The organism is Paenibacillus arenilitoris (genome assembly GCF_014705655.1).
Taxonomy (GTDB): Bacteria; Bacillota; Bacilli; order Paenibacillales; family Paenibacillaceae; genus Pristimantibacillus; species Pristimantibacillus arenilitoris.
Map to the genome: position 1 here is coordinate 115343 of NZ_JACXIY010000012.1, position 88562 is coordinate 203904.

At 55.4% G+C, this 88562-nt stretch carries 77 protein-coding genes, 2 pseudogenes and 1 riboswitch (1 of these 80 cut by a window edge); of the genes and pseudogenes, 50 read left to right on the forward strand and 29 right to left on the reverse strand.

The window, feature by feature from the left end; genetic code table 11:
* The 3 genes from IDH41_RS09685 to IDH41_RS09695 form a co-directional block, all read left to right on the forward strand.
* A protein-coding gene (locus IDH41_RS09685; RefSeq protein WP_190860475.1) for a response regulator transcription factor crosses the window boundary here: on the forward strand, positions 1 to 1135 show its 3' portion. The gene continues 416 nt to the left of window position 1, outside the view; the window shows 1135 of its 1551 coding nt (coding positions 417-1551); its start codon lies beyond the left edge, outside the window; the stop codon is at positions 1133 to 1135.
* Positions 1136 to 2920 carry a cache domain-containing sensor histidine kinase gene (locus IDH41_RS09690; RefSeq protein ID WP_190860477.1) on the forward strand — a complete coding sequence of 595 codons (1785 nt, stop codon included), beginning with the start codon at positions 1136 to 1138 and terminating at the stop codon, positions 2918 to 2920.
* A gap of 111 nt (positions 2921 to 3031) precedes the next feature.
* Positions 3032 to 4450, forward strand: coding sequence for an ABC transporter substrate-binding protein (locus tag IDH41_RS09695; RefSeq protein ID WP_317890716.1), 1419 nt, complete (start codon positions 3032 to 3034; stop codon positions 4448 to 4450).
* 67 nt (positions 4451 to 4517) lie between these two features.
* On the opposite strand, the gene IDH41_RS09700 is transcribed toward IDH41_RS09695, so the two are convergent.
* Positions 4518 to 5933 (reverse strand): RNA-guided endonuclease InsQ/TnpB family protein, encoded by a 1416-nt coding sequence (locus IDH41_RS09700; protein WP_190860479.1) that lies wholly within the window; start codon positions 5931 to 5933, stop codon positions 4518 to 4520.
* A 254-nt stretch (positions 5934 to 6187) separates the two neighbouring features.
* Between IDH41_RS09700 and IDH41_RS09705 the strand changes: the two genes are divergently transcribed.
* Both IDH41_RS09705 and IDH41_RS09710 read left to right on the forward strand, forming a co-directional pair.
* Positions 6188 to 8014 carry a glycoside hydrolase family 127 protein gene (locus tag IDH41_RS09705; protein ID WP_190860481.1) on the forward strand — a complete coding sequence of 609 codons (1827 nt, stop codon included), beginning with the start codon at positions 6188 to 6190 and terminating at the stop codon, positions 8012 to 8014.
* A gap of 193 nt (positions 8015 to 8207) precedes the next feature.
* Complete coding sequence (locus tag IDH41_RS09710) at positions 8208 to 9167, forward strand: alpha/beta fold hydrolase (RefSeq protein WP_190860483.1); 960 nt, start codon at positions 8208 to 8210, stop codon at positions 9165 to 9167.
* A 79-nt stretch (positions 9168 to 9246) separates the two neighbouring features.
* Here IDH41_RS09710 and IDH41_RS09715 read toward each other — a convergent pair whose 3' ends face one another.
* Positions 9247 to 10152, reverse strand: a complete 906-nt coding sequence (locus IDH41_RS09715; RefSeq protein ID WP_190860485.1) for a LysR family transcriptional regulator — start codon at positions 10150 to 10152, stop codon at positions 9247 to 9249.
* Between the two features lie 139 nt (positions 10153 to 10291).
* Between IDH41_RS09715 and IDH41_RS09720 the strand changes: the two genes are divergently transcribed.
* Entirely contained in the window at positions 10292 to 11311 is a 1020-nt protein-coding gene (locus IDH41_RS09720; protein ID WP_190860487.1) for an alpha/beta fold hydrolase, read from the forward strand.
* 704 nt (positions 11312 to 12015) lie between these two features.
* On the opposite strand, the gene IDH41_RS09725 is transcribed toward IDH41_RS09720, so the two are convergent.
* The 5 genes from IDH41_RS09725 to IDH41_RS09745 all read right to left on the reverse strand — a co-directional run bounded on the left by IDH41_RS09725 (position 12016) and on the right by IDH41_RS09745 (position 16795).
* A complete protein-coding gene (locus IDH41_RS09725; RefSeq protein WP_190860489.1) occupies positions 12016 to 12528 on the reverse strand; it encodes an AAA family ATPase in 513 nt (170 codons plus the stop codon).
* Between the two features lie 127 nt (positions 12529 to 12655).
* Positions 12656 to 13420, reverse strand: a complete 765-nt coding sequence (locus IDH41_RS09730) for a hypothetical protein (RefSeq protein ID WP_190860491.1) — start codon at positions 13418 to 13420, stop codon at positions 12656 to 12658.
* A 42-nt stretch (positions 13421 to 13462) separates the two neighbouring features.
* On the reverse strand, positions 13463 to 13630 hold the full coding sequence (locus tag IDH41_RS09735; RefSeq protein WP_190860633.1) for a hypothetical protein: 168 nt from the start codon (positions 13628 to 13630) through the stop codon (positions 13463 to 13465).
* Positions 13631 to 13831: 201 nt separating this feature from the next.
* Complete coding sequence (locus IDH41_RS09740) at positions 13832 to 16108, reverse strand: ATP-binding cassette domain-containing protein (RefSeq protein ID WP_190860493.1); 2277 nt, start codon at positions 16106 to 16108, stop codon at positions 13832 to 13834.
* A 132-nt stretch (positions 16109 to 16240) separates the two neighbouring features.
* Positions 16241 to 16795: a dihydrofolate reductase family protein gene (locus IDH41_RS09745; RefSeq protein WP_190860494.1), complete on the reverse strand. Its 555-nt coding sequence runs from the start codon at positions 16793 to 16795 to the stop codon at positions 16241 to 16243.
* Positions 16796 to 17287: 492 nt separating this feature from the next.
* Between IDH41_RS09745 and IDH41_RS09750 the strand changes: the two are divergent.
* A pseudogene (locus IDH41_RS09750) lies at positions 17288 to 18213 on the forward strand (IS4 family transposase); the annotation flags it as partial.
* Between the two features lie 41 nt (positions 18214 to 18254).
* On the opposite strand, the gene IDH41_RS09755 reads toward IDH41_RS09750, so the two are convergent.
* The 4 genes from IDH41_RS09755 to IDH41_RS09770 form a co-directional block, all read right to left on the reverse strand.
* Positions 18255 to 19196, reverse strand: coding sequence for an NAD(P)-dependent oxidoreductase (locus IDH41_RS09755; protein ID WP_190860495.1), 942 nt, complete (start codon positions 19194 to 19196; stop codon positions 18255 to 18257).
* Between the two features lie 52 nt (positions 19197 to 19248).
* Entirely contained in the window at positions 19249 to 20181 is a 933-nt protein-coding gene (locus IDH41_RS09760; RefSeq protein WP_223829600.1) for an NAD(P)-dependent oxidoreductase, read from the reverse strand.
* A gap of 170 nt (positions 20182 to 20351) precedes the next feature.
* Positions 20352 to 20708: a MerR family DNA-binding transcriptional regulator gene (locus tag IDH41_RS09765; protein ID WP_190860497.1), complete on the reverse strand. Its 357-nt coding sequence runs from the start codon at positions 20706 to 20708 to the stop codon at positions 20352 to 20354.
* A gap of 96 nt (positions 20709 to 20804) precedes the next feature.
* Positions 20805 to 21146 (reverse strand): winged helix-turn-helix transcriptional regulator, encoded by a 342-nt coding sequence (locus IDH41_RS09770; protein WP_190860620.1) that lies wholly within the window; start codon positions 21144 to 21146, stop codon positions 20805 to 20807.
* A gap of 184 nt (positions 21147 to 21330) precedes the next feature.
* On the opposite strand from IDH41_RS09770, the gene IDH41_RS09775 reads away from it, so the two are divergent.
* Complete coding sequence (locus IDH41_RS09775; RefSeq protein ID WP_190860499.1) at positions 21331 to 21924, forward strand: NAD(P)H oxidoreductase; 594 nt, start codon at positions 21331 to 21333, stop codon at positions 21922 to 21924.
* Positions 21925 to 22451: 527 nt separating this feature from the next.
* Here the strand turns inward: IDH41_RS09775 and IDH41_RS09780 are convergent.
* Positions 22452 to 24038 carry an MFS transporter gene (locus IDH41_RS09780; protein ID WP_190860500.1) on the reverse strand — a complete coding sequence of 529 codons (1587 nt, stop codon included), beginning with the start codon at positions 24036 to 24038 and terminating at the stop codon, positions 22452 to 22454.
* Between the two features lie 247 nt (positions 24039 to 24285).
* Here IDH41_RS09780 and IDH41_RS09785 point away from each other — a divergent pair, with 247 nt between their 5' ends.
* Positions 24286 to 25572 carry a galactokinase gene (locus IDH41_RS09785; RefSeq protein ID WP_190860502.1) on the forward strand — a complete coding sequence of 429 codons (1287 nt, stop codon included), beginning with the start codon at positions 24286 to 24288 and terminating at the stop codon, positions 25570 to 25572.
* Between the two features lie 108 nt (positions 25573 to 25680).
* On the opposite strand, the gene IDH41_RS09790 is transcribed toward IDH41_RS09785, so the two are convergent.
* The 3 genes from IDH41_RS09790 to IDH41_RS09800 are packed head-to-tail and all read right to left on the reverse strand — an operon-like array spanning position 25681 to position 27292.
* Complete coding sequence (locus IDH41_RS09790) at positions 25681 to 26559, reverse strand: PhzF family phenazine biosynthesis isomerase (RefSeq protein ID WP_190860504.1); 879 nt, start codon at positions 26557 to 26559, stop codon at positions 25681 to 25683.
* A 30-nt stretch (positions 26560 to 26589) separates the two neighbouring features.
* A complete protein-coding gene (locus IDH41_RS09795) occupies positions 26590 to 26973 on the reverse strand; it encodes a VOC family protein (protein WP_190860506.1) in 384 nt (127 codons plus the stop codon).
* A gap of 40 nt (positions 26974 to 27013) precedes the next feature.
* Positions 27014 to 27292, reverse strand: a complete 279-nt coding sequence (locus IDH41_RS09800; RefSeq protein WP_190860622.1) for an ArsR/SmtB family transcription factor — start codon at positions 27290 to 27292, stop codon at positions 27014 to 27016.
* A gap of 403 nt (positions 27293 to 27695) precedes the next feature.
* On the opposite strand from IDH41_RS09800, the gene IDH41_RS09805 reads away from it, so the two are divergent.
* From IDH41_RS09805 to IDH41_RS09845, 9 genes are all read left to right on the forward strand, one after another.
* Positions 27696 to 28511 carry an HAD-IIA family hydrolase gene (locus IDH41_RS09805; RefSeq protein WP_190860508.1) on the forward strand — a complete coding sequence of 272 codons (816 nt, stop codon included), beginning with the start codon at positions 27696 to 27698 and terminating at the stop codon, positions 28509 to 28511.
* The gene (locus IDH41_RS09810) at positions 28508 to 29698 is read left to right on the forward strand and encodes a sn-glycerol-1-phosphate dehydrogenase (protein WP_190860510.1); all 1191 of its coding nucleotides are present in this window, start codon (positions 28508 to 28510) and stop codon (positions 29696 to 29698) included. Before IDH41_RS09805 ends, IDH41_RS09810 begins: the two co-directional genes overlap by 4 nt.
* Positions 29699 to 29767: 69 nt before the next feature.
* On the forward strand, positions 29768 to 30529 hold the full coding sequence (locus IDH41_RS09815) for a DeoR/GlpR family DNA-binding transcription regulator (RefSeq protein ID WP_190860512.1): 762 nt from the start codon (positions 29768 to 29770) through the stop codon (positions 30527 to 30529).
* A gap of 26 nt (positions 30530 to 30555) precedes the next feature.
* On the forward strand, positions 30556 to 31608 hold the full coding sequence (locus IDH41_RS09820; protein WP_190860514.1) for an ABC transporter ATP-binding protein: 1053 nt from the start codon (positions 30556 to 30558) through the stop codon (positions 31606 to 31608).
* The gene (locus tag IDH41_RS09825; RefSeq protein ID WP_190860516.1) at positions 31601 to 32479 is read left to right on the forward strand and encodes a carbohydrate ABC transporter permease; all 879 of its coding nucleotides are present in this window, start codon (positions 31601 to 31603) and stop codon (positions 32477 to 32479) included. The genes IDH41_RS09820 and IDH41_RS09825 overlap by 8 nt, the downstream gene beginning before the upstream one ends.
* Before the next feature lie 10 nt (positions 32480 to 32489).
* Entirely contained in the window at positions 32490 to 33320 is an 831-nt protein-coding gene (locus IDH41_RS09830) for a carbohydrate ABC transporter permease (protein ID WP_190860518.1), read from the forward strand.
* A gap of 75 nt (positions 33321 to 33395) precedes the next feature.
* Positions 33396 to 34724, forward strand: a complete 1329-nt coding sequence (locus IDH41_RS09835) for an ABC transporter substrate-binding protein (protein ID WP_397327717.1) — start codon at positions 33396 to 33398, stop codon at positions 34722 to 34724.
* 21 nt (positions 34725 to 34745) lie between these two features.
* Positions 34746 to 35513 (forward strand): glycerophosphodiester phosphodiesterase family protein, encoded by a 768-nt coding sequence (locus IDH41_RS09840; protein ID WP_190860522.1) that lies wholly within the window; start codon positions 34746 to 34748, stop codon positions 35511 to 35513.
* A gap of 387 nt (positions 35514 to 35900) precedes the next feature.
* Positions 35901 to 36461: an SMI1/KNR4 family protein gene (locus tag IDH41_RS09845; protein ID WP_190860523.1), complete on the forward strand. Its 561-nt coding sequence runs from the start codon at positions 35901 to 35903 to the stop codon at positions 36459 to 36461.
* 525 nt (positions 36462 to 36986) lie between these two features.
* Here IDH41_RS09845 and IDH41_RS09850 read toward each other — a convergent pair.
* From IDH41_RS09850 to IDH41_RS31925, 3 genes are all read right to left on the reverse strand, one after another.
* Positions 36987 to 37979, reverse strand: a complete 993-nt coding sequence (locus tag IDH41_RS09850) for a lipoate--protein ligase (protein ID WP_190860525.1) — start codon at positions 37977 to 37979, stop codon at positions 36987 to 36989.
* Positions 37980 to 38067: 88 nt separating this feature from the next.
* A complete protein-coding gene (locus tag IDH41_RS09855) occupies positions 38068 to 38445 on the reverse strand; it encodes a bactofilin family protein (RefSeq protein WP_190860527.1) in 378 nt (125 codons plus the stop codon).
* 1 nt (position 38446) lies between these two features.
* Positions 38447 to 39424: a M23 family metallopeptidase gene (locus tag IDH41_RS31925; protein WP_190860529.1), complete on the reverse strand. Its 978-nt coding sequence runs from the start codon at positions 39422 to 39424 to the stop codon at positions 38447 to 38449.
* Positions 39425 to 39656: 232 nt separating this feature from the next.
* On the opposite strand from IDH41_RS31925, the gene IDH41_RS09865 reads away from it, so the two are divergent.
* The 3 genes from IDH41_RS09865 to IDH41_RS09875 all read left to right on the forward strand — a co-directional run bounded on the left by IDH41_RS09865 (position 39657) and on the right by IDH41_RS09875 (position 43926).
* Entirely contained in the window at positions 39657 to 40214 is a 558-nt protein-coding gene (locus tag IDH41_RS09865; RefSeq protein ID WP_190860531.1) for an NUDIX hydrolase, read from the forward strand.
* 547 nt (positions 40215 to 40761) lie between these two features.
* Positions 40762 to 40849, forward strand: a riboswitch (cyclic di-GMP riboswitch).
* A gap of 81 nt (positions 40850 to 40930) precedes the next feature.
* A complete protein-coding gene (locus tag IDH41_RS09870) occupies positions 40931 to 41386 on the forward strand; it encodes a chemotaxis protein CheX (RefSeq protein WP_190860533.1) in 456 nt (151 codons plus the stop codon).
* Between the two features lie 167 nt (positions 41387 to 41553).
* Positions 41554 to 43926, forward strand: coding sequence for a putative bifunctional diguanylate cyclase/phosphodiesterase (locus IDH41_RS09875; protein ID WP_190860534.1), 2373 nt, complete (start codon positions 41554 to 41556; stop codon positions 43924 to 43926).
* Here the strand turns inward: IDH41_RS09875 and IDH41_RS09880 are convergent.
* Positions 43923 to 44837, reverse strand: a complete 915-nt coding sequence (locus IDH41_RS09880) for a helix-turn-helix domain-containing protein (RefSeq protein WP_190860536.1) — start codon at positions 44835 to 44837, stop codon at positions 43923 to 43925. The two genes, IDH41_RS09875 and IDH41_RS09880, sit on opposite strands and share 4 nt — an antisense overlap.
* A 128-nt stretch (positions 44838 to 44965) precedes the next feature.
* On the opposite strand from IDH41_RS09880, the gene IDH41_RS09885 reads away from it, so the two are divergent.
* The 7 genes from IDH41_RS09885 to IDH41_RS09915 all read left to right on the forward strand — a co-directional run bounded on the left by IDH41_RS09885 (position 44966) and on the right by IDH41_RS09915 (position 49649).
* Positions 44966 to 46006 (forward strand): Gfo/Idh/MocA family protein, encoded by a 1041-nt coding sequence (locus IDH41_RS09885; RefSeq protein WP_223829601.1) that lies wholly within the window; start codon positions 44966 to 44968, stop codon positions 46004 to 46006.
* Between the two features lie 14 nt (positions 46007 to 46020).
* Positions 46021 to 46752, forward strand: coding sequence for a ThuA domain-containing protein (locus IDH41_RS09890; RefSeq protein WP_190860540.1), 732 nt, complete (start codon positions 46021 to 46023; stop codon positions 46750 to 46752).
* A 396-nt stretch (positions 46753 to 47148) separates the two neighbouring features.
* A complete protein-coding gene (locus IDH41_RS09895; RefSeq protein ID WP_190860542.1) occupies positions 47149 to 48144 on the forward strand; it encodes an aminoglycoside phosphotransferase family protein in 996 nt (331 codons plus the stop codon).
* A gap of 166 nt (positions 48145 to 48310) precedes the next feature.
* On the forward strand, positions 48311 to 48583 hold the full coding sequence (locus IDH41_RS09900) for a hypothetical protein (RefSeq protein ID WP_190860543.1): 273 nt from the start codon (positions 48311 to 48313) through the stop codon (positions 48581 to 48583).
* A 113-nt stretch (positions 48584 to 48696) separates the two neighbouring features.
* Positions 48697 to 48921 (forward strand): type II toxin-antitoxin system RelE/ParE family toxin, encoded by a 225-nt coding sequence (locus IDH41_RS32120; RefSeq protein WP_190860544.1) that lies wholly within the window; start codon positions 48697 to 48699, stop codon positions 48919 to 48921.
* A gap of 180 nt (positions 48922 to 49101) precedes the next feature.
* On the forward strand, positions 49102 to 49371 hold the full coding sequence (locus IDH41_RS09910) for a hypothetical protein (protein ID WP_190860545.1): 270 nt from the start codon (positions 49102 to 49104) through the stop codon (positions 49369 to 49371).
* Entirely contained in the window at positions 49368 to 49649 is a 282-nt protein-coding gene (locus tag IDH41_RS09915) for a type II toxin-antitoxin system RelE/ParE family toxin (RefSeq protein ID WP_190860546.1), read from the forward strand. The genes IDH41_RS09910 and IDH41_RS09915 overlap by 4 nt, the downstream gene beginning before the upstream one ends.
* 478 nt (positions 49650 to 50127) lie before the next feature.
* On the opposite strand, the gene IDH41_RS09920 is transcribed toward IDH41_RS09915, so the two are convergent.
* The 3 genes from IDH41_RS09920 to IDH41_RS09930 form a co-directional block, all read right to left on the reverse strand.
* Positions 50128 to 50457 (reverse strand): hypothetical protein, encoded by a 330-nt coding sequence (locus IDH41_RS09920; protein WP_190860547.1) that lies wholly within the window; start codon positions 50455 to 50457, stop codon positions 50128 to 50130.
* 1 nt (position 50458) lies between these two features.
* A complete protein-coding gene (locus IDH41_RS09925; RefSeq protein ID WP_190860549.1) occupies positions 50459 to 52615 on the reverse strand; it encodes a PrsW family glutamic-type intramembrane protease in 2157 nt (718 codons plus the stop codon).
* Between the two features lie 288 nt (positions 52616 to 52903).
* Entirely contained in the window at positions 52904 to 54100 is a 1197-nt protein-coding gene (locus IDH41_RS09930) for a cytochrome P450 (protein ID WP_190860551.1), read from the reverse strand.
* A 213-nt stretch (positions 54101 to 54313) separates the two neighbouring features.
* Here IDH41_RS09930 and IDH41_RS09935 point away from each other — a divergent pair, with 213 nt between their 5' ends.
* The 6 genes and pseudogenes from IDH41_RS09935 (at position 54314) to IDH41_RS09960 (ending at position 57293) form a co-directional block, all read left to right on the forward strand.
* Positions 54314 to 54661: a hypothetical protein gene (locus IDH41_RS09935; protein WP_190860552.1), complete on the forward strand. Its 348-nt coding sequence runs from the start codon at positions 54314 to 54316 to the stop codon at positions 54659 to 54661.
* A pseudogene (locus IDH41_RS31260) lies at positions 54622 to 54894 on the forward strand (hypothetical protein); the annotation flags it as partial. The gene IDH41_RS09935 and the pseudogene IDH41_RS31260, both read left to right, overlap by 40 nt.
* A gap of 108 nt (positions 54895 to 55002) precedes the next feature.
* Positions 55003 to 55539, forward strand: a complete 537-nt coding sequence (locus IDH41_RS09945; protein ID WP_190860554.1) for a nucleotidyl transferase AbiEii/AbiGii toxin family protein — start codon at positions 55003 to 55005, stop codon at positions 55537 to 55539.
* 148 nt (positions 55540 to 55687) lie between these two features.
* Positions 55688 to 56134, forward strand: coding sequence for a hypothetical protein (locus IDH41_RS09950; RefSeq protein ID WP_190860556.1), 447 nt, complete (start codon positions 55688 to 55690; stop codon positions 56132 to 56134).
* Between the two features lie 27 nt (positions 56135 to 56161).
* On the forward strand, positions 56162 to 56689 hold the full coding sequence (locus IDH41_RS09955; RefSeq protein WP_190860558.1) for a hypothetical protein: 528 nt from the start codon (positions 56162 to 56164) through the stop codon (positions 56687 to 56689).
* Between the two features lie 160 nt (positions 56690 to 56849).
* Positions 56850 to 57293 (forward strand): cell wall hydrolase, encoded by a 444-nt coding sequence (locus IDH41_RS09960; protein WP_190860560.1) that lies wholly within the window; start codon positions 56850 to 56852, stop codon positions 57291 to 57293.
* 77 nt (positions 57294 to 57370) lie between these two features.
* Here IDH41_RS09960 and IDH41_RS09965 read toward each other — a convergent pair whose 3' ends face one another.
* Together IDH41_RS09965 and IDH41_RS09970 are read right to left on the reverse strand one after the other, a co-directional pair.
* Positions 57371 to 58555, reverse strand: a complete 1185-nt coding sequence (locus IDH41_RS09965; protein WP_190860624.1) for a YhgE/Pip domain-containing protein — start codon at positions 58553 to 58555, stop codon at positions 57371 to 57373.
* A gap of 32 nt (positions 58556 to 58587) precedes the next feature.
* Complete coding sequence (locus tag IDH41_RS09970) at positions 58588 to 59220, reverse strand: TetR/AcrR family transcriptional regulator (RefSeq protein WP_223829602.1); 633 nt, start codon at positions 59218 to 59220, stop codon at positions 58588 to 58590.
* Positions 59221 to 59529: 309 nt separating this feature from the next.
* Between IDH41_RS09970 and IDH41_RS09975 the strand changes: the two genes are divergently transcribed.
* The 7 genes from IDH41_RS09975 (at position 59530) to IDH41_RS10005 (ending at position 69372) form a co-directional block, all read left to right on the forward strand.
* The gene (locus tag IDH41_RS09975; protein WP_190860562.1) at positions 59530 to 60852 is read left to right on the forward strand and encodes an extracellular solute-binding protein; all 1323 of its coding nucleotides are present in this window, start codon (positions 59530 to 59532) and stop codon (positions 60850 to 60852) included.
* Between the two features lie 97 nt (positions 60853 to 60949).
* Positions 60950 to 61909 carry a carbohydrate ABC transporter permease gene (locus tag IDH41_RS09980; protein ID WP_223829603.1) on the forward strand — a complete coding sequence of 320 codons (960 nt, stop codon included), beginning with the start codon at positions 60950 to 60952 and terminating at the stop codon, positions 61907 to 61909.
* Between the two features lie 12 nt (positions 61910 to 61921).
* Positions 61922 to 62755: a carbohydrate ABC transporter permease gene (locus IDH41_RS09985; RefSeq protein ID WP_190860564.1), complete on the forward strand. Its 834-nt coding sequence runs from the start codon at positions 61922 to 61924 to the stop codon at positions 62753 to 62755.
* Between the two features lie 22 nt (positions 62756 to 62777).
* Positions 62778 to 64568 carry a glycoside hydrolase family 66 protein gene (locus IDH41_RS09990; RefSeq protein ID WP_190860566.1) on the forward strand — a complete coding sequence of 597 codons (1791 nt, stop codon included), beginning with the start codon at positions 62778 to 62780 and terminating at the stop codon, positions 64566 to 64568.
* A 139-nt stretch (positions 64569 to 64707) separates the two neighbouring features.
* Entirely contained in the window at positions 64708 to 66477 is a 1770-nt protein-coding gene (locus IDH41_RS09995) for a sensor histidine kinase (protein WP_190860568.1), read from the forward strand.
* 54 nt (positions 66478 to 66531) lie between these two features.
* Positions 66532 to 68094, forward strand: a complete 1563-nt coding sequence (locus tag IDH41_RS10000; protein ID WP_190860570.1) for a response regulator transcription factor — start codon at positions 66532 to 66534, stop codon at positions 68092 to 68094.
* An 18-nt stretch (positions 68095 to 68112) separates the two neighbouring features.
* Positions 68113 to 69372: an extracellular solute-binding protein gene (locus IDH41_RS10005; RefSeq protein WP_190860572.1), complete on the forward strand. Its 1260-nt coding sequence runs from the start codon at positions 68113 to 68115 to the stop codon at positions 69370 to 69372.
* Between the two features lie 1193 nt (positions 69373 to 70565).
* Here IDH41_RS10005 and IDH41_RS10010 read toward each other — a convergent pair.
* On the reverse strand, positions 70566 to 73877 hold the full coding sequence (locus IDH41_RS10010; protein WP_190860574.1) for a DEAD/DEAH box helicase: 3312 nt from the start codon (positions 73875 to 73877) through the stop codon (positions 70566 to 70568).
* A gap of 139 nt (positions 73878 to 74016) precedes the next feature.
* Positions 74017 to 75069: a LacI family DNA-binding transcriptional regulator gene (locus IDH41_RS10015; protein ID WP_190860576.1), complete on the reverse strand. Its 1053-nt coding sequence runs from the start codon at positions 75067 to 75069 to the stop codon at positions 74017 to 74019.
* A 101-nt stretch (positions 75070 to 75170) separates the two neighbouring features.
* On the opposite strand from IDH41_RS10015, the gene IDH41_RS10020 reads away from it, so the two are divergent.
* Positions 75171 to 76532 carry an FAD-dependent oxidoreductase gene (locus IDH41_RS10020; protein WP_190860578.1) on the forward strand — a complete coding sequence of 454 codons (1362 nt, stop codon included), beginning with the start codon at positions 75171 to 75173 and terminating at the stop codon, positions 76530 to 76532.
* A 1122-nt stretch (positions 76533 to 77654) separates the two neighbouring features.
* Positions 77655 to 78629 carry an aldo/keto reductase gene (locus IDH41_RS10025; RefSeq protein WP_190860580.1) on the forward strand — a complete coding sequence of 325 codons (975 nt, stop codon included), beginning with the start codon at positions 77655 to 77657 and terminating at the stop codon, positions 78627 to 78629.
* 82 nt (positions 78630 to 78711) lie between these two features.
* On the opposite strand, the gene IDH41_RS10030 is transcribed toward IDH41_RS10025, so the two are convergent.
* Complete coding sequence (locus IDH41_RS10030) at positions 78712 to 79110, reverse strand: DUF2500 domain-containing protein (RefSeq protein ID WP_190860582.1); 399 nt, start codon at positions 79108 to 79110, stop codon at positions 78712 to 78714.
* A gap of 115 nt (positions 79111 to 79225) precedes the next feature.
* Between IDH41_RS10030 and map the strand changes: the two genes are divergently transcribed.
* From map to IDH41_RS10055, 5 genes are all read left to right on the forward strand, one after another.
* Positions 79226 to 79969, forward strand: coding sequence for a type I methionyl aminopeptidase (gene map / locus IDH41_RS10035; RefSeq protein ID WP_190860584.1), 744 nt, complete (start codon positions 79226 to 79228; stop codon positions 79967 to 79969).
* Between the two features lie 89 nt (positions 79970 to 80058).
* On the forward strand, positions 80059 to 81633 hold the full coding sequence (locus tag IDH41_RS10040) for a spore germination protein (RefSeq protein ID WP_317890717.1): 1575 nt from the start codon (positions 80059 to 80061) through the stop codon (positions 81631 to 81633).
* A 32-nt stretch (positions 81634 to 81665) separates the two neighbouring features.
* The gene (locus tag IDH41_RS10045; protein WP_190860586.1) at positions 81666 to 82811 is read left to right on the forward strand and encodes a Ger(x)C family spore germination protein; all 1146 of its coding nucleotides are present in this window, start codon (positions 81666 to 81668) and stop codon (positions 82809 to 82811) included.
* Between the two features lie 24 nt (positions 82812 to 82835).
* The gene (locus IDH41_RS10050) at positions 82836 to 83081 is read left to right on the forward strand and encodes a hypothetical protein (protein ID WP_190860588.1); all 246 of its coding nucleotides are present in this window, start codon (positions 82836 to 82838) and stop codon (positions 83079 to 83081) included.
* Positions 83082 to 83094: 13 nt separating this feature from the next.
* Positions 83095 to 84213, forward strand: coding sequence for a GerAB/ArcD/ProY family transporter (locus tag IDH41_RS10055; protein ID WP_190860589.1), 1119 nt, complete (start codon positions 83095 to 83097; stop codon positions 84211 to 84213).
* 68 nt (positions 84214 to 84281) lie between these two features.
* Here IDH41_RS10055 and thpR read toward each other — a convergent pair whose 3' ends face one another.
* Both thpR and IDH41_RS10065 read right to left on the reverse strand, forming a co-directional pair.
* Positions 84282 to 84863 (reverse strand): RNA 2',3'-cyclic phosphodiesterase, encoded by a 582-nt coding sequence (gene thpR, locus IDH41_RS10060; RefSeq protein WP_190860591.1) that lies wholly within the window; start codon positions 84861 to 84863, stop codon positions 84282 to 84284.
* Positions 84864 to 84902: 39 nt separating this feature from the next.
* Complete coding sequence (locus tag IDH41_RS10065; protein ID WP_190860593.1) at positions 84903 to 86702, reverse strand: ABC transporter substrate-binding protein; 1800 nt, start codon at positions 86700 to 86702, stop codon at positions 84903 to 84905.
* Between the two features lie 166 nt (positions 86703 to 86868).
* Here IDH41_RS10065 and IDH41_RS10070 point away from each other — a divergent pair, with 166 nt between their 5' ends.
* Positions 86869 to 88338, forward strand: a complete 1470-nt coding sequence (locus tag IDH41_RS10070) for a DUF4153 domain-containing protein (protein ID WP_190860595.1) — start codon at positions 86869 to 86871, stop codon at positions 88336 to 88338.
* The coding region (locus IDH41_RS10075) for a hypothetical protein (protein ID WP_190860597.1) at positions 88308 to 88562 on the forward strand (255 nt) is incomplete at its 3' end. The genes IDH41_RS10070 and IDH41_RS10075, both read left to right, overlap by 31 nt.

The window sequence follows — 88562 nt, forward strand, 5'->3', positions numbered from 1 at the left end:
GCGAGACATGGCCGAGGATAAGGGCGCCATCGCCGCGATCAAGCTGCTGCACGGCGGCGGGTACGCGGCCGTGACGGAAATTTCAGCCCCGGACGGCCAGGCGGCCGTGCGGCGGATGGAAAGCTACCGGGAGCTGCTCGAGCGGACGCTGTCCCCGTTCGGCCCCCTGATCACGATACCGGCCGAGTCAAGGGACGGCCGCCGCTCGCGGCTCATTACGCTGATCGAAGCGGGCGAGCTTCCGCAGGAGGAGGTGCGGCGCGCGCTCCGCTTCGCGGATGCCGACTTCTGGCGCGGCGGCGAGACGGTCGCGCACGGGTTCGGCGAATGGACGGAGCGGCTGCTGACGGGCGCCCCGGATTCGTACCGGACCGCGCGGCAGGCGCTCGTCTACGCCTTCTACGAAAGCTGGCACGGCATCGTCTGGCATGATGCTTCGTTCGGCAAGGAAGGAAGCTTCGGGCTGGATACGGAGCTCGTCTATGAGGCGATCGCGCAGCAAGGTAACGAACGGGCCGCCTTCGGCCTGTGCAAGGAGGCGTTCGAGGGGCTGGCGCAAGGCGGAAGGGCGGACCCGGCCCATGTGCGCAAATGCGCGTCGCTGACCGTCATGAAGCTGAAGAGCCGAACCCGGCATCTGCTCGATCAGGCGGCGTCGGACCGTCTGAACGAAGCGGCGTTGACCGTCATTCCGGCCAGCCCTTCCTTCGCCGCCGTTCTGCGGACGGTCGAAGAATGCCTTCAGGCGCTTGGCGACGTTCATAGCCGGTCTAAGCGAGGGCGAGGCGAATTCGTGGCGGAATCCTGCATCAAGCTTATCCAGACGAGGTATATGGACGACCTGACGCTGGAATCCGTGTCCGAGATGTACCACTTCAACGCCTCCTACTTCAGCACGTTGTTCCGAAGCGCCACCGGCAAGACGTTCTCGGAGCTGCTGATCGAGACGAGGCTGAACCGGGCGAAGGAGCTTCTGTCCGACGCCTCCTGCAATTTGAAAATATACGCGATCGCCGAGCAATGCGGCTACCGCGATTCCAAATATTTTTGCCGGTTATTCCGCAAGCATACGGGCGTCTCGCCTGAGGTGTTCCGGGGCGCCGCCTTGTCGGGCGCCGTCAAGGGCGTGACGTAAATGAGGTTCCGCAGCCGCTTGCTGATCAGTTATTTGTTTCTTATTCTGCTGCCGCTGCTCGCGCTAGGGACGCTGTTCTACCGGACAAGCCTGAACGTCGTCCGCGAGCAGGCGCAGACAAACATTCTTGAGATCGTAAGGAAGAACAACGAGGTGCTGGACACGAAGCTGCAGCAGATCGAGAAGGGCAGCCGCGCCCTGTTCGTCGACGCGGAGATGTTCGCCATCTTCGAGAGCCTGAATCCCGCGCGCCAGGACCAGCTGCTGGTGGCGGAGCGACGGGTGAAGGCGATTCTCAGCAAATATTTTTCGATGAACGACGATATTTACATGCCGCAATTGTGGACGACCTACTTTACGTTCGGCGGCGATTCGACCAATCGCAAGCTGCCGATGAGCGATCCGACAAAGTCGGCTATTTACAAGCAAACGATGGAAAGCGACGGGAAGATGGTATGGACGCCGACCTTCGAATTTTCGCGAATGTTCGATCAGCCCTATCTGTCGGAGGCGGAAATCGATTATCGCTACATGTTCTCCGCGTCGCGGCTGCTCAACCTCTCGTATCTCGATTCTTCGACCTTCCGGACGCTCGACAAAAATGTCGAGCGTCCGGCGCTCGTTATATTATTCAAGGCGGACATGTTCCGCTCGCTGTTCGAGCGCAGCATTCCGGAAGGCTCCGATTATTTCGTCGTGGATGAGGCGGCGGGCACCGTCGTCGCGCATTCGGACGGCGGGATGGTCGCCGGGAAGCTCGGAGAGGAGTGGGTGGGGCTGCTGTCTGGAAGCGGCACGAAGCGGATGGAGCTTGACGGAGAGAAGAAGCTCGTCGTCTATGACCGCTCCTCGGTGACGGGCTGGCTGTCGGTCGCCGTCGTGCCGGAGTCGGTGCTGATCGGCGGCCTGGTGCCGACGCTGCTGACTTCGACGTTCTTGTTCGCCGCCCTGCTCGGCATCATCGCGATTGCGTTCGCCTACGTCATCTCGGCGCGGATTATCGGGCCGATCAAGAAGCTGCTGGTCGCGATGCGATTCGTCGGGGAAGGCGACTTCCATACGCGGGTGGAGGCGACGAGCAACGACGAGTTCGGCACGCTGCTGCAGAAGTTCAACAAGATGAACGACCGGATCCAGACGCTCGTGAAGGAAAACTACGAAATCAAGCTGAGGGAGAAGGAAGCGGAAATCGTCGCGCTCAATATGCAGATGAATCCGCATTTTCTGTATAACACGTTAAACGTCATCAACTGGATGGCGATCGAGGAAGGACAGCGGGAGGTTAGCAAATCGCTTGTCAGCCTCTCCAGCATGCTGCATTATACGTCGCGGAAGGATTGGGGCGAGGTGTCGCTGGCGGAAGAGCTGGAATGGATGAAAAATTATTTCTACATTACGGCGCTGAGGTTCGAAGATATGTTCAACGTCAGCTATGAGCTGGAGCCGGAATTGTTCGACTACAAGGTGCCGCGGCTGCTCTTTCAGCCTTTCGTGGAGAATGCGATATTGCACGGCTTCAAAGAAGTGGAGGAGGGCGGCCTGATCGCCATCCGCGGACGGATCGCGGACGGAATCCGGCGCTTCGAGATCGAGGACAACGGCAAGGGCATGAGCGGAGACGTCGCCCGGCGCCTGCTTGAAGGCGAGGCCGCCTCCGTCGGCATAAGCAATACGCTGCACCGGATACGGCTGCAGTACGGCGAGCGGGCGCGGATCGACATCGCGTCGAGTCCGGGCCAAGGGACATTGATCCGGCTCGACCTTCCCGTCAACAGCCAAGAATAGTCCACCAAACCTAATCATGTTCAGGTTTTGCAAGCGCTTTTTTCATCTTACAATACAAGTATCATAGACTGCAGCTATGACTTAAATCGCGCAATCGAGAGGGGTACGAACGTGAAGCTGTTGTGGAAAATAAAGCCGGGTCTATCCGCAATTCTCTTCCTCATGCTGCTGCTCTCCGCCTGTTCCGGCGGCGGCAGCGGCGGCAATGCGAACAATGCGAACAATGAAGCAGACGACGCGGCGGGCGGCGCGGGGGGCAAAGAGCCCATTACGCTTCGGCTGACGATGTGGGGCAATCAGAACGAAGTGAAAGCGTTCGAGAACGCGATCAAGCGCTTCGAGGCGAGCCATTCGAACGTGACCGTCAAGCTGGAGTCGATCCCGACGGACTACGATACGAAGCTGACGACGATGATTGCCGGCAACGAGGAGCCGGACGTGGCGATGATGGAATCGGCAACGCTGGCGTTCCCTCTGGCCGAAGAAGGCAAGTTTATCAATCTGGAGGACTATTTGAACTCGGATCCTTCGTTTAGCGCCGACAAGCTGGTGCCGCATATTTCCTATTATGCCGAGCCCGGCAATTTGATCGGTCTCTCGCCCGGTCCGGAGACGTTCGCCCTTTATTATAACGTCGATATGTTCACGGATGCGGGCATCGAGCCGCCGCCCGCAAGCGCCGAAGAGGCTTGGACCTGGGATGAATTCGTAGAGGTCGCCAAGAGGCTGACGATCGACGAAAACGGCAAAAACGCGTCCGAGCCGGGCTTCGATCCGAAGCGGATCAGACAGTTCGGTATTAGCGGCGCGAACGGCTGGTGGGGCAGCTGGTCGAATTTCGTGTACGGCAACGGAGGCGATTTCGTCTCGGAGGACGGCACAACCTTCGCGCTTAACCAGCCGGAGGCGGTCGAGGCGTTACAGAAGCTGGCCGATCTCGTGAACGTCCATCACGTCGCGCCGTCGCCGGTGCAGGCGAAGAACGTGCCGGGCACGAATATAGCGCTGCAGACGAAGAAGGTGGCCATGGTAATCGACGGACAATGGGCGAACATGGATTTGGGAGTGACGGATGTCAATTACGACATCGCCGTGCTCCCGGTTATAAAGGAGCCGGTCACGACGGTCGTCGGAGGGATGTTCTCGATTTTCAAATCGACGAAGCATCCGCAGGAATCGTGGGAGCTCGTGAAGGCGCTGCTCGATCCCGAAGGCACGTTGGAGCTGAACCATAAGGGCGTATGGATGCCGGCGATTCGGAGCTGGTACGAGGATCCGGCCCTGATCGACAAATGGACGAAGGATTCGCCGGGGCGGACGGCAGGCTATAAGACCGCCGTCATCGACATGCTGCTGGAGCACAGCCGTCAGACGCCGACCGGCTACGTGAAAAACTTCAACAAAATTATGGACATCGTCACGCCGGCTCTCGACAAAGTGTGGCTGGGCGAGCAGAGCGCCCAGGAAGCGATGGACGCAATCGCGGACAAAGCACAGGCGCAGGTGCAGGGACGGCGGGATATCGAATGAATACTCCCGCCACTTACCGATGCTGTCGCTTCGGCTAAAGTGTGGGTTTCTGATGTATCATCCTGATTTATTTAAGGATGCTTAACACCAGTGGAGTTGACACGTTGATGGTCTGGTAACCATCCAACCCCTCTATCCCATCCGTTCCTTGGGTGGATACGTATGGGAATACTTTACGCAAAATGTTCGCTGCGCCGTTCACATCGGCATGAATCAGGCCCCTTGTGCTCGCATACAGTCCGCGATGAATCCGCTTGCCAGTGAAGATCCATTCTCCTTCTTCATCGTAACGCGGCAATGGGTCTTGATCGAGAAAGCTGGCTTTCGAGGTATAAGCTTCTTCGGTCAAGGTTACGGTTATTCCCTGTTCAGCTCCCTTATACTGGATCATCCCAATAAGCATCTGGTGCGGGATATGACAGAAAGACTGATTGTTTCGCCTTCCGATCGCGGACGCTTGCTTCCATCCATCGTTATGACCGATGACGATCGTGCCGATTTGTTGCTCCACAGCCAGTTGAACGATATGACGGCTTACTTTGTGGAATAAGTCTTTGATCCGGCGATGGCGCTTCAAATGCAAACGTTCCAATCGACGGGACGTATGGACACCTTCGCTCGGTTTCTTGCCCTGACGAAGAATGCCGGTATAATGAGCCTTCATCTTGTTGTAATATTGATTAATCGCCTTGATTATCTTGCCCTTCACGAGCATCGGTTTCGAACCGGTAGTCGTGACGATGGTTGCAAGATTTTCAACGCCAAGATCAATGGCTAATGCGTATTCTTTCGCTGCTTCCTTCTTTACTTCTGGATAAGCGAAGACCAGTTCGACGATATATTGCCCATATCGCGGTATCACGCGCACCTGCTTCAACTGTCCGCCGGTACAGCCTAGCTTGCCGATATTAAGCTGCAGCTTGGTCTTCGGAAGCTTTAGAAACTTTTTTTCTTTGATCACGCAATCCTGGTTGGAGAACACGACTTCTTTCACCTTACTGCGGACGTATCCCGGTATTCGGGGCTTTCCGCTGTATTTCCTGGGATGCTTTCGGTAGTCCTTCATACTGGCGAAGAAAGAGACCCAGTTTTGAAACGCAATCTTCATGATGCCTTGACTGCTTTGCGTAGGGAGTGCCCGATAGTCGCTCTGATCTATCACTTTGAATAAAGCATCCAAGAAGTTGTAAGAAACAAATGGCTTCTCCTCGGTAGGGAGCTTGAAGGGACGAGAACGATTCTTCTCGCGCAGCCGTTCGTTCATCGCATCGATATGCTCTGCAAGTAGGATCATTACTTGTTGTTGCAATGGCTGTAAGGACTCTTTCTGTCCAAATGAAGTGAGCACCTGTCGGATGTAAAAGTTAGTCGTGTTGTACAGGTTCTTTGCGTTTTGACACGCTAGGTCTAGGTACGTAAAGAGACGGTGACCGGGTTTGATCCATACTTGATGAGTCCTGTACATGGACTTTGAATCCGTCATAACTTCACCTCCTTCAAATTTGGAATGGGAACGTGCGTTCTGTGGTTATTGTATCGCTAAAACAAGAGGAAGGAAAGAAATTATTGTGGTCTTACACAGCAGGGCGCCGATTCACTTCGCCATTTACAGAAGTAGGTGTCCTTTCGACGAAAATTGATACAAAAGATGCGGCAGTCTAATCGGACTGCCGTCTTTGCGAATGAGACGAATATGCCGAACGATCCGTTGCGGCAGGAACGGGAGAGTGCGATAGGATGCAAACATTGGAGCGCTGGCAAGGCGTGCCCTTCACGAAGGTGGAGCTGAACGACGCCTTCTGGAAGCCGCGGCTTGCGAACGTAAGGAAGGTGACGCAGCAATCTTGCCTGCAGCAGTGCGAATCGACGGGCCGCATCGCGAACTTCGCGAAGGCGGCGGGCATGGCCGAGGGCGGTCACAAGGGGATGTATTACGACGATTCGGACGTTTACAAGGTGCTGGAGGGCGCGGCGTATTCGCTGATGACCGGCCGTGACCCGGAGCTGGAGGCGGAGATCGACCGGATCATCGGGCTGATCGCGGGCGCGCAGGAAGCGGACGGCTATTTGTCCACCTACTACACGCTGGAGAAGCCGGAAGAGAAATGGTCGGACATGGAGAAGCACGAAATGTACAACGGCGGCCACTTGATCGAGGCGGCCGTCGCCTATTACGAAGCGACGGGCAAGCGGACGCTGCTTGACGTCGCGTGCCGGCTGGCCGACCATTACGACCGGACGTTCGGCCCCGGCAAACGCCACTGGGTCGAAGGGCATGAGGAGATCGAGCTGGCGCTCGTGAAGCTGTACCGGGCGACCGGGGAGGAGCGCTACTGGCGGCTCGCGCTGTGGCTGCTTGAGGAGCGGGGCCACGGCCGCGGATCCGGGGCGATTTGGGACAAGGCCGAATGGGGGCCGGCCTACTGCCAGGACGACGTGCCGGTCCGCGACATCAAGGAGGTCAAGGGGCACGCCGTCCGGGCAATGTACTTGTATACGGCGATGGCCGATACGGTTAACGTCTCCGGCGATCCCGCGTATATCGACGCGCTGCACCGCGTCTGGGCCCATACCGTGGAGCGCAACATGTACGTAACCGGCGGCATCGGGCCGTCCAAGGAGAACGAAGGCTTCACGCACGATTACGATTTGCCGAACGAATCGGCCTATTGCGAAACCTGCGCCGCGATCGCGATGGCGTTCTGGAACCAGCGGATGAACCTGTTGTTCGGCCATGCCAAGTATGCCGACGTCGTCGAGCTCTGCATGTATAACGGCGCTCTGGCCGGCATTTCCTTGTCCGGCGACCGCTTCTTCTACGTCAATCCGCTCGCCTCGAGAGGAGAGCATCACCGGGTGGAGTGGTTCCATACGTCCTGCTGCCCGACCAATCTGGTCCGGTTCCTGCCATCCGTCGGCGGCTACCAATACGCCTTGACGGAGAAGGGCGTCGCCGTCAATCAATATATGGGCGGCGAGGCGGCGATTGCGCTCCGCGGCGGCAACCGCGTCGGCATCCGGATGGAAACCGGCTATCCACGGGACGGCGCGATCCGGCTGGACGTTCGACCGGAGCGCGAGGAAGCGTTCCCGGTGCTGCTGCGCATTCCGGGCTGGTGCCGGAGTTATAAGGTAACGGTGAACGGAGAGGAGCTTGCCGTATCGCAAGCGGCGACGAAGGACGGTTACCTCGTGCTTGACCGTCATTGGCGCGCGGGCGACCGGATCGAGCTTGTGCTGGACATGCCGGTGCAGGTCGTGCGCTCCCATCCGAACGTAGCCGAGAACGTCGGACACGTCGCGCTGCAGCGCGGACCGCTCGTGTACTGCGCGGAGCAGGCCGACAATCCGGGGCTGGCCTTCGACGAGCTGCGGCTCGATCCGGATCAACCGTTCGCAGCCGTTCGCCGCGACGATCTGCTGGGCGGGGTTACCGTTATAACGGGCCGCGCCGTCGGGGGAGAGGCTTGCGCCTTCGTGCCGTATTACGCATGGGATAACCGCGAGCCCGGCTTCATGCAGGTGTGGGTGAAGGAGAAGCGGGACGAGCGGTTATACCGGTGAGCATGAGACAGCCCGGGGACGATTCGAAGCCCGGTCCGAGCGGAGCCGCGGCGGTCCGAGCCGCAAGGAGCAAGACGTTCTTTTTTTGGCTATTCCCATTCCTTCCAAATGTCATTAAAATAGAGGGTAGCGCTTTCAATGAAAAAGAGCGACAAACTTCAAGCGACTTAGGATCGCTGCGGGAGGTAAGCCAATGCCGTTAGTGGATATGCCACTCGAGCAATTAAAGCAGTACGAAGGATTGAATCCCCGTCCTGCGGATTTCGATGAATATTGGGACCGCGCCATTGCGGAGATGAAGGCGGTCGACCCTCAGATCGAGCTCGTTCCGAGCCCGTTCCAAGTGCCGTATGCGGAATGCTTCGATTTGTATTTCACGGGCGTGCGCGGCGCGCGCATCCATGCGAAATACATAAGGCCGAGGAACGTCGCGGAGCCGCATCCGGCCATCCTCCAGTTCCACGGCTATACGGGCCATTCGGGCAGCTGGCACGACAAGCTGGGCTATGCGGCGCTCGGTTATTCGGTCTTCTCGCTCGACTGCCGCGGGCAAGGCGGAAAGTCCGAGGATGCGGGCGGGGTGAAGGGAAATACGCATCACGGCCATATTATCCGGGGGCTTGACGATCATCCGGACCAGCTGCTGTTCCGCCATATTTTCCTGGATACGGCCCAGCTCGCGGGCATCGCGATGCAGATGCCGGAGGTCGATCCGGAACGCGTCATGGCGATGGGCGGCTCCCAGGGCGGCGCGCTGACGATCGCCTGCGCCGCGCTCGAGCCGCGCGTGAAGAAGCTGGCGCCGGTCTTCCCGTTCCTCAGCGATTACAAGCGGGTGTGGCAAATGGATTTGGCCAAGGACGCGTACGCGGAGCTGCGCACGTTCTTCCGCCATTTCGATCCGCAGCATAAGCGGGAGGAAGAGATATTCACGAAGCTGGGCTACATCGACATCCAGTTTCTCGCGCCGCGCATCCGGGGCGAGGCGCTGATCGGCATCGGCCTGATGGATACGATCTGTCCGCCATCCTCGCAGTTTGCCGCGATCAATAAAATAACGGCGCCGAAGCGGCTCGAAATATATCCGGACTTCGGCCATGAGGATTTGCCGGGCTTCAACGATATGACGATGCAATTTTTCCTGGAGGCCTAATACGCGCGGCCGGGCGGGATACGGGAGAGCGCTCCCGATTCTCGCCCGTTTTTTTGTGCCGCCGCTATCGCCGAATAGGCTAATCGGTTTTATTCTCCTCTGTAGCGATAACCTCCCTTGCCGCTTCTATGAAAGATAATAGGATTGGCGAAAGCCACTTGTCTTTATGCCATAACATCTGCGTATACACGTGCAAGTCCGGAATTTTCCAGGGAAGAGCAACAAGTTCGCCCCGTTCAACTTCGGCTTCCGCTGTTATTTCAGGAAGAAAGGCAATCCCGATTCCCGTCATTGCGCATTGTTTAATGGCTTCGGCATTTTGAAACTCTAAATACGTAATACTGTCAATGCCCTCTTTCTCAAATCCCCGGTCAAACATGGTTCGATAGGTACAGCCCTTTTCATTAGTCAGAAACACTTCTCCGTGAAAATCCTCCAGCTGAAGTGCAGTCCGTTTCGCGAGCGGATGGTCAGGGGCCGCGAATAAGCGGAAAGTCTCTTCCAGCAACGGTTCGACTGCAAGTCCGGTTGAGCGAATGGGTTCGTCCAGCGTAAAGACGACATCCGCGGTTCCCTCAAAGAGCGTTTGCTTGAGTTGTTGATTTGGTACGGAGCGGAAGATGAGACGAACGCCCGGATGGCGCGAACGAAACAGGCGAAAGACAGCCGGAAGCCGATAGGCGCAAAGAACCTCGTTGGCGCTTATCGTTACGGTGCCGCTTAAATGTTCATTGTCATGCACGACGCTGCGAGCTTCGTCCAGTTTATCTAGAACGCCTTGGGCGTAAGTTAAAAAGCGTTTGCCCGCGGCCGTGAGAACGAGCTGCTTGCCCAAGCGGTCAAAGAGACGAACGCCAAGCTCATCCTCCAATGCTTTTATTTGCATCGTGACGTTGGAGGGGACGTAGCTCAGCACTTCCGCGGCCCGACTGAAATTTAAAGTGGAGGCAACCGTGCGGAACGTAATCAGTTGGCGCAATTCCATCATACTCCCCCTTTCTTTCAATAATATTGAATGTTATTTTGAATTTCATTCACTTTTATTGATGGTACCACAGGCCTATACTAGGTTCAAGACATACATTTTAGATGTGTGGTTTCATTTTGAAGGGAGCGACAATACGATGGATTATGAGATTTTTGATTTGGGTGACGTAGCCTTGCAATCGGGCGTGACGTTACCGGGCGCTTTTCTTGCTTATAAGACTTATGGGAGATTGAATGAAAAGAAAGATAATGTCATCGTCTATCCAACTGCTTTTGGCGACCAGCATGTTCAGAATGAATGGTTGATTGGAAACGGCATGGCACTGGATCCGCGGAAATATTTCATTATCGTTCCGAATCTGCTTGGCAACGGATTATCTTCGTCTCCCAGCAACACGCCTCCCCCATTCGACCGGGTGAATTTTCCGCAGGTAACCATCTATGACAACGTTAAATTTCAGCATCGGCTGGTAACCGAAAAGTTCGGCATTCAAAAGATCGCTCTCGTAGTGGGTTGGTCAATGGGAGGCATTCAATCGTTCCAATGGGGGGCAAGTTATCCGGACATGGTGGAACGAATCGCGCCTTTCGCCGGAGCTGCCAAGACTTGGCCCCATACGTATGTGGTCCTGGACGGAATGAAGGCTGCTCTCATGGCTGCGGCCCGCCTCGATTCAAATCAACGAGACCAGTTGACTTCTGCGGACATGCGCGCCGTGGGCCGTGTCTACGCGGGATGGGGCTTATCGCAGGCGTTTTACAGAGAGGAACTTTACCGTGAGCTGGGATTTGATTCATTGGCGGATTTTGTGGCTGGCGTCTGGGAAGACAGCTTTATGAAGATGGATCCGCACAATGTCCTGGCCATGTTATGGACAGGCCAATTTGCGGATATTAGTGCAAACCCGGCCTATAACGGAGATTTCGATGCGGCGCTCAGAAGCATTAAAGCGCTCGCCTGCGTCATGCCGGGGAGCACGGATCTCTTCTGCACGGCGGACGATAACGAATACGAGGCCAAGCTTATGCCTAATGCTGTTTTTAATCCGATCGAGTCGATCTGGGGCCATTTTGCCGGTCGCGGAATCAACCGTGCCGATAATCAATTTATTGATGACAGCCTAAAACGCTTGTTGGCTCGCAGTACAAACGGATAGATCATCATTGGAATTTCACGTCAAATATAGGTAAGCAGCATCAAGCTAAGAAGGCAACCGATCATCTGCTCGGCTGCCTTCTTTTTTTATCTCAAAACAATGATACCTCATAGGTGCCGCTCAATGCACTCACAGTACGTCCATTTCTTTTTCAAATGTTTCGTTCGGTTCCATTTTTCTTAAACTCGTGCAATGAGGTGCATATAAGCGTCTTCCTTTTTCACTGAAATATAGAAAGGAATGCCGCAACGCCCATTATAAATAACGGTCTCTCCACTGTTATTTGTAACCGAAGCAAGCATCTACTTTAGTGTTTTTACCCACCTGTATGTTAGCCTTTATTGCAAGCCCATTCTGATTAAAATCGTGCGTAAGAGTCTCCAGTTCCAAAACATACGGCTGCCTTTGCGTCATCATTCTGCTAACGTGCCCGTTAGCTTAATAACACGTTGATTATTTATTTTTAAGATAAGAAAATGCAGAAATCCAAAAAATGCATCCGAGTAAAATATGAATTCCACTTTCTTCAATATGTCTATAGTTTGATCCTTCTAATTTACATGTGAATCCTTACTACTAAAACAGGTAAGTTTACCCATATACTGCCAAATATTAATGAGGCTGCATGTTTGACCCGCGGCAGCCTCATGGTGTTATTTCTCGTACCCGTTAACTCAGCGTCCTTGAGCGCCCGTAAGTTACTGTCATTGGCGTTCATTTGCTTCGATTTGATGGAGGATTTCGTCAACGACGTGCGCGATCGGTGCGGAGGCGTCGATCATAATCCCGTTTTTGGGAACGCCTTCTTTCGTTTGATGCAAGCGCCGAATGATTTCCCGTTCCTCTGGTCTGCCACCCCAGTCAGTTGGGTCCAGTGCCACTCGCTCATCAATCCGCCGGAGACAGGTTTCCAGGTCGACCTCAAGGACAAACACGCTGTCGAAGAGATCAATGAATTTGGGGAAATTCCGCGAACCACCGCAGAAAAATGTTACCGCCTCATCTTGATTGGCGACCAAAGCTTCTACTTTATCTACATGCCAAATGTGGTGTTCGGGTTTAAAGCCATCCGTCGGGGTACCAGTTTCCGGGTCGCCTTGATAAGCCAATTCACGGTCACCATGAATGGCATGGTAGCCGCGCCGCTGCAATTCGTTGCAGACCGTAGTTTTGCCGGCGCCGGAAACGCCTTCAATCAGATAATTCCTAATGCCCATAGCAGACCCTCCAACTGGATAAGCACAATAAATTAGTTGTTTCTATATTGTCGCTAAACTGCCCGTTAGCGTGGAGACGGCAGCTGTACTACTCAGCCGGCTGCCGTCATGAAACTAACGTCTCCCGTTAGAGTAATAACAATTGTGATTTTATAAATATCCAGTGACGTTTAGCTGCGTTAATGAAAGAGAGACCCTCTTCAATCACCTTTAAGGCCTTTTCAGCAGATTGCTCTAATGGATAGTAAGATTGAACTGACTGATAGAAGGATGTTATTTCATTTCTAACCGCGGGTATTGTTGTCAACAATGAGACAGCTTCTTGTTTTTTCAGGTTCCATATTCTGATACCATCATCTTTATGAATAACGGTCAGTAACTGAAATGCAATTGGCCATACAATCGTACACAACAGCCTTGTACATCTTTCTATTCGATCTTCACCATGATCAAGTAATCCATGGGTGTTAAAGGAATCAGCTGGGATTAATTTGTCTAACGATTTAATAGCATCTTGATATATTTCATCATTGGTTGATTCAGGAACAAGCAATCGCCCTGTTAAAAGTTGATAAGATCCTGGAATCGGACCAAGATATGTGTTAGTTTTTGATGACAACACACTAAATTGAATATATCGAAAAGGCCATACATCAACTGACGACAGATCTTTATGAATGGATATACAAAGCTCCGCTGGTAATCTCATTGCTTCGTTTAAAGCTGCATCGTCTACATATAAAATGTAATCAATGTCACTACTACCCTGTATGAAACCTCCCTTGATAGCAGATCCATGTACTATCAAACCTACGCATGAGGAGTCAAGATGCTTCTTTATGATTTCGCATACCCTTTTGTTTATTTTATCTACTGCCTTCGCATGTTCCAACAAGATCACCTCAATGGGAAGAAATTAAATTATCATCCCAGATTAGCAACCTACTGTCAATACAATTTTCAAATCAATTGCATTATTCTGCCAGTTATTTGAGCAAAGGCTGCCATGCGTTAGTTGTGCCATGTCGATTCCGACGACGAGATGCTGAGGGGTAAATTTTTCAATAAGTTGATTTTGCTTGTCTTGGGCTTTAAACTTCATAGTAAAGCGTCCTCCTGGATGATGGGATTTTAAGGGCTATGACCCGTTGCGTACTCCCATCGTACCGGGGCGCTCTTCTTTTTGCAAAGCTGATAATTAACGCTCTACAGGAATGCTAACGTTTCCAGTTAATTCAATGGACAACGGCGGTTGGCCGCTGCCGTCGTTATTTAACTATCGAGCGAGCTCAATCGGCTCCTGTCAGGAAGACGCTCCCTGGCCGGTTTCTGCCTTGCGCAAATACGCCCCTGTTATCGAATGCTCAGCAGCAGTAAGCTGGACAGAAGTGCCTTCGAATACAATTCGGCCACCCCGATGTCCGCCCTCGGGACCCATGTCAATAATCCAATCCGCGCTCTTGATCACATCCAGGTTGTGTTCGATGACCACCACTGTGTTGCCCCCATCGACCAGACGGTTCATAATGTCCATCAGACGAGAGATATCGGATATATGCAATCCGGTTGTCGGCTCGTCCATGACATAGAGACTGCCTTCCTTATGAAGTTCTCCGGCCAGTTTGATACGTTGGCATTCCCCGCCAGACAAGGTGCTTAGAGGCTGGCCCAGCGTCATATATCCGAGTCCCACATCCTCCAGCGTCTGCAATTGACGGAGTAGTTCCTTCCTGCTGAAGAACTCCGAAGCTTCCCGCACCGTCATGGCTAGAACGTCGCTGATGGATTTTCCGTTTAGTTTATAATCTAGTACTTCATCGCTGAACCGCCTACCAGCGCAAATTTCACAAGTCGTCCTTATTGGCTCGAGAAAAGCCAAATCCGTGTATATCATCCCGAGACCCTGGCAGTTGGAACAGGCTCCCTTGGAATTGAAGCTGAACAGGGAAGCGCTCACCTTGTTGGCGGCTGCGAACAGCCGGCGGATCTCATCCATCATCCCCGTGTAGGTAGCCGGATTGGAGCGGATGGACGTGCCCACGGCCGTCTGATCAATGACAATCGCATCCGGATGCGATGGCAGGAATGCTCCGTTAATCAACGTACTTTTGCCTGAGCCGGCTACTCCCGTCACCACGGTCAGCACACCGAAGGGTATATCGACTTTTACATTCTTCAGATTGTGCAGGCTGGCGCCGGTTACCGTCAACCAACCCTTAGGCACCCGGACAGAAGTTTTCAAGGGCAGACTTTGCTTCAAGTACCGTCCTGTCAAGGTATCCGATCGGAGCAAGCCCGCAAAGTCGCCTTCGTAGACGATCTCTCCGCCGCGGGTTCCCGCATGAGGTCCGACATCAATGATGTAATCGGCGATTTCCATTACTTCGCGGTCATGTTCGACGACAAGTACGGTATTCCCTTTGTCCCGGAGCTGGCACAGCATGCCGTTCAGACGATGGACATCCCGCGGATGCAGCCCGACGCTCGGCTCGTCGAAAATGTAGATCATGTCGGTAAGACTGCTGCTCAGATGACGGACCATCTTGATGCGCTGCGACTCCCCGCCCGACAAAGTTGCGGTCTGTCGATCCAGACTCAGGTACTCCAGACCGATGGAGATCAGATGGTTGAGCCGGGTCAGAATCCCATCAATCATCGGGCCGGCAACGGGATCCTGAATGCCTTCAATCATACGAATTAGCTCTCCAATCTCCATCGCTGCGCATTCCGCAATGTTGTATCCGTTAATCCGGCAGCCCAAGGCCGCTTGATTAAGCCGGCTTCCCCCGCAAAGGTTACAATCGCTATAGGATAGAAATCGGTCAAGGGTTTCGCGTTTGGCATCTGACATCTCGCTGCTGTCCCGTTTTAAATACAAGCGGGTGAGCTTGGGCAGCAGACCTTCATAATCCGATTCGATATCGCCGCCTTTGGTGCGGTATACGATCTTGCTTTCTTTGCCGTGGAGGAGGGTATCCCATTCTGCCGGCGTATAGTCGGCAAGCTGCTTGTCGTTGTCGAACAAGCCGGTATGGGTATACGTATTCAAGTACCAGCTCCCCACTTTAAATGCGGGGAACAAGATCGCGCCTTCATTTAGCGACTTGGACCTGTCAAGCAACTTGTCTACATCAAATTGCACCACCTGTCCGACTCCGGAGCATTCTGGGCACATGCCGGCCGGGTCGTTAAACGAGAAAACATGCGAATTGCCAGCAAAAGGTTTACCTATTCTGGAGAACAGCAGCCGGAGCATCGCATAAATATCCGTGATCGTGCCGACCGTCGAACGGGAGTTGCCGCCGAGTCGTTTCTGGTCGATAACAACCGCCGTAGACAGGTTCTCGATGAGATCGGCATCTGGTTGATTAAACTGGGGCAGCCGATTCCGGATGAATGCGGTGAAAGTCTCATTAAGCTGCCTCTGCGCTTCTGCGCTTACGGTGTCGAATACTAAGGAAGATTTCCCCGAGCCCGAGACGCCGGTGAATATTGTGATTTTTCGCTTCGGTATACGGACATTCACGTTTTTCAGATTATTCTCGCGTGCTCCTTTGATTATGATATTTTCGACGCTCATAGACTCTACCTCCGATTTTAGACTGAACCCAATAAATGAAAAAGCGGCAATCGAAGACCAGAAAATAAAGTCGTAGACTTGCCGCTGTTAATATGAAACTAACGATTTTTAGCATTGGAAGGTTCAATATGATTAGTTCCCGTCAAAATGATAAATTAGTTGTACAACGCCTGAGGAGAACGTTCTTGTATGAACCATTTTTAAATTCAACCTCTGTTTTATATCCACAAACAGCGGTTTCCCTTCTCCCAAAACAACAGGGTGAACAGATAATCTAAATTCATCAACAAGTCCTAAATTGATAAAAGTTGTAATAAGACTTGCTCCGCCATATAGCCAGATGTCTTTACCAGGCTTATTCTTTAATTTATTTACTTCTTCAAGAATACTGTCATTTACGAATATTGCTTTATTATCAGTCCCCTTTTGCGTTCTGGAAAACACGTATTTCTCTTTACTATGAACCAATTCCCAAAACTCTTTTTCAGAATCAGTATGTTCAATTTCCGGAGTAAATTGTCCCCATAAATCATAGCTTTTTCTTCCATATAAAATGGTATCAATTTGATTTAAAAAATTTACAAACCCCATCTCAGAGTCCATAATGCACCAGTCAACTTCACCATTTTTCCCTTCAATAAAACCATCTAAAGTAACCGCTAAATCTAAAATTATTCTTCGTTTCATGATTTGCAACTCCTTTCGTTGATCTAACACCCATTTTAGACCTCAAATACGTCACCTTATGTCATATTTATAAAAGAGAGGATATCTATTTTAACAATGATTCGATAGTTCGTCGTAATTTGATAATTCTTATCTTTTTTCTCCGACCATAAACTGGGGTGATCCAATAAGTGTACTCTCAATTTCTTCATCATCTTTACAGAACCTTCATTTCCTTCAAGAACACAGTCATTGAATTTGTTAAGTCTTCGTTCAAAGAAAGTATACTTTAAGAGAATCAGCATTTTCCTCTACGAATTTTTTTGCCCCTGAGATTGTAGGCGGTAATTCAATAGCACATTCTAAAAGACGACGCGCAGGAGTATCAAATCCACGAAAATCGGCTTAAATGCACGATGTAACTGAATTGAAGGCCAGTTCAATATGGAAGTTGCGAAAATAGAAAAACACCACTTCATTTGGTAAAGTGAGATTGTCGAGATCATCACTACCATACAGAAGAGGTGTCCTCTATATGATAGAGCAAACGTACAGGCTAATCAACTTCCAAATGAAATCAAAGCGTCTTTCAAAGAACTGAAAGTACTGCAGCACTTGAAAACAGCAGGCTTCAAGAAGAGATTCGGATATACCTGTTCATTCTTATTCCAGCTTGTCTTCGTCCTGCTGTTTCATCACAAGAATTGGTTTCGTTTGCTGGAAAGCGATAAGGGAGAAGCATTCCCTGGCAAAGACACCGTCTATCGTTTCCTTCATCATAGTGGCTACGCTTGGCGTAGGTTCTTGTCCTTGCTCAGTACCTCCGCTATTAGTAAGGTTCAGCCACTGACAGAAGAGAATCGCGTGTCCGTATTTGTGGTCGACGATTCCATGTTTGATCGGAACCGCAGCAAAATGGTCGAATTGCTTTCAAGGTTTAAGGACCACGCAACGGGTTGCTATTACAAGGGATTTCGGATGCTCACACTCGGTTCGGTCAGACGGTCATACGTTCATCCCTGTCGACTTCTCCTTGCTCGCTTCTCTGAAGTCGCAAGTGAACGGCATCATGGAAGGCATTGAAAAACGGACGTCTGGGTACAAGCGGCGGATGGAAGCTCTATTGGCTGCACCTGAGGTCATTCCCGCCATGGTCGATCGTGCGCTGGCTGCCGGTGTGCAGGCTTCTTACGTGCTTATGGACAGTTGGTTTTACACATGCTCCGCTGATTAGGGCGATGCTTGATCGCGGACTGGATGTCATCGGTATGGTTAAGGCAGATAAGAAACGCTATCTCGTGGGTGATCGTCGATTAACACTCCGGGAGCTTTACTACGAAGCTACACCCGTTCAAGGAAAGAGCAAGGGCATCCTGCGTTCCATCCGTACCAAGCTGTCCCCGGGAATTCCCGTTACCATCGTCTTTGTGCGTCATCGCTTTCAAGGCTTATTTGCCGATTTCAAGCTGCGAAAGTTGAGTTATGAACGAGCACCGGACATCTTGAGAATTTCAATGAGTATGGTAAAACTATCATCCGCATGACCACTCGCAATGCCACGCTTGAAGACATCTAGAACTGCGGCTGGCAGAGAAGCATCAACTCCAGCTTCTTTGGAGGTATGAACAACATGCTTGATGCTTGCTAATCCCATAGCAAGTTTTTCAACGTCACCATGATACATTCCTGAGTCGACACGGGGAGTGTAGAACTCAAGTAATTTAGGCATAGTGAATAGGATTTCCGAGACGTATGGCAGGAACTGTTTAGCAGTGATGCCATTCGCTCTCGCCACGGCAAGGGCGTGAAGGTAGCTAAGCATTACGGTCCAGAAGACATCTATCTGAATCTGGTAATACAACATGGCAAGTCCTGGGTCTTCGCCCTTATAATCAGTGCCTGTTAGCACCTCAAGTGTTTTCCTATGAGCTTCGAAGATGGCACTTGGACCACTATAAAGCGTAATAGACTCCTTATTGCCGATTTCTGAAGGTGAGGCCAGCACGCCACCGGTGAGATGCCAGGCTCTGCGTTCGTTTAACCACTTCGCTGCTTCGCGGACTTTCTCCGGGGAATCCGAACTCAGGTTGACAATAACTTTGCCGGATAGTTTCTCCGAGACCGATTCGAGGATAGCGTACATTGAATCATAGTCCGTTAGACTGAGGATGACCAATTCGTTGGAGGCAAGCGCCTCGTTGACAGTAGATGCCCTAATGGCCCCCTTTGACACAAACTCGTCTGCTTTGCTTGAAGTTCGGTTCCATACGGTAACCTCGTAACCGCGCTTCAAGAAAGCGCTAACCATCGCCCTACCCATGGGACCTAACCCGATGACCGTGACCGATGAGCGGCTCCCGCCTGCTATAGCATCATCAATCGACTCGTTGTCTATTTTCTCACTTTGGTTACTACTATTCATGGAGAAACTCCCTTCAGCTTGAAAATTCGGCATGGTGACAAATAGCAAATATTTATTCCAACCGTTCCGATTTCCTGAGTAGCTCGACCAGTGACGAAATGCTATGGTCCCGGTGACCTGTCGCTACCGCTCGTCTAAGGAGATCATGCATGGGAGCATGCCAAGTGACGTCAATGTTTGTCTCCTCGCCGATTTCAAGGTCGTATGCGATAGTCTCATGGAAGATGCCGACAGATGAGGCCGGCTTGGTGTAGTCGCCTGCATCGATCTCCTCCGCAAAAATAGGCAGGACCGATCCGATCATCTCTAGCCATTTAATGGAATAAGGTACCAGCGAGCTTGCCTGCAGACCGCGCGCCGTGACAAGAGCGGCACCCTGGAAGAAACCAATAAGGGCCGGCAGCAGCGTTCCTCCCACGGCGAATTCGTAAAGTTTAGCGAGGTCCGGTTCTCCGCCAAGGTAGTCGGTGTCGCCGCCTAGTACCGTCAGCGTCGCCACGTGCTCGTCGAAAGTAGCCTTGTCACCACTGTAGTACAGAAGGGTATCCGGTTTCCCTACGGCTGAAGGTACATTTTTGACAGCTCCGTCGAGGAACCTCGCACCGTGTCCAATTGCCCAAGCGGCCATTTTACGAGCACCTGAAGGTGTACCGGAATTCAAAGAGACTAGAGTTCGGCCAGCTAGTCCAACTCCAGCCGGTTCCATAGTTTGGATCGTGGCATCATAAGTAGTAAGGCAAGTAATAACTAATGGGCTTGCCGAGACTGCGTCCTCGATCGTATCCGCGTGTACCGCACCCATGGCAACGAGGGGAGTAGCTTTCACGGCACTGCGGTTCCAAACGGTTGTCTTATGTCCCGCTTTGACGAATGCTTCGGCCAGCGCCGAGCCCATATTGCCCAAGCCGATGATTGATACTGGTAAGCGATCCATGCCCATCATCTTATCACCGGTAACAGTAGAGTTTTGATCTTTCCTCTCCAAATGAAAAACCCCCTCAATAATTTAGTTAATTTAAACCGCAAAACGCTCTTCACTTCGTGTTCGAACCTCATTCTAGAGTATTACACTAGTGTTAGGGTCAAGAGCTGCCGCAGGAATAAAAAAACCATAGAGCAAATGACGATGCTCCATGGCCTGGGTGCGAATAAATATTATTTTTTTGACAACGTCAGAGAGATTTGACGTTTCAATATTTTCTTCAATTGTTGAAGCGCTGCGATCTGACGATCAACTTGGGTCAGCTTCTCTTCGTACATGGACAGCATCGCTTCGCAATACTCGTAATCGTCAGGATTTGCGATATTACCCGTGAACAGCACCCCAATTTCATCTGCCGTCAACCCTAGCTTTAAATATAACTGAATCGCCACGACTCGATCGACCGCAGACTCGGCGAAACTCCGATAATCGTTCTCCAGTCTATCTGCTTGCAACAGCCCTTTTTTTTCATAATGCCGGATGGAACGAATGCTGACATTAGTCAATTGGGATAACTCGCCTATTTTCACTTTTAAGTACCTCCTTACTAATGCACCAGTCGGCAAATTCAATCCACATATTTCTGTATGCTATTATGCCAATATGTCCTACAAGTCTTCTTATCTTCATTCGGAGCAGGAGGACTTCCATTTACGTTGATTGATATATTGTTCTCCCCACTCACCTAATTGGTCTAATATTGATTTCAGCGTCATTCCAAATTCACTCATTTCATAGACAACTTTTGGCGGAACTTGATTATAAACCGTTCTAACGATGATGCCGGCTTCCTCTAGCTCCCGAAGCTGCTGAGTTAACATTTTGTGTGTAATATCGGGAATTTTCTTTTTTAATTCACTCGTTCTCTTGGGTCCGGGTCCACAATTTAAGTGACATAAAATCAATAATTTCCATTTCCCCCCTATAACCTCCAGTGTCGCTTCGGCGGGGATGTTAAAAGTTCGCATACTCTGCAATTCCAAGGAATAACCCCCCTTTAATAGATTGTTTTGTATAGGTCCTTTTCGGTGCCTATATCACTTTTTGGTTCCTATTGTACAAAAAAGTACGTTCTTCCCTTTTTTCACAGCCTATCAGATAATCATATCGTACCTCGATGAGGTAATAAGTAGAAAATGGAAGGTGACGACTATGAAAATCTTGACCGTTGTTTCGCACCCAAGGGTGCAATCCTTAACCTTTTCTGTTGCAGACAGATTTACACAGGGACTCGTTGATGCGGGCCACGAAATGGAAGTGCTTGATCTGCATCGCAGTGGGTTTAATCCTGTACTGTGGGAGGCAGATGAACCCGATTCGTCGACTGATCGCAAGATCTATTCGCCTGAGGTTGAGACAGAAATCGAACGAATGAAGCAACACGATGCTCTCGCCTATATTTTTCCAATATGGTGGCACAGTTTTCCAGCGATATTAAAGGGATATATCGACCGTGTTTGGAACAATGGTTTTGCGTACGGCTCCAACAAACTGCATCATAAAAAAGTACTGTGGATCGGGCTAGCATCAGCTCCGAAAGAACACTATGAGAAATACCAGTACGATAAGATGATGACCCATCACCTGAACATCGGAATTGCCGATTACTGCGGAATTTCTAATAGCAAGGTTGAGATATTGTATGACACTTTGGATTCAAGACCGGAAACTTTCGAAAAACTCCTGACGCAAGCGTATCATCTCGGACTATACTATGACAACGATTTAAAGTCCGTTGCTCAATAATTCATTTTTCGTTAGGTCATTCTCCCCACGAGAATGACTTCGTTTTATTACTGTCGCAATATTATTGAAGTCCCGAGAAGTGAGGCGCCCGGCACAAAAACATCTCCCCTCGCCGTCTCAATAACCGGAAATCCGTTTGAGTTAACAAATAAAGACGATACCGCGCCGCACATGTATCTAGCTCTCCATCTCGATACACAGGATCGCTTCGACTAACTCGATTGCCCCATTCGGATGCTCTGTATGGATCTGTGTCTGCAAACCGTCCGATGGTGGATTTTCAGCGAATGCCAAACGTCCTTCGGGCTCTTGTTCGTCATCGATTTCTAACAAGCGTACAGAAACCATCCGAGTACCGGTCGACATTGCCGAACTTGCCAGTTATACTCGAATAATTTCAACATCTGTTTTGCCTCCCTAATCGATTCTGAATTTGAAATCATAAAAAAAGACCACGGGCAATCAGCCCATGGTCAGATGAGAGCAGTCAATTCCATAATCCTACATAATGACTTCCGGTGCGTCAACTAACTTGATTCTCCGGCGACACCGGGTGCAACTTCCGGAATATGGTCGATCTGGTCAGACTGCGTCTCTCCGATTGGCCGTACGTGCCGAAGCCGCGTAACGATAAGGACGATGATTGCGAGCATGATAGCGCCGCTAGCAGCCGCAACGGCATGCATTCCGCTGGTAAAGGATTGTTGCGCATCGGTGAGCAGCGCCGATCCGACTTGTTCGGAGAGGCCTTCCGCTATAGCCGTGGCACCTGCCAAGCCGTCCAGGGAAGCTCGTACCGCGGACGACGGCAAGTCGGCGGGAATCGCGTTCGCCATCTGGCTGCGGTAAACGGCCGTGCCGATGCTGCCCAAGACCGCGATGCCGAGCGCGAAGGCGAATTCGCCGCTTGTTTGCAGCATGGAGGCAGCCGAACCCGCCTTCTCCGGCGGGGCCGAGCCGATGACAAGGTCGCTGGACAGGCTTGGGAGCGGGGCTGAGCCTATACTGAAGCAGATATACCCGAGCACCAGAAACGCAAGACCCGATTCAACTCCTGCCTGGGTCAGCAGAAAACAGCCCGCGGTCGATACCAACAGCCCCGTTCCGATAAGACGGGCCGGCCGGATCCGGCGCGCGATAAGCGGCGAGAGAAGCATGCCGGCCATCGAAGCAATGACCCCGGGGAGCATGTACAACCCTGCCTGGAGCGGCGACATTCCTTGCACGAATTGGAGGTGCTGCGCGATGAAGAGCATGGTCGCTCCTGTCAGCGTAATACCGAACATGCCCCCCAGTGCGGCGCCGAATCCGGGACTCGCGAACAGGCGCAGGTCGAGCAGGGGAGTCGTCAGCCTGCGCTGTCGCGACACGAACGCCGCGCCGAGGACGACGCCCGCCAGTATAAGCAGCGCAGGAACCGTCTGCAGTCCGTGCTTGGTGATTTCTTTGAGGCCGTATATGACCGGTAGAATGGCGCCCAGCGATAACGAAACGCTGGCCAAATCCAGCCGGCCGGATTCGGGGTGCCGGTATTCAGGCAGCAGCATGGGACCGGTTATTAGCAGAAGCAGCATGACCGGCACGCCCAGAAGGAACACCGAGCCCCACCAGAAGTAATCCAATAGGATACCGCCAACTACGGGCCCGAGGGCCATGCCGCCCATCGAACATGTTAACCATATACCGATGGCGAGAGAGCGCTGCTTATGGTCATGGAACATGTTGCTTATCAAGGCTAGAGTAGATGGCGATACAGTCGCCCCGGCTATGCCGAGCAGCGCGCGGGCGGCAATGAGCATCTCGGCGCTTCTGGAGAATGCAGCCAAAATCGAGGCTATGACGAATGCAGCACCGCCGAGCAACAGAAGCTTGCGGCGGCCGATCCGATCGCCCAGCGTTCCCATGGTGATCAAAAACCCGGCGAGCATGAAGCCGTAAATGTCGATGATCCACAGCTGCTGGGCGCTATCGGCACCGAGGTCGGCGCCGATATGCGGCAGTGCGAGAATCATGACGGAGATATCGATCGAGACGAGAAGGGCGGGCAGGGCAAGTACCGCAAGCCCTAGCCATTCCCTTATGCCGGCCTTCGTCTTACTTGATCGTTCGTACATGGTTTATTTTATCCTCCCTTGGGAAAATGGTTAACCGTTAATCCTGCTAAGCTCCCGTTTCACGATCATCCCCTTCTTTCGCGCGAAGCATTACCGGTATCCCTATCGTAGAACATTACGTTACGTAAGTTTCAAGTGCAAAATAAAATCTGCTTTCATAAATAGCCTATCCGTGAACGCCGCCTTTCGGTACAATGGACAATGAAAACCACAACTCAAACCATTAGAACCGGGAGGAACATTCCAGATGAACGATCAATTCGAGCAGCTTTTTGATTCGGCTCAGGCACAACGGCTGCTGGAGCAGATGTACGGCAGCGAAGAACGGGAGCGGCAAATCGACAGGTACCGGAAGTGTATGGAAGGATACGGCGCGCAATACGGGAAGACGGAGTCGTTGAACTACTTCAGTGCGCCGGGTCGCACGGAGATAGGCGGCAATCATACGGACCATAACAATGGAAAGGTGCTGGCGGCCAGTATTCAGTTGGATACGATTGCGGCTGCGTCAGCTGTGGACAGCGGAGTCATTTCCGTCATTTCCGAAGGGTATCCGGGCGTGTCGGTCATTAATCTGGATGATCTGGAACCGCAGGCGGGCGAGGGCGGGACGGCTGCTTTGATCCGCGGTATCGCGCACGGTTTCCGGCAGCACGGGTACCGAATCGGCGGATTCAATGCTTACGTCAGCAGCAGCGTGCTTCCGGCGTCGGGACTCAGCTCCTCTGCATCCTTCGAAATTCTGATCTGCCAAATTTTAAGTACTTTTTATAACGACGGAGAACTGGATGCGGTCATGATGTCGCGAATCGGCAAGCATGCCGAAAATCTTTATTGGAACAAGCCGTCGGGGATGCTTGACCAGATGGCCTGCTCGCATGGCGGTATGATCACTATCGACTTTAAGGAGCCGGCAGAGCCGCGGATCGAGCGTATTCCAGGCACCTTTGAAGCAGCGGGTTACAGCCTTGTCATCGTCGGCACCGGCGGTAATCATGCCGACCTGACGGCGGATTATGCTTCGATCCCGAACGAGATGCGGGCGGTGGCGCAAGCTTTCGGTGCAGAGGTATGTCGCGATTTGACGGCGGAGATGATCTACGGCCGGCTCGCGGAACTCCGCGAAACCGCCGGAGATCGGGCGGTGCTGCGAGCGCTGCATTATCTGGATGAAAATGACCGCGTCGGGCGGCAGGTAGAGGCAATTAAGGCGGGCGAGTGGCACAACGTCCTGAAGGATATTACCGCTTCAGGCAATTCCTCGTGGAAATGGCTGCAGAACATCTATCAGGAATCGGTGTCCCGTGAACAGGGAATTGCGCTTACGCTCGCCATTACCGAACGGTTCATCGACCGGTTGGGCGACGGTGCCTGCAGAGTGCACGGCGGCGGCTTCGCCGGCGTCATCCTCGCCGTTCTGCCGCATGCGGCGGTACCGGAATACCGGGAACTGATCGGGCGTACGACCGGCACGGAACTGTTCACGATCCGCGTACGCGAAATCGGAGCGGTCTGCTTGAATACGCTCCTGTAGGTTCGGATGGCATAATCGGCCAATGCAGGCTTCCCTTACCCTAACAGGTTATTCGTCATTCACCTGTCTATCGTAAGGGAGCATGCAATGGCCGCGTTCGTATCATGATTATAGGAATACCTCGAATTGATTGACATAAACAGCGTTTCCGGTAACCTCTATCCGATTGCCGTTTTCGGTAACCGACACTCTGATCCTTCCATCCCGTCCGATTTCATTTCCTTGTTCGATTAGAAGATGTAATAAAGCGGACTGATTGTCGATGTATCTCGCGTAATAAGCCCCCATTACCCCCGAAGCCGTTCCGGTGACCGGATCCTCAATAGTGCCCGAGAACGGAGACGAAAAATGACGTGCGTGCATATGCGCGTTCGGATCGTAGGTTTCCAAACAAAACGGATGGACCGACGCCCTTGGCATTTCCTTCAACACATGCGGAAATCGTTTGTTATCGGGTAACATCCGCTTGAATGCGGCGAGGCTTTTGATTGGAATCAATAAAGTCCATGTACCTGTGCTGCCATACAATGTCGGCAGTCCCGTTTCGATATCGCTCTCTTCGATACCCAATGAGCGAGCAAGTTCTTGAAGTGATCCATTAAATTGTTGAAACCGGGGGACAGTCTGTCTCATAGTGATGTAAAGTCCGTCGTTTGAAGTGAATTCAATCGGCAAAACGCCTGCTTTTGTTTCAATTGTCAGTTTGGTTTTATCCCCGAGTAACCCCTTTGTTTTTAAAGCGTATAAAGTGGCCATGGTTGCGTGTCCGCAAAGATCGATTTCATGCCCTGGCGTAAAAAAACGGATTCTGAGATCGGCTTTATCGGATTTCAAAGGGAAAGCCGTTTCATTAAACCCGACTTTCTCCGCCACTTCCCGCATTTGCTCTTCGGAGAGGGTTTCGCCGTCAAAGACGATTCCTGCCGGATTTCCCATATTCGGAATAGGGCTGAATGCATCATAATGATAAACCTCTACTATTTTCACATGACCACCTCGCGATATCTCGTCATAACGTTATTTCTGCACAATCTGAATAAAGTTGCCGCATGTATCGTCGAAGACAGCTATGGTGAGTTCGCCCATTTTTGTCGGCTCTATCGTAAACTTCACGCCGTTTTCCGATAATCGTTCGTACTCTTGATGAATATCCGCAACGCCGAACATGGTGGCCGGGATGCCGTCGGCAAATATTTTCTTTTGATACTCTCTGGCGGCAGGATGATCGTTCGGTTCGAGCAACAGCTCGGTACCGTCCTGCTCATCGGGAGATACAAGCGCGATCCACCTGAATTTTCCGACGGGTACGTCATGCTTTTTTACAAAGCCCAGCGTTTCCGTATAGAACGGCAATGCCTTGTCTTGATCTTGAACGAATAGGCTGGTAACCATGATTTTCATTATGTTTTTGCCTCCTTTAATAGTTGCAATTGTAATAAAATTACTCTGTCCATCCTTTCAACAAATTTTTAAGCGGTTCGTTGTTGAAAATAATGACTCGATATTTTCCCCTTTTTTCCGATTTTACGAGCCCTGCGGCCTCCAATGCGGAGAGATGTTTGGCTATCGCCTGTCTCGAAATGGAAAGGTCGTACTTTATGATGAGACGTGCCGTAAGCTCATACAACGTCAGCTCGCTGCGTTCGGATAATTCGTCTAACATCAGCCGCCGAGTCGAGTCGCCAAGCGCATGGAATATAGCGTCTTTGTCCCCATTCATATACGGAGTATAAGCAACTCTTAAGTTGCTTGTCAAGTCGAGCAACTCTAAGGTTACTTGTATGATGGAAGCAGCTAGATAGGGTTTCTTGCGACGAAATCGCGCTTGTTACGGCGAATATGCGCAAAAACGCGCTTAAACGCGCGTCTCCTCCAATCTCCCTGCCGTTAACCGGCGAATCACCGATAAAGCCCGGCGGCCCAATGCTCGCCGGGTTATTTGCGCTGCCTCCATCCCCCTTCACATAAACTCAATATGACGATGACATTCGGATGACACTGCCTCTTTATAGTGAAAACGAACAAATACGAGCAACCAAGCAACAGAAACGAGCGTGAATGAACAAAGGCGAGCCGCACGGGGACGCCGGTTTTTTGCTCAAGTCGGAAAGGCTGTGACAGGCATGACAGTAAAGGGCATAGAAGGATTCATTATTGATTTGGACGGAACGGTATACAAGGGGAAGCAGCCGATTCCGGGTGCGGTCGAAGCGATCGCCGAGCTGAAGCGGCGCGGGATGAAGACCGTTTTTTTGAGCAACCGGGGAAATATTTCGCGCAAAATGTGCAAGGCCAAGCTGAGCGCCATGGGACTGGACGTGCCGGAGGAGGAGATTTTGCTCAGCTCGACCGTTACCGCGAATTTTTTGAGCGCTTATTATAGTAGCTCGCCGGTCTGGACGCTCGGCGATGCAGGGCTGAGGGAGGAGCTGGCTGCGGCGGGCCTCGCAATGGCGGACAAGCCGGAGTCCGCGGAGTGGCTCGTCATTACGCTGCACGAGACGCTCACCTACAAGGAGCTGAACGACGCGTTCCGCGCCGTGAGAAGCGGCGCCCGGATCATCGCCACGAACGCGGACAAGACGTTCCCCGGCGACGAGGGCGACTCGATCGACGTGGCGGGCATGATCGGCGCGATCGTGTCTTCGACGGGCAAGGAGGTCGAGCTGGTCATCGGCAAGCCGTCTTCCATCATGGCCGAGGCCGCGCTGCGCGCTATAGGGCTGCCGCCCGCAAGCTGTCTCGTCGTCGGCGACAGTCTGGCGTCGGATATCCAGCTCGGCAAGAAGGCGGGCATGCGGACGGCGCTCGTGTTGACGGGCTCCGCGAAGCGGGAGGATGCGGAGGCGAGCGAGTGGCAGCCGGACTGGATTTGGGACTCGCTGGCCGATGCCGCGCGGGCGGCCGCGTTCTCGGCGGAAACGGAGGCGGCGAAATGACGACGGTGATTGAGCGCATCAAGCAAGCCGCCGGAGAGCTGGACGAGCAGGCGCTTGCGCGCATGGCGGTGAATCGCATCGAAATTCGGGCCGGCGCGCTGGGAGAAATCCCGGGCTACCTCGAGACGAAGGGATTTCGCGGCGTCGTGCTTGCGGCGGATGCCCATACGTACGAAGCGGCCGGCAAGACGCTGCAAGCCTCTCTCGAGCGGAGCGGCATCGCCGCCGCGCTATCGAAGATCAAGCCGAATGCCGCGGGCGACGTGATCGCCGACGAAGCGTCGATCATCCAGCTTATTCTGGAAATTCAGCGAAGCTCCGCGCAAGCCGTGCTCGCGGTCGGCGGAGGAACGATCCATGACCTTGCGCGGTATGCCGCGTATACGAAGGGCATTCCGTTCCTCTCGGTTCCGACTTCGGCCTCGGTCGACGGCTTTAATTCGAAGGGCGCGCCGATTATCGTCCGCGGGGAGAAGAAGACGATTCTCGCGATCGGGCCGGACGCGATCTTCGCGGACCTCGACGTGCTGGTCAAAGCGCCCCCCGCGCTGGCGGCCGCCGGATTCGGCGACATGCTCGGCAAATATACGTCGCTGTTCGACTGGCGATTCGGCGCCTTGACGGCCGGCGAGCCTTACTTGAAGGCCGCCGAGGACGTGACGAGAGCGGCGCTGCTGCAGTGCGTGAAGCAGGCCGGACTTATTGCGCGAAAGCAGGAGGAAGGCATTCATACGCTGATCCGCTCGCTCATCGAATCGGGCCTCGCGATGCTGCTGTTCGGCCAGTCCCATCCGGCGTCCGGCGCGGAGCATCATTTGTCGCATTACTGGGAAATGGAATATATCCGCCTCGGCCGCAGGCAGCTGCTCCACGGCGCGAAGGTCGGCGCGGCGTGCGCCGAGATCAGCAAGCTGTACCACCGGCTCGCGGAGGAAGACTTCGGCCGGCAGAGCGGCGCGAAGCCGACAGTCGCAGCCCATTGGGACGTGATCAAGCAGGCCATTAGGCAAATTCCTCGGGACGGCGAGCTGCGGGAGCTGCTTCGGACGGTCAGCGGCCCCGTATCGACCGAGGAGCTCAGCGTCCATCCGGAGCTGCTCGCGCGCAGCTTGCGGGAGGCGCATCTCATCAGGCCGGAGAGGTACACGCTGTTACATGCGCGGAACGTGGCGGTCGCGGACGCGTGAGGCGGTTACATTTTCTAAAAAAACGACAAGCAGAATCTGTTCGATTTTGCGTGAATGGAGAAGATGCCTTTGCTACCAGCCGAACGAAAACGCCGGATTCTGGATTACGTCAGGCGGCATAATACGGCGTCGATCAGCACGCTGGCCAAGGAATTTCGCGTGCATGAAGCGACGATCCGCCGGGATCTGTCCGAGATCGAGCAGGAAGGCAGCCTGAAGCGGACGCACGGAGGCGTCGTCATCGAAGCATGGACCAACGACGAGCCTTCCTTTAACGAGCGGTCGAACCAGAACCTGGACCAGAAGATGCGAATCGGCAGGAAGGCCGCCAGCCTGGTGGAGGACGGGGACCATATCATTATCGACTCCGGGACGACGACGCTTCATATCGCGAGAAATCTCGTCCACCGCTCCAACATTACGGTCGTGACGAACGATATCAACGTGGCGGCGGAGCTGCGCGACGCGCCGAAGGTGAAGGTCATCCTGACGGGCGGGGAGCTGTATCCGTCGAGCTACATGCTGAACGGCATGCTGACGGATCACGCGCTGAAGTCGCTCCACGTCATCAAGGCGTTCATCGGTACGCCGGCGCTGCATCCCCAGCACGGGCTGATGCATCCGGAAGCGCAGCTCGTGCCGGCCAAGCAGGGAATGATCCGGGCGGCGCGGGAAATCATCGTCGTCACGGACGACCGGAAGATCGGCAAGCTGTCGCTGCATACGGTGGCGCCGAACAGCGAGATCCATACGCTCATTACGGGCGAGGAAGCGGCCGAGGAGGATTTGAAGCCTTTCCGGGACGGCGGCATAACGGTATATACGGTATAACGAATTGCGAAGAAGGGGAGGAGCCAATGGCATCCATTGCATTCAAGCGCGTGTCGAAGGCTTTCGATAAGCACGAGGTCATTAAGGATTTGGACTTAACAATCGAGGACGGCAAGTTTACCGTTCTGGTCGGCCCGTCCGGCTGCGGCAAAACGACACTGCTCCGCATGATCGCGGGGCTGGATCCCCAGACGTCGGGCTCGGTGCTCATCGGCGGCAAGGACGTGTCGCGGATCGCGCCGGGCAAGCGGGGCGTGGCCATGGTATTTCAAAACTACGCCATCTATCCGACGATGTCGGTCAGGGAGAACATCGAGTTCGGCCTCGTCAACAACAAGGTGCGCAAAGCCGAGCGGGAAGAGCTCGTGGAGGGCATCAGCAAGGCGGTCGGCCTCTACGAATATTTGGAGCGCAAGCCGTCGACGCTGTCCGGCGGGCAGCGGCAGCGCGTCGCGCTGGCCCGGGCGATGGTGAAGAAGCCGTCCGTCTTCCTGATGGACGAGCCGCTATCCAATCTGGACGCCAAGCTGCGGGTGCAAATGCGCATCGAGCTGATCGAGCTGCACAAGAAGCTCGGCGCCACGTTCGTCTACGTCACGCACGACCAGGTGGAGGCGATGTCGATGGCCGATACGATCGTGCTCATGAACAAGGGCGTCATCCAGCAGGAGGCTCCTCCGGATGAGATGTACCGCCGGCCGAGCAACCGGTTCACGGCGCAATTCATCGGCACGCCGCCGATGAACGTCGGCGAGCTCGGCGAGAGCGGGAGCCTGTTCGGCTTCCGCCCGGAGAGCGCCGTATTGTCCGAAGCGCAAGGAGACGAGCCCTTCTCCGTCCGCGGCGTGATCGCCACGCGCGAGATGCTCGGCTCCGAGACGATCTACCAGGTAAGGAGCGGCAGCGGCAATTACATGGTCAAGTGCAGCGAGGACCTGTTCGCCGCGGGCCAAGAGGTGTACGTCGGCGTGCCTGCGGCGAAGCTGCACTTCTTCGGGGAGGACGAGAGGAGAATCGACGAGAAGGAGAGCTCCTACGGGAAGTGCATGGAGGCGCTGCGGGGAAGAAGCCATGGATAAGCAAAGACTGGGCGAGACGCTGCGGCCCTATCTGATGATCGCGCCAGCAATGGCCGGCATCTTTCTGTTCGTCCTTTATCCGGTCGTATTTCTGGGCTATTTGAGCTTATACGATTACAACCTGATGAACAAGGCGAAGAGCAAATTCATCGGCTTCGACAATTTCGCGGAAATTTTCTCGCGCGAAGATTTCTACAAGTCGCTGTCGAACACGGTCTTCTATACGGCCGGCGTCGTCATCCTGACGCTGCTGCTCTCGCTGCTTCTCGCCGTATGGCTGGGCAAAAAAAGCAAGTTCAACGTGTTCGTGCAAGCCGGCATTTTCACGCCTCATGTCGTGTCGATCGTCTCGATCGCGCTCGTATGGCTGTGGATGATGGAGCCAAACCTGGGCTTCCTCAACTACGTGCTGAAGGCGTTCGGCCTGCCGACGTCCGAATGGCTGCAAAGCTCGAAGTCGGCACTCATGTCGGTCATTCTCGTATCGGTCTGGCAAGGGATCGGCTATTACGTGCTCATCCTCGTGGCGGCGCTGCAGAGCATATCGCCGAGCATCTACGAGGCGGCGGCGCTGGACAACGCGAGCAAGCTGCGGACGTTCTGGAAAATTACGCTGCCGATGATCTCGCCCCAGCTTTTCTTCATCCTCGTCATCATGACGATCGGCTCGTTCAAGGTGTTCGATACGGTGAAGGTCATGACGGGAGGCGGTCCGAACAACGCGACCAACACGCTGGTTTACTACATTTACGAGAACAGGACGACGAATATCGGCTATGCGTCGGCGACGGGTGTCGTGCTGATGGCGATCATCGCGCTGCTCACCTTCGTCTACTTCCGGCTGCTGTCGAGAAAGGTTCACTATCAATAAGGAGGCCAATATGACCAAAGCATGGCGTTATACGGGGTTGACATTGGGCTATCTATTGAAGACGGCCATTCTCATCGTATTCGTATTTCCTTTCCTGTGGATGCTCTCGACCTCGCTTCAGACGTACCGCGAGACGCTGTCCTATCCGCCGACGCTCGTGCCGGCGATGCCGCAGTGGATCAACTTCGCCGAAGCGATGAGCGCGGGACCGTTCCTGACTTACTTTAAAAACTCGGCGATCGTGACGCTCTCGATCATCGCGATCCAGCTGCTTGTCATGATTCCCGCGGCGTACGCCTTCGCCAAATACAAGTTTCCGGGGAAAAACATCCTGTTCTCCCTCGTGCTGCTGGCGTTCATGATTCCGGGCCAGGTGACGTTCATTCCCGTCTACCTGATGATGGCCGATTGGGGCATCGCGAAGACGCTGCTGCCGCAAATTATTCCGTTCATGTCGAACGCCTTCGGCATCTTCCTCCTTCGCCAATATTTTATGCAAATACCGGAGGAGATCGTGGAGGCGGCCCGGCTCGACAACGCCGGCGAGTTCAAAATCATGCGGAAGATCATGGTGCCGATGTCGATGCCGGCGCTCGCGACGATTGCGCTGTTCAGCTTCGTAAGCCACTGGAACGACTACTTCTGGCCGCTCATCATGACGGATGCCGAGGCGATCCGGCCGCTGACGCTCGGCATCGCGATGCTGCGGGAGACGGAGGGGATCAGCAATTGGCACATTATTATGGCGGGCAACGTGGTGCTGGTCATTCCGATATTGCTCGTGTACCTGTTCTGCTCCAAGCAGATCGTGAAGGCGTTCGTCTATTCGGGCATTAAATGAATGAGTTAACGGCCTGCGCCGTCCACGGGCGGCATAAGCCGGTTTCAAATAAACCAAACGATTAAACGGAGGGTTATGGAGATGAAGAAGAAGCTTTCGATGTTGGTGACGATGACGGTAATGACCGGGCTGCTCGCGGCCTGCGGCAGCTCGAACGGAGGTAATGCCGGCGCGGAGAACGCGGGGAATGCGAATGCGCCGTCGAACGCGCCGGCGGCGCCGGCCGAGAAGGTCACGCTGCAATTTTGGCACTCGATGGGAGGAGACAACGGCAAGCGGATCGACGCGATGATTCAGCGCTTCAACGAGTCGCATGACAATATCGAGGTCGTCGGCACGTTCCAGGGCGGCTACGACGAGACGGTCACGAAGCTGCAGCAGGCCGTCGCCTCCGGCTCCGCGCCGGACGTCAGCATGCTCGAGCGCGCCTACGTCGAGATGTTCGCGGATTCCGAGGTGCTGGAGGATTTGACCCCGTATTTGGAGAAATCGGGCATTAGCGCGGACGAATTCACGCCGGGCCTGATGGGCCATTCGTATTTCAACGACCAGCTGGTTTCGCTGCCGCTGAACCGTTCCACGCCAATCCTGCACGTGAACAAAACGCTGCTCGACGAGAAAGGGCTTGCCGTTCCGACGACTTGGGAAGAGCTTGAGGCAGCCGCGAATGCGCTCGTCGTCAAGGAGAACGGCGAATATACGCGCTACGGCTTCTCGATGCCGTACGACACCTGGTATCCGATCGCGATGATCAGCCAGGCGGAAGGCACGTTCTTCAACGAAGACAAGACGTCGATCGGCTTCTACGACAACGGGGTCGGCATGAAAGTGTTCAGCCAGTTGAAAAAGCTGCAAGGTACAGGCGCGCTCTACTACCCGCCGTCCACGGACTCCGGCAATATCGTCAACGGCATGTTCAAGGAAGGCAAGGTCGCGATGGTGTACCAATCGACCGGCTCGATCGGCGGCTTGGCGTCGGCGGTGGACTTCGACTATGTAACGGCGTTCCTGCCGAAGGATAAAGTATTCGCGAATCCGACGGGCGGCGCGAACGTGTCCATGCTCGCGGCGTCCGAGAACAAGGAAGGGGCATGGGAATTCATCCGCTGGATGGAGACGGACCCGCAGGGCGCGCTGCCGTTCATCTTGGAGTCCGGCTACCTGCCGTTCACGAAATCGATGGTCGAGTCGCAGGAGATGAAGGACCTGTGGGCGAAGGAGCCGAACCGCAAAGTCGCGTACGACCAGCTGCAATATGCCGTCGATACGAATAACGACGTGGCGTGGCCGGAAGTCATGCACGAATTTTTCTCCGCGATCGAAGCGATCATGTACGACAGCAAGGATATTCAGGCGACGCTGGACACGTTCAAGAAGGAAGCGGATCGTATTTTGGCAGACTAAGGCAAGGAGGAGATTGGGGACATGATTGAACGGCTGCAGGACAATCCGTCCATTATCGTGGCGGGACATCGGGGCTATAAGTCCGATTATCCGGAGAATACGCTGCTTTCCTTCCGGCAAGCGCTCGAGGCCGGGGCGGACATGATCGAATTCGATCTGCGCCTGTCGAAGGACGGGGTGTTGATGGTCATCCACGACGAGACGGTGGACCGCACGACGAACGGCTTCGGCAAGGTCGGCGACCTGACGCTGGAAGAGCTGAAGCGGCTGGACGCGGGAGGCTGGTTCGGCCCCGTATTCGAAGGGCTGAAAATTCCGACCTTCGCCGAGCTGTGCGCGCTGCTGGAGGCTTACCCGGATGTGCTGCTGAACGTGGAATTGAAGAGAAGCGCCGATGCGAAGGACGCCGTCGACAAAGCCGTTTCTATGCTTGCGGAGCGCGGCTTCCTGTCCCGCAGCGTGTTCACCTGCTTCGACGCGGCCATCATCGCTCATCTGCACGATGCGCACGGCGTCAAGACGCAAGGCTTCAAGGAAGAGGTCATGTCGAACTTCGCGAGCGGCGAAGGGGGCACCTATTCGAAAATGTGGGCGATCGGCATCGAGATGTCGCTGCTGACGCCGCAAGTCGTGAAGCGGTACCGGGACATGGGGCTGCAGGTATGGTCCTACTGCCCCGACGACCGGCAGCAGGTTCTGTATTCGCTCGGCTGCGGGGCGACGCTGATGACCTGCAACGATATTGCGCCCGCGCTGGAAGTCCGGCGGCAATTGCAATCATCCGAATAAGTCGGGCGGGCATCGCAAGCGAGGCTTCGGCATAAGGAGGCTTGCTCTTGCGGCGACGGGCGGCAATACAAAGGCCTTAGTGCGTTCCTCAGGGAACGCCTAAGGCCTTCTTGGCGTTCTTCGCGCAGTCGAGTTGCGAACGGTTGGTGACGCTTGCTTGAGTCGCACTCATCATATCAGACCCCTAGCTTACGGTGGAAATAATACAATGAGCAATTTAATACATCTCCCGAAGACATTTCACACAAGTGTGACGGCTTGGTGGGCAGGATAGTAAGAGTTGATCAACATTTATACTTTTAGATATAATTGAACTGAAATGGGCATGGATGATTTTTAAATAATCTCATGCCCTTTGATTTTTAAGTGCCAGAGGAGAAATGGCTAATGAACAAAAAATTAAGTTCTGATGATTTTGATGCCTCGAATATTCTGGATATTGAAGAAATACTACGGCTATTACATCAATCAAACGACTCAGATGTGAAAATGTATTTTCACGGGGCCATGGTCGATTATGGATTCGGTTTTAAAGTTGCTGCACAGCAGGAAGACATAACCTTCTTAGAGAAGGCAATAGGTTATGCAATTCCGGAAGATTACAAGAAGTTTTTAACATTTACAAATGGATTAAGCTTTAATCACTATGATGCGAATATTTATAGTATTGAAGAGGTACTTTCATTTAAAAACACATTTGACTACCCAAACTATATGTTGGTAGTTGCGACAAGTATGAGTTCCCAAATACAAATAGCATTAAATCTTCAACGAGACTTTGATTCTGTATATGTTATTGATCCGATAGCAGATGATCATTTTTACAGTATCGGGAGCAACTTCACTGAATTTTTCAATAGATTCATTGTGAGTTATGGCTCGGATTATTGGAATTGGGGATATAAAAACACCTTGAAAATTCCAAAGTCTGTTGACTCGTCTGGATAAACTAATTCGGTGTTACATCATGCAGTTTCAGCCCGTTTGCGGTTGTTCGCCTTGGGGTCAGCCCTCCTCAGCCTCGATTATGGCGAATCGTCCAACCTCATTTGCCCTTACTTGCCGCTTGATGCTTATCCGATCCCGGCGCTCTCAGCTACGTTGTACTTTGTACAATAGGACAACACTATAACGTGTGGGCAGCCGTCTACGTTGCACTTCGTGCAGCAAAATGAGCTTATAAGGCTCAATCAGACACCTATTCCCGCATTACTGTTGCACAAATACACCGAAGCCGCTCAACCGCGCCTCCATGTCAGGTTTCTGCTGTATAAAGTGCAACACAGCTATCCGTGCAACGTAGCTTTATGTGCAACATAGCCCTTCTGCGCTACGCAGCATGCGGTGCCGCGGGGCAACGCAGGCTCGCTACCGACGCAAACGCGATCCGGAGGAGCCGCCCCCGCCCCTACGCCCCCGCCCGGTAGCGCCAAAAAAAGGGAATGCCGCTCTACGCGCGCATTCCCTTTCGCTTTATAGCAGCAGCCCCAGCCACTCTTCCTTCGTAATCGGACCGAAGTAATAGGGCAAATCGATGCTATCCGCGACCTTCCCGAGCGCGTCCGCCTCGTAACGGACGCCGATCAGGCGCTCCGCCGCCTCAGCGCTGTCGCCGCGGCCGAAGAAGTCGCCGAAGATCGCGGCGGAGACGATGACGCCTTCCTCGACCTGCAGCCTGACGTCGAACGTGCCGGCTGCCTCGGTCCTTTTCTTCTGCTGCATGTTAAAGGCCGGGGATCTCCCGTAGTTCCATTCCCAGCTGCGGTAGCGCTCGTCGGCCAGCTTGCGGACGGCTGCCCAGTCCCGCTCGTCAAGCTCGTAGAACGGGATATCGTCCGCTTCTTCGAATATCGATTGCAGCAGGCTTTGCCGGAACTGCTCGATCGTCATCGGCTCGGCGAGAAATTCGGCAATATTGGCGACGCGGCTGCGGATCGACTTCGTCGATTTGGACGCGTACTTCTCGGCGCTCGGCTTCAGCGCGGAGACGACGTTGTCGATCTCGGAGTCGAACAGGAGCGTGCCGTGGCTGAACATTTTGCCTTTCGCGGAAAACTGCGCGTTGCCCGATATTTTCCTCTCGCCGACCTGCAGGTCGTTGCGGCCGGTCATCTCCGCGTCTACGCCGAGCTTGCGCAGCGCCCGGACGACGGGCTCTGTGAATTTCTTGAAGTTGTGGAACGACCGGCCGTCGTCCTTCATAATGAAGCTGAAGTTCAGATTGCCGAGGTCATGGTAGACGGCGCCGCCGCCGGACAGCCTGCGGACGACGTGAATGCCGTTCTTCTCCACGTACTCCGCATTGATCTCTTCGACGGTGTTCTGGTTTTTGCCGATGATGATGGACGGCTCGTTAACGTAGAAGAGCAAGTAATCGTCCGAGTCCGGCAGCGAGCGCAAAATGTATTCCTCTAGCGCCAGGTTCAGCGCGGGATCGGTATTGTCGTTATTGCTGATGAAACGCATGCTCATTCCTCCTCCCGTATGAAGCGCGATGCTTATGGGCATTATACCCTTCCGGGGAGGCGGTTTTCAAACCGGCCGATCCTGCGGGTTAGGCGGATGCGGCGCCGGGCGACGGCTTGACCGCCATCGTGCTCGTCCCGTTAAAAATACCGCCCGCCTCGATCAGCAGGCTGCCGGCGGACAGGTTGCCGTTCAGCTCGCCGGTCGGATGGATAGTCAGCGTCCCTTCGACCGACACGTCCCCGGTCAGCTTGCCGGCCAGAATCAGATCGCGGGCCGACACGTTGGAGCGGGCGGAGCCGCGCTCGCCGATCGTGACGCTGCCCGCGCATTCGATGTCGCCGATGACGTGGCCTTCGATGCGGACGCTCGCCTCGGATTTGATTTTGCCTTCGAAGGTCGTGCCTTCGCCGACAAGCGTATCGGTCGCGTCGGGGTTTCGCTTCGCGCTGTTGTTTTTGAACATGTCAAGGTTCCTTTCTGTCTGCTGTAATGTAAGGCTCGGGATTGACGGTTTCCCCGTTTATGTACACCTCGTAGTGCAGGTGCGGTCCGGTGCTGCGGCCCGTGCTGCCCAGCTCGCCGATCGATTGGCCTTTGGCCACCTTATCGCCTACGCCGGCGACGCGCTTGCTTAAATGAAGATAGCGGGTGCTGATGCCCCGTCCGTGATCGATCATAATGTTGTGTCCGTGAACGCGGTCGTTCTCGGACAGAGTTACGACGCCGTCCGCCGCGGCATAGATCGGATCGCCCGTGCTTCCGCCGATGTCGATGCCGGAATGATACGTCGTCCGTCCGGTGAACGGATCCTTGCGCATGCCGAACAGGGACGTGACCTTGCGGGAGTCGGTCGGCCAGATCGTCGGCGTGATCCTTAACATTTCTTTATAGGCGATAACCGCTTCCTTCGTGTCTTCGAGCTGCGGGAGCATCGTTTCGAGCCTCTTCCCGATGTCGGCGAACCGTTCGGCGGTTTCTCCGGCGAGCGCGGCGGCCGAACCGCCTGGAAGCTCGAGCTCTTCGCCGCCTTGTCCGCCTTCCTCGGCCACGAGGCTCGACACGGAGACGGGCGCTTTGGCGTCGATGCCGGCCAGCTGCTTCAGCTGGGCTTCGAGCGCCTTCACCTCGGCCATCTTGCCCTCCATCGATCGGGCTTGCTCGGACAGACGGAGCAGATCGCTCCGCAGGCTGTCGATGCTGGCGTCCTTCTCGCTGAGCCGGAGCTCGTATCGGTCCGCCGAGGATGACAGCTCCCCTTTCAGGTCGCTTGCGGTTATCGATGCCCTCGAGAATAACGCGAATATAACGAGCGCGAACAGTCCGAGCAGCAGCGCGAGAGCGGGCGCAAGCACGAGCGCGAGTCCCGAAACGCGGTACTGCCGAACGGATTGGTTCGCTTCGGGGATGATGACGAACGTGAATCTTTTAGACAGCCAATTCATGACGTTCCTCCTATATTTTTAACGAAATGCAACAGGGTACTATTCGACATATCCTACAAAAGTCCTTTATTTATTCGAAAATTTTGGAAAGATTTCGTAATTTCTCGCTCCGTTTGTTAAAAGATGTCGAAGGAGCTGGGCGCTTACAAGCGCTAACGACGGCTATGCAACCGTCCGATTTCGCCTTATAATCGGATCATGCGCGAGCATATAAGCAGAGGTGGTCGAAACGATGGAGGCACGGTTTTGCATGTCCTGCGGACATGAATTGGAAACCCGCGACATAGACGGAACGATGAGAAGGGCGTGCGGGAGCTGCAGCTTCGTTCATTGGGGCAGCTACAGCATCGGCGTGGGAGCGCTGGTGAAGAAAGAGGATAAGCTGCTGCTTGTCCGAAGAGCCCAGGAGCCCGGCAAAGGGTATTGGACGAATCCGGGCGGCTATATCGAGCAGCTGGAGCCGATTCGGGAGACGATCGAGCGCGAGGTGCTCGAGGAGTGCGGCGTGCAGGCGACCGTCAAGAGCGTCGCGGCGCTGCGCGATCAGCCGAGAGGCATACATAACGTCTACATCGCTTTCGAAATGGAGTATGCGGGCGGCGAGCCGACCCCCGATCGGGTGGAAGTGGATGCAGCCGGGTTTTTCAGCCTGGAGGAGATGGAAGGCATGAACGTCGCGCCGTTCACGCGCTGGCTCGTCGACGTCGCTTTCCACGGGGAAGGGCGGGGCTTGAAGACGGACGAGGCTCCGGTCGTCCCGCTGCCCGGATACGGCTTGTTTCGGGTGTGAGCAAAGGTTTGGAGCGAAGTGTGGGAGGCGGCAGCAGGATAAGCGGCAAAAGGAGTTCCTGAGACAGGCTTCGATGGCTATTCGTTTCGGATATTGAAATTACTTACTTAAAAGCGTGGAAGCTTAGGGGATTAGTTGCATATATTGAAATCATTTCGTGAATAACCGGAGCACAATAGGCAAGTTTGGGGGATTTCGTGCAGAAATTGAAATTAAACGGTTGGAGAAGCCGTCCAAACGCCGTATAGTATCAATAATTGATCCTACACGGCTCTGATCGTAGACATGCGCATGGCTGCAGCGAATCCTCCGGGCTTGCAGCCCCGTTCGCCCGACTATTGAGCCTTCCTATGACGGAAGGCTCTTTTTGCTGCGCGCTTGACGCCGCCCGAGATTAATAGATTTCGACTGGATACGCGGACGGACCGGGATTATCGAACGACGGTAAATATTGTTGAAATAAGTCGTTTGTCATATTGAAATTTTATGGTAGAATGGTAATGGCTCCTAAGATCAGGACTTTATACCTGATACCAAAGCCGACTATATACGATAATGGCAAACCTGCCGAAAGGCAGGGACGCAAAGCTTCAGGCCTACGGAATCTATGATTCTATGGCGGCTGGGTCGCCGAAATGTAGCCTTTTCTTTTTTACCGGGAAACTGCTCTCATTTCGAGCAGTTTTTTTTATTGCATTTGACAAGGGGGATCCGTGATGAAAGCAAGCTACATTAACCCGTTTATTTCTTCGTCGGTCAACATTATCGAGACGTTCGTTCAGGCGAAGCCGACCGTCGGCGATTTGAAGCTGATCAACGTAGAGCTGCTCGACAACCACATTTGGCTTGAAATCGGCATAATGGGCGAGTTCAAAGGAAACGTGCTGTTCGGCATACCGGAGGAGGTCGCGCTGAAGATCGTGTCCGCCATGATGGGAGGCTACGCCGTCACGCAGCTCGACGAGATGTGCCAAAGCGCGATATCGGAGCTCGGCAACATGATCAGCGGCAACGCGACGACTCTACTGTACAACGACGGGATCCAGGTCGACATTACCCCCCCGAGCATCCTGAAGGACTACGCTTCCTCGGAGCAGCTTAAAGCGGTTACAGTCCCGCTGCACATTCCGGATATCGGGGAATTCCGCATTAACATGATCCTCCCGGGCTAACGGACCGGAAGCGTCTATACATAGCGATAAGCCTGTACGGCAAGGGGATTTATTCAAAAGATAAGAATTTATAAGTTTTGCCCTTATAAATTAGCTTATATTTCATCGCGAAACGAGCTTATACCGCCAAAGGACGGCGTCAGCCGTTTAGACTTGGGGGGCAAATGATGATGCAACTTCGCCGCAAAATCATGATTTACGTAGGGCTGATCACGTTCGCTTTGCTGGCGCTGCTGTACCTCATATCCGAGAAGGCGCTCCTTCATCATTACGAAGCGTTGGAGCTGCGCGATTCGGAGGAGGAGACGGAGCGGGCCCTCCTTTCGTTTTATGATGAGTTTCACTCTCTCGACGCGGTATCCATCGGTTACGCAAGCTGGGACGAAACGTATCGTTTCGTGAAGAGGCAAGGCGCCCCGGCGGCGGACGACCCGTATTTGAAAAGCAACTTCACGGATTCGTTATACGAAGCCGCCCGCCTCAACTATACCGTCTTGTTGAACGGCGACAACGAGGTTTATTACGCCAGAGGCTACGACTACGAGGGCAAGCGGGAGTTGGCTTATCCCCAGACGTTGATCGACGCGATGCGCGGCGAGTATGCCGATGATGGGGGACGGCCCGGCGATTCGGCCGGCCGAACCGGCCTGGCGGTGATCGGCGGCCTGCCGATGATGGTCGCCTCGTACCCGATATTGACGAGCGGCGACCGGGGGCCCGCGGAGGGCAGGCTGGTGTTCGCCCGCCTTCTTGACGAAGGTTATATTCATTACATAGCGGGCAAAGCGGACATTCCGATCGATATCGACGTGCTGGACGATTCGTTCGCTCTTCCCGGAGAGGCCGGCACGATCGCGGTGCAGAACCGCGAACCGATGCCTTATTGGACGGCGAACGACAAGCGGAGCATCGCAAGCTATGCGGTTCTGCCGGATATTCGCGGCGAATACGCGGCCCTGCTGACGCTCGAGAAGCCGATGGCGCTGTATAAGCAAGCGAAGAAGAGCGTTGAATTTTACATGCTGTTTTTCGGCCTGACCGGCATCGGCTTCTTCGTGATCGCCAGACTGGTTCTTCAATGGACAATATTCGGCCGCTTGAATCGGGTCATCCGGGGAATGAGAGAGATCGAGACCGAGAAGGACTTCTCGATCCGCATTCCGGAATCGGGCAAGGACGAGATCGCCCAGCTGGAACGGTCGTTTAATCTTATGACGGCTTCGCTGCAGCATGCCCAGAAGAGGATCCGCTATCAGACGTACCATGATACGCTGACCGGCTTGTCCAACCGGCTGGCGTTCTACGAGCGGCTGGAAGAGACGATCGCCCTGAGCGGCAAGACGCGCGCCCGCTTCGCCGTCATCCTGATCGACATCGACAGCTTCAAATGGGTGAACGACACGCTCGGCCACCAGTCGGGGGATTTGCTCCTGCTGAAGACGTCCAAACGGTTGAAACGGTGCCTGAAGGGAGGCGGCAGCCTCTTCCGGCTAGGCGGGGACGAGTTCTGCATCATTTCGCCGAAGGTGCAGGACAAGAAGCAGATCGACAGCTTGGCCCAGCGGATTAAGGACGAGCTTAGCGAACCGTTCGAGATCGAAGGAAATCCCGTCATCGTTACGGCGAGCATCGGGATCAGCCTGTATCCCGAGCACGGCACGGAATCCGAAGCGCTGCTTCATTATTCGGACGTGGCGATGCTGGACGTGAAGGAGCGCGGGCGCAACCAATACCGCTGGTATTCGCAGGCGATCGAGGCGAACCGGACAAGGCGGGCGCTGATCGAGCATCTGCTCCGGAACGCGATCGACAAGGAGGAGCTGCAGCTCTATTTTCAGCCGAAATGGGATTTGTCCGCGGAACGGATATCCGGCATGGAGACGCTCCTCAGGTGGAAGAACGACAGGCTGGGGCAAGTGTCCCCGGCGGAATTCATTCCGATCGCGGAGTCGTCCGGCTTGATTAACGAGATCGGCGAATGGATCATGCATGCGGCCTGCCGGCAGTTCAAGGCGTGGCGGGAGCAATTGGACGAGCTGTCCGTCGTTATCGCTATCAATATATCCGGGGCGCAGTTGCTGCAGCCGAATTTCGCGGAGAGGATCGGCTGCATCTTCGCCGAAGAGCGGGTGGACCCGAGCCGCTTCGAGCTGGAAGTGACCGAAAGCTTCGCCATCGAAAATTTCGACGAGGTGAACGCGATTTTCGTCGAGCTGCGGAACATGGGCTTCACGATCTCGATCGATGATTTCGGGGCGGGCTACTCGTCCTTGAAATACGTCAGCCGGCTTCCGATCCAATGCATGAAAATCGACAAAACGCTGATCGACCACATATCCGATGACGAGCGCAGCCGAGTAATCGTCTCATCGCTGATCGATATGGCGCACCGCCTGAAGCTGGTCGTCGTCGCCGAGGGCGTCGAGCTGCCGGAGCAGCTTGAGCTGCTGAAGTCTTACCATTGCGACCAGATCCAGGGCTTCCTGTTCTGCAAGCCGATGCCGGCCGATCAGATCAGCGGCTTCATGCAAGCGAACTAATCGATTTCATTTCGATTTTTATAGTACTGGGTAGGCGAGACGCCGACGTATTTCTTGAACACCTTGCTGAAATGGTAAGGATCGCTCAGGCCGGTCAAGTAGCCGATCTCGCCGATGCCAAGCGGAGTCGTCTCGATCAGCTCCTTCGCCTGGCGGATGCGCACCGTGTTGATGTAGCGCCCGATCGGCTGGCCGGTCGCCTTCTTGAAGGCGCGGTTCAAGTAGTCGAAATTCGTTTCGAACAGGCGCTCGATGTCGTCTCCCGTTATTTTGCTCTGATAGTTTTGATGAATATAATCGATCACCGCGTTGACCTTCACGATCGCTTTCGAATGGAAGCGGTCGCTTTTTTGCAGCTCGTCGGTGAAATGGTCCCGCGACAGATCGATGAGCAGGCCGGTGAGCCGCAGGGCGGCCAGGCTCCGGTTGTAGTGCTTGCGCTTGTAGAGCTGCAGCATTTCGTTCATGGCGTGAACGGTTTGCTGGAATCTCGTTTTGTCGGCGATCGTATGGTATTTCGGAAAATAACAGTCGTACGGTCCGATCCCGTTCGCGTCTCGCTCCGGCTGGTCGACGGGCGGCTGCTCGTGCCGGGCGATCAAATAGCGGGCCGTCGCCAGCATATCGTCGATCTGCACGGTCCTCGTAGCCGGATGCTCGTAGTGGATGTAATAGTAATCGCAAGTATGCTTCTCGGTGCCTTCATGCTCCATGTTCGGCTCCAGAATGAACAGATCCCCCTTCCGGAGCGCGTATCTCCTGTCCTCCTCCCGGATATGCAGCTCGCCGCTGCGGATGAAGTAGAGCACGTATTCGTTCACCTTGCGCTTGAAGTGAAGCCAGGGGCTCTTGTAGGCGATAAACCCCATGATTTTGACCCGAGGCACGATTTCCACGTTAATGGCCAGCATGCCATGTTCCCCCTATCTGAAGAAGTCGTTTTTGTACAAAAAGAGTCTTGATCCGCCATTTTCGTTCATTCTAACACAATCTATACTGAGGTTGTTAATCAACTGAGGGCTAGGATGGGATGATGCAGATGAAAAAGCTGAAAATCGGCGTTATTGGGCTTGGCGGCATCGCGAATTTTCATATTGAAGGCATATTGGCAAGCGCGGACGCCGAGGTATGGTCGCTTTGTGATTGCAACGAGGAAGCGCTTTTGGCCAAAGGCGAGCAGCTGGGCGTTCCGGCGTCGAGGCGTTATGCGAATCACGCGGATATGCTGAACGACCCGGAGCTGGACGCGGTTACGATCGGCACGCCGAACAGCAACCACTTCGCCATCGCTTGCGATGCGATCCGGCTGAGCAAGCCGTTCGCGCTGGAGAAGCCGATCGCGATGAACGAAGAGGAAGCGGCCGTGCTGAAGCGGGAGCTCGAGGCGAATCCCGTGCCGCACATGGTATGCTTCTCCTACCGCTACAAGCCGGCCGTCCGATACGCGAAGAAGCTCATCGAGGACGGCGGCCTCGGGACGATCAACCACGTGTACAGCCAATATTTGCAAAGCTGGGGCATCGACGCGGACATCCCGCTCGTATGGCGGTTCCGCAAAGCGTTGTCCGGCTCGGGCGCGCTTGGCGATCTGGGCTCGCATATTCTGGACCTGACGCGATTGCTCGTCGGCGACACCGTCCGCGTCTTCGCCGACGCGGGCACGATCGTGAAGGAGCGCGGCCTGATCGGGGCGGAAGGGAAGGGCGAGGTCGACGTCGACGACTTCTGTCACGTGCTCTCGCGGCTTGCGAGCGGCGCTTCCTCGTCGATGAGCATTTCGCGCTTCGCCTACGGGCGGGGCAATTACCAGCAGCTGGAGATTTACGGCACGAAGGGCGCGCTCGTCTATAACCTGGAGGAGGAGGACGCGATCCACGTCAAGCTCGGCGAAGACCGGACGTTCCGCCGGGTCGACATTCCGGAGGCGTACCGCGCGGGGCAGATGCAGTCCTTCTTCAACCTGTTGAACGGAAGGGGCGACGGGCTAGACGCGACGATCGAGGACGGTTACGTCAACCAGTTGACGATCGACCGCATTATTCAATCTTTTACCGAGGAACGATGGGTAACCGTCGAATAGGAGGCAGAACGCGAATGGCAGCGATTAACGTAACGGTATGGAACGAATACCGGCATGAGCGGCATAACGAGCAGGTGCGCGGCATTTACCCGGAGGGCATCCACAATGCGATCGGCGGCTATTTGAAGTCGGCCGGGGGCTTCGAGGTGCGGACGGCCGTGCTGGACGATCCGGATCACGGGCTTGGCGACGAGGTGCTGAATAGCACGGACGTGCTTATTTGGTGGGGGCATCTGGCGCATGGCGAAGTCCGCGACGACATCGTGGAGAAGGTCCGCACCCGCGTGCTGGACGGCATGGGGCTGATCGTGCTTCACTCCGGGCACGCCTCGAAAATATTCGAATCGCTGCTCGGCACGAAGACGGGCGCGCTCAAGTGGCGCGACGACGGCGAGAAGGAGCGGATCTGGGTGATCGAGCACGGGCATCCGATCGCCGACGGGCTGGGCGAATATATCGAAATCCCGAAGGAAGAGATGTACGGGGAGCGCTTCGAAATTCCGGCGCCGGACGAGCTCGTCTTCATCTCCTGGTTCGAGGGCGGCGAAGTGTTCCGCAGCGGCTGCTGCTACCGCAGGGGCAAGGGCAAGCTGTTCTACTTCCGGCCGGGGCACGAGACGTTCCCGATCTACCATCAGCCGGAAATTTTGATGGTGATCGCGAACGCGGTCCGCTGGGCCGCTCCGGCCGTGGGCGCCGGCGCCGCCTACGGGCGAGTAGCTCCGCTGGAGCCGATCGGGAAGTAAGAGGAGAGCGGGAGAAGAGCGTTGGCGGCAACGCTCTTTTTTTGCGCAGTGCGGTGTGGCAGGGGCGGCGAACGGTCGCGATAAGAGCGAAAGCGCGCTTATCGCGCCGAAGTAACTCTACAACGAGCTTAGGGTAGGCGAAAAAGTTAATGTAACTCCAAAAACGAATGACAAAGGTGAATATAGTGTAATGGATTCCGATCCCCCTCAAATTGTAGCTGGTGAGATAGAAAGACTAAAAGATTGATTAGTTTATTGTAAACGAGAACCATAACAATGACCGTATCATGTTAAGCTAATGGCGAACGTTAGTTCCATAAGGCAATCAGATGAGGCTGCCTGTGAATGTCCGGCGGCCCTTCGCTCAAGGGCAGTTTAATCAGAAGAATGCTGGAGTTGAACGAAACAGGTTTTTACATCACATCATGTCGAAGAAAAGAAGAAGAAGCAGACTACTACGCTGAAAGGAGCCATTGCGGCATGATTGAGATCCCTGATACGTTTATTGAAAGAATGCACGAACTCTACGGCAAGGAAGGCGTAGCATGGTCGAAGGCGCTGCCTGGGTTGATTACCGACTGTGCAGGCCGCTTCAACTTTAGCCCGGAGGCTCCATTCTCTAATTTATCCTATAACTTCGTTCTCCGCGCAAAGCTCAGCGACGGGAAGCCGGCAGTCCTCAAATCATCTTTCATGAAAGACGAGCTTTCTAGGGAAGTTAGTGTGCTTCGTGCATATGAGGGCCGGGGAATGATTCATGTGCTAGATGCAGACGAGGAGCAGGGCGTTGCCCTGCTTGAGGGTGCCGATCCTGGCACACCGTTGTCGACAATTGAGGATGATGCCCTTGCGACGAATATCTTCTGCGAAGTATTTCGCCGACTTCACCTTCCTGCAGCAACAGGTAGTCTGTACCCGACCATGAGGCAGCACTTCGCGGCAATCGAGCGATACCGCGAGCGATTCAACGATGTGAATATTGCCGCGCCACTGCCTGAGAGCTGGGTGGAAAATGCCGAAGAATGTCTGGCGTATCTCATTACGACCACGAGTGAGAATCTCCTACTGCATGGCGATCTGCATCATGAAAACATCCTTCGTCAAGGCGAAGAGAAATGGGCTGTCATTGATCCCAAAGGCATCATCGGCGACATCCATTTTGATACGATCCAGTATCTGCTTAATTACGAGGATCGAGGCGGTGATTGCGAGCAGGTGCTGCGACGCCGGATTGCGATTATGACCGATCGCCTCGGCCTGGACCCTCGCCGAATCGCAATGTGGGGTATAGCACGAGGCGTGCTTGAGGCGTGCTGGACGATTGAAAACGGAGGGAAGGATTGGCACAAAGGTATCCAATTGACAGAGCGCTTCGCCAAATGCCTAGATTGAGGAACTAACGGGAATGATAGTGAATTGATTATGTCTGAGCAGGTGCCGCGGCGACCTGCTCCTGATTGTTGAAGTAACGGGCAGGATAGTTGAATGGCAATATTGTCACATGGAACTTTAAGCGAATATATATGGGTTCTGTTATAATGATTTTGAGGTGATCCAAATGAATCCGTTAAGTGATCAAACCAAGGAAGAGCTTCTTCTTGCATTCGAAGGCAAAAAGTCTAGTCTTTTTGTCTTTGATGGAAAACTGGTTTCTGTTGAGGTCGAAAACTTCGAGTCGTTTAATGAAGATGACTCAGAAACGGATCTAGCCCAAGAAATTGAGGAGTATCCTGAACTAAAAGCTTCCCTGCAGCGCTACTTGGATAATCCAGATATGAAGGGAGATACCGCCAACGAATTAAAGGAGAAGCGCCGTGGCAGAAGAACATAATCGTCCCTTTCGTGTTATTTTCAAGGAAGAGTTTGATATATGACTGAATCGTATAGAGTCCTTCTTTGAGGAACAAGGGCCGGAACCATTGGAATGGTGGTATACCAAAGAAATTGAGATCAATCGATCACATTGAAGATATGCTCTCATGGAATCCGTTTATTGGGCGAATCGTTGAGCGTGGCAGCTTTAAAGGACTTCGGCGAATTATCTACGGGAAAAGCAGACATATGCTATTGAACTACTTGATCTATTATGCCGTTCATGATAGAGATCGAACTGTCGATGTAATTAACATACTTCCGTCTAGAACTGAACGAAAACGAGTGAAAAAGTAGTAATCGTTTATTATGTACCCGGCAGGTCCACTTATGTGTTAACGTTTTGGCATTGCATTTTTTTGTAAACATACTAGTTATCATAACAATCCTAAAAGAAGTAACGGGCAGGATAGTGTAATGAATTGCAGTCGATTATTATGGTATAATTAATAAAATCTGTTAGGGTGGTGAGGAAGAATGCAACATCTCCGTTCCTCTGAAGAACTAATGAAATACATCTCAAGTATGAATCGGGATAATTCAGTGTGCCAGTTTTTTATTCCTGGAAAAGGGAGATTTACACTTGTCCTTCAGGAAGAAGACCAACAATCAATCCATGCAGACGTAATGGCGAATCCTGAACTAAAGCAGATGATTAGTGAGAGCCGAGAACAGTACAAACAAGGGCTTGGAATGAATACTTCCGAACTTTTGAAATCTTTTTCTCCTCAGGATTTTGTTAAATGAACCCTCGAAACATAATTTGGCTCCCCAGTGTAAGGAATAAGCTTATCCAATTTCGAAGTGATCGATTTACCCCTGAGGAGACATTGGACTTTATTTCTCATCTTGTTTTAGAAGCTGAGGATTTGTTGGGTAATCCTGTTATTGGAAAGTCATATACAGAAGAGACAGGCGAATATAAAGGTGTTTCTCGTATTGTCATAAGTAAATTCAGAATCTATTACGAATTAGTTCGTGACGAAATCATAATACTTGCTATTTTGTTTCCCGGTGAAAAATAAACCCTGGCTAAAGTAGGCTGTCGATTATAAATTTATATAGAGATCGACAATTTAAAGAGAGAACAAAAAGCATTAAAGTGTCGAATTAGTGTTGTAGCAAACTTAATTATTCCAGGAATGGGATTTGTGTTATATGGAAGTGGTATTGTAAAAGGATTAATATCTTTCATTCTTTTTTTGTCCTATAATTTGTTCTTTTTTAAGGTAATTCTAAACAATACGGATGCGGGAATAGCGGTAATATATTATGTCCCAGCAGTAGTAATTTGGATTGTAAGTGCAATTATGGTTTCTACCTTGGATGATTGATATTGTCCTAACGGGGTACGATAGCTAAATGAAACAGCGACAGTATTGGACTATATTTTCTCGTCCTTGGCTGTCGCTGTTTCAATTTCTAGGGTCAGTCTAATACTTATTTTCTGATGACACCTAACTCGTTGTACTGGTTTTTTATTTGCCCGGCCGCCGCGCAGCGTCACCCGATATAAACGACCGCGTCCCCGCGCCGGTAGGCGGTCGGCAATTCCCGCTCGAGCAGCTCCAGCCTGCGCAGCATATGCTCCCGCTCGTCGCCGCTCATTCGGGCGAGCACCCATTCTTTCAGCCGCGACAGCTCGTCGAGGACCGAGGGCACATCGTCCCGCTCCACGTCCGTGCCGCCTTGAAACAGAGCCGTCCACTGGAGGCCGAGCTCCTCGGCCGCAGGCTCCCAATATTTTTTGTAGAAGGCCTCCGTCGCGATCGGAAGCATGAACGACCTCTCGAAGTCGTCTTCGGGATCGAGGATAAAGGCGCTAATCGACATGTTACTTCACTCCAAATCTAATCGTAAATGTGTAATCCGGGAACTCCTGACGGAGCCGGTTCAAGCTGTTCTCCGCCGCGGCTCGCAGCTCCGGCGTGTCGCCGTCAAGCTGAAACTGGAAATGGCGGATTCCTTTGATTTGCTCCAAGGTCGGAATTTCCGAAGTGCCGTCCGGCGTCGTTCGCGTGCCGACCGCCTTCTCCAGCAGGTTGTTGATCCGCGTCTTCGTCTTCTGGTAAAGCTGCTTATCCGTAAATTGCTGCGGCGTCTGCTGCGGCTTGCCGGTTTTCGGATGAATGCGGTTCAAGCCTTCGGCCGACTTGGCTTCGTAGAAAATGCCGTTCTCGATGTCGACGCCGTCGAATTCCCCCAGCGCCCCGTTTCGGCTGTCGTACAGCTCGACGCCTTTGTACTTCGCCTTGCTCCAGTGGACGTAATCGTCCGAGTCTCTCGGCGGGGCCTGCTCCTCGTCCGGATCCGGCTTATCTCCACGCTCATCCGGATCGGGCCTGTCACCGGGCCCATCCGCATCTGGCTTGCGCGGGACGTCCGGATCGGGCTTCCCGCCGGGCTTTAACAGCTTCTCCAGCTTATCCTTCAGCCAGTCTCCGGCTTTCCCCGCAAGACGCCCGAACGGCACGCGGCTGAGCGCAAGGCCTATCAAAGCCGCGATAGCGTTCTCCGGCGTAAGCAGCCGCTTCGGATCCCGGATGTTCTTCGCGATCTCGTGGCCGCTTGCGGGGATGCTCGCCGCGGTCAAGGCGATGCCGAGCGCCGGCCAGAAGCCGACGAACAGCAGGGAGAGGGCGAACGCGCCGAGCACGATCGCTCCCTTCTCCCAGCCGCTGAGGCGGTCCCACCAATCCTGGAGCGAGTCGAACATGCAGGAGAAGCAGGCGCCGCCGTCAGAAAGTGCGGGCGCCTGCCCGTACGCCGCGAGCCCCGCAAGCAGCCCGGCCCCGATCAGCAGCGCGGCAAGGCCCGCCGCCAGCTTGTAGTGAAGCCGCATCCGGCCGAGCAGCTCTTCCCGGACGGAGACGGCTTCGGCATTGCCATACAGCATCGAGAAGCCCGCTTCCCGGCGCTCCCTCGTCCAGGCTATGACGCTGACGAACCGCTCCCTTCTCAGGAAGAAGGACGTCGCCATATGCAGCAGCTCCGAGAGCGGCTCGATAAGCCGCTCGCCCGCCATCGCCGGCAGCTTGCTCCTGACCCGATTAAGCGCCGCGTAATCCAGAATCAGCCCCAGCGCGAGCATGAGCAGGAACGCGTTTTTCGTCAAGTACCCGCTCCCGGTTAATTCATGGATTCTCATGAACCAGTCCGGCAAATCGTTCTGTCCGTTATAGGCGGCATGGTCCAGGATCGACCAGGCAAGCAGCAGTGCGGGCAAGGCGTAGACCGCGTTCGACATTCGCTTGCGGGCGCGCACGGCCATGCCGAGACCGAGGGCGACCATCGCCGTATGCACGGGATGGCTGACCGTCATGAGCGTCGGGAAGAAGCTCTCCTCGAACCGGCCGGGGAACAGCGTCCAGAAATCCCAATGGATCGTCTCGCCCCCGAGCATCGTCGTGCTGTAGCCGTACGTCCTTCCGATAATGCCGGAGTTGAGCCATCTGCGGGTCAGCTCCTCCATCAGCTGGAAGCCGACGCCTGCTGCCGCCCCCGCCAACGTATAGTCGCCAAGGCTCATCGATGACGCCCGGCGCGAGAACAACAAATAAAGCGCAAGGGGAAGGAGCTTCCAAACCTCCTCCACGATGGGGGTGACGACCGCGACCGACCATGTATCCGACGTCCTCCCGCCGAACAAGCCGTGCGCCGCCATAAGCGTCCAGGCCGTTACGGGGATGACGAGGAAGACGCCGAGCAGCATGAACGCGGCCGTCCGTTTCCATGTTAACGTCTTGCTCCGGCACAGCAGCCAGAACTGGAGCATGACGTAGAACGACCAGAGATACTGCACCAGCATCGTTCGCGAATCGCGAAAGAAGATCAAGCCCGCGATGAACAGCAGCAGCGACAACCAGCACCAGATCGCGTAGACGGTTTTGAGCCACGGATGATGCTTCGGGATTTCCCTCACGAATCGGTAAATCGCTTCCGCGTAGTCTCTGATCCCGCATCGGATCCGCCATATCGTATCCGTATCCATCCCTCCTTCGGCCGAAGCTTTCCGCGCGAAAGCCGGCAAATCCTCTTTCCAAATCATACTCGATAAACCGGCCGGTGAATCATGAAACAGGGGATTTGGTAAAAAATTGGTCTATTTTCCCATACCGCTCGTACCACTAGCGGAGAAAATACGGCCCCCTTTAGACCAGCCGGCCATGCCCCGTCCATGACTGTCCGTACCGGCTAAAACGGCGTTAAGCGAATGGGCGGACTGCATGAACGAAATAAATAAAACCGGCACAAGCGATGCGCCGGTTTTTCAATCCAACTAGGAAATGGTCACGGGAAACGACTTCACGCCGAACACGAACGGACTTTGAATCGGCTGAAGCTCTTCCTCCCCGCTGCGGGCGATATGCCCGAACCTTTCGAGGAGCAGGTTAAGCGCAATTTTCGCTTCCAAACGGGCAAGCGGCGCGCCGAGGCAAAAGTGGATCCCGAAGCCGAAGCTTAGGTGGGGGTTCGGTTTCCGATCCGGGACAAACGTATTCGGGTCCTCGAATTTCGCTCCGTCGCGGTTGGCCGAAGCGACCCAGTTCACCACCTGCGAGCCTGCTTTGATCAACTGACCGCCAAGCTCCACGTCGCTCGTTGTAACCCGGCCGATGGCCTGAATGGGCGGGTAATAGCGTAATACTTCTTCGACGGCCGCGGGCATGAGATCGGGCTGCCGCCTCAGCATTTCCTGCATTTCCGGATGCTCGGTCATATAACGGACGGCGTTGGTTATGAGATTGGTCGTCGTTTCATTGCCTGCCACAAGCAGCAGGATGCAGAAGCTGAGCACCTCCTGATCGGTCAGCTTCTGACCATCGATCTCCGCATCGAGCAGCAGCGAGATAAGATCCTCTTCCCGCTTGCCGCGACGTTTCCCGAGAATGCCCGTGAAGTAACCGCCGAGCTTGCGCATCGCTTCATGGCGCTCGGCCATAACGGCTCGTAACGCTTCTTCCGTATTCATCTGCGGCCCGGTAACAAGTACGTCCGACCATTCCTTGAACAGTTTTCTATCCCGTGCAGGTACGCCAAGCAGCTCGGCGATGACGATGACGGGCAGCGGACCGGAGAAATCGTGCACGGTATCCATGCCGCCTCGGGCTGCCGCCTCGTCCAGGAGTTCATTCGCAATATCCGCGATGCGCGGTTCAAGCGCGGCAATCGCTTTGGGCGTAAAGGCTTGGTTGACCAGGCCGCGCATCTGCGAATGTCTGGGCGGATCCATGATCAGCAAGTTCTCCATATCGGAGATCGGTCTTTTTGATGAGAAAAGCGCGGGGTTTTTAAGGATATAGTGCACATCTTCGTAACGGAAAACGTCCCAGCAGTTCCTTCTTTCATCGTATCGGACGGGCGTGCTTTCCCGGAGCCTGTCGAAGACCTCGAACGGATTGACGGCCGTCCCCGGCGAATCGATCTCTTGCATAGGAATAATGGTGGAATAAGGCTTGTTCTCGCTCTGCTTCATGATTTCTCTCCTCTCCCGAAAGAACGAAACGATAGAATCGCGACCAAGGAAAAACGCTGGTCATATGTTCATCATAAAGGGCCCCATAAGGAAGGCGCAAACGCTGCATGGAAAAATGAATCCATGCTCCCACGCTGGGCATTCCGAATCATGGGGCTTGCCGCAACCTTCCCACCTTTAACCATGTCTAAGATAAAAAGGAGGGAAAAGAGGATGTACAAGACTTTATTTATTTCCATTGTTATAGTCTTTATTTTATGTGCTTGCGGAAGCAAAGCAGAGACGAAGGAACCGTTTGCGGAAGTGACGTTAAACGACGTGTTGACCGTCCTTAATGAAGCGGGTATTCCATATGTCGAAAGGGCTGAAACCCGAAATGCATACGATTTTCAAAGAGATAACGCGGAGCGGCATTTTTATCAACTCGAACCAGGAAACTTGACAATATACGTTTTCCCGAACGCCGCGCAGAGGAGAGAAGTACAACGCGACCCATTTCCTACCGCCGGTGCTGTCCCCATGTGGACGGGAACTATTGGGACAGTAAAATCGATTATTTAAGCAAGACCAGATGGCTGTATTATAATGATGATTATTTAGATTTTCTTGTTAAAAGAGTCTGGGGAATAATATCCCCCGTTCGAATCATCGATTTTGGTTGCGGCTACGGATATTTAGGCACCAAGCTCATGCCGTTGCTCCCTGAAGGATCCACGTACACAGGTGTAGATGCAGGCGCCAAATTAATTGGTCATGCAAAGGAGATATTTCAAAACGCTCCCTTTAAAACAGAGGCAGGATTATTTGCTTTGAACCTCACTGGATCTCAGGCATGGCAGGAATAAAGCAAATCGAGTGCAGAGTCAGCGATAAGGTGAAAATCGGGAGCGAGGAGATAGCATATGACACTGCAAAATTCCGACAATCAAACTGAGTCCCAATTGAAGGTGCTAGGTGAGATCAGTACAATATGTTCCCTACTTAGACAAAATTTTTGGTTGCGTGGAGGATGGGCAATAGACTTCCTGCTTGGAAAAGTTACTCGTCCGCATGAGGATATCGACTTCGTTACATGGATACAACACCGAGAACAGTTAGAGCAGGCATTTGAGGAAGCTGGTTATGAGCGGACACCCATAAAAGACCAGTTTCGTGATAGGCAGTCCGATTTCTGTAAGGATAACGTTGAAGTCACGATTGGCTATATAACCAGAGCTAATGATGGAAGTCTCATTATGAATGGTTTACCCGTATGGGTATGGAGGGCCGATTCCTTGCTGCCACAAAGTTATATGTTGAACGGAATATCAGCTCGTGTATTAAACCCAAGACAACTGCTCGAAGAAAAAGAGGTCTATGAGCAAATTGGTCGGACACCTCGGCCAAAGGACATAGAGAGCAAAAAGATATTGCATGGCATTATAGAGCGATTTATTTAACGTTGAGATGATAGCAGATTCGTATGCAACAACGAAAGACTTGCTCAACCTTAGACCATTCAAGCATTCAGTAACAAGTCTAAGTGTAAGGATGTCAACTGTACGGGAATACTTCCAATATTCCCCTTTCGAAATGAGGAGCGTCTTAATGAAGATATTTATGCTGAGAGTGTTATGGACTGTATCTATAGCTTATGTATTATTTTTGCTGTTTTTTGTCCTTGTCAAGGTGCCAATAAGTAAGTACCTGGTCGAAAAAGAACTGACCACCTATTTGAATCAGGTTATTGAGCGAGATCCGAAGGTCGCTTCAGCATTTTATCTGAGTCATACCGAACTGGAAACGATCAAGCAAAATGTTACGCAAGACGGTTTCAAGCTATTGTCCTTTAAGGATGTAGAGGGGGACTACGACGATGGATGCGTATGCACAGGACATGTCGATTTGATTTTTGATAATGCCGGAGAATCGCTAGCCGTTGAAGCTGTTTTTACTACTGGATCTCCAAGACAAGTTTGTGCTATTAGACCAGGTAAGGAACCAGTTCCAGTGTTGTCGAAGTGGAATGAGTTCGCATGCGGGGGAGATTTCTAACAAGAGTTTTAAAGATAAGGGGTTAACATGAAGAAATCATTTCTGATTATGTTGATTTTCACCTTAAGTTCTATGTTAACAGGATGTAATTTCATAGAAGAACAGAAAGCAGAAGACATTATCAAAGATTATTATCAAGCTATTAGAAGTGAAGATTATGAAAAAGCGTTTAAACAGTTGCAACTATACGATTATGATGCAAGGACTGGAGATGGTCATTATACAGAAGGAACTACATTATCTAATGAAGAAGCTAAGGCGTTCTACTTAAAGAAAATATATGTCTTGAAGGAACAAAATTATAAATTAAAGGGTTTTGAAATTATAGAAGTTGAGTATGAAGACGGGCACTCATTTTGGCATCATATCAAACTTGAAGTAGAGCAGAATGGTCATAAATTCGAATGGATTGAAGTCGCCGATATTTATGAGGGGAAATTGATAATCGGCGAAAAAGATGACCCCTTTGCGATGTATAGAGATGGGAAAATGAATTTTGAAATTGAATCTTTAAAGGAAAACGAAAATACAGGGAGCCGTTTATCGCCATGGTAGCTGCTCCTAATGGCATTAAGCTATCTGGCAGGTTTGATAATTTTTAAGCACACTCTACATTCGAGCATTTCCCCATCATCGCCGGTTTGATGCTTGGCATCGTAACACATCCGTTTCGCCTACAATATGATGGGTTTAGATCAACTAAAGAGGTGAGCCGATGGCCGTCGTAAAAGCCAGAAGCAGGGATATTGACATGTTGGCGAGGCTGCTCCGAGCCGAAGCCGTAGGCGAAGGCGAAATGGGGATGCTCCTTGTCGGAAACGTCGGGATTAATCGAGTAAGAGCGAATTGCTCCGATTTTAAAGGACTTTGGACCATTCCGCAAATGATCAACCAGCCGCATGCGTTTGAAGCGCTGCTGCATGGCATGTACTACGAAAAGGCGAGAGATAGAGAGCGGCGTCTGGCGCAGCGGGTCGTGAACGGGGAGCGGTATTGGCCGGCGAAATACGCCCTCTGGTATTTCCGTCCCGGGACGGCCGAAGCTCCCGAGCCATGTCCGCCGACCTGGTACGATCAGCCGCATGTTGGACGATACAAGCTTCACTGTTTTTATGAGCCGACCGCGGAAGAATGCGAAAATGTATACAATATTTTTTAACTTTAGGACGAAATCAGCCGAGAATCCCATTGGCAGCAACCGCTCTGAACGAGCGGTTGCTTTTTTTCGCAATCGTATTATCCATTGAGTTTTTGCCGCTCTTGTACTGCGCGAGGTTTCAAAACAGAAGCGAGGATCATGATGCTGCTTACAGAGCCGATCCATGTGAGCGAGGATAAGGCATGATTCCAACTCAATCCTTTACCGAAGAAGAACAGCTCTCGAAGACCTTCTACCATGAAACGCATTGGCAGCCAAGGGTATACCCCGTTTTGGTAGAACGGGGACATCATTTCGGGAGCAAGAGCCAGTAATGGTGCGCCAAAGAAAAGGAGTAAGGCAAATATGGCGATTCCTTTGATGCCCAACCAGGACATAACTGCCGATATCATCAGGAAAAAGCTGAAAAACGCAATCGTTAAGAATAACGCGGTATCCGCAAAACGGGGGATTTCCAGTCCGGCCATACTCTCGGCGAGCCAGGTTAATCCAAATCCAACGACTATTGCAACAATAGCCCCCATGACGATCTGCATGAACTTTGCGGGGAGGTTTTCAGTTCGTGCTTTAACCATAGTCTTATTGACCGCTATAAAAAGGACCGCAGAGCTTGCCATACATGCCATCCAAAGCGGCTGGAATAAGGAAACGGGGGAATTGCCGTTTGCGCTTTTCGATCCGATCTCATTTACGGTGGTAACCTTCCTGGCAACGGGGGCTGCCAAACGGGAGGCTTGCTCAACGGTGAGCGTCGCATCTTTGCTTTTAAAGGCTTCAAGGAGCTGGTCACGAACCTTGTTGTTCATGGTATCGACGACTCCGTTTATGATTTGACCTGCCAATGTGGATGCCGCCGTATTCATGCCTTGATTAATGAAGATTTCGACTTGATGCGAGACGGGCGTTGCCGTGCCCAAAGAAGCTTGCTTTACGCTAAATTCCTTCGGAATGACAAGAGCCGCGTAATACTCTTGATTATTTAATGCCTCTTGCAGTTCTTCAACGCTCTTTACTTCCACCCATTTTACAGCGGGATCCTCGCCAGATGTTGTTGCCGATGTTTTTTGCATCATGTCAACCACGGTTTGCCCCATATTCATCATTGGATGATTTGGAATTTCTACTCCTTCGTCTTCGTTAACGATTGCAATGGGCAAATTTCTAGGCTGGACCTGAACGGATGGGATAAGCGTAAGCGTGAAAATGAATAGAATGACGAAAGCGATAATAGGCGACAACATAACCAGTCTGTTTTTGAAAATTTCCAACGGTCAGCACCTCATTTCAATGGATTTTATTTTCGAATGCCATCCATAACAAAACGGATGGCATCTTCGATTTCACGATCGTCAATGGAACGCAAGTTTAACAATACAAAGCGGGAAACAAAGAATCCCCCTACGAATGTGAAAAGCATTTTCAAGATGGTATCCGCCGGGATATCGATGAATTCGCCCCGTTCTCTAAAAAATGCTATGACTTTGGACAAACGTGAGGTAACGATTTCCGAAAGATAAGGAAGGAGCTCGTTTTTTAATTCCTCTTTATATACGATTTCTTTGATGACGACTTGAAAAATTTCTCTATTTTCCGAGATGAACTCCACGCGGTTTTTTAGAAATCCCCTTAAAAAGTCTTCGAAAGTGACCGCTTTGCTCATGACGGTATGAAGCACTTCATCGGCCATAGCAGGAAACAGTTCCTTTAAGCAAGGGATAATAAGCGACAGAAGCAACTTGTCTTTCGTCCCGTATTGCTTGAAGATACTTGCTTCTGAAACCTCGGCAGCTTTGGCGATTTCGGCGGTCGAAGTATTGGAATAGCCTTTTTCGGCAAACAGCCGAATAGCCGACTCGATAATCCGTTCCTGCTTTGCGGTCAGCTTTTCGGGCAAGTGCATTTCATTAAATAGATTGTTTTTGGTCAATGGGGTAACCTCTCTTCCGATTCACAAAAGTAAGTAATCACTCACCTACTAACGTTATACCACCCGGATCGATAGTCCGTCAATGAAAAAGTGAGTAATTACTTACTTTTTTCGAGAAGTTCCCCGAACGAAGGTGCAATATGTTGCTGCGATCGCCGCAACATATTGCACCTTGCCGTTCGTCCGCTGCGATAAGCCATCGTCATCCCAGTAAAAAGAGACACCGAAAGCGTAATGGAAACGGTTTCGTGTAAACCGCTTTCAAAGCATAATGGGGAAGCATCGCACACGAGAAGGAGGGTCTCATTCATGAAAAGGTACAAAGCAATCGCATATGGAGTTCTGGCGGCGACGATGGCATTCACGATTGCGGCTTGCAGCGGCGGCAATAACGATCCGGCCAATAGCGGCGGGAACGCGCCGGCGAACGAAAGCGGGAATGCGGGGGCGGAGCCCGGCAAAAAAGTAACGATCGAGTACTGGCACACGTACAGCGACCAGGAGGAGAAGGTGCTGACCGAGGAGATCAAGCCGCTCTTCGAGGAGGAGCATCCGGGCATCGAGCTGAAGCTGACGAGAATGCCGTACGAAGGGCTGAAGGAGCAGGTCATCGCGGGCGTGGCGGGCGACGCGGCGCCGGACCTGATGCGGATGGATATTATTTGGGTGCCGGAGTTCGCGAAGATGGGCGCTCTTCAAGACGTGAGCAAGCTCGAAGGCTTCGACGAGATTAAAGCGAACGTGTTCGAGGCGCCGATGGAGACGAACGCGTACGACGGCGGCTATTACGGCGTTCCGGTCAATACAAATACGAAAATCGCGATTTACAATAAAGCGGTATTGGATGAAATCGGCGTAACGAAGGCGCCGGAGACGATGGAGGAGCTGGAGGCGGCGGCCAAGCAGGCGGTAGCGAAAGGCAAGCCGGGCGCGATCGGCATCGGCGGCGCGAACGTATGGGCGGCATCGCCTTACTTCTGGAGCCTCGGCGGCAAGCTGACTAGCGAGGATTACACGAAAGCGGACGGATTCCTGAACAGCCCGGAAAGCGTGAAGGCGCTGGAGACGATCGTGCGCTGGCATAACGAGGGACTCGTGACGCCGACGATTCTCGGCGGCGAGCCGGGCGCGTGGGACGGCATGAAAAACAAAGAGTATATGATGATCGACGACGGCCCTTGGTTCTACAGCATTCTGATGAACGAGGCGGAGTCCGCGTTCAAGCCGCTCGAGCAGACGGTGCGCGGCCTCATACCGGCCGGCCCGGCCGGCAGCCATTCGGTCGTCGGCGGCGAGGATCTGGTCATCTTCGCGAACTCCAAGCACCCGCAGGAGGCGTGGACGTTCGCGAAGTGGATGCTCGGCGAGGAGCCGCAGAAGATCATGAGCAAGCTGGGCCTCATTCCGACGAACAAAACGGCGGCCAACGATCCGGCATTCCTGGAGACTCCGTTCGTAACCGAGTTCGTGAAGCAGCTGGAGACGGCGCTGCCGCGCACGCCGATTCCGCAATACGGCGAGATGGAAGGCATCGTTAACCTAGCATTCGAGAAAGCGGTCCGCGGAGAGCTCGACCCGAAGGCGGCGCTCGACGAAGCGGCCAAGAGCATCGACGCCATCCTGGCCCAGTAACGCGCAAAGCGCGAGAACACCGACAAGAAGCGGCCTTCCTTCGCCGGTACCGATGGGGGAGGGCCGCAACCGAAAGCGATAGGGAAGGAGCCGCAGCATGTCAATTCCAATGACGGGGCAGCCGGTACCCGGGCGCGATCCCCGGGCGGGCTCGAAGCTCAAGAAAGGCTTGAAGCAATGGATGGCGGTTCTGCCGTTTATTTTTCTCGGCGTCGCGGGTACGGCCGTATTCGTCATCTACCCGATGATCCGGAACATCGTCATCAGCTTTCAAGACTACAGCATCATGCCGGGCGCGAACAATCCGTTCGTCGGCTTCGACAATTACGTTTCGGCGTTCACCGATCCGAACAATAAAGTGCTGATGGCCATCCGGAACACGTTTCTGAACGTGGCGGTAACCGTTCCGGTCAACTGGCTGCTCGCGATCGTGTTCGCCGTGTTGATCAACCTGCATTTCGTGAAGCACAAAATCGTGTTCCGCACGGTCTACTATTTGCCGATCATCACGTCCTGGATCGTGGTCGCGTTCCTGTTCCGCTTTCTGTTCGCGGGCGGCGAATACGGCCTGATCAACTATATTCTCTACAAGCAGCTCGGCTTGTTCAGCGAACCGATCAATTTCCTGTCCAATTACTGGTCGGCCATGGTCGTCATCTGGCTGTTCCATATTTGGAAAACGGTCGGCTGGGGCGTTGTCATCTACTTGGCGGCGCTGCAGGGCATTTCGAAGGAATATTACGAAGCGGCGGCGATCGACGGCGCGAACGGCACGAAGCAATTTTGGAGCATTACGGTTCCGATGCTTGGACCGGTTACGGCATTCGTTCTGATCAACCTGGTCAACGGCGCCTTTAACTTTTTCCCGCAGGTGTACTTCATTACGCGCGGCGGTCCGATGGACCAGACGCAGACGCTGCCGAGCCTGATGTACCTGCAGGCGTTCAAAAACTTCAACTTCGGTTACGCATCCGCAGTCGCCGTCATGATGGGCATCGCCGTGTTCGCGCTGACGTACACCCAGATGAAAAAATTCGGCAACCAGCGGTTTTTGTAGGAGGGGACGGCAATGAAAACAAAATGGCCCATACAGCTTCTCGTCTACGCGATTATTGCGCTTGGAGCGCTCTCGTTCCTGTTCCCCTTCGTCTACATGATCTTGACCAGCTTCATCAAGGGCGCCTACTCGCTGCCGCGTCCGAAGGAAGTGTTCTCCGTCGTGCCGGACCTGTACAACTACAAGCTGGTGTGGAGCAAAAACAATTTCGCGAGATACTTTCTGAACAGCAGCGTCGTGACCTTGGTCGCGATGACGGGCAGCTTGTTCCTTGGCTGCCTGACCGCCTACGGCTTCGCGCGGTTCACGTTCCCGGGGAAGGAATTTCTGTTCCGCACGTTTCTGCTGACGATGATGATTCCCGGCGTGATCAACATTATTCCGCAATTTCTGATCGTCAAATCGCTCGGCCTCGTCGATACGTACGGGGGACTGTGGCTCATTTACATCGGAGGCGGCGTCGTCGGCAGCGCGTTCTTCCTGCGGGGCTTCTTCCAGAGCATTCCGAAGGAGTACGAGGAGTCGGTGCTGATCGACGGCGGCGGCAACTGGCGCATCTTCTGGAACATTTACCTCCCTCAGTCGATGCCGGCAATCGCGACGCTTGCCATATTTTCGTTCCAGGGGACATGGGAGGAGTATTTCACCGCGCTCGTCATCATCAAGGACGAAGCGATGCGGACGCTGCCGATCGCGCTCCTCATGTTCAACGACAAGTACGCGACGAACTACTCCTGGATTTTTGCGGCCTCGATTATCGCGCTGCTGCCGACCGTGCTGCTGTATATCCTTTTTCAGAAGCGGTTCGTGCAGAGCGGGTTTAACGAAGGCGGCGTGAAAGGCTAAATACGCGGATGGGAGTCAACCGATGCAATCGAATCGCGGCAAAATAAGAACGGCGTCCGTCCTGCTCGCCGGCTGCCTCCTTGCGGCTGCGGCCGCGGGGTGCAGCGGCGATCGGGCGATCAAGGCCGAAACGGTGCAAAGAAGCGGAGCGATGGAGAAGCTGTCGACGGATAAGGCGGCTTACAAGCCGGGCGAGGCCGTCAAGTTTACGCTCGAGCTGGCCAAGGCAGAGCCGGAAGCGACGATCGTCGTGCAGTACCGCCATCTCGGCGAGACGGTCGGCAGGCAGGAGATCGAGTCGGAAGGCGAGCAAGTCACGTGGGATTGGACGGCGCCGAAGGAGGACGGACTCGGCTATATGGCCGAAGTGTTCGTTACATCGGGCGGCGAGGCGAAGGATCGCCTGAATATCGCCGTCGACGTTTCCTCCGACTGGAGCAAGTTTCCGCGCTATGGCTACCTCGCGGACTTCCACGCGATGAAGGAAGAGGAGCGGGCGGCCGTCATCGAACGGCTGAACCGGTTCCACCTTAACGGCATCCAGTTCTACGACTGGCAGTACAAGCACCATCAGCCGCTGAAGCTCGAGGGCGGCAAGCCCGCGGCGGAATGGCCGGACATCGCGAACCGTCCCGTCGCCTTCGATACGGTCCAAGGCTACATCGATCTCGCGCATGACCGAAACATGAAAGCGATGAACTACAATTTGCTGTTCGGCGCTTACGAGGGCGCGGAAGCGGACGGCGTGAAGCGGGAATGGGGACTGTTCCGCGATCCGACGCTGACGAATCAGGATAAGCATCCGCTGCCGGACAGCTGGGCAAGCGACATTATGCTGTACGATCCGATGAATCCCGAATGGCAAGCGTACCTGATCGGCAAGGAGATCGAAACGTTCGGGCATCTCGCCTTCGACGGCTGGCATGTCGACCAGCTGGGAGACCGCGGCTCGCTCTGGAACGGTGAAGGCCGGTCCGCCAAGCTGTCCGAAGGCTATGTCTCGTTCCTGAAGGCGGCGAAGGAGAAGCTGGACGTCGACTACGTCATGAACGCGGTCGGCCAGTACGGGCAGCCGTTCCTGGCGACGCAGGCGCCTCTCGAATTTTTGTACACGGAGGTATGGGAATCGCATCCGAAGTACGCGGACCTGAAGGCGATCATCGACCAGAACGGCAAATATAGCAAAAACAAGCTGAACACCGTGCTCGCCGCCTACATGAACTACGATTTGGCGGACGCGGCTGGCGAGTTCAATACGCCGGGCGTGCTGCTGACCGACGCGGTCATCTTCGCCTCCGGCGGCTCCCACTTGGAGCTCGGGGAGAACATGCTCGCGAAGGAGTATTTTCCGAACAAAAACCTCCGGATTCCTGCCGAGCTGGAAGAGCAGCTCATCCGGTATTACGACTTCCTGGTCGTGTACCAGAACATTCTGCGCGACGGGCTGGAACCGTCCGATCTCGCCGCGGAAGGGGCGGGAGAGCTTGCCGTTTCGGCCGAGCCGGAAATCGGGAAGGTCTGGTCGTTCGCCAAGCGGAAGGGCGGCAGCGACATCGTCCATTTCCTCAACTTCGCCGACGCGACGACGCTGGAATGGCGGGATGACGAGGGCAAGCAGGCAGCTCCCGCGGAGCGCAGCGACGTCGCCGTCTCGTTCAAGGCCGGGGACGAAGTCGCCGGGATTATGTTCGCTTCGCCCGATTATTACGACGGCTCGCCCGTGCAGCTAGACTTCGAGCAGAAGGACGGCGTCGTGACGCTTAGGCTCCCCGGGCTGAAGTATTGGGATTTGCTCCAAGTGACGTACAAGTAACACCGCCTGCGAGGACGCGCGGAAGAAGCCAGAGCGAACGACGTTAAACCATCGGTCGCTTTGGTTGTTTTTGTCTTTTAACCTTCGGCTCCGCATGAGGTAAACTGGTAGTATCCCTCAAAAGTAAGGTGGCTATCCTATGCTGCGTTTCGAAAGGCTGACCAACCGCTACGCTTCCAAAGTGATCGTCGCTTTTCTGTTTCTCATTCTCATCCCGACAACGCTATCGGGCTTCTCCTTTTATTTGGAATCCTCCGCGCTGGTGAAGAAGAACGTAAGGGCTTCCGCCGTTCAGCTGACGAAACAAACCGCGGACGCGCTGTCCTCCATGTTCAATGCGGGAAGCGATACGTCCGATCTGCTGTACGGCGATTTGGAAGTGCAGCAGGCGGCCATGCGCTATACGACAAGTCCGCTGAACGCCCAGATTCAGATGTCCCAATCGTTGAATACGCGGCTCAATAACGTCGTCTATTCCAGCTCGTTCGTCAAAATCGTCTATCTGTTGCAAGAAGGCGGGATCGGCTGGGGCAGCGGCACGTTCTCCACGCCCAAGCTGAGAAAGGCGGATCTTGCCGGGCTTGACTGGGTGGAGCAATCGAGGAAGAAGGACGGGGAGCTCGTATGGCAGCCGCTCCGCAAGGATCCCTTCAGCGGAGCCGGAGAGAACACCGATCTCGTACTGCCCGTCAGCCGGGCCATGAAAGACTTTCAGACGCTGGAGCAGATCGGCCTGCTGGTCGTCAATTTGAACGGGAGGGCGATCATGAATACGATTCATCAGGTCAAGCTGGGGGAGACCGGGAGGTACACCGTCGTCGATTCGGAAGGGCGCGTGATGATCGATGCCGATTTGTCGCGGATCGGCAAGCCGGTAGCGGAGAGAAGCCTTCATGAGAGGATCGTCGGCAGCGATGCGGCCGAATTCGAATTCGCAAGCGGCGGCACTCCTTATTACGGCGTGAAGCAGCTGCTGAGCAACGGCTGGCTGCTGGTCGGCACGGTGCCTACGGAAGAAATTACGGGGGCGCTCGATAAGCTTCATAACCGAATTTTGACGCTGTCGGCTTGCTTTGCGCTCGTGGCGGTTCTTATCGGCCTCTTGATCGCGAAGCGGGTGACGAAGCCGATCAAGCAGCTGACGCTGGAGATGAGGCGGGTGCAGCAGGGCGATCTGAGCGTAAGGACGAAGATCGAGTCTTCGGACGAGATCGGCCTCATGAGCAAGCATTTCAACAAAATGCTCGATGAAATCGGGCAGCTGATGGCGCGTATCGAGGAAGAGCAGCGCGAGAAGCTGGAAGCCGAGGTGCGCGCCGTCACGTATCGCATCCATCCCCACTTCCTGTACAATACGCTCAGCACGCTGAGATGGCTGATCCGTTCGGGCGAGACGGAGCGGGCCGATCAGGGTCTTGCGGCGCTGACGAGGCTGCTGCAGGCGAACATGGGCAAGAGCGGTCAAATGATCGCGCTGGGGGAAGAGCTGGAGATCATTCGGAAATATATCGTCATTCTTGAAATGCGGTACGAGCATAAATATACGTTAACGCTCGATATCGGGCAGGGGCTTGAGGACATGGAAATTCCGCGCATGCTGCTGCAGCCGCTCGTCGAGAACGCGGTGTTCCACGGCTTCGTTCCATTGAACCGCGGAGGCGGCATTTCGATTCATGCGCGGGCGCGGCACGGCGAGCTGCACCTCGAAGTGAAGGACGACGGAGCCGGCGTCGCGCCCGGGAAGCTGGAGAGGCTGAATGCGGCGGTAACGGACGAAAAAGCGGGAATCGGCCTGCAGCATGTGCGCGATTCGCTGCGGCTCTATTACGGAGCCGGCTCCGATCTCTCGATCGTCAGCGAGCTTGGCGCCGGAACTAGCGTTCACATCGTTCTGCGGCTTCAAAGGTAATCCTTGCCGGGCGGCATGATCTTGCGGTGCGCAACTTGGAAGGAGGATACAAGCATGAAGGATCATGTCTTAATCGTGGACGACGAGCCGATCATCCGCAACGGCCTCAAAAGCTTTATCGACTGGGAGAAGCTCGGGCTCGCCGTGGAGGGGGACTCGGCGAACGGCCTCGCCGCGCTGGAGCTGCTGCGCGACAGGCCGGTCGATATTCTGATCACCGATATCAAAATGCCGGTCATGGACGGCCTCGAGCTTACGCGCGAAGCGCTGAAGATCAATCCCGACTTGCAAATCGTGCTGATCAGCAGCTATAACGAATTCGACTACGTCCGCGAAGGGATGAAGCACGGGGCCGTCGATTATTTGCTGAAGCCGACGCTGGAGGCCGACGAGCTGATCGCCGTGCTGCTCAGATGCAAGGAAAGGCTGGCGGGCTGCCGCAAGCAGGCCGACGAGAAGACGCGGCTTGCCCGGCAGACCTCCCTGCTCGAGAGGAAGCGGATCGAGCAGGACATCGTCCGCTTGCTTGCGGGCGCCCGGGAGGAGACGCGCTTCGCCGATCTGTTCGGCCGGCGGGGCGCCGCTTACGTCTGCGCTTACGTCATGGCCGACTGCTTAAGCGAATGGGGGGAGCGGTACGGCAATTTGCACGCGAGCATCGTATACGAGGATTTGCAGGCGCTGTTCTACGAGCAGTTCCAAACGGGCAGCGCGCCGATTCTGGCGGGAGAGGGGCTGCTGCTCCTTTATCCCCGCGACGAAGGGGCGGGCGGGCATTCGATCGAACGGTTCAAGGCGCGCGCGGAAGCGGAGCTCGGCCTTTCGGTATCGGCGGGCTATTGCGAGGTCGAGGCGTCGGAGCGGCTGGAGACGGCGTATCGCCGAAGCCGCGCCGCCGCGGAGCGCCGCTTCTTCGAAGGGACCGGCCGCGTGTTCGTTCATGACGGGACGAATGACGGGACGAACGGCGCCGACGAGGCGGGCGGACGCTTCGAGGAGATGAACCGGCACGCCATGTTGGAGCTGGTGCGCGCGGAGAAGGACGGTGGCGCCGTCCTCGACGGCTTCGTCGCGCGCTGGAGGCGGGAGGGGCCGTCCCCTGAGCAGACGAAGCGGGAAGCTTGCGAGCTGCTGTCGGCTTTCGCTTACGCGAGCGGCGACACGAGGACGGTCACGGGCTTCCGGGACGGCGTCTGGCGCTGCGACACGGTTAGCCGGCTCGGGGAGCTGATGCGCGCCCTGGTCCGGGAGATGGAGCAGCCGAACCGGCTGCGGCTTAACGATAACGGGCACGGCGGGCAGCTCGTCGCGAAGGCGGTCGCCTACATCGAGCGGCATTACCGCGACGATTTGACGCTGCAGGACGTGGCGGATTCGGTCCATGTGAGCAAGAGCTATTTTTCGAACCTGTTCAAGAAGCAGACCGGGCAAAACTTTATCGATTATTTGATCGATTTGCGGATCGGCGAAGCGAAGCGGCTGCTCGTCCGGAACGAGTGCAGAATATACGAGGTCGCGGAGAAAGCCGGCTTTAACGACGTGAAATATTTCAGCAAGCTGTTCAAAAAGACGACCCAAATGACGCCGGTCGAATATCGGGAGAAGCATCAGCGGTAGCGGATAAGGAGGATTCGAATGCCCAGGGGAAGGCTGATCGCGTTAATCTGCATGCTGTTTCTTGCCGCGGGCTGCGGAGGACAGTCGATCATATCGGATGAAAGCAGCGTGGCCAGGCTGAATCAGAACGAAAAGGTCGAAATCGAGTTTTGGCATACTTACAGCGACGAGGAAACCCGGATATTAGAGGACCAGATCCTCCCGGCGTTCGAGAAGGCGCATCCGGATATACGCGTTCGTCCCGTCCGGCAGTATAATAACGCGGAGCTCAAATATACGCTCATTTCCAAAGCTTCCGCGAACCGGTCGCCGGACGTCGTGCGCATGGACATCGCGTGGGTATCCGAGTTCGCGCAGAGCGGCCTTCTGCTCCCGCTTAGCGACAATGACGATTTCGATGACGTTACGAAGTCGCTTCAGAGCAATACGGGCTCGGCCGGCTACTTTGCCGGGGCGCATTATTCGCTGCCGGTCAATATGAACACGAAGGTCGCGATCTTCAGCCGCGAGCTTCTGGAGAAGTCGGGCCTGTCCAAGCCGCCAGCAGCCTTTCAAGAGGTCATCGAGCTGGCGAGGAAGGAAGGCTACAAGATCGGGATGAGCGGGCTCGAAGCGTGGAAGAGCTTGCCCTATGTGTATGCGCTCGGAGGCCGAATGACCGACGAGGCGTATACGAGAGCGACCGGCTATTTGAACGGGGAAGGAACGGTGAAGGCGGTCGAGCTGCTGTTGTCGCTCTATAAGGAGCGGCTCATCGACGGTGCCGTTATTAACGGCGGCGCCGATCTTTGGGAAGACGTGAAGACGGGGAAGCTGCTCGTGATGGACGACGGGCCGTGGTTCTACAGCGTGTTCCAGGGCGAGGAGCTCGAGCGGGCCGTCCGCTCCACCGTTGCGGTCCCTTTCTTCCCCGCCTTCGGCCCTGCCTCCATTCTGGGCGGAGAAGATCTGGTCATCCCGAGAGGCTCGAAATATCCGAAACAGGCGTGGGCGTTCATGAAGTGGATGATCGGCAAGGACGCGCAGGTCGCCATGTCCCGTACCGGCCTTATTCCGACCAACGTGGAGGCCAAGGAGATGAAAGCGAGGGGAGAATCGTTCATCCCTCCCTTTACGGAAGCGCTGGAGCATACGTTTCTGCGCCCGCCGGTCAAGGAATGGAGCGCGATGGATAAGATCTATACCGGTTACATGACCCAAATCTTCCAGGGCAAGCTGTCTGCGAAGGACGGACTGACGAAAGCCGCCGCCGAAATCGACCTGCTGCTGGCAGGGTGAGGCTGGGCGCCGCGCAAAAGGCCGGGCAGTCACGACGGCGCATGCACCGCAGTATGGCCTGCCCCGCCGCTTATTCATCCAACCGCGCGGCATGGGCTCCCCCCGCCGCATGGTCGCCATAATGGATAGTTGCAGTAACTTTCCCCTTATTCGCCCCTTGATGAGGCGTATGTTGGATTTCATCCAGTCAAATTGGTGCTTAGAGGCGAAAAAGAGGCCAGGAGGCCGTCTCGCGCTGGATGAAATCCAGTATAGACGGCCTCCCGGCCCTATTGAAGTCTCCGTACTGGATAAAATCCATGATAGCGGGCCAACCGTCCATCAGGGAGGCGGCCGAGCAATTCCGCCGCGCGGCATGGCCTGCCCTCGCCGCAGGATCATCCAACCTTGGTCGCCATAATGGCTATTTGCAGTAACTTTCCCTTTATTCGCCCCTTGATGAGGCGTATGTTGGATTTCATCCAGTCAATTTGGTGCTTAGAGGCGAAAAAGAGGCCAGGAGGCCGTCGGATGAAATCCAGTATAGACGGCCTCCCGGCCTTTTTTACCGTGCCTATATTGGATGAAATCCATGATAGCAGGCCAACCGTCCATCAGAGAGGCGGCCGAGCAATTCTGCCGCGCGGCACGGCCTGCCCTCGCCGCAGGATCATCCAACCTTGGTCGCCATAATGGCTATTTGCAGTAACTTTCCCCTTGTTCGCCCCTTGATGAGGCGTATGTTGGATTTCATCCAGTCAAATAGGTGCTTAGAGGCGAAAAAGAGGCCAGGAGGCCGTCTCGCGCTGGATGAAATCCAGTATAGACGGCCTCCCGGCCTTTTTTACCGTGCCTATATTGGATGAAATCCATGGTAGCGGGCCAACCGTCCATCAGGGAGTCGGCCGAGCTATTCCGCCGCGCGGCATGGCCTGCCCTCGCCGCAGGATCATCCAACCTTGGTCGCCATAATGGATATTTGCAGTAACTTTCCCCTTATTCGCCCCTTGATGAGGCGTATGTTGGATTTCATCCAGTCAATTTGGTGCTTAGAGGCGAAAAAGAGGCCAGGAGGCCGTCTCGCGCTGGATGAAATCCAGTATAGACGGCCTCCCGGCCCTTTTTGAAGTATCCATGCTGGATGAAATCCATGATAGCGGGCCAACCGTCCATCAGGGAGTCGGCCGAGCTATTCCGCCGCCGACCCCGCCTGCTTACACCATCAGAATTTCCCGGATATCCTGCTCGGTGAGCGAGGACAACGCTTCTTGGCCGGGCTTGATCATTTCGTCGATCAGGCTCTTTTTGCGCTGCTGGAGGTTGTACATTTTATCCTCTACCGTTCCCTGCGCGACGAGGCGGATAACCTGCACGACGTTCTTCTGCCCGATGCGGTGCGCGCGGTCCATCGCCTGCTCCTCGACGGCGGGGTTCCACCACAGGTCGTAGAGGACGACAGTGTCGGCGCCCGTCAGGTTCAGCCCGGTGCCGCCCGCCTTCAAGGAGAGAAGGAACAGGTCCCTCTCCCCGTCGTTAAACCGGCTGCACAGCTCGACCCGCTCGGCGGCGGGCGTCTGGCCGTCCAGGTAAAAATACGGAACGCCCCGGTAGCCGAGCTCGCGCCCGATCAGGCCGAGCATCTCGGTAAACTGCGAGAAGACGAGCAGCCTCCTGCCGGCGCCGCGGCCTTCCTCGACGATCTCGAGCAGCTGCTCGAACTTGGCGGAGCTCCCCGCGTAGTCCTCGACGAACAGGGAGGGGTGGCAGCACAGCTGGCGAAGCCGGGTGATGCCCGCCAAAATTTTGATCCGGTGCTTCTGAAAGTCGTCCGCGTCCAGATGCTTGACCGTCTCCTGCTGCAGCTTGGCCAGCATGCCGACGTACAGCTTCTTCTGCTCCGGCAGCAGCTCGGCCGCGTGGATCGATTCGATCTTCTCCGGCAGCTCCTGCAGCACGTCGCTCTTCAGCCGCCGCAGCAGGAACGGGCGGATGCGCCTGGCCACCGTCTCCCGGGCAAGCTCGCCGAACGAGCGCCGGTCCTGGAACAGCTCGGGGAACACGGCGTCGAAGATCGACCACAGCTCCTCGAGCCGGTTCTCCACCGGCGTTCCGGTAAGCGCGAACCGGTGCTTCGCCTGCAGCGCCTTCACCGCCTGCGCCGTCTGGGTCGCATGGTTTTTGAAAAATTGCGCCTCATCGAGTATGAGCGTATGGTACGACTGCTTCGTGTAAATCCCGACGTCGGCGCGCAGCATCGGGTAGGAAGTTAGAATGACGTCCGCCCCGGCCGGATCCTTCAGCAGCCGGCTGCGCTCATGCTTGCTGCCGTCCGCGATGACGGCGCGAACCTCGGGCGCGAACCTCAGCAGCTCGTTCCGCCAGTTATAGACAAGCGAAGCGGGCGAGACGATGAGCGCCGGCTGCCCGTGCCGCCGGATTTCCGGCAGCATCGAGACGACGTACGCGATGCTTTGCACCGTTTTGCCGAGCCCCATGTCGTCCGCGAGAATGCCGCCGAACCGATAGTGCGCGAGCGTTCGCATCCATTGGTACCCGTACGTCTGGTAGTCGCGCAGCACCGGGGCTAACCGGTCCGGAACGGGAAAATCCAAATGATCCGGGTTGCGCATATTTTCGAGCAGGCGGCGGAAGGACTTGCCGAGCTGCACCGCCTTGCCGGGTTCTCTCGCATCCATAAGATGCAGTCCCCGCGCGGCGGGAATGCGGAACGTCGATCCGCGCACGTCGCCCTTCGGCAAGCCGACCTCGTTCAAGAAGCGGATGATTTCAAGAAACGCTTCGCCCTCCAGCGGCAGCAGCGCGCCGTCCGGCAGGCGGTGATAGTTGCGCTTGATCTCGAGCGACTTCAGCAGGCTGCGAACTTCCGATTCGGGGATCCCGTCCATCGAAAACTTGAATTCGAGCCAGTCCGTTCGCTCGTCGACGTCGACCACGATCTTCGGCGGGGCATGCTTGGTCACGACCCGCACCTTGACGGCGCTCGTGGCGTATACCGTCAGCAGCTTCTCGAGCTCGGGAACGACATGATGGAGAAAATCGAACTCGGCCTCTTCCTCTTCCATGAAGTAGCCGCTCTCGGTCTTGGCGAAGGGGCATCGCTCCATCAGATCGAGGATGCGGCGCTCCTTCTCCCCGTCGCGGACCAGGATCCGATCGCTCCCGCGCTTCCGGTCGCCGCTCTCCAGCGGATTAATGACGATATCGCCGTATTGGAACTCCAGTCCGGCCAGCAGCCGGTCTCTTACCCGGTCCAAATACAGCCTGGCCGCAAGCTCGGTCTGCAGCACCCGATCGGCGATCGACTCCGCGATCCGCACGCTGCCGAGCTTCATCAAGCCGGGAATGACGCGGTCCATAATCGGCTCCATTTGGTCCGGCGCGATCGGAATCCGGCTTTGACCGGTCGCGTCCAGCATATGCTTCAGCTCCGCCACGCGCCTGCATTCCTCCGCCGGCAGCTTCATCAGCTTGCCTCCGTCCAGCGCCAGTCTGTAGTCTTCCAGAATGGTCAGTCCGTCCAGCCCCTGCACGTCCATGAGATAGCCCCCGCCCTGCGCCTGATCGAACGCGAAACGAAGCGGAACCGGATCGTTCGACTCCTCGATGCCGATATACTCGCGGCCGCCGTGGACGAGCAGCACGGAGGGAGCTTTCAGAAGCAGCGGCTGCAGCGTATCCCATGAATAGGGCGGGACGAGCAGCATGCGGTCGCCGCTGGCCGGGCTTCCCGGACTGACGAGCCGGGCCGCCGAATCCCGGTACATCGTCTCGTTGCGGTACACTTGAACGAGCTGACGGATGATCGCGTCGTCCTCCGCCGAGAAGCGGTGCTGCGCGGGATCGTAGACGAAATGCTTCGAGAAGGGGTAGGGCACCCGGCGCTCGACGCAGCCGACGAACTCACGGATCCGCTGCACGATGTACAGCCGCTTCGGACCGACCTTCAGCTCGATGCCGATCATTTGCTTCCGGTAGCCGTATTCGAAGAGCTTGCAGGTTACTTCGATTTCAAGCAGGCTTCTTGCGTCATAGAGCAGCCCGCTCCCGCTCGCGGGCGAGGCTTGGCGGCCGAACAGGCCGAGCAGCTTGCCGGCGAGCTTGTCGTCCTGCCTTTCATGACGGTCACGTCGGGGCGTAAGGACGCCCTCCTCCGCCTCTTCTTCGGCGGGCCGGTTCTCCGGATGCAGCAGGGAAGGGAACTTGCGGACGGGCTGGTCGCTGCCGCCTTCCGTCGCCGCGATTCGGAGCAGCGCGGCGGCGACATGCTTGCAGTACGTATCATAGCTGCCGGCAGCCATGCAGCTGCAGCCCGCCTGCACGTCGCCGTCTCCGTCGAGCTCGACGCTTACGAGGCACGGCGTCATATCCATGACGCGCGCCTCGTAGCTGCCCGCCCCCGTCTTCGTCAGCGTAACGCCTTCCGCTCGATAAAGCGCCTCGCCCCTTGCGTAGAAGAGGTCGCCGCATAACTGTTTGATCAGTCGGTTGGTCAATTGAGGGTGCATGTTCTCGGTCCTTCCTAGTGTAAACGTCCGACGCAGGTCCATTGGGCATAAGCTCGTTACACGTTGAAATTCAAGCCGATCCTATATGGTCAAGCTTCGATGTTCCCGCCGCCAAAATCAATCTTCGCCGATCCCCGCTCTATCGGATGCTTCTTACGGTCGTCCCGTGAATAAGGTCGCCCTGCAGCACGATATGCTCGTACGGCGCCGACGGGTTGGCGATCCGCCACAGCATTCGCTCGGCGGCTCGGAAGCCGGTTTCCTGCACCGGCAGCGCCGGCCTGGTCATATCGGGCAGCAAGCCCCGCAGAGCGGGCTCGGCTTCGAGCGCGACGAGCGAGTAATGCTCCGGTATGCCGCTCCCCGTCATGCTGCAGGCCAAGTAGGTCCGGGTGAGCGCTTCCTGCGAGGTACAGACGAACGCGGTCGGCTTATGCGCTTCGACGAGCCGCTGCCAGCGCGCCGCCCATTCCTCTCTCGTGCCGTTCGTCTCGAACAAATGGCCCTCAAGCGAGGCGGCGATTCCCGCCTCCTCGAGCGTGGAGCGGAACGAGCTCCATCTGATCCGGTAGCCTCGCGTCCGTTCGATATCCCCGATATACATCAACCGGCGATGCCCGCATTCGAGCAAGTAATTCACGCATTGCCGCATCGCGTCTCCCACGTTCCAAATAACGCTGTCCACCCTGGCCATGGCGGGCGGAAAGTTGAGCAGAATGCGCGGGACGGGCAGAGCCATCAGCTTGTCCTCGACCGGATACGGAATATTGGGACTAATGAAAACGCCGTCCGAAAACGCGATGCCCGTTTTGTCGACCCAAGCCTCGAACGCCTCGTCCTCCCGCAGCCGATCCGTAATGAAGGATAGCTCGACCTTATGGCCGGCATCGGCGAGCCGGCGCTGCACGCTCTCGAGCAGGGCGTTGTGCAGCGCCGAGTACATCCCGATCTCCGAAGCGATCAGGAAGACGAACCGTCGCGAATGGCTGAAGTAGAGCGGCACGCGCTCGAACAGCGCGCTCCGCTCCTGCTCCTTCGTATGGTAACCCAGCTTCCGGGCGAGCTCCCGCACGCTGGCCCGCGTGCTCTCCGACATGCCGGGCAGGCCGCGAAGCGCCTTCGACACGGTATGGACCGTTAACCCGAGCTCGGCCGCGATATGCTGCAGCGTAATCTTTTTCTTTATGGGCATGAGTGGGGCCTCCGTAAAATGAAACGAAAATGAAACTAAATATAAGCTACATCAAATTATATAATAAAATCGAACAAAAACGAAACGCGGGGGGAACGCGAATGAGAACGGTAACGCTTCCGGCGCAAGAGGTGCCGGTCAGTCGTGAGGTGGATGTGCTCGTTGTCGGGGGAGGGCCGGCCGGGATCGCCGCCGCGATCGCGGCTGCCCGGAACGGGGCGAAGACGCTGCTTGTGGAGCAGCGCGGATTTTTGGGCGGAATGGGAACGGTAGCGCTGGTCCCGGCCTTCTGCCCGTACACGGACGGGGAGAAGCCGGTTATCCGGGGGATCGGCCTTGAGCTGCTGGAGCGGATGAAGCAAAGCTGCGACGCCGATTACCGCCGAAGCTATGCGGACAGGCTCGATTGGGTGCCGATCGACGCCGAGGTGCTGAAGCGGGTATACGACGACGCCGTGCTGGAAAGCGGCGCGGAAGCGCTGTACCATACGTTCGTCGGCCAGATCGTCATGGACGAGCGGGGCGGGAAGGTGGAGGGAGCCGTCGTCGTGAACAAGACGGGCCGATCCTTCATCGCCTGCGGCAACGTCATCGACGCGACGGGCGACGCGGATATCGCCGCCCTGGCCGGGGCGCCGTTCCAGAAGGGCGGAGAGAAGGGCGAGCTGCAGCCCGGCACGATGTGCTACGTGCTGGCCGACGTCGACCGCCGGCAGTTCGATCGCTATTTGAAGGAAAGCGGGGACTCCGGCCAAATTCCGAAGGCCGTGCAGGCGGCGCAGGCGGCGGGCGACCTGCCGGAAGGGAGGAAGGAGGTATCGGGCTTTGCCTGGATCTCGGAATCCCTCGTCGGCGTTAACTTCGGCCACGTATTCGGCGTCGACGGGACGAAGGCGGAGGATTTGACGCGGGGCGCGATCGAGGGGCGCAAGGGCGTCCAGACGCAAATCGCGTTTTTGCGCAAGTATGTGCCGGGGTTTGAGAAGGCGCACCTGGTGTCGACGGGCGAGCAGCTCGGCATTCGGGAGACGCGCAGAATCGTCGGCGATTACGTCTTGGTCCAGGAGGATTTCCTCGACATGCGGGGCTTCGAGGACGATATCGCCAGAAACGCGTATTTTATCGATATCCATATGGCGACCTCGAAGGATCAGGTGACGATCCGCCGCCTGCCGCAGGGCAAGTCGCACGGCGTGCCTTACCGCTCCCTGCTGCCCGTCGGCATCGACAACCTGTGGGTTGCCGGCCGCGCGGCTTCCTCCGACCGCGTCGTGCAGGGCTCGCTGCGCGTCATGCCGAACTGCTTCGCGATGGGGCAGGCGGCGGGAACCGCGGCCTATATGGCCGGCGCCGCCGGGCAGACATCGCGGCAGGTGCCGGTCGACCGGCTGCAGACGCTGCTCGTCCGGCAGGGCGCCTGGCTCGGCGAGGACGTCCATCGGCGCTTGGGCGTGGAGGCGTGAACGAATAGCGGCGGCAAATCCGGCACGGGCCTGGCGACGGTCAGGTGCCGACCGGAACGGCAGCGCACGGAAGGCTGTGCAAAGAAGGTGGACGGGATTCCGTGCGCCTTCTTTGCGTTTGATCGGACATTTCGCGCCGACTCGTTCTATGGAATCGCCCCGAACGGTCGGTATTCGGCTGACAGGTTTTGCCCACTCCAAACGAACTTGTCTCTCAAATGAACTCAGGAATGTTACTCGAATCAAACTTGCCCCCTCGTATGAACAAATCTAGTTATTCGAATCGAACCTGCCTCTCAAAAGAGCCAAACAAATTTTGCCTGTACTTCATCCAACCAAACCTCGATCAACAACACCCCGGGAGGCGTTTGACTGGATTCCATCCAGTCAAACCTCGCACGACAACGCCCCGAGAGGCGTTTGACTGGATTCCATCCAGTCAAATCGCCGAAAATCGGCTATTCGGTCACGCTGAAAGCTCATTAGCCTGCATAAAATCCAATCAAACGTAAGTTACTCGCGCCCGAACCGGGTTTTGCTTGGATAAAGTACAGTCAAAGCCCGCCTGCCATTTTCTAATGAACAAAAGAAGAATAGCGAATGCGGGAGAAGTCAAAAATGGCAGAATAGAAGAAGAAATCTATTTACTCGAATCAAACTTGCCCCTCAAACGAGCCTAACAAATTTTTCCTGTATTTCATGCCAATTAATCCTCGCACGACAACGTTCTGGAGGCGTTTGACTGGATTCCATCCAGTCAAACCTCGCACGACAATGCCCCGAGAGGCGTTTGACTGGATTCCATCCAGTCAAATCGCCGAAAATCGGCTATTCGGGCACGCTGAAAGCTCATTAGCCTGCATAAAATCCAATCAAACGTAAGTTACTCGCGCCCGAACCGGGTTTTGCTTGGATAAAGTACAGTCAAAGCCCGCCTGCCATTTCTGCTTGTAATCCATCCGACTAACTGCCGCACTCTGGTAAAGTGCGCGGGTAGGCGGGGGGCCTCCGGCAGTGCAGTCATATGGAAGCGCCGTACCGATTCCCGGGTTAGACCGTTCGGAGGGACAGCGTTATAATAGGGAGTATTGAACAAACGGCAGACCAAGGGGGCTGATCATTATGCAATACCGGCGTCTGGGCGGCAGCGGGCTGAAAGTATCCGCGCTCGGTCTCGGCACGAATTCGTTCGGCAAGCGGGCCGACTTCGAAGCGTCGCGGCGCATCCTTCATTGCGCCATCGATAACGGCATCAACTTCATCGATACCGCCAATATTTACGCAGGCACGGAATCGGAGAAAATAATCGGCCAAGCGCTCGAGGGAAAGCGGCACGACGTCGTGCTGGCTACCAAAGCGGGGCTTGTCAAAGGCGGAGGGCCGAACGAGCGCGGCTCCTCGCGTTACCATCTGCAGGCGGAGCTCGAGAACAGCCTGAAGCGGCTTCGCACCGACTATGTCGATCTGTATCAAATCCATACCTTCGATCCGGAGACGCCGCTGGAGGAGACGCTTCGCGCGCTCGACGACATGGTCCGCTCCGGCAAGGTCCGTTACATCGGCGCCTCGAACTATTGCGCGTGGGAGCTCATGAAGGCCGTCGGCATCAGCGACAGGCTCGGGTTGAACCGCTTCGTGTCGACGCAGACGAGCTACTCGCTCGCAGACCGGACGCCGGAGAACGAACTTGTCCCGATGTGCCTCGACCAGGGCGTCGGCATTATCCCGTACTTTCCGCTCGCGGGCGGGATTTTGTCGGGGAAATACGGCGGCGGGGACAAAGCTCCGCCAGGCTCGCGAGCGCAGACCGACCCGAACTTCGCGAGGTTCGTGAACGACCGGTCGATCGCCCTCGGCGAAAGCGTCCGGAAGCTGGCGGAAGGCGTTGGCTGCAGCCCGGGCGTCCTGTCGCTCTCCTGGCTCATGCATCAGCCGGCCGTGTCGACGGTCATCGTCGGCGCGACCCGGGCGGAGCAGCTTGAAGAGAATTTGAACAGCGCGTCGCTAACGCTTAAGGACGGGACCTTGGAGGCGCTGGACGCCGTTAGCCGACCGTTCCGCAGCGGGGAGCCGTTTGCGGTCTACCGGCTGCCCTAAGCCGGCCTCGGCCTGACGCTTATTCGACGCAGCTTCGGCGAGGAAGTGGCTCATGTCGATGGGACGTACTCGCTGCGGCGCCTCACATCCGCTCGAAGGCGACGATCCAGTCGCCCTGCGTGGCGGCGTAGCCGGCGTCGCCTTCGACGACGAGGCCGTACAGGTTCTTCACGTCCAGGTACTCCTTGCGCTGGCCGTTGTCGAATTCAAGCGTAATATAGTAATACGTGCGTGAAGAATTGGACATATGGCCGATGCCGTTATGCTGGTGATGATGATTAGTATGGCTTCTTACCTCCATGCGCTTGGAGACGATGCGGGCGTAGCTGCTTTCCCTGGGCGCGCTCGCATTTTTAAAATGGGTGAATACGCTGTAGAGAATGCCTCCTATAATGAGGACGAATACGATAACGATAAAAATGGGGCCGATCGTGAACATCAGGTCGAACCCTCCGCCAAAAGACGGACCGAATCCATTCATGCGCGTTGCTCCCTCCATCGGTTTCTGTTTTTGCAGGCTAAAAAAAGTATACGCGAAAGCGGCGGAGGAGTTGCACCGGCCGCCAATCGACCGCAAAGAAGAGAGGAGAATCATAATGACAGTAGGCTCGGAAAAGGATGTTGAAGGATTGAAAGAGATAGGCAGAATCGTCGCGCAGACGATGCAGGAAATGAAGAAGGCGGCGCGCCCCGGCATGACGACGAAGGAATTGGATGAATTCGGCGGACAGCTGCTGCAAAGCCGCGGAGCCGTATCGGCGCCGAAGCGCGACTACCAGTTCCCCGGCTATACATGCATCAGCGTAAACGACGAGGTGGCGCACGGCTTGCCGGGCGAGAGAAAGCTGGCGCCAGGCGACCTCGTCAACATCGACGTCTGCGCGGAGAAGGACGGGTACGTCGCGGACACGGGCCATTCGTTCCAGCTGCCGCCTTACGACGAAGCGATCGTGCGGCTGTGCGATTATACGCACGAGACGATGATGAAGGTGATCGGGGCGCTGAAGCACGGCGTCAAAATCAACGAGGTCGGCCGCATCGTGCAGCGCGAGGCGAAGCGGGGCGGCTACAAGGTCATCGAGGATTTGTGCAGCCACGGCGTGGGCCGCAAGGTGCACGAATGGCCGCAAATCCCGTCCGTCTACAACAAAAACGACAAGCGGGTGCTGCGGGAGGGGCTGGTCATTACGATCGAGCCGTTCCTGACGACCGGCGCGGAGCATGTCGTGGGGACGGGCGACGGCTGGACGCTCGTTACGCCGGACCGCACATTCGCGGCTCAGCACGAGCATACGATTATCATTACGAGGGATAAGCCGATCATCTTGACGGTGGCTTGAACCGGCGTTGCCGCCGTCTAAGGGAAGCTTGTATAGGGGTGCTCCGCGAGGGCCATACTGGATAAAAATTACTTCCAAGATGAAGCCAGGTGATACAAGTGACGGACAACCCAAGCGGATTCCCGCATTCGGATTCTTCAACGGCGGACGGGTCGCTGCGCAAAAGCAGGAAGCGTTCGGACGGCCCGCAATATCCGATTTCCGAGCAGCTGTCCCAAAATATCGATTATATGAAAACAATTTTCGGCGGCAGCTCCGATATCGTCTTCAAGCATTGGAATTACGGTCCCGAATTGAAGCACGAGGCCTGCTCGATCTATTACGAGTCTCTCGTCCAGGAAGATACCGTCAACTATATGAAGATTACGCTGCAGGACATGGTCACGCACGAAATCGGTCCCGGCATGGAGGTCAAGCCCGAGGAAGTACGCGCTTTTTTCGAGCACGACGGCGTGTCGGGGAAGAAGGCGTCCGTTCTCGCGGATATAGAGCGGATGGTCGAGCATATCGCGAACGGGCGATTGGTTATTTTTTTCGATCAATGGAATAAAGGGTTATCCTTCAAAGCGCAGTCCGTCGAAACACGGCAGGTCAGCGAATCGGTCAACGAGTCGGTCGTGCAGGGCCCCCGGGAGAGCACGGTCGAAAATTTGCAAAAAAACCTCGGCCTGCTCCGCCTGCGGCTGAAAACGCCGAAGTTCAAAATCGTGCTGCTCACGGCCGGAGGCAATACGAAGACGTCGGTCGCCTACGGCTATATCGAGGATGTCGTAGACCAGGAGATGCTGACGGAATTCAAGAAGAGGATCGAGCAGATCGAGGAGGTTGAAATATTGGAGACCTCCTATATCGAGCAGCTTATCGAGGATTCCTCGTATTCGCCTTTCCCGCAGCACCGGTATACGGAGCGGACCGACATGGCCGTGGCGGGCATGCTGGCCGGCAAAATCGCGATTCTCGTACAGGGGACGGGCGGCATTTTGTTATGCCCGGGGCTCTTCACCGAATTTTTCCAGTCCAGCGAGGACTACTACCAGCGCACGCTCATCTCGACGCTGGTCCGCTGGCTGCGGATCATCGCGTTTATTATCGCGCTCACGCTGCCGAGCGTCTATATTGCGTTGTCGACGTTCCATCCCGAACTGATCCCGACGGTGCTGCTGCTTGCCGTTCTTAACGCGCGGGAGGGCATTCCGCTGCCCGCCTTCTTCGAAGCGCTGCTGATGGAGTTCTTCTTCGAGCTGATGCGCGAGGCCGGGGTCCGGCTGCCGAGGCCGGTCGGCTCGGCGGTCAGCATCGTCGGCGCGCTCGTTATCGGAGACGCCGCCATCAGCGCCGGCATCGCGTCGCCCATCATGGTCATCGTGGTTGCTTTGACGGGCATCGCCTCCTTCTCCATTCCGCAATACAATATCGCGATTTCGCTGCGCATCCTCCGGTTTCCGCTCATGGTCAGCGCGGCCGTACTGGGCGGCTTCGGGATGATGATCTGCTTCTTGTTCATCCTGCTTCATCTCTGTCAGCTGCGCACGCTCGGGCAGCCTTATTTGGCACCGCTCGCCCCGTTCAGGTGGAAGGAGCTGCGCGATGTCTTGGTGCGCATTCCGCTGAAGAAGCTGCTCCATACGCCCCGGGATTTGCACAAGAGAAAGCCGGTGAACTGATGGCGAGGCTGCGCGTACGGATGGCGGGAAGGATGGGCAGGACGCTGACGCTGCTCGGGCTGGCGGCCGCCCTGCTGCTGCTGCCCGGCTGCTGGAGCAAGTACGAGCTGACCGACCGCGGCTTCGTCATGGGGGTCGCGCTCGATCTGGGCAAAACCGGCAAAATCGATATGCTGACGCAAGTTTACCGCCCGGCTTCCGTCGATATGAACAAAACGACGGCTACGGGCGTGTCCAGCATCAATATTAAGACGAGCGACGACACCGTCAACGAAGCGATCCGCGATATTCCGCTGCATCTCGGCCGCAAGGCGCAATGGAGTCATTTGCGGGTCATCATCGTCGGCGAGCGGCTCGCCAGGACGATGCCGCTCGGCAAGCTGCTTGATTTATTTTACCGGGATCACGAGCCGCGGAGCAGCGTCTCCCTCATGATCTCGAAGGGGCGCGCCGCCGACCTGCTGGAGAAGAAGCCGCTCATCGAACAGACGTCGGCGCAGCAGTTCCTGCGAACGGAGGAAGCGTCGTACAAGAACTCCGCCAAAACGGTGGATACCTCCTTGCTGAAGTTCATGCTGGAGTCGAAGGGCGCGACGCGCGACGCGGCCGTGGCCTACGTCTACGAAAGCAAGGAGGATAAAAATATGTTCTCCGCCGCGGGTCTGGCTCTGTTCAAGAACGGGGTCATGAAGACGGTCATGCCGGCGAGCAAAGTGGAGGGGCTGCTCATGCTGAGGAATAAGTACAAATCGGGCATCGTGGAGTTCCCTTGCGAGGGCAGCACGAAGGAAATGGAGACCGTCGAGGTGCTCTCACTGAATGTGAAAGCGAGGCCGGGCGTCAAGGACGGCAGGACGTCCGTCAGCGTCGCGGTCGAAGGAAATGTTTCGATCGGCGAACTGAAATGCACGAAGATCGTCACCCTTGAAGACGAAGCGGCTTACCTTGGCAAGGTGGAGCAGGCGGTGAAGAAGCAGCTGGAGAGCGCCATCTCCTTTTTGCAGAAGAATCAAATGGACGTCATCGGGATCGGCAACAAGATCTACCGCAAAAATCCGGGCATGTGGAAGAAGATGGAGAAGGACTGGGGCCGGCAATTCGCGGCGATCCCTTTTCAATTCGAGGTCAAGCTCCGGCTCATGACAAGCGGGACGACGATCGGCAAGCCGGCCGTTTAAGACGGCGAGAAGGAAGTTGAGGATATGGCGGAGAGGCTGACCGTACTGGTTGTCGCGTTCGGCGGCATGCTGCTGTACGACGGGCTGAAATGGCGCAACCGAATAAGCAAACGGGACAAGCTGATTTATTCGGTGCTGCTGCTGGTTTCCTTGTATATGGGGGCCGATTATGCGTTAAATAAGGATTGGCCGGATTTTCATATGGCGATCGACCTTGTCATCGGCGATCTCGCGCGGGCGATCGAAGGCTATTTGAACGTGAAGGATTAGACTGTCCGGGAGGATGAGGGAGGCGATCGGCATCGACAACCGCGCGGTAAGCCATTTTCAGATGGGAGTGCTGTTCTTTGTGTTTATGACCGGCTCCTCCATCATCAATATACCGGGACCGCTCATCGGCAAAGCCGGGAACGGCGCCTGGCTGTCCCTCCTGCTGTCGGGAGGGCTCGGCTTCTGCATGCTCGGCTGCGTTCTGTATTTGCACCGGCGATTTCCGGAGCTGACCTTCGTGCAGTACAGCCGCAAGCTGATCGGACCGGCTCTCACCGCCGTCCTGTCCGTTGTCGCGATCACGTTCCTGCTGCAAATGCAGTCGGCGATCGTCGTCGACGTCGGCTTGTTCATGATCAGCTCCATGCTGAGGGAGACCCCGATTTACGCCTTCACGATCATGATCTTCATAATCGCGGCTTTAAGCGCGAGGGCGGGGCTTGAGGTGATGGCCAGGATGTTCACGCTGATCATGTTTACGTCGGCTTTTTTTCTGTTATTCGTCCTGGTCGTCGGCCTGCCCGATTACGATCCGTCCCTGCTGCTGCCCATTATGCCCGAAGGCATCAAGCCGGTGCTGCACGGCGCTTATTTCTCGTTCGGCTTTCCGTATGTCGAGGTGTTCCTGTTCGGGATGCTGCTGCCGTTCGTGCACAAACAATCGGCGAACAAATTGCCCCGAACGATGGCGATCACCTTATTGCTTAATATCGTGACGTTGTGCGGAACGACGCTGTGCGCCATTATGATTTTCGGACTCGAAGCGGGGGAGAGGCCTTACGTTCTGTACTCCTTGGCAAGGGTCGTCGAATTTCAGGAAATCGTCCAGCGGATGGAGTCGATCATCGGCATGTCGCTTATTCTGGGCTCGTATATGAAGGTAACGATCACCCTGTTCGTGCTCAGTCTCTTTTTAAGCCAGCTGCTCGGCATGAAGGATTATCGGGTGCTGGTCATGCCGCTCGCGCTCATCGGCTTCCTGATGGGACTCGTCGACTTTGACGGCGTGTCGGAATGGGTCGGAACCGTAACGGTGCTGCATCCGGTATGGGCGTCGGCCGGGTTTGCCGTCCCGCTCGTGCTGCTGGCCGTCATTGCGGCAATCAAGGGGGATAAAAATCAAGGGGGATAAAAAGCAAAAACGAACGCAGGCGCGTTAGGCCGGCGTTCGTTTTTTTCGGTTTCGTCCTGAGCCGCGTTTCAAGGCTTGACTAGCGTATATTCGCCGATCGACTCGTACATCGGCGAGGCGTGCATATGGGTGCGCATGAGCACGAACCGGTCCGCTTCCCACCGCGCGCCTCTCGGCGCATCCGCGACCGCACCTGGCGGCATCGGGACGCTCCCTCCCGCATAGCCTCTTGCCAGCGTGACATGCGGGGAATAGGGCCGCTCTTCCTTGGCGAAGCCAAGGGGAAGCGTTGCCTGCGCCACCGACAGATGGAGGGCGGTCAGCGCATCCCGCCCGCCGATGACCGCCGCCCACAGCACGCGGGGAGCGGCAGGGGGGGAGCCGAAGGTGCCGGCTCCGTCCAAGCGGAGCGGGAAGGGGCCGCCGCGGACGCCGCGCAGCGCTTCGTGCAGAGCGCCGACGGCCGAGGCGGACGTATCGCCCAGAAATTGAAGCGTAATATGATAATCCTGCGGGTGCGTCCATTTGCGGAAGGGCAGCCGGCTTCTCGCGCGGTCTGTCCATTCCTTTAATTCCCCCGCGATGTCCGCCGGTATCGGAACGGCGACGAACAGGCGCATCGTATCGCTATTAGGCGCGGATCGGTTCATGAGGCTCGTCCCTCCTTCTTTTACCATTCAATATGGCCGTTACGTAAACCAAATATCCCGAAAGCGGACCCAGCCGAGCGATTCCAGCGATATGCCGCGCACGGACGGGTGGAACGCGGTCTTCAGCTGCTTGCGGTACAGGAATAGGAGGCTGTGCCGCTCCTTCAGCTCCGCTTCGACTCGCTGGAAGATTTCGCTGCGGCGCAGCGGATCCGGCTCCGCGAGAATGTGCCGGATGCCGGCCTCGAGCATGTCCTGCGTCTCCGGGGTCGCATGCTGCTGCATGCTCTTGAACAGGTCGATCAGCCGCAGCTCCCGGTGCTCGTCCAGCATGACGGCGAAGAGCAGCAGGTCGGCGGACATGCGCGCCGTCCCTTTGAACCGCTCCGCGTCGATGAGGCTGATTTCGATATTCACGCCGCTGCCGGCGCATACTTGCCGGATGATGCGCGCGTCCGCCTCGTATTGCGGAATCGTCGCGAGCGTCAGCGTCTCGCCGGTATAGCCCGCGGCGGCGAGCAGCTCCTCCGCGCTGCGCGAATCCGCCCCGGCTTCGCCCGCGCCGGCTTCGTCCGCGCCGCCGTCCGTCTGCCGCGGCCAGAAGCTGTCCACGCGCTCGATCACGTCGCCGGACAGCAGCCGGAGCAGCTCGTCCCGCCCGATCGCGCGGTCGATCGCCGCCCGCAGCGCCGGGCTGGCGAGCAGGCTTCCTTCATGCTCGTTCGCCGTAATGAACTTGCAGGTCATGCCCGATTGCCGCACCTGCTGCCACCGCTGCGCCGCCGCGTCCGACAGCCTCGCGTTGTGCATGATTTGGAACGATTGCAGCTCCGCGCCGCCGTCCTGGCCGTCGCTCTCCGCAACCGTCCATATTTCGACGCGGTCGAGAAACGCCCGCCCGCGAAAATACGGGGCGAACGCTTCGAGAATCCAGACGCCCTGCTCCTTGCCCGCAAGCCGGAACGGACCCGTTCCGACCGGGCTCGCCCCGAATCGCCCGCCCGCCGCCTCGCAGGCGTCCTGCGGCACGATCGAAGCCCGGTTCGTCGCCAGGAAGGACAGGAAAGCTTCGTTGCGCTCGGCGAGCCGGATGCGGATCGTCGTGTCGTCGGGCGTGTCCATGGCGGCGATGCCGGAATAAGTCCAGCCGTACAAACCGTGCGGGTTCAGCGTCCGGAGCCGTCCCAGCGAATATTTGACGTCGGACGAATCCAGCTCCCGGCCGTGGTGGAACAGCACTCCTTTGCGGAGGTAGAAGGTCCACATCGTCCGCGATTCGTCCACCTCCCACGCATGCGCGAGATGGGGCGACAGCTGTCCGCCCTTCGGATCGATCCGCACGAGCCCGTCGAAGAGCTGATTGACGAGATGCGACTCCCCCATGTAATGAATGGCCGCCGGGTCGAGGGAATAGATCGTCTGCGGCAGAGGGAACCGCAAAATATCGGTGCGCCGCTTGCCCTGCCTGTCGGAGTGGAAGCCGAACTGGCCGGACAGCCACTCCTGGAATTGCCCGCGGAGCTTCGTCGATTCGTCCAGCTGCCCGAGCAGCTCGAGAGCCGAATGGAGATCCTGCTTCTGCATCAGCTCCTGCGCCTCGAGCAGCGCGATCTGCTCCTTGCCCGCCAGGAAGGTCAAGGCGGAGCGGTTGCCGCGGCCGCGCTTCGGCGTCCAGGCGAGCCAGTTCTCCTGCTGCATTCGCTTGAGCAGCAATACCATATTGCGATGCGTGCATTCCAGCAGATCCGCGAGCTCCTGCGTCGTCACCTCGAACGGGGAATCCTCCTGAATATCCGGGTAGGCGAGCCGGATCGCCAAGTAATGCCTGCGAATTTTCATATCGTCAACCCCAGCCTTTAAAATATGAAATTTCCCGGTTATAACTTACACTTTTTGTTCTTGTTTTCTAGGTTACAATAAAAGGAGGAAATTAACAAACCGAGGGTGATGATGGAGTGAAACGATTATGAGAGATCCGGCGCCATGGCAAAAAAGGTACGAAAGAATGCTTTTGCTTGCCTTATTGTTCGGACTGCTGAGCCAATATTTATTCGTGGGCGCCGAGCCGGGCGTGTCGGTGCTCGTCTTCGTGCTCGGCTTCTACGGCTTGTTCTTCTATTCCGTGAAGGGGAGAATCGGAGGCTTCGAGAAATGGCGGGGCCAGCTCAGCTCCGGCTGGCTGCTGTTCGTCCCGGTTGCACTGCTGTCCTTATCCTACGCCGTCTATGACAACGACTTCTTCCGGGCGCTGAACGGACCGGCAATCTTCGCGCTCGTCGTCGCGCAGACGGTTCTGCTTACGCGCAGCAGCGCGAAGCCGTGGTACAGGGGCGTCTTCTATGCGGATTTGCTGTATTTGAGCTTGATCAAGCCGATCACCGCTTTGGGGGTTCCTTTCTCCTTGCTCGCCGACCGGTTGAAGGGGAACCGCGGGGAGGAGACGGGGGCACTCAAAGGCAATGCCGGCAAAATCACGCTGGGACTCGTGCTCGCGGCTCCGATTCTGGTCGTGGTCGTCTCCCTGCTCGCATCGGCGGATGAAATATTTTTCTCGTGGATCGTCGAGCTGTTGGAGGCGTTCGGCCGCTTCTCGGTCGGAGACGGCTTTTTCCGGCTTTTTGTCGCCGCCTTCTTCATGCTGTACGCCTTTTGCTACATTTGGGGGTTGTTGTTCCGCAAGCCGTCGGAGAACGGGCTGGCCGCTCCCGCCGGCGATGCCGCAGAGCCCTCGGCGGGAACGGCGAGCACGACGATCGACCCGGTTACGGCTGGCACGCTGCTGGTCAGCATCAATGCCGTATACGTGCTGTTCGTCGTCATTCAATTTTCTTATTTGTTCGGCGCGGCAAGCGGGCTGCTGCCGGAAGGCTCGGCCTATGCCGAATATGCGCGCAGAGGCTTCGCGGAGCTGATCATGGTCGCGCTGATCAACATCGGCCTGTTGATGGGCGGCCTTCACCTGATTCGCCGTACCGGCGGGGCGGCCGAGCTGGTGCGGAAGCTCTCGCTCACCGTCCTGATCGGCTGCACGATGGTGATGCTCGCGTCCGCCTACAGCCGCCTGTCCCTCTACGAGGAGGCCTACGGCTTCACCCATTCCCGCTTGCTCGTGCACGGCTTCATGATTTACCTCGGCGTCCTGCTGGCCGTCGCCATGCTTCGCATCTGGAAGGAGCGCTTCTCGATGGCGAAGGTGTATATCGGCGTCTCCATCGCCGCGTACGTGCTGATGAACTACGCGAACCTGGATGCCCGCATCGCAAGCACGAACATCGAGCGGTACGAGAGAACGGGCAAAATCGACCTGGCCTACCTCGGCACGCTGTCGGCCGATGCCGCGCCGGCGCTGCGGAAGCTGCAAGCGAAGCATCCCGAGCTCGCAGGGCTGGACGAGATCGTCCGGAACATGCGGAATGAGGCGCGAGCCGGCGGCAAGTGGCAGTCGTGGAATTTGTCGAAGGAGCGGGCGGATTAAGGCGGCTCGCGGGAAGGAGAGATTTTTTCGATGTCGAAAATCCCCTGACGGACCGCTGCCTTCCGGCGGCGCCTGCGATGATCGGTTTGCCGCTCTCTCTCGTCCGGCTGGCGGCGTCCGGCAAGCATAAGCCGACCGGCTGGCTGCTCGACATCGGCGGACCAAGCTGCGCGCGCCTCGGTAACCGGGGCGGGCGTCCCGGCGTCCCCGCCGCCTCGCGCCCC

Excerpts from the sequence above, each read along its gene's own strand:
- IDH41_RS09690 (WP_190860477.1), top strand. The coding sequence starts at position 1,136 with ATGAGGTTCCGCAGCCGCTTGCTGATCAGTTATTTGTTTCTTATTCTG.
- IDH41_RS09700 (WP_190860479.1), bottom strand. The coding sequence starts at position 5,933 with ATGACGGATTCAAAGTCCATGTACAGGACTCATCAAGTATGGATCAAA.
- IDH41_RS09705 (WP_190860481.1), top strand. The coding sequence starts at position 6,188 with ATGCAAACATTGGAGCGCTGGCAAGGCGTGCCCTTCACGAAGGTGGAG.
- IDH41_RS09710 (WP_190860483.1), top strand. The coding sequence starts at position 8,208 with ATGCCGTTAGTGGATATGCCACTCGAGCAATTAAAGCAGTACGAAGGA.
- IDH41_RS09715 (WP_190860485.1), bottom strand. The coding sequence starts at position 10,152 with ATGGAATTGCGCCAACTGATTACGTTCCGCACGGTTGCCTCCACTTTA.
- IDH41_RS09720 (WP_190860487.1), top strand. The coding sequence starts at position 10,292 with ATGGATTATGAGATTTTTGATTTGGGTGACGTAGCCTTGCAATCGGGC.
- IDH41_RS09725 (WP_190860489.1), bottom strand. The coding sequence starts at position 12,528 with ATGGGCATTAGGAATTATCTGATTGAAGGCGTTTCCGGCGCCGGCAAA.
- IDH41_RS09735 (WP_190860633.1), bottom strand. The coding sequence starts at position 13,630 with ATGAAGTTTAAAGCCCAAGACAAGCAAAATCAACTTATTGAAAAATTT.
- IDH41_RS09740 (WP_190860493.1), bottom strand. The coding sequence starts at position 16,108 with ATGAGCGTCGAAAATATCATAATCAAAGGAGCACGCGAGAATAATCTG.
- IDH41_RS09745 (WP_190860494.1), bottom strand. The coding sequence starts at position 16,795 with ATGAAACGAAGAATAATTTTAGATTTAGCGGTTACTTTAGATGGTTTT.
- IDH41_RS09755 (WP_190860495.1), bottom strand. The coding sequence starts at position 19,196 with ATGAATAGTAGTAACCAAAGTGAGAAAATAGACAACGAGTCGATTGAT.
- IDH41_RS09770 (WP_190860620.1), bottom strand. The coding sequence starts at position 21,146 with ATGCGAACTTTTAACATCCCCGCCGAAGCGACACTGGAGGTTATAGGG.
- IDH41_RS09775 (WP_190860499.1), top strand. The coding sequence starts at position 21,331 with ATGAAAATCTTGACCGTTGTTTCGCACCCAAGGGTGCAATCCTTAACC.
- IDH41_RS09780 (WP_190860500.1), bottom strand. The coding sequence starts at position 24,038 with ATGTACGAACGATCAAGTAAGACGAAGGCCGGCATAAGGGAATGGCTA.
- IDH41_RS09785 (WP_190860502.1), top strand. The coding sequence starts at position 24,286 with ATGAACGATCAATTCGAGCAGCTTTTTGATTCGGCTCAGGCACAACGG.
- IDH41_RS09795 (WP_190860506.1), bottom strand. The coding sequence starts at position 26,973 with ATGAAAATCATGGTTACCAGCCTATTCGTTCAAGATCAAGACAAGGCA.
- IDH41_RS09800 (WP_190860622.1), bottom strand. The coding sequence starts at position 27,292 with ATGAATGGGGACAAAGACGCTATATTCCATGCGCTTGGCGACTCGACT.
- IDH41_RS09805 (WP_190860508.1), top strand. The coding sequence starts at position 27,696 with ATGACAGTAAAGGGCATAGAAGGATTCATTATTGATTTGGACGGAACG.
- IDH41_RS09810 (WP_190860510.1), top strand. The coding sequence starts at position 28,508 with ATGACGACGGTGATTGAGCGCATCAAGCAAGCCGCCGGAGAGCTGGAC.
- IDH41_RS09820 (WP_190860514.1), top strand. The coding sequence starts at position 30,556 with ATGGCATCCATTGCATTCAAGCGCGTGTCGAAGGCTTTCGATAAGCAC.
- IDH41_RS09825 (WP_190860516.1), top strand. The coding sequence starts at position 31,601 with ATGGATAAGCAAAGACTGGGCGAGACGCTGCGGCCCTATCTGATGATC.
- IDH41_RS09830 (WP_190860518.1), top strand. The coding sequence starts at position 32,490 with ATGACCAAAGCATGGCGTTATACGGGGTTGACATTGGGCTATCTATTG.
- IDH41_RS09835 (WP_397327717.1), top strand. The coding sequence starts at position 33,396 with ATGGAGATGAAGAAGAAGCTTTCGATGTTGGTGACGATGACGGTAATG.
- IDH41_RS09840 (WP_190860522.1), top strand. The coding sequence starts at position 34,746 with ATGATTGAACGGCTGCAGGACAATCCGTCCATTATCGTGGCGGGACAT.
- IDH41_RS09845 (WP_190860523.1), top strand. The coding sequence starts at position 35,901 with ATGAACAAAAAATTAAGTTCTGATGATTTTGATGCCTCGAATATTCTG.
- IDH41_RS09850 (WP_190860525.1), bottom strand. The coding sequence starts at position 37,979 with ATGCGTTTCATCAGCAATAACGACAATACCGATCCCGCGCTGAACCTG.
- IDH41_RS09855 (WP_190860527.1), bottom strand. The coding sequence starts at position 38,445 with ATGTTCAAAAACAACAGCGCGAAGCGAAACCCCGACGCGACCGATACG.
- IDH41_RS31925 (WP_190860529.1), bottom strand. The coding sequence starts at position 39,424 with ATGAATTGGCTGTCTAAAAGATTCACGTTCGTCATCATCCCCGAAGCG.
- IDH41_RS09865 (WP_190860531.1), top strand. The coding sequence starts at position 39,657 with ATGGAGGCACGGTTTTGCATGTCCTGCGGACATGAATTGGAAACCCGC.
- IDH41_RS09870 (WP_190860533.1), top strand. The coding sequence starts at position 40,931 with ATGAAAGCAAGCTACATTAACCCGTTTATTTCTTCGTCGGTCAACATT.
- IDH41_RS09875 (WP_190860534.1), top strand. The coding sequence starts at position 41,554 with ATGATGCAACTTCGCCGCAAAATCATGATTTACGTAGGGCTGATCACG.
- IDH41_RS09880 (WP_190860536.1), bottom strand. The coding sequence starts at position 44,837 with ATGCTGGCCATTAACGTGGAAATCGTGCCTCGGGTCAAAATCATGGGG.
- IDH41_RS09885 (WP_223829601.1), top strand. The coding sequence starts at position 44,966 with ATGAAAAAGCTGAAAATCGGCGTTATTGGGCTTGGCGGCATCGCGAAT.
- IDH41_RS09890 (WP_190860540.1), top strand. The coding sequence starts at position 46,021 with ATGGCAGCGATTAACGTAACGGTATGGAACGAATACCGGCATGAGCGG.
- IDH41_RS09900 (WP_190860543.1), top strand. The coding sequence starts at position 48,311 with ATGAATCCGTTAAGTGATCAAACCAAGGAAGAGCTTCTTCTTGCATTC.
- IDH41_RS09910 (WP_190860545.1), top strand. The coding sequence starts at position 49,102 with ATGCAACATCTCCGTTCCTCTGAAGAACTAATGAAATACATCTCAAGT.
- IDH41_RS09915 (WP_190860546.1), top strand. The coding sequence starts at position 49,368 with ATGAACCCTCGAAACATAATTTGGCTCCCCAGTGTAAGGAATAAGCTT.
- IDH41_RS09920 (WP_190860547.1), bottom strand. The coding sequence starts at position 50,457 with ATGTCGATTAGCGCCTTTATCCTCGATCCCGAAGACGACTTCGAGAGG.
- IDH41_RS09925 (WP_190860549.1), bottom strand. The coding sequence starts at position 52,615 with ATGGATACGGATACGATATGGCGGATCCGATGCGGGATCAGAGACTAC.
- IDH41_RS09930 (WP_190860551.1), bottom strand. The coding sequence starts at position 54,100 with ATGAAGCAGAGCGAGAACAAGCCTTATTCCACCATTATTCCTATGCAA.
- IDH41_RS09935 (WP_190860552.1), top strand. The coding sequence starts at position 54,314 with ATGTACAAGACTTTATTTATTTCCATTGTTATAGTCTTTATTTTATGT.
- IDH41_RS09945 (WP_190860554.1), top strand. The coding sequence starts at position 55,003 with ATGACACTGCAAAATTCCGACAATCAAACTGAGTCCCAATTGAAGGTG.
- IDH41_RS09950 (WP_190860556.1), top strand. The coding sequence starts at position 55,688 with ATGAAGATATTTATGCTGAGAGTGTTATGGACTGTATCTATAGCTTAT.
- IDH41_RS09955 (WP_190860558.1), top strand. The coding sequence starts at position 56,162 with ATGAAGAAATCATTTCTGATTATGTTGATTTTCACCTTAAGTTCTATG.
- IDH41_RS09960 (WP_190860560.1), top strand. The coding sequence starts at position 56,850 with ATGGCCGTCGTAAAAGCCAGAAGCAGGGATATTGACATGTTGGCGAGG.
- IDH41_RS09975 (WP_190860562.1), top strand. The coding sequence starts at position 59,530 with ATGAAAAGGTACAAAGCAATCGCATATGGAGTTCTGGCGGCGACGATG.
- IDH41_RS09980 (WP_223829603.1), top strand. The coding sequence starts at position 60,950 with ATGTCAATTCCAATGACGGGGCAGCCGGTACCCGGGCGCGATCCCCGG.
- IDH41_RS09985 (WP_190860564.1), top strand. The coding sequence starts at position 61,922 with ATGAAAACAAAATGGCCCATACAGCTTCTCGTCTACGCGATTATTGCG.
- IDH41_RS09990 (WP_190860566.1), top strand. The coding sequence starts at position 62,778 with ATGCAATCGAATCGCGGCAAAATAAGAACGGCGTCCGTCCTGCTCGCC.
- IDH41_RS09995 (WP_190860568.1), top strand. The coding sequence starts at position 64,708 with ATGCTGCGTTTCGAAAGGCTGACCAACCGCTACGCTTCCAAAGTGATC.
- IDH41_RS10000 (WP_190860570.1), top strand. The coding sequence starts at position 66,532 with ATGAAGGATCATGTCTTAATCGTGGACGACGAGCCGATCATCCGCAAC.
- IDH41_RS10005 (WP_190860572.1), top strand. The coding sequence starts at position 68,113 with ATGCCCAGGGGAAGGCTGATCGCGTTAATCTGCATGCTGTTTCTTGCC.
- IDH41_RS10010 (WP_190860574.1), bottom strand. The coding sequence starts at position 73,877 with ATGCACCCTCAATTGACCAACCGACTGATCAAACAGTTATGCGGCGAC.
- IDH41_RS10015 (WP_190860576.1), bottom strand. The coding sequence starts at position 75,069 with ATGCCCATAAAGAAAAAGATTACGCTGCAGCATATCGCGGCCGAGCTC.
- IDH41_RS10020 (WP_190860578.1), top strand. The coding sequence starts at position 75,171 with ATGAGAACGGTAACGCTTCCGGCGCAAGAGGTGCCGGTCAGTCGTGAG.
- IDH41_RS10025 (WP_190860580.1), top strand. The coding sequence starts at position 77,655 with ATGCAATACCGGCGTCTGGGCGGCAGCGGGCTGAAAGTATCCGCGCTC.
- IDH41_RS10030 (WP_190860582.1), bottom strand. The coding sequence starts at position 79,110 with ATGAATGGATTCGGTCCGTCTTTTGGCGGAGGGTTCGACCTGATGTTC.
- map (WP_190860584.1), top strand. The coding sequence starts at position 79,226 with ATGACAGTAGGCTCGGAAAAGGATGTTGAAGGATTGAAAGAGATAGGC.
- IDH41_RS10045 (WP_190860586.1), top strand. The coding sequence starts at position 81,666 with ATGGGCAGGACGCTGACGCTGCTCGGGCTGGCGGCCGCCCTGCTGCTG.
- IDH41_RS10050 (WP_190860588.1), top strand. The coding sequence starts at position 82,836 with ATGGCGGAGAGGCTGACCGTACTGGTTGTCGCGTTCGGCGGCATGCTG.
- IDH41_RS10055 (WP_190860589.1), top strand. The coding sequence starts at position 83,095 with ATGAGGGAGGCGATCGGCATCGACAACCGCGCGGTAAGCCATTTTCAG.
- thpR (WP_190860591.1), bottom strand. The coding sequence starts at position 84,863 with ATGAACCGATCCGCGCCTAATAGCGATACGATGCGCCTGTTCGTCGCC.
- IDH41_RS10065 (WP_190860593.1), bottom strand. The coding sequence starts at position 86,702 with ATGAAAATTCGCAGGCATTACTTGGCGATCCGGCTCGCCTACCCGGAT.
- IDH41_RS10070 (WP_190860595.1), top strand. The coding sequence starts at position 86,869 with ATGCTTTTGCTTGCCTTATTGTTCGGACTGCTGAGCCAATATTTATTC.